Origin of the sequence: Butyrivibrio fibrisolvens (genome assembly GCF_023206215.1) — a bacterium.
In the GTDB taxonomy this organism is placed as follows: Bacteria; Bacillota; Clostridia; order Lachnospirales; family Lachnospiraceae; genus Butyrivibrio; species Butyrivibrio fibrisolvens_C.
This window is the reverse complement of sequence record NZ_CP065800.1, coordinates 3,055,530-3,170,872: the sequence shown is the minus strand read 5'-3', so window position 1 is coordinate 3,170,872 and position 115,343 is coordinate 3,055,530. Positions and strand designations below refer to the sequence as shown.

At 39.7% G+C, this 115,343-nt stretch carries 103 protein-coding genes and 1 pseudogene (2 of these 104 cut by a window edge); 94 read left to right on the top strand and 10 right to left on the bottom strand.

Annotated features, from left to right (window positions below):
- The 21 genes from I7804_RS13245 to I7804_RS13145 all read left to right on the top strand — a co-directional run.
- On the top strand, nucleotides 1-1,065 hold the 3' portion of the coding sequence (locus tag I7804_RS13245; RefSeq protein ID WP_022753957.1) for an ABC-F family ATP-binding cassette domain-containing protein. It extends 576 nt beyond the left edge of the window; only the last 1,065 of its 1,641 coding nucleotides appear in the window; the start codon falls outside the window, past its left edge; the stop codon is at nucleotides 1,063-1,065.
- A gap of 58 nt (nucleotides 1,066-1,123) precedes the next feature.
- Entirely contained in the window at nucleotides 1,124-1,393 is a 270-nt protein-coding gene (locus I7804_RS13240; RefSeq protein ID WP_027204822.1) for a hypothetical protein, read from the top strand.
- 258 nt (nucleotides 1,394-1,651) lie between these two features.
- Complete coding sequence (locus I7804_RS13235; protein WP_248403837.1) at nucleotides 1,652-2,956, top strand: MFS transporter; 1,305 nt, start codon at nucleotides 1,652-1,654, stop codon at nucleotides 2,954-2,956.
- Nucleotides 2,957-3,237: 281 nt separating this feature from the next.
- Nucleotides 3,238-4,209, top strand: coding sequence for a glycerophosphodiester phosphodiesterase family protein (locus I7804_RS13230; RefSeq protein ID WP_080655375.1), 972 nt, complete (start codon nucleotides 3,238-3,240; stop codon nucleotides 4,207-4,209).
- Between the two features lie 185 nt (nucleotides 4,210-4,394).
- Nucleotides 4,395-7,034 (top strand): pyruvate, phosphate dikinase, encoded by a 2,640-nt coding sequence (gene ppdK, locus I7804_RS13225; RefSeq protein WP_248403836.1) that lies wholly within the window; start codon nucleotides 4,395-4,397, stop codon nucleotides 7,032-7,034.
- A 242-nt stretch (nucleotides 7,035-7,276) separates the two neighbouring features.
- On the top strand, nucleotides 7,277-7,597 hold the full coding sequence (locus tag I7804_RS13220; protein ID WP_027204819.1) for a DMT family transporter: 321 nt from the start codon (nucleotides 7,277-7,279) through the stop codon (nucleotides 7,595-7,597).
- Between the two features lie 17 nt (nucleotides 7,598-7,614).
- Nucleotides 7,615-8,187: an NUDIX hydrolase gene (locus tag I7804_RS13215; RefSeq protein WP_248403835.1), complete on the top strand. Its 573-nt coding sequence runs from the start codon at nucleotides 7,615-7,617 to the stop codon at nucleotides 8,185-8,187.
- Nucleotides 8,188-8,336: 149 nt separating this feature from the next.
- Nucleotides 8,337-8,936: a DUF3427 domain-containing protein gene (locus I7804_RS13210; protein ID WP_248403834.1), complete on the top strand. Its 600-nt coding sequence runs from the start codon at nucleotides 8,337-8,339 to the stop codon at nucleotides 8,934-8,936.
- A 97-nt stretch (nucleotides 8,937-9,033) separates the two neighbouring features.
- Nucleotides 9,034-9,555: a DUF4256 domain-containing protein gene (locus I7804_RS13205; protein WP_248403833.1), complete on the top strand. Its 522-nt coding sequence runs from the start codon at nucleotides 9,034-9,036 to the stop codon at nucleotides 9,553-9,555.
- Between the two features lie 116 nt (nucleotides 9,556-9,671).
- A complete protein-coding gene (locus tag I7804_RS13200) occupies nucleotides 9,672-10,115 on the top strand; it encodes a MarR family winged helix-turn-helix transcriptional regulator (protein WP_248403832.1) in 444 nt (147 codons plus the stop codon).
- Nucleotides 10,108-10,584 carry a GNAT family N-acetyltransferase gene (locus I7804_RS13195; RefSeq protein WP_330361705.1) on the top strand — a complete coding sequence of 159 codons (477 nt, stop codon included), beginning with the start codon at nucleotides 10,108-10,110 and terminating at the stop codon, nucleotides 10,582-10,584. Before I7804_RS13200 ends, I7804_RS13195 begins: the two co-directional genes overlap by 8 nt.
- Nucleotides 10,585-10,628: 44 nt before the next feature.
- A complete protein-coding gene (locus I7804_RS13190) occupies nucleotides 10,629-11,609 on the top strand; it encodes a permease (protein WP_248403831.1) in 981 nt (326 codons plus the stop codon).
- Nucleotides 11,610-11,621: 12 nt separating this feature from the next.
- Nucleotides 11,622-11,981 carry a thioredoxin family protein gene (locus I7804_RS13185; protein ID WP_248403830.1) on the top strand — a complete coding sequence of 120 codons (360 nt, stop codon included), beginning with the start codon at nucleotides 11,622-11,624 and terminating at the stop codon, nucleotides 11,979-11,981.
- Nucleotides 11,982-12,085: 104 nt separating this feature from the next.
- Nucleotides 12,086-13,060 carry a RhuM family protein gene (gene rhuM, locus I7804_RS13180; protein ID WP_331477810.1) on the top strand — a complete coding sequence of 325 codons (975 nt, stop codon included), beginning with the start codon at nucleotides 12,086-12,088 and terminating at the stop codon, nucleotides 13,058-13,060.
- Between the two features lie 32 nt (nucleotides 13,061-13,092).
- Nucleotides 13,093-13,599: a GNAT family N-acetyltransferase gene (locus tag I7804_RS13175; RefSeq protein WP_092043782.1), complete on the top strand. Its 507-nt coding sequence runs from the start codon at nucleotides 13,093-13,095 to the stop codon at nucleotides 13,597-13,599.
- Between the two features lie 38 nt (nucleotides 13,600-13,637).
- Nucleotides 13,638-14,021: a VOC family protein gene (locus I7804_RS13170; RefSeq protein WP_248403829.1), complete on the top strand. Its 384-nt coding sequence runs from the start codon at nucleotides 13,638-13,640 to the stop codon at nucleotides 14,019-14,021.
- Nucleotides 14,022-14,071: 50 nt separating this feature from the next.
- A complete protein-coding gene (locus tag I7804_RS13165; RefSeq protein WP_248403828.1) occupies nucleotides 14,072-15,727 on the top strand; it encodes a type II CAAX prenyl endopeptidase Rce1 family protein in 1,656 nt (551 codons plus the stop codon).
- Between the two features lie 96 nt (nucleotides 15,728-15,823).
- The gene (locus I7804_RS13160) at nucleotides 15,824-16,234 is read left to right on the top strand and encodes a peptide deformylase (protein ID WP_110073272.1); all 411 of its coding nucleotides are present in this window, start codon (nucleotides 15,824-15,826) and stop codon (nucleotides 16,232-16,234) included.
- Nucleotides 16,235-16,392: 158 nt separating this feature from the next.
- Nucleotides 16,393-16,611: a hypothetical protein gene (locus I7804_RS13155; protein WP_110073273.1), complete on the top strand. Its 219-nt coding sequence runs from the start codon at nucleotides 16,393-16,395 to the stop codon at nucleotides 16,609-16,611.
- A gap of 1 nt (nucleotide 16,612) precedes the next feature.
- Nucleotides 16,613-16,756: a hypothetical protein gene (locus I7804_RS13150; RefSeq protein ID WP_192575367.1), complete on the top strand. Its 144-nt coding sequence runs from the start codon at nucleotides 16,613-16,615 to the stop codon at nucleotides 16,754-16,756.
- A complete protein-coding gene (locus I7804_RS13145; RefSeq protein ID WP_248403827.1) occupies nucleotides 16,753-17,730 on the top strand; it encodes a PstS family phosphate ABC transporter substrate-binding protein in 978 nt (325 codons plus the stop codon). The genes I7804_RS13150 and I7804_RS13145 overlap by 4 nt, the downstream gene beginning before the upstream one ends.
- 25 nt (nucleotides 17,731-17,755) lie before the next feature.
- Here the strand turns inward: I7804_RS13145 and I7804_RS13140 are convergent, their stop codons facing one another.
- Entirely contained in the window at nucleotides 17,756-18,661 is a 906-nt protein-coding gene (locus I7804_RS13140) for a LysR family transcriptional regulator (RefSeq protein WP_248403826.1), read from the bottom strand.
- 836 nt (nucleotides 18,662-19,497) lie between these two features.
- On the opposite strand from I7804_RS13140, the gene I7804_RS13135 reads away from it, so the two are divergent.
- The 3 genes from I7804_RS13135 to I7804_RS13125 all read left to right on the top strand — a co-directional run bounded on the left by I7804_RS13135 (nucleotide 19,498) and on the right by I7804_RS13125 (nucleotide 24,812).
- On the top strand, nucleotides 19,498-20,163 hold the full coding sequence (locus I7804_RS13135) for a GDSL-type esterase/lipase family protein (protein ID WP_248403825.1): 666 nt from the start codon (nucleotides 19,498-19,500) through the stop codon (nucleotides 20,161-20,163).
- 149 nt (nucleotides 20,164-20,312) lie between these two features.
- On the top strand, nucleotides 20,313-21,671 hold the full coding sequence (locus I7804_RS13130; protein ID WP_248403824.1) for an MATE family efflux transporter: 1,359 nt from the start codon (nucleotides 20,313-20,315) through the stop codon (nucleotides 21,669-21,671).
- 345 nt (nucleotides 21,672-22,016) lie between these two features.
- The gene (locus I7804_RS13125) at nucleotides 22,017-24,812 is read left to right on the top strand and encodes an alpha-L-rhamnosidase (protein WP_248403823.1); all 2,796 of its coding nucleotides are present in this window, start codon (nucleotides 22,017-22,019) and stop codon (nucleotides 24,810-24,812) included.
- 70 nt (nucleotides 24,813-24,882) lie between these two features.
- On the opposite strand, the gene I7804_RS13120 is transcribed toward I7804_RS13125, so the two are convergent.
- Together I7804_RS13120 and I7804_RS13115 are read right to left on the bottom strand one after the other, a co-directional pair.
- Entirely contained in the window at nucleotides 24,883-26,736 is a 1,854-nt protein-coding gene (locus tag I7804_RS13120) for a diguanylate cyclase (protein ID WP_248403822.1), read from the bottom strand.
- A 175-nt stretch (nucleotides 26,737-26,911) separates the two neighbouring features.
- A complete protein-coding gene (locus I7804_RS13115; RefSeq protein ID WP_248403821.1) occupies nucleotides 26,912-27,463 on the bottom strand; it encodes a hypothetical protein in 552 nt (183 codons plus the stop codon).
- Nucleotides 27,464-27,701: 238 nt separating this feature from the next.
- On the opposite strand from I7804_RS13115, the gene I7804_RS13110 reads away from it, so the two are divergent.
- The 5 genes from I7804_RS13110 to I7804_RS13090 all read left to right on the top strand — a co-directional run bounded on the left by I7804_RS13110 (nucleotide 27,702) and on the right by I7804_RS13090 (nucleotide 31,332).
- On the top strand, nucleotides 27,702-28,508 hold the full coding sequence (locus tag I7804_RS13110; protein WP_248403820.1) for a Cof-type HAD-IIB family hydrolase: 807 nt from the start codon (nucleotides 27,702-27,704) through the stop codon (nucleotides 28,506-28,508).
- Nucleotides 28,509-28,537: 29 nt separating this feature from the next.
- Nucleotides 28,538-28,879 (top strand): arsenate reductase family protein, encoded by a 342-nt coding sequence (locus I7804_RS13105; RefSeq protein WP_022756014.1) that lies wholly within the window; start codon nucleotides 28,538-28,540, stop codon nucleotides 28,877-28,879.
- A gap of 77 nt (nucleotides 28,880-28,956) precedes the next feature.
- Nucleotides 28,957-29,523: a GNAT family N-acetyltransferase gene (locus tag I7804_RS13100; RefSeq protein WP_248403819.1), complete on the top strand. Its 567-nt coding sequence runs from the start codon at nucleotides 28,957-28,959 to the stop codon at nucleotides 29,521-29,523.
- A 55-nt stretch (nucleotides 29,524-29,578) separates the two neighbouring features.
- Complete coding sequence (locus I7804_RS13095; protein WP_248403818.1) at nucleotides 29,579-30,250, top strand: DNA alkylation repair protein; 672 nt, start codon at nucleotides 29,579-29,581, stop codon at nucleotides 30,248-30,250.
- A 158-nt stretch (nucleotides 30,251-30,408) separates the two neighbouring features.
- Nucleotides 30,409-31,332 (top strand): aldo/keto reductase, encoded by a 924-nt coding sequence (locus I7804_RS13090; RefSeq protein WP_027204807.1) that lies wholly within the window; start codon nucleotides 30,409-30,411, stop codon nucleotides 31,330-31,332.
- Nucleotides 31,333-31,485: 153 nt separating this feature from the next.
- On the opposite strand, the gene I7804_RS13085 is transcribed toward I7804_RS13090, so the two are convergent.
- Nucleotides 31,486-32,205, bottom strand: a complete 720-nt coding sequence (locus I7804_RS13085) for a transglutaminase domain-containing protein (RefSeq protein WP_248403817.1) — start codon at nucleotides 32,203-32,205, stop codon at nucleotides 31,486-31,488.
- 691 nt (nucleotides 32,206-32,896) lie between these two features.
- Between I7804_RS13085 and I7804_RS13080 the strand changes: the two genes are divergently transcribed.
- Nucleotides 32,897-33,988: an NAD(P)H-dependent flavin oxidoreductase gene (locus tag I7804_RS13080; protein ID WP_248403816.1), complete on the top strand. Its 1,092-nt coding sequence runs from the start codon at nucleotides 32,897-32,899 to the stop codon at nucleotides 33,986-33,988.
- Between the two features lie 167 nt (nucleotides 33,989-34,155).
- Nucleotides 34,156-36,600 (top strand): TIM-barrel domain-containing protein, encoded by a 2,445-nt coding sequence (locus tag I7804_RS13075; RefSeq protein WP_248403815.1) that lies wholly within the window; start codon nucleotides 34,156-34,158, stop codon nucleotides 36,598-36,600.
- A gap of 83 nt (nucleotides 36,601-36,683) precedes the next feature.
- Here I7804_RS13075 and I7804_RS13070 read toward each other — a convergent pair whose 3' ends face one another.
- On the bottom strand, nucleotides 36,684-38,702 hold the full coding sequence (locus I7804_RS13070; RefSeq protein ID WP_248403814.1) for a DUF2339 domain-containing protein: 2,019 nt from the start codon (nucleotides 38,700-38,702) through the stop codon (nucleotides 36,684-36,686).
- Nucleotides 38,703-39,122: 420 nt separating this feature from the next.
- On the opposite strand from I7804_RS13070, the gene I7804_RS13065 reads away from it, so the two are divergent.
- From I7804_RS13065 to I7804_RS13055, 3 genes are all read left to right on the top strand, one after another.
- Nucleotides 39,123-39,581 (top strand): NUDIX hydrolase, encoded by a 459-nt coding sequence (locus tag I7804_RS13065; protein ID WP_248403813.1) that lies wholly within the window; start codon nucleotides 39,123-39,125, stop codon nucleotides 39,579-39,581.
- A 66-nt stretch (nucleotides 39,582-39,647) separates the two neighbouring features.
- Nucleotides 39,648-40,445, top strand: a complete 798-nt coding sequence (locus I7804_RS13060; protein WP_248403812.1) for an MBL fold metallo-hydrolase — start codon at nucleotides 39,648-39,650, stop codon at nucleotides 40,443-40,445.
- Between the two features lie 276 nt (nucleotides 40,446-40,721).
- Nucleotides 40,722-41,297, top strand: coding sequence for a DJ-1 family glyoxalase III (locus I7804_RS13055; protein WP_022756052.1), 576 nt, complete (start codon nucleotides 40,722-40,724; stop codon nucleotides 41,295-41,297).
- Nucleotides 41,298-41,351: 54 nt separating this feature from the next.
- On the opposite strand, the gene I7804_RS13050 is transcribed toward I7804_RS13055, so the two are convergent.
- Nucleotides 41,352-43,313: a flagellin gene (locus I7804_RS13050; protein WP_248403811.1), complete on the bottom strand. Its 1,962-nt coding sequence runs from the start codon at nucleotides 43,311-43,313 to the stop codon at nucleotides 41,352-41,354.
- 439 nt (nucleotides 43,314-43,752) lie between these two features.
- Between I7804_RS13050 and I7804_RS13045 the strand changes: the two genes are divergently transcribed.
- The 34 genes and pseudogenes from I7804_RS13045 (at nucleotide 43,753) to I7804_RS12885 (ending at nucleotide 76,921) form a co-directional block, all read left to right on the top strand.
- Nucleotides 43,753-44,979, top strand: a complete 1,227-nt coding sequence (locus tag I7804_RS13045; protein ID WP_248403810.1) for an EAL and HDOD domain-containing protein — start codon at nucleotides 43,753-43,755, stop codon at nucleotides 44,977-44,979.
- Nucleotides 44,980-45,071: 92 nt separating this feature from the next.
- Entirely contained in the window at nucleotides 45,072-45,863 is a 792-nt protein-coding gene (locus I7804_RS13040) for a CPBP family intramembrane glutamic endopeptidase (protein WP_248403809.1), read from the top strand.
- Between the two features lie 154 nt (nucleotides 45,864-46,017).
- On the top strand, nucleotides 46,018-47,541 hold the full coding sequence (locus tag I7804_RS13035) for a hypothetical protein (protein ID WP_248403808.1): 1,524 nt from the start codon (nucleotides 46,018-46,020) through the stop codon (nucleotides 47,539-47,541).
- A gap of 386 nt (nucleotides 47,542-47,927) precedes the next feature.
- Nucleotides 47,928-48,176 (top strand): hypothetical protein, encoded by a 249-nt coding sequence (locus tag I7804_RS13030; RefSeq protein ID WP_248403807.1) that lies wholly within the window; start codon nucleotides 47,928-47,930, stop codon nucleotides 48,174-48,176.
- Nucleotides 48,177-48,215: 39 nt separating this feature from the next.
- Nucleotides 48,216-49,466 carry an MFS transporter gene (locus tag I7804_RS13025; protein ID WP_248403806.1) on the top strand — a complete coding sequence of 417 codons (1,251 nt, stop codon included), beginning with the start codon at nucleotides 48,216-48,218 and terminating at the stop codon, nucleotides 49,464-49,466.
- 378 nt (nucleotides 49,467-49,844) lie between these two features.
- Nucleotides 49,845-51,005 (top strand): MFS transporter, encoded by a 1,161-nt coding sequence (locus tag I7804_RS13020; protein WP_248403805.1) that lies wholly within the window; start codon nucleotides 49,845-49,847, stop codon nucleotides 51,003-51,005.
- 377 nt (nucleotides 51,006-51,382) lie between these two features.
- Complete coding sequence (locus tag I7804_RS13015) at nucleotides 51,383-52,414, top strand: helix-turn-helix domain-containing protein (protein WP_248403804.1); 1,032 nt, start codon at nucleotides 51,383-51,385, stop codon at nucleotides 52,412-52,414.
- A gap of 126 nt (nucleotides 52,415-52,540) precedes the next feature.
- Nucleotides 52,541-53,005 (top strand): GNAT family N-acetyltransferase, encoded by a 465-nt coding sequence (locus I7804_RS13010; RefSeq protein WP_248403803.1) that lies wholly within the window; start codon nucleotides 52,541-52,543, stop codon nucleotides 53,003-53,005.
- Between the two features lie 119 nt (nucleotides 53,006-53,124).
- On the top strand, nucleotides 53,125-53,544 hold the full coding sequence (locus I7804_RS13005; RefSeq protein ID WP_248403802.1) for a GNAT family N-acetyltransferase: 420 nt from the start codon (nucleotides 53,125-53,127) through the stop codon (nucleotides 53,542-53,544).
- 515 nt (nucleotides 53,545-54,059) lie between these two features.
- Nucleotides 54,060-54,449, top strand: a complete 390-nt coding sequence (locus I7804_RS13000; RefSeq protein WP_248403801.1) for a contact-dependent growth inhibition system immunity protein — start codon at nucleotides 54,060-54,062, stop codon at nucleotides 54,447-54,449.
- A gap of 133 nt (nucleotides 54,450-54,582) precedes the next feature.
- The gene (locus I7804_RS12995) at nucleotides 54,583-55,032 is read left to right on the top strand and encodes a GNAT family N-acetyltransferase (RefSeq protein WP_248403800.1); all 450 of its coding nucleotides are present in this window, start codon (nucleotides 54,583-54,585) and stop codon (nucleotides 55,030-55,032) included.
- Nucleotides 55,033-55,174: 142 nt separating this feature from the next.
- Entirely contained in the window at nucleotides 55,175-55,297 is a 123-nt protein-coding gene (locus tag I7804_RS18975; protein ID WP_278304521.1) for a hypothetical protein, read from the top strand.
- Nucleotides 55,298-55,337: 40 nt separating this feature from the next.
- On the top strand, nucleotides 55,338-55,805 hold the full coding sequence (locus I7804_RS12990; RefSeq protein ID WP_022758094.1) for an HIT family protein: 468 nt from the start codon (nucleotides 55,338-55,340) through the stop codon (nucleotides 55,803-55,805).
- A 308-nt stretch (nucleotides 55,806-56,113) separates the two neighbouring features.
- Nucleotides 56,114-57,109 (top strand): hypothetical protein, encoded by a 996-nt coding sequence (locus I7804_RS12985; RefSeq protein WP_248403799.1) that lies wholly within the window; start codon nucleotides 56,114-56,116, stop codon nucleotides 57,107-57,109.
- 113 nt (nucleotides 57,110-57,222) lie between these two features.
- Nucleotides 57,223-57,675 carry a tRNA (N6-threonylcarbamoyladenosine(37)-N6)-methyltransferase TrmO gene (gene tsaA, locus I7804_RS12980; protein ID WP_248403798.1) on the top strand — a complete coding sequence of 151 codons (453 nt, stop codon included), beginning with the start codon at nucleotides 57,223-57,225 and terminating at the stop codon, nucleotides 57,673-57,675.
- Nucleotides 57,642-57,878, top strand: a complete 237-nt coding sequence (locus I7804_RS12975; protein ID WP_248403797.1) for a hypothetical protein — start codon at nucleotides 57,642-57,644, stop codon at nucleotides 57,876-57,878. The genes tsaA and I7804_RS12975 overlap by 34 nt, the downstream gene beginning before the upstream one ends.
- Nucleotides 57,856-58,305 (top strand): GNAT family N-acetyltransferase, encoded by a 450-nt coding sequence (locus tag I7804_RS12970; RefSeq protein ID WP_248403796.1) that lies wholly within the window; start codon nucleotides 57,856-57,858, stop codon nucleotides 58,303-58,305. The genes I7804_RS12975 and I7804_RS12970 overlap by 23 nt, the downstream gene beginning before the upstream one ends.
- Nucleotides 58,306-58,332: 27 nt before the next feature.
- Nucleotides 58,333-58,596 carry a GNAT family N-acetyltransferase gene (locus I7804_RS12965; protein ID WP_248403795.1) on the top strand — a complete coding sequence of 88 codons (264 nt, stop codon included), beginning with the start codon at nucleotides 58,333-58,335 and terminating at the stop codon, nucleotides 58,594-58,596.
- A gap of 21 nt (nucleotides 58,597-58,617) precedes the next feature.
- Nucleotides 58,618-59,148, top strand: coding sequence for a GNAT family N-acetyltransferase (locus tag I7804_RS12960; protein WP_248403794.1), 531 nt, complete (start codon nucleotides 58,618-58,620; stop codon nucleotides 59,146-59,148).
- Nucleotides 59,138-59,722, top strand: coding sequence for an HD domain-containing protein (locus I7804_RS12955; protein ID WP_248403793.1), 585 nt, complete (start codon nucleotides 59,138-59,140; stop codon nucleotides 59,720-59,722). Before I7804_RS12960 ends, I7804_RS12955 begins: the two co-directional genes overlap by 11 nt.
- 15 nt (nucleotides 59,723-59,737) lie before the next feature.
- Nucleotides 59,738-60,307: a hypothetical protein gene (locus tag I7804_RS12950; protein ID WP_248403792.1), complete on the top strand. Its 570-nt coding sequence runs from the start codon at nucleotides 59,738-59,740 to the stop codon at nucleotides 60,305-60,307.
- Between the two features lie 53 nt (nucleotides 60,308-60,360).
- Entirely contained in the window at nucleotides 60,361-60,897 is a 537-nt protein-coding gene (locus I7804_RS12945; RefSeq protein ID WP_110073315.1) for a GNAT family N-acetyltransferase, read from the top strand.
- A gap of 1 nt (nucleotide 60,898) precedes the next feature.
- Nucleotides 60,899-61,348, top strand: a complete 450-nt coding sequence (locus I7804_RS12940; protein ID WP_248403791.1) for a hypothetical protein — start codon at nucleotides 60,899-60,901, stop codon at nucleotides 61,346-61,348.
- Nucleotides 61,349-61,749: 401 nt separating this feature from the next.
- Entirely contained in the window at nucleotides 61,750-62,157 is a 408-nt protein-coding gene (locus I7804_RS12935) for an acyl-CoA thioesterase (RefSeq protein WP_248403790.1), read from the top strand.
- Nucleotides 62,158-62,182: 25 nt separating this feature from the next.
- Nucleotides 62,183-62,527, top strand: coding sequence for a hypothetical protein (locus I7804_RS12930; protein WP_248403789.1), 345 nt, complete (start codon nucleotides 62,183-62,185; stop codon nucleotides 62,525-62,527).
- A 95-nt stretch (nucleotides 62,528-62,622) separates the two neighbouring features.
- Nucleotides 62,623-63,177 carry a hypothetical protein gene (locus tag I7804_RS12925; RefSeq protein ID WP_248403788.1) on the top strand — a complete coding sequence of 185 codons (555 nt, stop codon included), beginning with the start codon at nucleotides 62,623-62,625 and terminating at the stop codon, nucleotides 63,175-63,177.
- A 35-nt stretch (nucleotides 63,178-63,212) separates the two neighbouring features.
- Nucleotides 63,213-63,338: pseudogene (locus tag I7804_RS19420) on the top strand (N-6 DNA methylase); the annotation flags it as partial.
- Nucleotides 63,339-63,723: 385 nt separating this feature from the next.
- Entirely contained in the window at nucleotides 63,724-65,832 is a 2,109-nt protein-coding gene (locus tag I7804_RS12915; protein WP_248403787.1) for a glycoside hydrolase family 3 C-terminal domain-containing protein, read from the top strand.
- 130 nt (nucleotides 65,833-65,962) lie between these two features.
- Entirely contained in the window at nucleotides 65,963-67,669 is a 1,707-nt protein-coding gene (locus I7804_RS12910; RefSeq protein ID WP_248403786.1) for an SGNH/GDSL hydrolase family protein, read from the top strand.
- 77 nt (nucleotides 67,670-67,746) lie between these two features.
- A complete protein-coding gene (locus I7804_RS12905) occupies nucleotides 67,747-70,176 on the top strand; it encodes an endo-1,4-beta-xylanase (RefSeq protein WP_248403785.1) in 2,430 nt (809 codons plus the stop codon).
- Between the two features lie 35 nt (nucleotides 70,177-70,211).
- Nucleotides 70,212-71,768 (top strand): glycoside hydrolase 43 family protein, encoded by a 1,557-nt coding sequence (locus I7804_RS12900; protein ID WP_248403784.1) that lies wholly within the window; start codon nucleotides 70,212-70,214, stop codon nucleotides 71,766-71,768.
- Between the two features lie 124 nt (nucleotides 71,769-71,892).
- The gene (locus tag I7804_RS12895; RefSeq protein WP_248403783.1) at nucleotides 71,893-73,602 is read left to right on the top strand and encodes a sensor histidine kinase; all 1,710 of its coding nucleotides are present in this window, start codon (nucleotides 71,893-71,895) and stop codon (nucleotides 73,600-73,602) included.
- 11 nt (nucleotides 73,603-73,613) lie between these two features.
- Entirely contained in the window at nucleotides 73,614-75,209 is a 1,596-nt protein-coding gene (locus I7804_RS12890; protein ID WP_248403782.1) for a response regulator transcription factor, read from the top strand.
- 65 nt (nucleotides 75,210-75,274) lie between these two features.
- Entirely contained in the window at nucleotides 75,275-76,921 is a 1,647-nt protein-coding gene (locus I7804_RS12885; RefSeq protein ID WP_248403781.1) for an extracellular solute-binding protein, read from the top strand.
- A gap of 95 nt (nucleotides 76,922-77,016) precedes the next feature.
- Here I7804_RS12885 and I7804_RS12880 read toward each other — a convergent pair whose 3' ends face one another.
- Nucleotides 77,017-77,946, bottom strand: a complete 930-nt coding sequence (locus I7804_RS12880) for an AraC family transcriptional regulator (RefSeq protein WP_248403780.1) — start codon at nucleotides 77,944-77,946, stop codon at nucleotides 77,017-77,019.
- Nucleotides 77,947-78,331: 385 nt separating this feature from the next.
- On the opposite strand from I7804_RS12880, the gene I7804_RS12875 reads away from it, so the two are divergent.
- The 20 genes from I7804_RS12875 to I7804_RS12780 all read left to right on the top strand — a co-directional run bounded on the left by I7804_RS12875 (nucleotide 78,332) and on the right by I7804_RS12780 (nucleotide 108,073).
- Entirely contained in the window at nucleotides 78,332-79,864 is a 1,533-nt protein-coding gene (locus I7804_RS12875; RefSeq protein ID WP_248403779.1) for a glycoside hydrolase family 43 protein, read from the top strand.
- Nucleotides 79,865-79,948: 84 nt separating this feature from the next.
- On the top strand, nucleotides 79,949-83,053 hold the full coding sequence (locus I7804_RS12870; protein WP_248403778.1) for a glycosyl hydrolase 115 family protein: 3,105 nt from the start codon (nucleotides 79,949-79,951) through the stop codon (nucleotides 83,051-83,053).
- A gap of 160 nt (nucleotides 83,054-83,213) precedes the next feature.
- Nucleotides 83,214-86,165: an extracellular solute-binding protein gene (locus I7804_RS12865; RefSeq protein ID WP_248403777.1), complete on the top strand. Its 2,952-nt coding sequence runs from the start codon at nucleotides 83,214-83,216 to the stop codon at nucleotides 86,163-86,165.
- A gap of 11 nt (nucleotides 86,166-86,176) precedes the next feature.
- The gene (locus I7804_RS12860) at nucleotides 86,177-87,115 is read left to right on the top strand and encodes a carbohydrate ABC transporter permease (RefSeq protein ID WP_027205452.1); all 939 of its coding nucleotides are present in this window, start codon (nucleotides 86,177-86,179) and stop codon (nucleotides 87,113-87,115) included.
- Nucleotide 87,116: 1 nt separating this feature from the next.
- A complete protein-coding gene (locus I7804_RS12855) occupies nucleotides 87,117-88,016 on the top strand; it encodes a carbohydrate ABC transporter permease (protein WP_022754996.1) in 900 nt (299 codons plus the stop codon).
- A 9-nt stretch (nucleotides 88,017-88,025) separates the two neighbouring features.
- Nucleotides 88,026-89,543: a hypothetical protein gene (locus tag I7804_RS12850; RefSeq protein ID WP_022754997.1), complete on the top strand. Its 1,518-nt coding sequence runs from the start codon at nucleotides 88,026-88,028 to the stop codon at nucleotides 89,541-89,543.
- 1 nt (nucleotide 89,544) lies between these two features.
- Nucleotides 89,545-90,201 carry a YIP1 family protein gene (locus I7804_RS12845; protein ID WP_022754998.1) on the top strand — a complete coding sequence of 219 codons (657 nt, stop codon included), beginning with the start codon at nucleotides 89,545-89,547 and terminating at the stop codon, nucleotides 90,199-90,201.
- An 11-nt stretch (nucleotides 90,202-90,212) separates the two neighbouring features.
- Nucleotides 90,213-92,807, top strand: a complete 2,595-nt coding sequence (locus tag I7804_RS12840; protein WP_155242088.1) for a DUF5696 domain-containing protein — start codon at nucleotides 90,213-90,215, stop codon at nucleotides 92,805-92,807.
- Between the two features lie 14 nt (nucleotides 92,808-92,821).
- Nucleotides 92,822-93,733, top strand: coding sequence for a carbohydrate ABC transporter permease (locus I7804_RS12835; RefSeq protein WP_242829488.1), 912 nt, complete (start codon nucleotides 92,822-92,824; stop codon nucleotides 93,731-93,733).
- Nucleotides 93,726-94,727 (top strand): carbohydrate ABC transporter permease, encoded by a 1,002-nt coding sequence (locus I7804_RS12830; RefSeq protein WP_092042927.1) that lies wholly within the window; start codon nucleotides 93,726-93,728, stop codon nucleotides 94,725-94,727. Before I7804_RS12835 ends, I7804_RS12830 begins: the two co-directional genes overlap by 8 nt.
- Before the next feature lie 291 nt (nucleotides 94,728-95,018).
- Nucleotides 95,019-96,500: an extracellular solute-binding protein gene (locus I7804_RS12825; protein ID WP_248403776.1), complete on the top strand. Its 1,482-nt coding sequence runs from the start codon at nucleotides 95,019-95,021 to the stop codon at nucleotides 96,498-96,500.
- 528 nt (nucleotides 96,501-97,028) lie between these two features.
- On the top strand, nucleotides 97,029-98,408 hold the full coding sequence (locus tag I7804_RS12820) for a glycoside hydrolase family 5 protein (RefSeq protein WP_248403775.1): 1,380 nt from the start codon (nucleotides 97,029-97,031) through the stop codon (nucleotides 98,406-98,408).
- A gap of 366 nt (nucleotides 98,409-98,774) precedes the next feature.
- Complete coding sequence (locus I7804_RS12815; protein WP_248403774.1) at nucleotides 98,775-99,521, top strand: nucleoside/nucleotide kinase family protein; 747 nt, start codon at nucleotides 98,775-98,777, stop codon at nucleotides 99,519-99,521.
- A 218-nt stretch (nucleotides 99,522-99,739) separates the two neighbouring features.
- The gene (locus I7804_RS12810; RefSeq protein ID WP_248403773.1) at nucleotides 99,740-100,069 is read left to right on the top strand and encodes a putative quinol monooxygenase; all 330 of its coding nucleotides are present in this window, start codon (nucleotides 99,740-99,742) and stop codon (nucleotides 100,067-100,069) included.
- Between the two features lie 15 nt (nucleotides 100,070-100,084).
- Complete coding sequence (locus tag I7804_RS12805; protein ID WP_248403772.1) at nucleotides 100,085-100,717, top strand: flavodoxin family protein; 633 nt, start codon at nucleotides 100,085-100,087, stop codon at nucleotides 100,715-100,717.
- A gap of 104 nt (nucleotides 100,718-100,821) precedes the next feature.
- Nucleotides 100,822-101,214, top strand: coding sequence for a flavodoxin family protein (locus tag I7804_RS12800; protein WP_248403771.1), 393 nt, complete (start codon nucleotides 100,822-100,824; stop codon nucleotides 101,212-101,214).
- A 230-nt stretch (nucleotides 101,215-101,444) separates the two neighbouring features.
- A complete protein-coding gene (locus I7804_RS12795; RefSeq protein WP_248403770.1) occupies nucleotides 101,445-102,467 on the top strand; it encodes a DMT family transporter in 1,023 nt (340 codons plus the stop codon).
- 293 nt (nucleotides 102,468-102,760) lie between these two features.
- Nucleotides 102,761-104,356 (top strand): DUF5722 domain-containing protein, encoded by a 1,596-nt coding sequence (locus I7804_RS12790; protein WP_248403769.1) that lies wholly within the window; start codon nucleotides 102,761-102,763, stop codon nucleotides 104,354-104,356.
- A gap of 276 nt (nucleotides 104,357-104,632) precedes the next feature.
- On the top strand, nucleotides 104,633-105,925 hold the full coding sequence (locus tag I7804_RS12785; protein WP_248403768.1) for a dicarboxylate/amino acid:cation symporter: 1,293 nt from the start codon (nucleotides 104,633-104,635) through the stop codon (nucleotides 105,923-105,925).
- A gap of 210 nt (nucleotides 105,926-106,135) precedes the next feature.
- Nucleotides 106,136-108,073, top strand: coding sequence for a fructose-1,6-bisphosphatase (locus tag I7804_RS12780; protein ID WP_248403767.1), 1,938 nt, complete (start codon nucleotides 106,136-106,138; stop codon nucleotides 108,071-108,073).
- 298 nt (nucleotides 108,074-108,371) lie between these two features.
- Here the strand turns inward: I7804_RS12780 and I7804_RS12775 are convergent, their stop codons facing one another.
- The gene (locus I7804_RS12775) at nucleotides 108,372-108,755 is read right to left on the bottom strand and encodes a hypothetical protein (protein ID WP_248403766.1); all 384 of its coding nucleotides are present in this window, start codon (nucleotides 108,753-108,755) and stop codon (nucleotides 108,372-108,374) included.
- A gap of 74 nt (nucleotides 108,756-108,829) precedes the next feature.
- On the opposite strand from I7804_RS12775, the gene I7804_RS12770 reads away from it, so the two are divergent.
- Nucleotides 108,830-109,393 (top strand): rhomboid family intramembrane serine protease, encoded by a 564-nt coding sequence (locus I7804_RS12770; protein ID WP_022754534.1) that lies wholly within the window; start codon nucleotides 108,830-108,832, stop codon nucleotides 109,391-109,393.
- 102 nt (nucleotides 109,394-109,495) lie between these two features.
- Here I7804_RS12770 and I7804_RS12765 read toward each other — a convergent pair whose 3' ends face one another.
- Nucleotides 109,496-109,849, bottom strand: coding sequence for a coiled-coil domain-containing protein (locus tag I7804_RS12765; RefSeq protein WP_248403765.1), 354 nt, complete (start codon nucleotides 109,847-109,849; stop codon nucleotides 109,496-109,498).
- 343 nt (nucleotides 109,850-110,192) lie between these two features.
- Between I7804_RS12765 and I7804_RS12760 the strand changes: the two genes are divergently transcribed.
- Complete coding sequence (locus I7804_RS12760; protein ID WP_248403764.1) at nucleotides 110,193-111,014, top strand: Rpn family recombination-promoting nuclease/putative transposase; 822 nt, start codon at nucleotides 110,193-110,195, stop codon at nucleotides 111,012-111,014.
- 276 nt (nucleotides 111,015-111,290) lie between these two features.
- On the opposite strand, the gene I7804_RS12755 is transcribed toward I7804_RS12760, so the two are convergent.
- On the bottom strand, nucleotides 111,291-111,800 hold the full coding sequence (locus I7804_RS12755) for a QueT transporter family protein (protein ID WP_248403763.1): 510 nt from the start codon (nucleotides 111,798-111,800) through the stop codon (nucleotides 111,291-111,293).
- Nucleotides 111,801-112,108: 308 nt separating this feature from the next.
- Here I7804_RS12755 and I7804_RS12750 point away from each other — a divergent pair, with 308 nt between their 5' ends.
- The 4 genes from I7804_RS12750 to groL all read left to right on the top strand — a co-directional run.
- A complete protein-coding gene (locus tag I7804_RS12750; protein ID WP_248403762.1) occupies nucleotides 112,109-112,636 on the top strand; it encodes a hypothetical protein in 528 nt (175 codons plus the stop codon).
- A 108-nt stretch (nucleotides 112,637-112,744) separates the two neighbouring features.
- On the top strand, nucleotides 112,745-113,629 hold the full coding sequence (locus tag I7804_RS12745; protein ID WP_051199717.1) for a metallophosphoesterase family protein: 885 nt from the start codon (nucleotides 112,745-112,747) through the stop codon (nucleotides 113,627-113,629).
- A 476-nt stretch (nucleotides 113,630-114,105) separates the two neighbouring features.
- Nucleotides 114,106-114,390, top strand: a complete 285-nt coding sequence (locus I7804_RS12740; protein ID WP_022754528.1) for a co-chaperone GroES — start codon at nucleotides 114,106-114,108, stop codon at nucleotides 114,388-114,390.
- Nucleotides 114,391-114,527: 137 nt separating this feature from the next.
- Nucleotides 114,528-115,343, top strand: the 5' portion of a protein-coding gene (gene groL / locus I7804_RS12735) for a chaperonin GroEL (protein ID WP_022754527.1). Its footprint extends 801 nt past the window's final position; the window shows 816 of its 1,617 coding nt (coding positions 1-816); its start codon is at nucleotides 114,528-114,530; the stop codon falls past the right edge of the window.

The following is a 115,343-nucleotide window of genomic DNA, read 5'->3' as shown; positions in this document are numbered from 1 at the left end:
TGGCTTGAAGAGTTCCTTATAAACTTTGAGAACACAGTCATTGTTGTATCCCATGACCGTTACTTCCTTAATAAGGTCTGCACATATATCGCAGATATCGACTATGGCAAGATCCAGCTCTATGCAGGTAACTATGACTTCTGGTATGAGTCTTCACAGCTCATGATCCGCCAGATGAAGGAAGCTAACAAGAAGAAGGAAGAGCAGATCAAAGAGCTCAAGGAATTCATAGCAAGATTCTCTGCTAATGCGTCTAAGTCCAAGCAGGCTACATCAAGAAAGAGAGCCCTTGAGAAGATCGAGCTTGACGATATCAGACCTTCAAGCCGTAAGTATCCTTATATTGACTTTAGACCTAATCGTGAGATCGGTAACGAAGTTCTTACAGTTGAGCACCTTTCCAAGACTATCAACGGAGTTAAGGTTATCGACGATGTATCATTCGTAATACATCATGATGACAAGGTTGCATTTGTAGGCGGAACAGAGCTTGCCAAGACAACTCTCTTCCAGATCCTTATGGGCGAGATCGAACCTGATGAAGGTACATATAAGTGGGGCGTAACAACATCCCAGGCTTATTTCCCTAAGGACAATACCAAGGAATTCGACAACGATTATACAATCGCTGACTGGCTTACACAGTATTCTGAGATCAAGGATGCTACATACGTAAGAGGATATCTTGGACGTATGCTCTTTGCAGGTGAAGACGGTGTCAAGAAGGTTAAGGTTCTCTCCGGTGGTGAGAAGGTTAGATGCCTTCTTTCCAAGATGATGATCTCCGGTGCTAATGTCCTTCTTTTTGATGAGCCTACTAACCACCTTGATATGGAGTCCATCACAGCACTTAACGAAGGTATGATCAAGTTCAAGGGCGTTGAGCTCTTCGCTTGCCGTGACCACCAGGTTGTACAGACTACAGCCAACAGAATCATGGAATTCCTTCCTGATGGATCACTTATCGATAAGGTTACAACTTACGATGAATATCTTGAAAGCGATGAGATGGCTCGTAAGAGAACTGTATATCAGACAACTGAAGAAGACGAGCAGGACGACTGATATCTACAAGACCGGTGCTTCTTGGCACTGGTCTTTTTGTAAAAAAGGAGAGTTTAAAATGTACTATGTACCGGATGGAACTAAAGTTGCAGGCTTTTATGAATGTAGTGAGTGTGCCAGCAGATTTTTATCAGTTAAGGTAGGACCTAGTCTTGTATGCCCATATTGTGGTAAGGAACCTGATATGGAGATAGGCCCTGATGAGAAGATGCCGGAAGCAGTTGAGACAGCAAAGCTCTTAGAGGTTATTTCTGGAGAAGAGGAAGTTGAGCGCATGGATACACTTTTGTCTCTGGCTGTTACAGGCGGAGATTATAGCTGGATCTGATACACATATTATTAGAATTGATATAAGCTGACATTTTATGTATTTATAACATTGGTATAGATATACGCCGTCCCTATTGTATTTGGTTATAGGGGCGGCGTATTTTACGTGAATATTGACGCGTCAGATTAGTAATATTAGTCATGCCCAACAGTTTAGTTTTATGTGATATTATATAAATAAGGTTTATAGCTTCATTTCATATTTTCATTTTCTAAATTATAGAAATATCTAATAATCTAACAGGGGGAGTCTTTTATGAAACTCAAGCTAAACTATGGGAGAACTATACTTATTGGATTTGCCTTCATGTCTATCTGCATCTTCTGGCAGTTCTATGACAACGAAATTCCCAGGATCTTAAAATATACATTTGGCCTTGGAGAGGGTATTACGGGCTTTATCATGGCTCTTGATAATGTATTTGCACTTTTCCTTCTTCCACTTTTTGGAACACTTTCAGACCGTACTAATACCAAGATTGGTAAAAGGATGCCTTTTATCCTTATAGGAACAGTTGCATCAACCATTCTTTTCCAGATCCTTATTAACTTTGCAAATGTTCCGGGAAGAATTGCTATATTTATAATAATACTTTTGCTTCTATTAGTATCAATGGGAATCTACAGATCACCGGCTGTAGCTATGATGCCTGATCTTACACCGCCTCCGCTTCGCTCACGCGCCAATGCCATAATCAATCTCATGGGTACAGTGGGAGCTGTATATACACTTGCCATGATATCACTTCTGCTTAAAGATGCTGATGATCAGTCAAGGACTAACTATACACCCCTTGCACTTGCAATAAGTATAGCCATGGTAGTGTGCGTTGTTATACTATTTATAACAATCCATGAAAATAGTATACGAGATAAGGTTACCAAAGAAGTCACAGCTGCCGGCCTTTCTATGGATGATGCTGATGATGAAGCATCCAAAAAGGCTGCAAGTGCCGATGAAGAGTCTGCAGGTAGCGCTGCTATGCCTGCTGCAGTAAAGAGAAGTCTTATTTTTCTTCTGATATCAGTTCTTTTGTGGTTTACTGCTTATAATGCTGTGACAACAGCTTTTTCCAGATATGTAGAAGAAGTCTGGGGGCTTAAGAATGGGGCATATGCCAATTGTCTCATGATAGCTACTATTGCAGCTGTTATATCATATCTTCCTATAGGATGGATATCATCCAAGATAGGGCGCAAGAAGACTATACTTATGGGCGTTGCACTTATGAGTATATGCTATCTTGCTGGAGCTTTTGCTACGGGATATTCAAATGCTATAGTTTTTATGTTCGTAATAATAGGATTTGGATGGGCTTCTATCAATGTAAACTCATATCCTATGGTAGTTCAGATGTCCAGCGCATCAGATATAGGCAAGTACACCGGATATTACTATACATTCAGCATGGCTGCGCAGGTATTTACACCTATTGCTTCCGGTATTCTCCTTGAACAGGTCTCATACAGAACACTTTTTCCGTATGCGTTCATATTTTCGACACTGGCTTTTGTTACAATGCTTATGGTAAGACATGGCGATTCTGAAAGACAGGCCTAAGTTACCAAGGCATTATAAGTTATGATCATGAAGGCTTATCTGGCGATGCCTATATGATAGAAATAGACAAGAAATAGGGCTTTTTTGATCTAAAGGTTTGGGTTTGTACAAGACTTTTTTCAAACCCAAACCTTTTTATGATGAAAATTCACAAAAACTTAGCAAAAATTGAGTATTGTTTTTGAAACAAACTCTTGCTATAAAAACAGCTATGTATTAAAATATCATGGTGGTGTTTGTGAGTTTTTTCACAAATTCTGAAGAGGTTGGTAAATTGTAATATGGGTTCTAAGAAAATACTGCTGACATTAGCATCTATACCGGCTGCCTTGGGGGGACTTTATCTGGCTGCTGTTATGCCGAGAATAATCAAAAAACCTTCAAAAAAGCCTTTCGTTGGCAAGTTATATGCTCATCGAGGACTTCATGATAACAATTCCAATGCGCCGGAGAACTCAATGGCCGCTTTTAAAAAGGCTGTAGAAGCCGGATATGGCATTGAGTGTGATGTTCAGCTCACAAGAGATGGTATACCGGTGATCTTCCATGATTTTACTCTGGCCAGGGTAGCAAGATATGATAAGGGATTTGAATCACATTATCCAATACATAATCTTGATGGCAGTCTTGGCGTAAGAGGTAAGGTCGGTGACTATTCTTACGAAGAATTACAGCATTTTCACCTGCTTGATTCTGATGAGAAGATTCCTAAATTTGAGGATTTTCTTAAGATGGTCGATGGGAAGGTTCCGCTTATCATTGAGCTCAAGATAGAAGCCTTTGATACAGGCGTATGTCCTGTAGCGGACGGTCTTCTTAGAAGTTATAAGGGAGATTACTGTATAGAATCCTTCAACCCGCTTGGTCTTATCTGGTACAGGAAGCATCATCCGGAGGTTATGAGAGGACAGCTTGCAGAAGAGTTCCTTAAGGATGAGAAGGATGAGTTTCACTCTAAGATATGGAAGGTGCCTTCGAATCTTCTTCTTAACTTCATAACAAGACCTGATTTTGTGGCTTATAATTACAAACACGAAAGAAACATGTCAAGGCGTATTGTTCACAGGCTCTATCGCAATACGGCAGCTGCCTGGACTATCAAGGATCAGGAAGCTTTGGACAAGGCCAGAGGCAAGTTTGATATATTTATATTTGACAGCTTTATCCCCGACATGAAAGAGAAGGCGGAGAATATGAAAGAAAAAGCTGATCAGTTTATTGAAGAGGGCACGCGTGAATACACGCAGCTTTAATTATTCTTGATAATGTCTGTATGATTAAGGTTCTGTTCAGGAACTAAATGAGATAAAAGAGAATTTAAGTTCGTATTTTGTTTCGTCCATTCGTTTCTGGACAGGGTCTTAAATTATGCAGATGATTATAAAAAATGTATAGGGAAATTGCAGTTTTACAAAAAGCTGCAAAGAAAGGGAAGAAAATGGCTAATAAGTGGGTTTATACCTTCAAAGAAGGTAACATGTCCATGCGCAATCTCCTTGGTGGAAAGGGCGCTAACCTTGCTGAAATGACTGAGATCGGACTTCCGGTTCCACAGGGTTTCACAATCACAACTGAGGCTTGTACTCAGTACTACGAGGATGGTCGTAAGATCAACGACGAAATCATGGCACAGGCAATGGAAGGTGTTGCTTGGATGGAAAAAGAGAACGGAAAGAAGTTCGGAGACCTTGAGAATCCTCTTCTTGTTTCTGTTCGTTCAGGTGCTCGTGCATCTATGCCTGGTATGATGGATACAATCCTCAACCTTGGTCTTAATGACGAAGTTGTTGCAGCAATGATCAAGGGCAATCCTGATCCTGCATTCGAGCGTTTCGTATATGACTCTTACAGACGTTTCATCCAGATGTTCTCTGACGTAGTTATGGAAGTTGGTAAGAAGTATTTTGAGCAGCTCATCGACAAGATGAAAGAAGAGAAGGGCGTTAAGTATGACGTAGACCTTACAGCTGCTGATCTTAAAGAACTTGCTGAGCAGTTCAAGGCAGAGTACAAGAACCAGCTCGGTACAGATTTCCCTTCAGATCCTGTTGAGCAGTTAAAGCTTGCTATCGAGGCTGTATTCCGTTCATGGGATAACCCTCGTGCTAACGTATATCGTCGTGACAACGACATCCCTTATTCATGGGGAACAGCTGTTAACGTAATGCCTATGGTATTCGGTAACCTTAACAACCAGTCCGGTACAGGTGTTGCATTCACACGTGATCCTGCTACAGGTGAGAACAAGCTTATGGGTGAGTTCCTCATCAATGCACAGGGTGAAGACGTTGTTGCAGGTGTTCGTACTCCTATGCCAATCGCACAGATGGAGAAAGAGTTCCCTGAAGCATACGCTGACTTCCTTAAGGTTTGTGAGACTCTTGAGAATCACTACCACGACATGCAGGACATGGAGTTCACAGTAGAGAACAAGAAGCTCTACATGCTTCAGTGCCGTAATGGTAAGAGAACAGCTCAGGCTGCTCTTAAGATCGCTTGCGACCTCGTTGATGAGGGACACAAGACAGAGGCAGAGGCTGTTGCTATGATCGAGCCTCGTAACCTTGATACACTCCTTCACCCTCAGTTTGATGCTGCTGCTCTTAAGGCTGCAACACCACTTGGAAAGGGTCTTGGCGCTTCACCTGGAGCTGCTGCTGGTAAGGTTGTATTCACAGCTGACGATGCAGAAGCTTGGGCTGCAAGAGGCGAGAAGGTAGTTCTTGTACGTCTTGAGACATCTCCTGAAGATATCACAGGTATGAAGGCTGCTCAGGGTATCCTCACAGTTCGTGGTGGTATGACATCTCACGCAGCAGTTGTTGCTCGTGGTATGGGTGAGTGCTGCGTATCCGGTTGCGGCGACATCAACATGGACGAAGAGAACAAGAAGTTCACACTTGGTGGCGTAGAGTTCCACGAAGGTGATACAATCTCTATCGATGGTACAACAGGTAACATCTACCAGGGTATTATCCCTACAGTTGATGCTACTATCGCTGGTGAGTTCGGCCGTATCATGGCTTGGGCTGACAAGTATAGAAAGCTTAAGGTTAGAACAAACGCTGATACACCTGCTGACGCTAAGAAGGCTAGAGAGCTTGGTGCAGAAGGTATCGGTCTTTGCCGTACAGAGCACATGTTCTTCGAAGCTGACAGAATCGCAGCTTTCCGTGAGATGATCTGCTCAGATACAGTAGAAGAGAGAGAAGCTGCTCTTGAGAAGATCCTTCCTTACCAGCAGAACGACTTCGAAGGACTCTTCGAGGCACTTGAAGGTAACCCGGTTACTATCAGATTCCTTGATCCTCCGCTTCACGAGTTCGTTCCTACAGAAGAAGCTGATATCAAGAAGCTTGCTGATGCTAAGAACAAGAGCGTAGAAGAGATCAAAGCTATGATCAATTCTCTTCACGAGTTCAACCCTATGATGGGTCACAGAGGATGCCGTCTTGCAGTTACATATCCTGAAATTGCTAAGATGCAGACAAAGGCTGTTATCCGTGCAGCTCTCAACGTACAGAAGAAGCATGCTGACTGGAAAGTTGTTCCTGAAATCATGATTCCTCTTGTATGTGATGTTAAAGAGCTTAAGTTCGTTAAGCAGGTAGTTGTTGAGACAGCTGATGCTGAGATCAAGGCTGCTGGTGCTGACCTTAAGTACGAAGTTGGTACTATGATCGAGATCCCAAGAGCTGCTCTTACAGCTGATGAGATCGCTAAGGAAGCTGATTTCTTCTGCTTCGGTACTAACGACCTTACACAGATGACATATGGTTTCTCTCGTGATGATGCTGGTAAGTTCCTTAACGCTTACTATGATACAAAGATCTTCGAGAACGATCCATTTGCTAAGCTTGACCAGACAGGTGTTGGTAAGCTCATGGAGACAGCTATCAAGCTTGGTAAGCCTGTTAATCCTAACCTTCACGTTGGTATCTGTGGTGAGCACGGTGGAGATCCTTCATCAGTTGAGTTCTGCCACAAGATCGGTCTTAACTATGTATCTTGCTCACCTTTCCGTGTGCCGATCGCAAGACTTGCAGCAGCACAGGCAGCTATCGCTGAGCAGAACTAATCTAAAAAGTTGTTGTTTTATCTGCGCTTATGGTGGAGATAAAACAGTTGGTAGGGAGCCCGAAAGGGCTCCCTATTGTATTAGTTGAGAGAGTTAGTGGTGACTTCTATGTTTTCGCACCAAAAGACAATAAAACAAACAGACGCCCATTGCTACCGAGTAGTGGGATTCACGTCATTCCTTTATCGTTAGGTCTTAGCAGGTAGAGGAATGGCGTATTTTAATATTTGGAGGTTCTTTATATGAAGTGGATTTATCTATTGATTGCCGGAGCGTTGGAAATCACATGGGCTGTGGCAATGAAAATGTCTAACGGATTTACGGTACTAGTTCCATCGATTGTTACCGGAGTGGGCTACATAGCAAGTGCAGTGTTTTTAGCAATTGCACTTAGACAGTTGCCTTTAGGTACTGCCTATGCTATGTGGACTGGAATGGGAATACTTGGAACGACGCTGCTTGGTGTATTTCTTTTTCATGAAAAGCTATCGGTTCCACAGGTAATATGTGTTATTCTTATTGTAGTTGGAATTGCAGGACTTAAGATTCTTGCAAAAGAATGAGGATAAAAGGGAGCAACATGGCAGAAGAGATTTTTGACATCGTAGATGAAAATGGGCAGCCTACGGGCGAGACAGTGACCAGATCAAAGGCGCACGCTGAAGGCATCAGGCATAGAACAGCTCACATATGGGTGGTTCGTAAAAATGGTGATAAGACAGAGGTTCTTTTACAGAAGCGAGCTATGAATAAGGATTCTTTTCCAGGCAGATATGATACTTCATCAGCTGGGCATATTCAGGCTGGTGATGAACCATTAGAATCTGCTATTAGAGAATTGTCGGAGGAGCTTGGTATTCAGGCAAGTCCAGATGATTTGCATTTCGCAGGAACATTTCCAATTCAGTATGAAAAGGAATTCCATGGCAAGCCTTTTAAGGATAATGAAATCGCATTCGTCTATGTCTATGACGAGGAGGTAGGAATTGATAACCTTACCATCCAAAAGGAAGAGCTGGACAGTGTAGAGTGGTTCGACCTAGAGGAAGTATATCAGGCATGCCAGCCACCAAGGGATGAGAAGTTCTGTGTTCCTATGGGCGGACTGGAGATAGTTTGTAAATACGTTAAAGCAGATGAAAGAGAAATGTAGACTACAGTTTGAAATGTTGCCACATTTCAGGTGATAGCAACTGGAATGTGGCGCTTTTGGCGTGGTGAGAATAATACTACGAATTGTTAACTATAGTGCTAGCAGTGCCCGGATGCACGGAGGATCAGATAGCTCATACCCTTCGCTTTATGCTTAAAAAGGGAGGTCTTGCATTAAAGGATGACGTATACTCATTGAATGCAAGCATGGATGATCAGCTCCGTGAATATATAAGCGATCTGGTATCCTATGGACTAACGCAATATGAGATCACTTATAAGAATTCGGAGAAGTTCTTGCTATGGCATAGCTATCGTATGGATCAGGTTCAGCTCAAGATGCTCAAGGATCCTGACCACAATCAGAAGGGTACATATTTCTACGGAGATGAGGCTATTGTGTTTGCTTCTCTTAAGAAAGAAGCTTCAATAGAAGAGCGACTTGCATACAAGGATAAGTTCCTGGCACCGGATATGTTTCAATGGGAATGCGAGAACAACATATCTAGTAGGGATCTGCAGGCACTTAGGCTATGTAAGTATGTGCACCTGTTTATACGTAAGACCAAGGATGAGCATGGGATTACGCAGCCCTTTATATACGCTGGTGAGGGTCAGTTCTCCAATGAGAGGAAGCAGGAGAAGCTTGACTCTAAGACCGGGAAAAATAATGTGACGTATCTGTATGATATACCGATGAAGACTGAGCTGCCGGATTATTTGAGGTATGATTTTGGGATCGCGCAGTAGTCTAACAGGAGCTATAGGAACCTCACAAAACAGCATTGTATGAATTGAATTGTCGCTTGCTTGAAGCATGTTAAATCGAGGGATTGGAGGGGAAAACATGTTAGAAATATTAAAAGCGAGGTTTCAGGATAATAAGAATCTTCATATGGGACTGAGTTGGCTTGACGTGGAGAAACGTTTGCTTGAGCATCCGGGCTCCATGGACGTTTTGAGAAGGATGGAGGAGAGCGGCGGAGAACCGGATACCATCGGCTATGACGAAAAGACGGGAAAGCTAATTTTCTGCGACTGCGCAAAGGAGTCTCCTTCTGGGCGCAGAAGCCTGTGCTATGACGAAAAGGCATTACAGGGGCGTACTAAAAACCCGCCGTCAGGCAGCGCCGAATGGAAAGCAAAAGAAATCGGCGTTTTGATCATGACGGAGGAACTCTATCGCCGACTGCAAAGTCTCGGGGAATTTGATTTGAAAACGTCAAGTTGGATCACTACGCCGGATGATATTCGCGACAAGGGCGGTGCATTGTTCTGCGAACGACGTTACGGAAGGGTTTTCACATTCCATAACGGGGCGGATTCGTACTATTCCGTGCGCGGGTTCAGAGGTTATACGCTTATATAATTAGACATAGGCCAGTACACTGGGGTCACCCAGATTGTACTGGTCTATTTTTAAATATAATAGTTGACAATAGCAACAATTGTAATTATCATTTATAATCAAAAGGAGGTTTGACTATGGATAAAGTAAAAGTGTTTCGAGAATATACCAGAGAACTGGAGCGTAATCTTGATAATATGAATACTACGGATTGTTGTAAGTGCCTTGTTACCACTTCTCAGTGCTTTCTTGTAGTTGAGATTGGACGTAGTCCCGGCATCTGTGTAAAAGAATTGGCAAAAGTACTTAAACTTGATAAAAGTGCAGTAAGTAGATCTGTAGAAGAACTTGTGCAAAAAGGTTTTGTCACTAGAGAACCTTCTAAAACAGATCGTAGATGTGTTGTTCTTACTCTGACCAAAGAGGGAGAAGCTCGTTTCAATAAGATTGAGAATGATATGTATGATAAGTTTAAAGAAGTGTTCTCAAGAATTCCAAAAGATAAGCAAGACCAGGTTCTTGAAGCATTAAGAATATATAACGAAGCATGCGATAAAGTGGAGGACAAATGTTGTGATTAGACCAATGATTGATAATGACTGGGAAAGAGTATCAGAGATTTACAAGCAGGGGATGGAAGGCGGTACAGCAACTTTTAATACAGAGTGTCCTAGTTTCGAGGAATGGGATAAGGGACATATTAAGGATTGCAGATTTGTATATGAAGAAGATGGTAAGGTAATCGGCTGGGTTGCAATCAGTCCCACATCAAGCAGATGCGTTTATAAGGGCTGCGTTGAAATGAGCATCTACGTTGATCAAGAATACCGAGGACATGGCGTTGGAACTGCACTTGTAAATGAGTTAATTAAAAGGTCAGAAAAGGCAGGATTTTGGAGTATATATTCAGCAATAATCTCTATTAACAAGGCAAGTATCGCATTACATAAGAAGTGTGGTTTTAGAGAAATCGGATATAGAGAAAGAATTGCGAAGGACAGATTTGGAGAATGGCAGAATACAACCTTGATGGAGTATAGAGCTTCATAAGGTGAAGAAAGTGGTAGGTGTTGAAAGTGATAGGCGATTTTTTCATGAAACAGATACTTGGAATGAAGTGGCTAAATGAACTGATAGGTGATTTCCTTTCGTTAATAGGAGCTGATTTAGAATCAAGACTGGGAGGCGGAATACAGTTCTTTTTATATGATGTAATAAAGATAACAATTCTCTTGTGTGTTCTTATCTACTTGATTTCTTATATTCAAAGCTATTTCCCACCGGAAAGAAGTAAGAAGATCTTAGGGCATTTTCATGGTATTTGGGCAAACTGTATTGCAGCACTTTTGGGAACCGTGACACCTTTTTGCTCGTGCTCCTCAATTCCGCTGTTCATTGGATTTACCAGTGCTGGACTCCCTCTTGGTGTGACTTTTTCGTTTCTGATATCTTCGCCTATGGTAGATGTTGGAAGTCTGATTCTTCTTATGAGCATCTTTGGTACAAAGGTGGCGATTATCTATGTTATGCTGGGACTTGTGGTCGCAGTAATTGGAGGGACTTTAATAGAGAAGCTTCACATGGAAGATCAGGTAGAAGAGTTTATTCGAAAGGCATCTGCTGTAGACATTGATTCACCATCCCTTACACAGAAGGAACGCCTTATCTATGCAAAGGATCAGGTGCTTGAGACTTTAAAAAAAGTTTTTCCATATATTGTCATAGGTGTAGGAATTGGAGCTGTAATACATAACTGGATACCACAAAGCTTTGTCGAAGGAATACTTGGAAGAAAGAATTCATTTGGTGTGATGCTGGCTACCATAGTTGGTATTCCGCTGTATGCTGATACTTTCGGAACTATATCTATTGCTGAGGCATTACTATATAAGGGGGCTCAGCTTGGAACTGTGCTTGCATTTATGTTAGGTGTGACTACGCTTTCTCTTCCGTCACTAATCATGCTAAAGAAAGCGATCAAAACAAAGCTTCTGGTTGTTTTCATTACCATATGTGTAGTTGGAATTGTAATAGTAGGATATCTGTTTAATCTAATGCAAGGAATGATTTTGTAGGAGGAAAAGAAAATGGTTTTATTTAGTTTTGGTAAGAAAAAAGAAGAGGAGAAAAAGACTTCATGTTGCTGCGCATGCAATTGTACTACGGAAAACATGCAGGCTGCGGAAGAAGAAAAAAGTCTAAAAGGAGTAAAGATCCTTGGCGGAGGCTGTGCAAAGTGTAATGAGCTAGAAGCAGCAGTTATTGAGGCACTAACGGAACTTGGTATGGATACGATCATCGAACATGTAAAAGAGTATGAAAAAATAGCCGCCTATGGAGTTATGACAACACCTGCATTGGTTGTAGATGGTAAGGTTGTATCTTATGGTAAAGTACTTAAGAAACACGAAGTCGTAAAGATTTTGAAAGACGTTAGAGGATTGTGAAATAAGGCTTTTAATCTTATTATTATTTGGCTTGTATTTATTGTTTTATTGATAGTATTTATGATTGAACCTATAGTTGCAATTAGAAGGTTTCATAGAGACAAATGCAAGATAAAAAGATAAATTCAAGAATTTATAGAGGTGAAGATTTGAAAAATGAAATAGTATTATTTACAGATGGTGAAAAGAATATTGAAGTTCAAGTAAGTCCAGATAAGGAAACAGTGTGGCTTACACAGAAGCAAATGGAAGAATTGTTTGATGTAAAGCATGCAACAATAAGTGAACATATTAACAATATTCTTTCTTCTGGAGAGCTTGATGAGACTTCTGTCGGTTTTTCCGACAAAAGTTCTGGAGGTAGAAAACCGAAGATTTATAATTTGGACATGATTCTATCTGTTGGATACAGAGTTAATTCAAAGAGAGGTATTGCATTTAGGCGTTGGGCAAATAATGTTCTTAAGCAATATATCATGAAAGGCTATGCAATCAATGAAAAGAGACTTGCAGCCTTGAATAAGACGGTTGAGATTCAATCAAAGATTATTGCGAATACGCTAGAGATTGAAGAAGCAGAGGTTCTTCGAGCGGTAAAACTTTATACAGACGCGCTGGTTCTCTTGGATCAGTATGATCATCAGTCACTGAGTAAACCAGAAGGCAATAAGCCTGTTTATCGAATCACATATGAAGATTGTAGAAATATGATTAATCATATGGAGGACAGTTTTAGCTCAGATGTATTTGGTGTTGAAAAAGAAACTGGAAAAGTAGAGGGAATTCTTGCAGCAGTATATCAAGATGTATTTGGCGGTGAGGTATATCCATCATTAGAAGAAAAGGCTGCAAATCTTTTGTACTTTATGATAAAGGATCATCCATTTGCTGATGGTTGTAAAAGAATAGCTGCATCTCTTTTTCTAGAGTTTTTAGACAAAAACGATGCATTAATTCGGGATGGGCAAAAAGTCATTAGCGATGGAGCTCTCGTTGCTATTACACTTATGATTGCAGAATCAAATCCAGAAGAAAAAGATATCATGACAACATTGGTCATGAATTTATTGAAGATGTAGGCAAATTCGCAGTTTGTAAGGGAGAAGCCAAGATGGGTGACATAATTATTAAAGAAGCACAGCCAGGAGATGCGGAGAAGATTTTGAATTATATGAAAAGAATTGGTGGGGAGACTGATAATTTGACATATGGCGCTGAAGGAGTAAGTATTCCGATTGAGAAAGAGGCTGAATTTCTTGGGATAGTAGCAAATGATCCACACAGTGTTTTTTACTGTGCATGGAAAGATACTGAGTTAGTTGGAACTGCTAATTTAAGTGGGCTGCCTAGAAGAATGTCACATAGAGCAGAGATGGGAATTTCTGTTCTTAAGGATGAATGGAATAATGGAGTAGGCGCAATGTTAATGAGCCACCTTGTTGAATATGCGAATGATAATGGAATAGAGATTATCAATTTGGAAGTTCGTAGTGATAATGCAGCTGCTATTCATTTATATGAGAAATATGGATTCAATAAGACTGGTACGATACCAGCGTTCTTTAAAATTGATAGCGAGTATGTCGATTTTGATGTTATGAGTTTGGATTTGAGATAAACAACTTCAAGTTTATAGAATAGTGAATAGGAGAGAATATGAAGATAGAGCACATTGCAATGTATGTAAAAGATATAGAGGCTGCCAAAGAGTTCTTTGTAAAATATCTTGGCGGTACGTCTAATGATGGATATCATAATAATACTACTGATTTTCAATCGTATTTTATAAGCTTTGATGATGGAGCAAGACTTGAACTTATGACCAGGCCGGAATTGGCGGACTTGGAGAAGCCGCTAAATCGTACGGGTTATATCCATATAGCTTTTTCTGTTGGAAGTAAAGAGGCTGTTGATACTCTTACTGATAGATTAAAAGAGGACGGCTTTGAAGTGGTAAGTGGCCCAAGGACAACAGGTGATGGCTATTATGAAAGCTGCATTGCCATAATCGAAGGCAATCAGATTGAGATTACTGAATAATTCAACCTTCCCACTTGGACGGCTGAATCAATAAAAAGGACAATGTAATAATGAACTATGATAATAAAAAAATATATACAGCATTCCTGATACCGTCACTTGTACAGGCTCTGATAGTTGCGATCATTGCTGTAATTCTTAATGCTGTTGACGTTTTGATCGGCTATACATCTCCAATAGGACTACTTCTCATAGCAGTAGGAGGCATTTCAACAGCCTTTTTTGGCGCCCGATTCCAATACAAATACAATAATAAAACTATTAAAGATATAGTAACGGATTTTTTTAAAATCAAACAGCCGGTAAAGTTTTATATACTTATAGTATTATTTCTTATAATTGATTTTGCCGCAGTGATAACAGGAGAGGGCTTTGTGATCGAAAGTCCTGCCATGCCTTTACTTATATTCCTTAAGGCAATACTTTTTGGCGGGATAGAAGAAATCGGATGGAGATATACTTTCCAGCCTGAGATGGAAAAAAGGTTTCCATATGTAGCTTCTACCATCATAACCTTTATTGCCTGGAGCCTATGGCATATCTTATATTTTTGCATTGATGGAAGCATATATTTTTATTCTGCTTCAGATATAGTATTTTTCCTGATAGGGCTTCTTACTAACTGTTTTATATTATCAGTTATATATATAAAGTCCGGCAGCCTGTGGCTATGCGTGATGACTCATGCTCTTATTAATACCGGAGCACAGATGTCGCCTTATGTTCTGCCTATCTGTAGTATTCTAAGCAGCATGTATTGTATCATTCTTGCCTGTGTGATCATTACAGAATCTGATTTTAAGGTTGATACCAAGAAATTTAATGCAAATGAAACAGCGAACTTTTTTATAAAATATTGGAACAGGTTAAAGATAAAGTATTTTCTTACATTAGCTTTTGCTATAATTGAATTTATAGTGCTGATACTACTTAGTTTTGTAGGATTGTTTCTTTATATTCCGGGAATCATACTACTTGGAAATGATCAGAATTTTCACTTTATGCTTATATGCGTTTATTATATTATTTTTCAAGCTGTGGTTTTATATATTTACAGGGCAACAAAGTTCTTTCTGAATATATCAAGGGTTCTCTCAGAAGATTGTGATCCTTACAGATATTGCGAAATGTATGAACAGCTGGAAGATAATCGAAGATTCCTTCGAGGAAAGACCGGAAAGCATTTCTTTCTGTCAAATTATTATGTAGCTTCCTGCATATATATTACAGAGTATAGCAAAGCACTTGATAAGCTTGAAGTATTGCGAGATAAGAATAAGAGAAAAAAAATCAGGTTAGCAGCATTTGAGTATTATGAAGGCGCGATAGCAATTGGCGAAAATGATATAGACAAGGCAAAGAAGTGTCTTGAGAAGATAAATGATCTGGTTAAAGATATAAATAAGGGCAAAGGAAATAAGAATTCACGTGATATAGTTATAGGGCTTACCGGTCTTATTGCATTAAAAGAAGAAGATTATGAAAAGGCCGAAGCACTTTTTAGTCAAAGGCTTATAGGTCGCAAAGACAGAATCTCTAAGATGAGCCTATACTATGATCTGGGCTTAGCCAAAAAAGGCCTTGGTAAAGAAGACGAGGCAAGAAAGTGTTTTGAAGGAGCTGCAATGTATGCAGGTGATGCCAGGTTCGAACTGGCTGATAAGGTACGAGAAGCGTACAAGGCATATGATTTTATGACGATGTAGATAAATTCATAGCCAAGTAATTTGATTTAATATGAACGAGTCAGTACGCTAGCTCTGCCAATGTAAATATAAGATATTCGTCACGTGAGGTGAGAAATGGTTAAACAAGTAGTAAAAGATCCATTATTTCTACAACAAAAATCTGAGCCTGCAACTAAGGCAGATGCTCAGGTTGTTACGGATCTTATAGATACATTAAAAGCTAATATGGATAGATGCGTTGGCATGGCTGCTAACATGATAGGTGTAAAGAAACAGATCATCGTAGTAGCTGCAGGCCCTTTTATCTTTCCGATGATCAATCCTGTGATCACGTCAAGAAGTGGCAAATATGAGACATCTGAAAGTTGCCTGTCTTTGGATGGAGTTCGTCCCTGTGTTAGATATAAGGAAATCGAAGTTGATTATCTGGATCAGGATTTTAAGCCGCAGCACGGCGTATACAAGGACTTCACAGCGCAGATCATTCAGCACGAGATCCAGCACTTTAGCGGAAATCTTATCTGACGAACATTTCCATAATATGATCAGGGAGAAGCGAAAAAGTTAAAAGAGAATAGACTTTTTAATAAGAAGAAAGCAAATAGACAGAACATATATAACAAAGGAATTTTATTATGGGAGAAAAGGTTGTTATAGACTGTCTTTAAAGATTGGGGGAAACTATGTTTGCAATTGAATTAATAGGATTTGCTATAATCGTTAATTTTGTAGTATCACTATTGTGTTTTATAAGAGAAGAGCGAAGTGCCAAAGAAGAAAAAAGAGATAGAAAAGCAAGGTTTTTGATCTGGCTTATTATTAGCAGCACTTTACTTCTTACAGCGATATCGATGGTCGTCTTACTTATGCTTCTTACCATAGCTATAATGAGGAACATGTGATATGAGTAATAAGACATTTATAAAGATCTTGTTATTAATATCTGTAGCAGGACTTCTTCTTACGATAGCTCACGCTGTGTATATCTATTATGCATATACTAATTCATCGATCATTTATTTTATATCAAAGGAGATATGGTTTTGAAGAAGGTTATCATTATACTCACAGCCATGTTTTTCCTTCTGATCAATCTGTTTATGTATATGACGATCACAAGGCGACTTGGTAATAACTATAGTGATGCTACCAAGAACAAAATGGTAGATGTGGGCAGTTTTCTTCCCTTTGAAGAGGAGTCGAACCTTGCAAGAACAGGATCTTCATTTTATTTAAAAGAAGATGATGATCTTCCCGTTCTGGACGGGGCAGCAGCGCTTGTTCCTGTATATGCTTCAGTTATTGATAATATCTATCCTGAGGGATGCGTGACTTATGAAGGCGGCGAGTTTTCTGATGACAACAAGTATGGAGAGAACTTCGCAAGTGGCAGTGCTATGCAGTTCCAGAACACTATCAGGGGATATAATGCCATGTTAGAAGGCTCTGTTGATCTCTTCTTTACAGCTTATCCATCAAGAGAGCAGCTTGAGAATGCCAGTGATATGGGCGCAGAGCTTGAGATAGTGCCAATAGGTCTTGAAGCATTTGTGTTTTTTGTAAGTAAAGATAACCCAACTGAGAATCTTACAATAGACCAGATAAGAGAAATATACAGAGGCACCATTAGGAACTGGGATGAAGTCGGCGGACCTGACCGCCTTATCAATCCGCTTCTTAGGATCGAAGGATCAGGAAGCCAGACCATGATGGAGTCATTCATGGAAGGTGACATGATACATAGCCGAGATCCTCTTTCGATATTTGGAGGGGCAATCGGCTATTCATTCAGGTATTATCTGTCAGGCATGGTAGCCAATGATAACGTTAAGATGCTGTCTATAAATGGTATATATCCAAGTGCTGAGAGCATCAGAAATGGATCTTACCCTATATCTGCAAATTTCTATGTGATATATAGAAAAGATAATACCAATGAAAATGTCATAAAGCTAGTAAACTGGCTGCTCTCTGATGAGGGTCAGACAATGATAGAAGCATGCGGTTATGTGGGGCTATAGTTTAAAGATCGGATATATCTAATATTTATACCATTCGAGGCAGATCCTTGAAATCATTGTACAGCTCAAGACCCAATCCGGATAAGGCCTTATCCTTAAGACTTACCAGATAGACCGTCCTTTTGGGAATAGGCTTTGTATTTACGATTCTAATAGTTCCTTTTTTGATATCATCTTTGGCATAGGCGTAAGGCAAAACACCTATGCCAAATTTTCTTTTGGTGAAATTAAGAACCTGAGTCATATTTTCAAGGATATAAGTTGGCTGAAACAGTAGCCCGTTCTCTTGGAAAAAAGTATCAATGTTTTCCCTGAAATTACTGATCTGTGATACAGATATTGTCGGGTAGCTTAGCAGATCTTTGAGGTCATATTCTCTATCAAAATCAATATCCATCTTACTGGAAGCTATAAATATATCCTGTATCCGGAAGCATCGTCGCATCTTGAGATCCTGAAATCTAGCTGCCAGAGAATCAGAGATTATCATAAGTGCAAAGTCGATCTTGCCATCTCTTAAAAATGAGACCATTTCAGGAGTTGTGTTACCTGATATGGACAGATGTACGTCAGGATGGCGGTTCTTGAACTTCTCAAGGCAGTCAAAAAAGCCGTAGCGAAGGCTTGTCTCTGTAATGCCTACGGAGATATTATTTTGCACTATAGATTCAAAGTTTTGGATCTCAATCTCGGCTTTTTGAAATTCGTTAAAAGCAGTCTTGACCCTGGCAAAAAGAAGCTCGCCTGAAGGCGTTAGAACAATCCGTGACCCGCTTCTTACAAACAAAGTAGTGCCAAGCTCTTCTTCCAGCTTCTTGATAGTCTGACTAACTGCAGATTGTGATATATACAAAGCCTTCGCCGCATCAGAAAAAGACGAATAAGTCGCAACATAAAAAAACGCCTTATAATAATCCAAGTTTGAAATCATAGTCCACTCCTCATAGGGTGTAGTGTTGGGCGACTTCCCACTTGGACGGCGGCGTATCAGCGAAGACATTTTTTGATGCAGAGGTACGTGGAGCTCAGACGGGCAGTATATAATTCATTGCCGCGCTGTTAATCGTTTTATAAATTCATGGCATGATATCTGTAGCATTTTATTCTGGGGTCCAAACTCGCTTAGCTCAGACATGTGGACCCCGGGCAGAATAAAATACTCCATCTATCACGCTCATGAATTTTATAAAACGATTAAAAAGCGTGGCAATGAATTATATACTGCCCGTCTGAGCTCCACGTATCTCTGCATCTAAAAATGCCTTCGGCTGATACGCCGCCGTCCAAGTGGGAAGTCTGAGTTATTGTATGGTTGGTATTGACTATATTAGTGTAACTTATATATTTATAATTATAAGTAATTTCACTAATAAGGCAACGGTATGTAAAATAGATTATATGCAGACGGTTTGTATGCGCTTTGAAGCAGAGCTGAATGCTAGAATACATATCATATATAAACTTTCCACTTTTCTATATCTTTCACTCAGCCGGATTTGATGGCACTGGCAGTTTACAAGTGTTATTAGCAGCTTTGAGAGTTTTAGTTAATTCAAGAGCTTGATAGATGAATCTTTATATTCCGCATAGGGTCCACCTGTCTGAGCGAAGCGAGTTTGGACCCTGGAATATAAAGATTCAGATATCATGCCTTGAATTACTAAAACTATCAAGATGCGAATAACACTTATAAACTGCCAGTGCCATCAAATCCGGCGGGGCGTCAGCTTAACAAGTGGAAAGTTTGGAAAACCGGGAGGGTGTACAATGAAAGCAGAAGAAGTTATAAGTGATTTTTTTCAAAATGAGAAGAGGAATAAGGTTGTTAGGTATCGGCATCTTAACAGGTTCGTTAAGAAGGGGCAGATCCTGTTTACAGGATCATCTCTTATGGAGCAGTTTCCTATAAATGAGATCCTGCAAAATCATGGCATGAACACAGTTATCTATAACCGCGGAATAGGCGGATATACAATTCCTGAGATGCTAGAATCTATGGAAGAGCAGATATTTGAATTAGAACCATCCAAGATCTTCATCAACATAGGGACCAATGATATCAGCAGGCCAGAAGAGACTAAAGAGCAGCTTATATCAGATTATCGCAAGGTGCTGACTCAGATAAAAGACAGACTGCCCCAAGCTAAGGTCTATATGATGGCCTACTATCCTGTAAATGTACAGGTCGCTGCAAGGCAGCCCTGGCCTGATGCTGACAAGGCTGCAAAGCTGCGACTTGAAAGACTTGATGAGAGTAACAAAGCAGTAAGTGAGCTTGCACAGGAATTTGGATACAGCTATATAGATGTTAATAAGGGTCTTACAGGAGATGATGGTCAGACCAAAGAAGAATATTCTATAGACGGAATCCATATGTGGTCAGATGCATATGAAGTAGTATTTGAGAATATGAAAGAGTACATTACTGAATAACATACTCAAACTTTGTACTTGCCAAACACGCGCTACGGCAGAGCTGATACGAAAATGTATTATAAACGGGTCGTATCGGCTCTGTCTCAGAGGGTAGCGTATGTTTAGCAAGTGAGAAATTTGAAAAAATTCTTTAACAGGAAGTAGTTATGAAACAGATTGATTTTGAAAAAGGAAGAACTTTAAATAACATACTTGCGACAGCGCTGCCTATGATGGTTGCGCAGATCTTGAACCTGCTCTACAACATAGTAGACAGGATATATATTGCAAGAATACCGATTATAGGAACGAAAGCTCTTGGAGCAGTAGGACTTTGTTTTCCTATAGTCATCCTGATCACCGGTTTTACCAACATGTATGGAAGCGGCGGCGCACCACTTTTTTCTATAGCAAGGGGCAAAAAAGATGATAAGGAAGCAGCTGCTCTTCAGAATACGTCATTCTTTCTTTTGGTGGTGACAGGAGCTGTGCTTATCGCAGTCGGAGAGCTGTTCGGGCAGCCGATATTAAGCGTCTTCGGAACGTCAGAGTCGAACATGGCATATGCACTTCCATACCTTCGTATATATCTTCTTGGAACCATCTTCTCAATGGTGGCAACAGGGATGAACCCCTTCATCACAGCCCAGGGCTTCTCTGTGATAGGCATGACGACAGTCGTTGTCGGAGCTGTTACCAATATCATCCTTGATCCGGTGTTCATATTCTTTTTGGGCATGGGAATAAGAGGCGCTGCGCTTGCGACTATCATCTCACAGGCATTGTCCGCAGCTTATGTTATGAAGTTCCTGTTAAGAAAAGACAGTAAGTACAGACTTCACTTCCTGACCATAGATGAGATCAAAAAGTGCGGCAAAAGAGCCAGAAACATCATAGGACTTGGTACAGCAGCTTTTATAATGCAGTTTACCAACGCTGTAGTCCAGATATCCTGTAACAACGTGCTGTCAGCTGTAGGCGGAGACATCTACGTATCTATTATGACAATAGTCAATAGTGCAAGGCAGATGATGGAGACACCTATCCTTGCTATTACAGAAGGTGCATCACCTATCATAAGTTATAACTACGGTGCCAAAAGGCCAGGCAGGATAAAGCATGCGATCGTGATAATGTTCATCCTTGATATGATCTATTCTGTATCCATATGGCTGATCATCAGATTCTTCCCGGCCTATATAATCGGTATATTCAGTGATGATAAGACTATCCTTTCTGATGCAATCCCTGCCTTTAATCTGTATTTCTCGACATTTATTTTTATGACATTCCAGCATACAGGTCAGGTAACCTTTAAGTCACTGGGACTTAAAGGCAAGGCTATATTCTTCTCACTTTTTAGAAAAGTTGTCATAGTAGTGCCACTTACCTACATGCTTCCTTATCTGTTTAAAATGGGAACAAACGGAGTTTTTGCAGCAGAGCCTATCAGCAATGTGGTGGGAGGACTTGCTTGCTTTATCACCATGTGCTTCACAGTAAGAGCTATGTTCAGAGAGGCTTGAGTAAGCCTTTATATAGTTAATTAATTCAAACTTCTCGCTTGGACGGTGCAGTATCATCAAGGGATTTGCAGTGACGGGGGCACATCTTAAAATATGTCGTATTATGCCATAAATAAAGTCGCATACAGGTACGTGATTATTTTGTATATACGTGGTATATTGGCAACATAAGCTTTTAATACTACGGCTACGGAGTACTACTGGCAAGAGTAAAAAAAGCAGTAATATGCAGTCAGACTTGTAATCACGATAGATATTACGTTGGATAATCATTCTAGATAATTATGCTGGATATTCATGATTATAAGTCAGGTGCAAAACATAAAGTATTGCGAGGACATACATATGAAGATTACAAGAACTAAACTAAATGGAATAGTTAATCCCATCGGCTATGAATTTAATAAGCTTATCGCATCCTGGAACGTAGAAGATACGGATAGTAAGATCCTTAAAGCCGGCAAGCTTGAAGTTGCAAAAGATAAGGCATTTACCGATATCATATTTAATAAAGAATCAGAATACCTAGATCAGACAGGAGAGAAGATTGATATAACCCTAAGTCCAAGAACCCGTTATTACTGGAGAGTTACTGTGACTGGTGATAAGGGCGACAGCGCTGTATCAGACATTCAGTATTTTGAAACAGGTAAGATGGACGAAGACTGGAGTGGTAAGTGGATTGCGGCTGACGGCGACTATCATCCTATTTTTTCTAAAAAGATAGATCTTGAAAAGAAGGTTACGGCTGCAAGACTGTATGTCAGCTGCCTTGGCGTATTTGAAGCCTATATTGATGATAAGAAGATAGGAAATGAGATACTGACTCCATACATCAATGATTATGAGACAGGCATGCAGATCATCACCTTTGATGTGACAGATGATCTAAGGAGCGGCTGCACACTTAGCATACAGGTTGCCAAGGGATGGTATATGTCAAACTTCGGTCTTGATAATGGAGTCAACTTTGGCGACAGGATGGAAGCTATAGCAGAGCTTCATGTGACATATGAAGATGGAACGAGCGAAGTTATCGGCACAGATGCAAGCTGGGACGTTGCAGAGTCTGATGTCAAAGAGTCAGGAATCTACTACGGCGAAGACCTCGACAGATCTGCAGGTATCGTAGAAAAGGGTAAGGCTATAGAAGTTCCTGCAACAAGGAAGCTTCTTGACAGGTACAGTATCCCTGTTATCGTCAAGGAAGTTCTGCCTGCCAAAGAGATCATCCATACTCCCGCAGGTGAGACAGTTATTGACTTTGGTCAGAACCACGCTGGTGTTATGGAGTTTGATGCAGACTTCCCTAAAGGGACAGTTATCACTATCGACTGTGGTGAAGTCCTTCAGAAGGGCAATTTCTACAGAGATAACTATCGAAGCGCAAGATCAAGATTTGTATATACCTCAGATGGAAGAAAAGAGACTGTTCATCCAAGATTCACTTTCTTTGGATACAGATATATAAGGATCCAGGGATGGCCTGAAGATAATGAACTTACGTTAGATAAGGTCCGCTCCAATGTCCTGTACTCAGATATGGAGCGAACAGGCTATATTGAGACCAGCAATCCCAAGATTAACAGACTCTATGAGAACTGCATCTGGGGGCAGAAGTCCAATTTCCTTGACATGCCTACAGACTGCCCTCAGCGCAATGAGCGTCTTGGCTGGACAGGTGATGCCCAGGTATTCTCTCAGACAGCAAGCTACAACATGGATACAAGAGCTTTCTATAATAAATACCTGAAGGACCTTTATTATGATGCAAAGCGTCACGACGGGGCTGTAGCAAGCTTCCTTCCTTCTAATGCAGGTCTTAGTCATGCGGCAATTTCCAGCGTATGGGGCGATGTAGGAACATTTGTTCCAAACGTTCTCTACAATACATTTGGAAGCCTTGATGATGTGAGAGAGCATTATGACCTTATGAAGGGCTGGGTTGAGTACATGCACCGCTATGATAAGGAGCATGGCGATAAGGGCCTTTTCATACTTCCATTCCAGTTTGGAGACTGGCTTGGACTTGATGGTATTACAGAGCAGAGCGTCAAGGGGGGAACTGATGATGGCTATCTTGGATCTGTATATTATTACAGATCTACAGTGATCACAGCAAGGATGGCAGAGCGCCTTGGCTTTGAAACTGACATGAAGGAATACGATGATCTTGCTGACAAGATAAGGAGTGCTATACTAAATGAATATTTCTCACAGACAGGAAGACTTGCCTGTGATACTCAGGCAGCATATATAGTTGCTCTTGCCTTTGATATCTATGTAGACAGAGATAAGCTCATAGATCAGTTCATAGCAAGACTTAGCAAGGACTGCTATCAGATCAAATGCGGCTTTGTAGGAGCACCTCTTTTGTGTACTACACTTGCTAAGTGCGGACGCATTGATCTTGCATATCACTTCCTTCTTAGCGAGAACTTCCCAAGCTGGCTCTACTGCGTCAACCTTGGCGCTACAACCATCTGGGAGAGATGGAATTCGCTCCTTGAGGACGGCTCTATCTCAGGTACTGGCATGAACTCACTAAACCACTATTCATACGGAACCATCGTACAGTTTATGTATGAATATATAGGCGGCATCACACCACATGAAGCCGGATTCAGGGTAGCTGACATATGCCCTCAGCCATCAATGAGATTCAGGCATTTTAATACATGTATGACCACCGCATCAGGCAGATATGTATCAAACTGGAAGATAGCAGAAGATGGAACACTTACTCTTAACATAGAAGTTCCATTCAATGCCAAAGCCAATGTAACACTTCCAAGATTCTCTAAAGAAAAGCTGTCAGTATCAGGATTTGATGCTTCTATCATAAATGATGATGGAAAGGTAACACTTGATGCAGGCACCTATGAGATTTCATATATGCCTTGTCATGACTATAGATGCATATATTCAGAAAATACCAGATTATCAGAACTTGCAGGAGATAAGGAAGTACTGGATCTTTTGAAAAAAGACCTTCCGCAGGCATATGAAGCTATTGAAAAGAAAGACAAGGAAATGGGTAATCTTACTCTGGGAACCCTTCCCACACTTTTCTACATGGGCTTTAAACCTGAAGTTGTAAATAAAGTTAACGATAAAATCTTTGCATTAAAGCGCTGGTAATCTGATGACCTACATGTAACACAAACGTCCCAAATCCTTGCAGTATCCTTGAGGATTTGGGACGCTTTAGTTACTGAGCTGTTTTCATGCTTCTTTTTTTAGCATACATACGCTCATCGGCAAGGCCTATTGCTTTACTGATTATATCCTTGCCGCCTTCATACTTAACTGTTGATGTACCTATACTTGCAGATACTTTAAAATCAAGCTTATTGCTGAACTCTACGAGTTTTCTTTCTATATCTGATACAATCTTATCCAAATTGTATTCGCCTATGATAATGGCGATCATCTCATCGCCGCCGGCTCTGGTACACACAGAACCTTCAGGAACAGCTTCCTTAAGCGAAGTTGCAACAGCTTTTATTGCCTTATCCCCTGCCATATGTCCCAGATTATCATTTATCTTTTTGAGGTCGTTAAGATCCAGCATCAGGACATTGACGGTTTTACCTGCTATATTGACTTCAGTGAAACGTTCGTTTAACTTTGACAGAAATGCCAGCCTGTTATAAAGGCCTGTCAGGGCATCTTTTTGATACATCTGCCTTAGCCTATCTCTAAGATAATTCTGGTGCTTGGTAAGGACATATCCGCCTATACTCATTTCGAAACAGTTGGTAAGGTTAGGAGTCTGACTATAATCTATCAGCATAGTTCTTGGATAGGAAAAGCATATAAATCCGCAGCATTTATCCATATATACAAGGCTGTTGAATATAATAGGCTCCCCCGGTTCCATTATCTTATCAAGATGAGGTACTACTTCGCCTGGTTCATAAGGATACGGAGCATAATCGTCGTTATAAGGATCGAAGACTACTACCTGAGAACCTTTTGAGACATCGTCATAGAAGAAGTTTTTCTCAAGATCGAAACAGGATTTTTCTATAATAACAATAGCATGCTCAGCATATTTGCCCTTAAGGAATTTAATATTACCAAGTACATCCTTGTCCATCATTATCTGGGAGATAATATTCTGGTAGACATGTATCTCGTCCTCATGATGGTAAAAAAGGTTGTTGAGCTCGCTGACAGTTGTCTTGATATGAAGATCTGTCCGTGGACATCCGCAGGATTCACTTGCTACAAATTCAGGTACAACCAATCTGGTAGAAAGGGGCTTGCCTGAGAGAATATCTACAACAGCGTCATATACACTGTGAGCGAGTTTATTATTATCACATACAGCAGTAGTAATACCCGGAGTAGAAAGAAAGGCTTCATCAATCCCGTCAAATCCGGATACAAGGACATCCTCCGGAACACGTATACCATTTTCATTTAAAACATCGCATACATTTATAGCCATAATATCATTGGCACAGATTATAGCATCAGGGAGAGTATCTCTTTGCAGTAGCTTATAAGTCTCTTCTCTGCAGGGCATGGCCCAGAACTCACCATAGCTGACCATACTTTCGTCAAAAGAAATTCCATTTTCACTGATCACTTTCTTAAAAACATTAAGCCTGTCTTCTGAGAATGGATTATTGACATGACCGGCCATAAAATGAGGCCTTTTTACTTTGTGATCTTCGATGATGTGCCTTACGACTTTTTCAAAGCCCTTGACATAATCATAGTTGACCATACTGACATTGTCGTACTGACCGTCAGCTACGATCACAGGTACATTATAGGAAGAAGCTTTGTCGATGATACTTTGGGCTAATTCACGAACTTTGATCTTCTCGTTCATGATTATGACGGCATCAATCTTATCATATGGAATAAGACCAAAGACTTCTGTTTCAGGAGAAGTACGGTTGGTAATACCGATCTCTGAATTCATAGCATAGATGAAAAGCTGACAGTTAGCACTTTTTAGCTTTTTGTTAAGTTCAGAAAGAAAAGCAAATTCCTGAGGCTCGTATATTCTGTATGTACATAAAGCAATGATCTTTTTGCCGTTAATCATTCTGAATCTCCCTCTTGGTGAAATACATCACAATATCTATTTTAGTTCGTTTTTGTGAATAATCCAAGAAGTCAAAAAAGATTAATAACTGACTTCGCACTTGGACGGACCGGCGTACCCACGAAAACTTTTGGGATGAGCATCCTCTAAGTATTCGAAAAGGTGCAGAATTATATCATGGCAATAATGAAAAGATCAGTGAGTAGACCAAAAGACCGAACAAGGTAACAAATATGCCGAATATAAACCAAAAAGGTCTATGGATAAATGCTTTATTGCCTTTTTTGGCGATGTGGATTGTATAGCTTTCTCCAACTTTGAATTTTTTGGCAGATGATACATAATCAATTTCATATAAATCTTTTTTGCCGGGGATCCTGAAGGTAAGTTCATAGTGGTATCCGCGTCTTGAACGGTGCTTTTCTATGTCAGTTAGAACTGCGTCCGTGGGGATATTGTGGGTGATGACGCCTATGACCTCTGACAATCCCATCCATACCAGCATAGTTCCAAGGAGTAAGGCTATCATGATCTCTACCAATACTCCGTTTTGGAATAACATTGCTAATGCTAAGCCGGTAAAAAAAGCTCCTACGCCCCAGTATAAGAGGGTAGTGCCATTGATCTTGAAGGGTTTTATATATTCTGAAAAGGGATATACGAAAAATAAAATTCCAACGCCTCCAAAAATTATCATCACCAAATAATACTCAAAATCAACTTCCATGAATCAAATCTCTCCTTGTAAATAGTGGTGGACAGCTACAATCTATTGTAATTTGTTTTGAACTAAAAATATATAGTGGATGCTTGCCTTTTTACTTAGAACTCTTATCTGGCCCGATTAAGATGGAGGTTGAGTTGGAATAACATAGAATAACAGACTAAGATATATTATAATGGTGACTGTCCAAGTGAGTAGTTATAGATAGTATTTTTAGAAAAGATCGGAGATATAGATTGAAGTGAGGGATGTAAAGATTGTCTTTTCAGATATAGACGGAACTCTTTTAAACAGCAGGCACAGGATGCTTGATAGTACGCATAAGGCTATAATGGATCTGCAAAAGGCCGGTATACCTTTTGTAATAGTAACAGCAAGAGGCCCTTCAGGCGTTAGGCCTATCTTCAAAAGATACGGTTTCGTCTGCCCTATGATATGTTATAGTGGTGCGCTTATTATTGATGAGAATGACAGGATTGTGCATTCTGAAGGCTTTGACGCAGAAGATGCAAGGAGTATAATCTCATATATTGAAGAGAGCGGTTTTGACTGTACTTGGAACATCTATTCGGAAGAGCTGTGGATTGTTAACGACAGAAGCGATAAGCGCATCCGCATAGAAGAGGAGATAGTAGAGGTGGATGCACAGGAGGGAAGTATAGATCTACTTCCGGAAGGCGCTATAGTCGGAAAACTCTTATGTATGTGCGAACCGGAAGCTATATGCCATATCGAGGAGGAGCTTAAAAAAAGGTTCCCCAAGCTGTCTATAGTTAAGTCTTCGGATATACTTCTCGAAGTTATGGGAAGAGGGATCACTAAGGCAAGCGGTATAGAGCGTGTGTGCACAGATCTTAGTATCCCTCTTGAAAGCGCGGCAGCTTTTGGGGATCATTATAATGATGCGCAGATGCTAAGAGCCGTTGGGATGCCCTTTCTAATGGGCAATGCACCTAAAGATATGCAAAAAGAGTTTGAATGCGTGATAGGAAGTAACGACGAACCATCCATATATAATGCACTAAAAAAACTGGGGATTATCGATTGATATATTTATTATAGAAAAAGGAGCAGAACGTGAATATACAGATATTTGGAACCAAGAAATGTAATGATACCAAGAAAGCGCAGCGTTTTTTCAAAGAGCGTGGCATTAAGTTTCAGTTTGTTGATATGAATGAGAAGGGTATGAGTAAGGGCGAGCTGTCATCTGTAGCAGCTGTTAACGGAGGCTTATCAGAGATGGTCAATCCAAATGCCAAAGATCAGGACGCCGTTAACCTTTTTAAATATATAGCTGATGAAGACAAGCTTGAGAAGCTTCTTGAAAATCAGCATATAATCAAAACTCCAATCGTTAGAAACGGTAAGCTTTCTACAATAGGCTATCAGCCTGATGTATGGAAGAAGTGGGAGTAATCTGACCAAGTACGTATTTGATGCTGGGTACGGCCAAGTTCCAAGTGAATTCTAGTGATATGAGGTTAAGTTTTAAAATGAAGTTAAAGCAGCTTGATATAGTATTAGTTACAAAAATATATAAAGAGCATATGGTTATAGACTTTCCAAAGGAAGAGTTAAAGCCACTTGATATGATCCTGAAGCTTATTGAAGAAAACAGATACGAGGCAATGGGGCTGTACGATGGTGATCTGTTAACAGGATATGTTTTTATAGTCAGGATAGATAATAGTTATCTGGTTGACTATATAGCTATTTTTCCAGAGTATCGTAATGATGGTAAGGGATCTAATCTTTTATCGCTTCTTGCAGAGCACCTTGATGATGCAGATAGTATCATAGTAGAAGTAGAAGATCCTAAGTATACTGATGATGGCGCTTTGGCAGATCTCCAGACAAGGAGGATAGGATTTTATAAAAGGAATGGATGCCGCGACACAGGACTACGAGTTTCCTGCTTCGGAGCCAAGTTCATAATCCTTGAAATGGGCGCAAACTCTATAGAAAGCGTAGATAAGACTTGGGAGCTATATGAGGCATTTTATAGGAGTTTTCTTCCTGAAGATAAGTTTATAGGGAACGTTTATAGGATTTTAAAATAAAGCGAATGGCTAATGGACCAAATTGACGGAGCTTAATGATCAGAAGGGGGACCAGATGAGCGTATACGAAATGCTATTAGAAGCAAAAGACGATAAGTACAGAGATTTTCAAGTAAAGCTTGTTCCAAATGTATCGCCTGATACCATCATAGGCGTTAGGACTCCTGATATGAGGAAGATTGCCAAGGAAGTTTTTAACAGTCCTGAAAAGGATGAGTTTTTAAAAGAGCTTCCTCATAAGTATTATGAAGAAAATCTCGTACATTTTTTCATAATAGCTATGATCAAGGACTTTGACGAGTGTATTGAAAAGGTTGAGGAGTTCCTTCCATACGTTGACTGCTGGCCTGTGTCCGATCAGGCAACTCCCAAAACTTTTAAGAAAAATCATGCAAAGCTTCTTCCATATATAAAGAACTGGATAGCGTCAGACCATGTCTATACTGCGCGTTTTGGAATACGCATGCTCATGAATGAATTCCTTGATGATGATTTTAAGGACGAGTATCTTGAACTTGTTGCATCCAAGAAAGGTGATGACTACTACCTTAAGATGATGGTTGCCTGGTATTTTGCCACAGCTCTTGCCAAAAAATATGATGAGAGCGTTAAATACATTGAAGGCAGGAAGCTAGATGACTGGATTCACAAGAAAGCTATCCAGAAAGCCGTGGAAAGCTTCCGCGTGACAGATGAGCATAAAGAGCATCTAAAAAAATACAGATAAACATATAAAGCCTGGCCAAGTCAAATCTTCCAGGTGTTACCAAAAGTGTTTTTTGAATATTAAAAATAGAAACTTCGCATTTGTCAAACATTTACAAGGAGTGATATATGTTTGGAAAATGCGAAGTTTCATGATAGAAAAAAGAGTAGGAGGCCCATATGATCAAAATCGCAGGTAAGGATACAGAAGTATCAAGAATTTTCTACGGAACAGCCGCTGAACCTTTTCAGTCAGGTGGCGATGGGACAGACCTTATCGAGCAGATGGTGAATATTGGTGTTAATGCTATAGATACAGCCAGAGTATATGGCGGCGCTGAGGAATCTGTAGGCAGATGGATAAGGATTGGTAATAACAGAGAGCGTGTTACTCTTTTGACCAAAGGTGGACATCCTGACATGCTCTGGAGGAGCCGCCTTAGGGAGAAGGAGATTAGGAAAGATCTGAAAACATCCCTTGATAAGCTATGTACAGATTATGTTGATATATACTTATTACATAGAGACGATCCGGAAGTTCCTGTAGGCGAAATCGTTGAACTTCTAAATGATCTTTATAATGAAGGCAAGATAAAAAGTTTTGGCGGATCCAACTGGACTCATGAGAGAATAGAAGAAGCCAACAGGTATGCAAGTGACCACGGCCTTATACCTTTTGCTGTATCAAGCCCATGCTTTAGTATGGCTGTTCCAACAAGAGAGCCTTGGCCGGGATGCATCACTATTGCAGGTGATGACAATGAAGATGCAAGGAAGTGGTATATAGACAATCAGATGCCTGTCATAGCATATTCCGCCATGGCAGCAGGCTTTTTTAGCGGCAGATTTAAAAGTGAAGATTATAAAGGGGCCAAAAAAGTCATGTCATCTGACAATTACAAGACCTATGTAAGCGAAGAGAACATGGCTTGTCTTAAAGTCTGTGAAGATATTGCCAAAGAAACCGGTCTGTCTGTATCACAAGTTGCCTTTTCCTGGATATATGGGCAGGATATGAATGTGTATGCTGTTGTCAGCACAAGGAGCGTAGAACGCATGAAACAAAATGTTGATGCGATGATAAGGGCACTGAAACAAGTCTAAGTGCGAAGTTTCAATCATTAAAACACATAGTTAAAAATCCCGCCTGCAGTACATACAAAAGATGATGCATGTATTGCAGGCGGGATTATTGCATTAGGTCGATCGCGAGAGAATGACCTTTACTTTTATACAAAGTATAAAACAGATCGGGAATTATATTGCAGTTCTTCCTTCGTTTTTACCTATATTGATATAGTGATAATAGAGCATTTCAGCATTAGGTCCGATAGCTTGTTGAAGATCTGGATATCTGGTGTAATAAATGTATGCATTAAACTCATTGTTATTCAAAGGAGATGTTAAAAGTGAATTTACATCTGCATTAGAAGAGGCAGAATCTAAGCTTTCAATTGTTGTAGATGGCACAAATGATGCAAATCTTGCAGCTGCCTGAGCAGCAGTGATATGTGTGATAAAACCTGTAGCATCCACTCTTGACCACAGATCTGATTCACAGGAAGATAGGCATGGCACGTATCTGCCATTCATAGAAGAATATGTAACAGCAAAACGTTGCAATGTGGAAGAGCTACTTCTTCGTTGAATTGTATCCTCTATATTGGGATCAAAAAGATATTCAGTTCCGCTTACTTTAATAATTGCCCATGCGTGATTTGTGAAGTCACCGCTTGTAGTGCGGACATCTCCGTGGACAAAGTATGACGGAAAACCCAATCCTCTGCTAAGGTAGACAAATGCACGTGTATATCCATAGCAATCCATATATCCAAATACATCTGAATAATTTCCATACTCAAAATTTGTAATGATCCAATTGTAGACAGCCAGGAGTTTCTGATAGTTCGTCATATCAGCAGTGACTATACCTGCGAGATATGCTTGCACAGTTGTATTCAAGTCATTCTGAGACATAGTTGTCATCAGGTCGCCACAAAGTATACAACCATCCACTCTGTATAAAATACTATCAGCAGTAGGAGATAGGGTTTTGGGAACTAAAACTGCGTTATTAACGGTATCTTGAAAGGTGTTTTTGCTTTTGGCATAAACATGTAAAGGCGCACAACTACATGCAATGCATAACATCATGATAATTAGTGTTGAAGAAATGATTTTTTTCAATCTTGTCACCTCCATTTTGTATTCATATACAAGAATAGTTTCAATCTATAATATTTAGGCTTAAAAGAGTATCGTAAATAAAATGTGGGCATATCATTTTCGGAATTGAAAATAGAACATTTTTGAACTTCTTTATCTAATATAGCAGATAGCAAAAATAAGATAAAGGGATAAAACGATAGTAAATAATTGTTTTTATAAATTCTAAATCAAAATTCCCACTTACAAAACAGACTTCATCTCTTGGAGCTGCGCTAACATGGATGGTTTATTAAATATTGTCATGTCTTTAAATTATTATAGAGTCAAGGTATGATATCTGAAGTTCTTTATTCCTAAAGACAAACTCAATTTGCCAGATGTGATATATAAAAATATTTAATTAAAAACATTGCATTATATTTTGCGCGGATTTATAATACCTTTATACGTAGTAATAAAAACTACATGAAATAGTTTCGAAATACAATGGAGGTAGGATATGATCAAAGGACTTAAAATTGGAGATAAAAGTAGCAAGTATCCCATCATTCAGGGAGGCATGGGAGTAGGCGTATCCCTTCACAGACTTGCAGGAACAGTTAGTAGAGAAGGCGGAATCGGAGTATTATCAGCAGCTGATATAGGCTACCTTGAGCCTGACTTTGAGACAAATCCCAAAGAAGCTAACATGCGCGCAATTAAGACAGAGATAGAGAAGGCAAGGAAAATCGCAGGACCTGATAAGATAATCGCAGCTAACATCATGGTCGCTATGACAGACTATGCAGGGCTTGTTAAGGAATTTGTAAAGCAAGGCATAGACCTTATCATATCAGGCGCGGGACTCCCCCTTAATCTGCCGGAGTTCATAGAAGGCAGTAAGACCAAGATCGCACCCATAGTATCCTCGCTTCGCTGCTGTCAGCTTATAGTCAAGACCTGGCGCAGGAAGTACAACTACGTCCCTGACATGATTGTGATAGAAGGACCCAAGGCAGGCGGCCACCTTGGCTTTAAGAGAGATGAACTTTTTGCCCAGGATGATAAGAAGCCTTCGCTTGAGACTATCACGTCAGAGATAGTATCTTTTGTCAGAGATCTGGAAAAAGAAACCGGCAAAGAAATCCCGGTAATCGCAGCAGGCGGAGTTTTTGACGGAAGAGATATACAAAAGTTCTTATCACTTGGCGCAGACGGAGTTCAGATGGCTACAAGGTTTGTTGCAACTGATGAATGCGATGCATCAGATGCATTTAAGAATGCTTATGTTAAAGCATCTGAAGAAGATATACAGATAATAGACAGTCCTGTCGGTATGCCCGGAAGAGCCATCCGCAACGAGTTTATAAAAAGTAAAGAAGACCATAAACTCTCTATAACCAAGTGTTATCAGTGCATTAAGACCTGCAATGTCAAGGATGCGCCTTATTGCATCACCAAGGCACTAATAAATGCTGTCAAAGGGAACCTTGATGAAGGCCTTATCTTCTGCGGAAGTAATGTGGGCAGGGTTAAAGAGATAGTACCTGTGCACGACCTGATACAGGAGCTTATGTCACAGTGTGAGGCTGCATCGGTGCGGACTGCATAATATCATAATAATTGTTCTTTTTACCGCAACGAATGAGTATTATTTATAAATCCCGGAGTGTAATATCAACTTATAGAAATACTACATTTGTAATAAGCTCAAAGCTTCCAACTTAGACTGTGAAGTTCGAGTAAATGATGAGAAAAACCTATAAGGAGACTACACCAATGCTTTACTGCGAAACATATCCTATATTAAAAATAGCTGATGTAAAAAGAGAAAAAGATTTTCTGACACTTAAGCTTGCGCAGGGTATCCAGCGCATCATCCCTGTCAGCGACAGGAGCATAAGAGTTATCTATACCAAAGATGACAGTATTAATGAAGAAAATATCAATAATAAGCCCGGTATCATAGATCTTGAGCCATATTCTGACTGGACCTTTGAAGAAAGTGACAAGGAAGTTGTCATAAAGCTGCCAAAACTTAAGGTAGTCATTAAGAAAAATGGAGCTTCTTATACCTACTATGATGAAGAAGGCAACCTCCTTCTTAAAGAGCGCAAAGCCAGAAGCAAGGAACTTGATACAGTACCTGTATATGCTATAAGTGAAAAAGATATTCAAAAAGAATATATAGATACAGCTGATGGTCGTAAAGAAGTTGTAAGAAAAGCTGATAAGATCAAGATAAGGGATGCGTATAGAACACGTCTTTCTTTTGAATTCGATGATAATGAAGCTATCTACGGCCTTGGTCAGCACGAAGAGGGTTATCACAGTCTTAGAGGAAAGAGAATCTTCTTAAATCAGGGCAACCGTAAGATCGCAATTCCTATGTTCATATCAACCAAGGGCTACGGAATCCTTGTTAATACCTACAGTCCTTCTATCTTTAATGATGCAGAAGACGGAACATATTTTTATACAGAAGCCGACAGTGAGATGGATTTCTTTTTCCTGAATGGATCTGATGAGAAGATGGACGGTGTCATAAGACAGTACAGGAAGATCACAGGTAAGGCTGCAATGCTTCCCAAATGGGCATATGGCTATATCCAGTCTCAGGAAAGATATGAAACTTCCGATGAGATCCTTAGTATATCAAAAGAATACAGAGACCGTAATATAGGCCTTGACTGCATAGTACTCGATTGGTGCTCCTGGAAGGATGGACAGTGGGGACAGAAGAGCTTCGATCCTGAAAGATTCCCTGATCCTGACGCCATGACCAGTGAACTTCATAAGGACAATGTTCATTTTATGATATCCATCTGGCCCAATGTTAATGAAGGCACAGACAACTATAATGAATTCAAGGATGCCGGCGAGCTTCTTCCGGGCATCAATATTTATAATGCTCTTAGCAAGAAGGCAAGAGATATCTATTGGAAGCAGGCTTATGAGGGACTTTTCTCCCATGGAATTGATGCATGGTGGTGTGATAACTCTGAGCCGATAGCTCCTGAGTGGAACTATGCAGTTAAGCCTGAAAGCTCCAAGATATATGATGAATACTGCAATCAGCTTCCTATGCATATACCTGCTGAGATGACCAATTCCTTCGGACTATATCATGCTATGGGAATCTATGAGGGTCAGCGCGGGCAGTATGCTAAGAAGGATCAGGATATAGAAGAAAAGCGTGTTGTTAATCTTACAAGAAGCGGTTATATCGGGCAGCAGCGCTTTGGTACTATCCTGTGGTCTGGTGATATATCCGCAAGCTGGGATACATTTAAAAGGCAGATAGCAGCAGGACTTCACTTTAGCGTAAGCGGACTTCCATACTGGACTACCGACATCGGAGCCTTTTTTGTCAAGAACGGATTGTCCTGGTTCTGGAACGGAGAGTATGATCTTGGGCCAAAAGACCCTGCTTACTGCGAACTGTTCACTAGATGGTATCAGTGGGGAGCATTCCTTCCAATATTCAGAGGCCATGGAACAGACTTTAGAAGAGAACTCTGGCAGTTCATACTTGATAAAGATCCGTCACAGGATGCAGACGGACTTAAAGCAGCATCCTTCTATGATGCTCTTGTAAGAGCAAATCATATGCGCTATGAACTTATGCCATATATCTACAGCCTTGCAGGTGCTGTATGGCATGACGATGATGTGATCATAAGGCCGCTGTCATTCGAGTTTACTGAAGATAAGAAGACCTGGGATATCATGGATCAGTATATGTTTGGTAAGAACATGATGGTATGCCCCGTTACAAAGCCTATGTACTTTGATCATGATGAGGATGGCAATTGTATCAGTATTAATACAAATGATATAGATGCGAGCAGATCATTTATGCGAAGAGTATACCTTCCGGAAGGTTGTAACTGGTATAACTATAATACAGGAGATAAATACGAAGGAGGCCAGTACATTAAGGTAGAAGCTTTACTTGATACAATTCCTGTATTTGTCAAAGAAGGTACTATTATCCCGGTGACAGCTTTTGAAAGATCAACACAGGAGCAGACAGGAGATATAACACTTCATATATTCGGCGGAGCTGATGCCTTCTTTTCCTTGTACGAAGATGAAGGTGATGGCTACGGCTACGAAAAAGGAGACTATACTATTACAAAGATCGAGTACATAGACTCTCAGAATAAAGTACTGGCTGATGGCGCACTTTCAGGCAGATTTAAGGTTGAGATCATCAAGTAAATAGACCGCAGGGCAGAATAACTCCAACGCAAAAAGCCCCCAAGGCCTCTTGGGAGCTTTTTGCCGTTTTTCTATCTTATGAATTATGATTTTTGATCTGGATTGTTCGAATGGATTTTTTTATCAACAGCGTTGTAGATCATATTTATTACAAAGCACAACATACCGCTTATAAAGAAGCTGATGACTTTACCTACAGTAGAGCTTGCAGATATATCTACAAATATAAGCTTGAAAACGCATATCATAGCTAGGAGCAGGCCGAAGATTCTAAGACCTTTATAATCATTCATGAAGCCTGTCATGATGCATATGATAGCCATGATAAGAAGGATGATGGATACTATAACAGCATCAGCATCGAATGTGTGCAGGCATGCAATAATAAGCAGCAGATATTTAAACCCTATATAGAAATCCCAGCAGATCGTGTGTCTATCCAGAAGCTCTTTGGAATTAATAGTAAAGATAGCTGAGATCAGCACGACATATATTATTTTGAATATAGTCAGCATTACTTCATTTTGACCTATGATAGACAGATCTTCCATCTGACCTGTAGTAAGGTACCAATATGCGTGGAGCATTATCAGTACATTGATGATGTAGGAAGTTATCCGGGCTTCTTTGATATTTTCATGCCTTAGTTTGAATAAATAGTTGACTCCGCCGCATATGAGCATCATCAGAAGATATGCATATCCTTCCAATGCAAGTGCATCATGATATGCTGAATCCGGCGAGATATAGCACATTCTAAACAGGAATGATCCAACCAGATATACAAGTACGACATGGCTTCCAATGACAGCTTTTAGCTTTTTTATATTTAGAACATAGTAACATACATAATATAGGGCAAGAGGAATAGCCATATACAGGTATTCCCATATCATTATGTCTTTCGTGGTAGCAGTAATATACAGATACATCAAATATGAGATGATCTGCGGGATGAACAGATTGATCTTCCTTCTGTCTTCTACGATCAGAGTTGTTATCATGAATGCTCCGATAGCGACATAGGTTATGATCTGGAATAAGATCCTGACGAATACTTCATTTCCCAGTATTCCGTCCAGATACCAGGAAGATCTGATAATAGATGACACTATATTTATATGAAGCAGGTATACATATAGGATGATGGGCAATATGCCTTGAACAGCAACTGCTTGCATATTGCCAAGTGTTCCGCATTGCAGAGTGCAGGATATATGATAGATGCAATATATCGTAATGATGCACATGGCTACCAGAACCAGGACTTCATCTATCTGATAAAAAATAGGAATGAATGTCAGTAGACAAGCAATACCGCCTATAAGTTCTGTAACATATATCTTTTTGTAAAAGATCTGTTCATATGCTAAAAGAAGGATCTGTGTAGTAATGATATAGCTGATAATAAGGAATGATAAGGTCTCATTGCTATCAAAAATCGACAATGTAACAGACATGAAGATGCCTATCTGTGCTATAGTCCTAAATATTGTATTATTAACCTTTGAAAGATATATACTGCCTACCCAGATGAATATCAGTGCATACAGTATATAAGGATTTATAAAACCAAAGACTATATAGGTGATAAATAATGAAACGAATATAAGCCCATATCCACACCCGGTCAGTGCTATATAGAACTTGTTTTGAGGAGATTTTTTCATTAATAAAAGTCCCGGTATAAGAAAAGAAAAGCTGGCAATGAACATAAGAATGGTCTTGGCAGTATCATTAAGATTTGGAAGTATAAGAGATGCAAGGAGTATCGCTGCTATGAATATAAGAACACAAGCGAATATACCCATGAGTCTTTTGCCAAGAATATTCTCAAAATCAGTTGTTCTTGTTTTGATTACATGTTGTGGCACTGTTTGTCTATGTTCATAAGGTGCATTTGTGGTAGTATTAGGAGAGGTATTGGCATAAGAACTGATAGGAGTCGTGAACATATTGATATTTGCATTATCACTAACTGTTTTGTTATTGGAAATGCTAAGCTTATTCTGGACATATTGCATCTGATCTTTTAAATTATTGATTTCAGATGTAAGATTTCTTACTTGTTCTTCGAGAATAGCGATTTTATTTTCGTTCATAATATACCTCATACTGTGGATGATTTTGAATTAGGGATCATGAATCTGTAACACGATTATCAGATTCAATATATAACATGAGTTGTATACTGTCATTTGTTTTGGATGGAATGACAAAAAAATATGACGAATTACATATGTTTAGACAAGTGCAATTATAGTTAGTTGCCAATATTATGACGTAAGGGTCAAAAGTCATTTCGATTCGAGCTTGCTCGAAATCGAATATGAATTTATGACCCGCAAAACATGAGCAAAGTAGCACGTAGTGCGGATTTGCGAATGTTTTAGGATTGTGAGAGTTTCGTAGAAACGGAACAATCCGTTAGTCATAAGGTGTCAAAAGGAACTTTTGACACCTACCTCATATTATTCTGAAGCAGGAATTATACTGTTAATATACAAGTAAAAGGGGACAATATGGTAGTTTCAACACTTTGTTATTTGGAAAAAGACAATAAGTATCTCATGCTCCTTCGTAACAAAAAAGAGAAAGACGTTAATGAAGGTAAATGGATAGGAGTTGGCGGTAAATGTGAAAAGGGCGAAAGCCCTGAAGAGTGCGTGATCCGCGAGACTTTTGAAGAGACGGGAATAAAACTTGAAAGTCTTAAAATGAGAGGCGTTATGACTTTTGCATCTGAAGGCTGGGAAGATGAGTATATATTCGTATATACATCTGATAAATTTTCAGGACATATCACAGAATGCAATGAAGGCGAGCTTGCATGGATAGATAAGGACAAGATCATGGACTTAAATCTATGGGACGGCGACAGGATCTTTCTGGATATCATGCTGACAAGCGATAAGCTCTTTTCAATTAAGCTATCTTATAAAGGCGATGATATTGTAGACAAGCAGCTATATGTATATTAAATAAAATAATATTCCCTGTTACGTCCTGTAATCTAAAATTATCATTGCAACATGGAGGATGCAGATATGGAGATTAAATTTCTGGGGCAGTGCGGTTTTTATTTAGAAGATGAGGATTTGAGTATTGTGATAGATCCGGTTCTTTCTGACCTTCATGAGAACGGTCAGTCGATCATGAACTATCCGCCGGTGATGAAGCCCGGTGACATAGCACCTGACTTTTGCTTCTGCACGCATGATCACATAGATCATCTTGATATAAATACTGTCTGCGGGCTTGCTACGACCAATGACAAGACTATCTTCGTGATACCTTCAGGTTGCAGGAAGATATTAAAAGAGCGTGGCATAGATAATGCACGTATTATTACATTTGATGATGGAGAGAGCAAGGTTATAGCTAGAGGCGGCGAGGTATTCGCTATCAAAGATACATCTAAAAGTCTTCATGAAAATAGTATAGAAGTAACAGCCTATTCTACAGCTCATCCCGATCATCATCTGGACAGCGACGGCCTTGACCGCAATCTTCTTTATTCAATTCTTTGGAATGGTCACAGATATGTGCATCTGGGCGATACCTATCGTACAGACAGACTGGTTAAGAGCCTAAAAAAACTTGGACATATAGATGCCCTCTTTGCACCTATCAATGGAAGAGATGATGAAAGAGAAGCTCGCGGCATAATAGGGAATCTCTCACCCAGAGAAGCTGCACTTCTTGCAAACGAACTTAAGGTATCACTTGTATATCCTATGCATTTTGACATGGTCAAAGGTAACACGGCGGATCCTCAGGAATTTGCCAGAGAGATGGAAGGCCTTGGCACTAAGACAGAGTATGTGATCCCGAAGAGAATCTGAGCCGATTATATCTATATATCTAAAGTCAGAGATAAACTACTTTTTTCTAAAGCTTGCTAAATTAGCATTTTTTTATTAGAAGGGTATTATTATAGTTATCAAAGTGTTAGAATTAGTAGTGTGATAAAGGCTTCCCTAGTTTTGAGAAGCGCTATTTATCTTATTTATCAGATCTTAAAAATTATGGGGTACTGGTGCGTTTTCTTGTTTATGAAAATCTAATATGAATGAGAAAGCCGCTAGTCCTGAACTACTAATGTGAAGGGAGACACTGTTATGTTCAATGCCAAGACCGACAAGAAAACTGCTTTAATTTTTGCTGATGGATGTGAAGAAGTAGAAGCTCTCACAACCTATGATATTCTGTACAGAGCAGGTATTCCCTGCACTAAGGTTTCTATAAATGCTGATGAGTTTGTAAAGTCATCTCATGAAGTTGTTATTAAATGTGATACCACAATTGATAAGGTCAACTTTGAAGAGTATGACATGATAATCCTTCCCGGAGGAATGCCCGGAACACCTAACCTTCGCTCCTGTGATATCCTTTGCAAGGAGATCATCACCTTCGCAGGCTTTGGCAAGGGTATAGCAGCTATATGCGCAGCTCCTTCTGTTCTTGCAGAGCTTGGTATCCTTATAGGTGTTAAGGCTTGCTGCAATCCTTCCAAGGAAGCTGAGATCGAATCAGAAGGCGCTGTTGTATCAAGGGAGCAGGTTGTAGTATCAGGCAATATCATCACAAGCCGTGCTATGGGTACTGCGATTCCGTTTGCTCTTGCGATTGTTAAGTATTATCTTGGCGACGGAGCAGCTTCTTATATCAAGTCCAACATACTGTATTCAGGCTGATACGTTTTTTTTGTAAAAAATATAAGTCTGTCGCGTGTATATGCGGCAGACTTTTTACTGCAGTAGTGACATTACGCCTTGATTGGTCTGGTTGGCCTGGGCCATCATGGACTGACCTGCCTGCTTTAAGATATTGGTAAGTGAGTACTTTACCATTTCAGAAGCCATGTTAGTGTCTCTTATCTTGGACTCTGCATCTTGTGTATTTATACGAGTATTATTATCGTTTAAGTATGCATGTGCCAATTTGTTCTGCTGGGCACCAAAGTTTGAACGCTGCTCGGATATGATATTAAGCGCATTCTTGATAGTATCAATTCCTAAACGTGCAGAAGCTGATGTAGTAATTTCCAGATCTCTTATTCCAATAACGCCGTTATTGAGCTTTTCATAACTGATCGGTATATTGTCGTCTGGGTCAGCGCCGCTTTGAATGATCATGCTGATTTGTCCGCCATATATAGGTACATCAACTGTACTGGTTTTTTCTGAAGGAGAATACCAGTACATATAGTCTGAACTATTTTGGCTTAAGTCAAGGACAGTATCTGATTTAAGCACAGAATTGACCTTTGCCAGAATGGTAGATTCTGTATCCGTGGTGCTTACAGGAATATTAATATACATATTTCCGATATTGGATCTATCTACACCGTTATAGCTAAAAGGTGTATCACTAACCAGATCAAAGTTAATAGTAATGTTTCCGTTTGTATTTGTGTCTCCTTGATTTTCCTCGGTTAATACACCAAGAGAACCCGTTAGCGATTTCATTACTCCGGCAAGATTTCCTGATTGTGAATGAGAAAAGGGAACTTTTTGATGCTGATAGTTATAACTCCACCAGATATTTTCTTTTTCAGGACGCTCATCATATGAATAAAAAGAAACACTGGCTGAAGTTGCGGTAACACCGCCAACACCGGACATGTTAAATTTAAATATCCAAGGGGTGGTGCTTGTTTTAGCTACATCTATATCAGAAGTATTGTTTCCTGATATTTGTGTCAGGTTTGAACTGCTTGTCAGCGCAGGTTCTATGAAATCATCATTTGTGCTTGAGGCAAAATCATATGCGTCATCAGTTCCGGCAGTTGATGATTTTTCTTTTGCATATATATTAATATTGGCACTAACAGTAATCCCGTTCGTATCGGTAGGAACATCAAAATTACCAGAAGCTTTATCTGAATAATTAATGCTTATGCCCGCATTATTAAGCGCAGTTACATAATCTGCAATTGTTGCAGGATCTGATATAACGTTCATATTAATAGTTCCACTAAAAAAGCTTTGTATTCCTGATCTGACAGCATCGGTATAACTTGCTGGCAGATGATCAGCTATACTAAAGTCATAGTTTGAAGCTTCAAGATCATCCCAGCTTATATAGTCAGTCGTATAAGTGTTTCCGTCAAAACCTGTCCAGCTAACTTTTATTCCGTTAGTATCATCTGCCGAAACCTTGCAGGTACTTGGAATTGGCATATAATCCTTGTTGGAACCGGTGATTGGATAGTTTCCATATCTCTGATTACTTACATTAAGAGCTTGCGTAGGAGCATATCCTATAAGTACGGGATTAGGGATATCTACATTCCATATATATCTATCGTTAAAGGATGTTGTAGCAAAGATTCTGTCAGACTCCTCCTTGATTGCCTGGACTTCCATGTTGATATAAGAACGGTCTGAATCAGTAAGAGTGTCATTTGCACCCTTTACGCACAGTTCATTCATTCTTTGAAGAAGATCATGGGTTTCATTAAGAGCGCCGTCTGCTACCTGAACGAAACTAATTCCGTCCTGTATATTGTCCTCGGCCTGACGAAGGCCCCTTATCTGACGACGCATTTTCTCAGAGATTGCAAGACCTGCAGCATCATCTGCTGCCCGGTTTACTTTATATCCTGATGCGAGCTTTTCAGCTGATTTGGAATTGCGCTCTGCAACCAGGCCGTACTGCCTTTGTGCATTCATTGCAGAGAAATTATGTTGTATGACAAAGCCGCCCATAGTGTATTCCTTGTAAAATAAAAAATAAAACGTCCTTGTCACCTTCAGAAATACATCCCTGTATTCCTGGATATGCAGCATTTACATCTTGTAACAACGAATGTAGAAACACATTCATGCGTTTTTTGCATCTTACTGTTACAACATATAACGTACTACATAGAAAGTATCCTCACTTTCATTTTATATATCGGTACAGATGCAGTATTTACTTATGTTTTTAGCATTATCTTTTTTGTCATATAACAATAATAGTTGGGAGCTAATTTTGGTTAATATATTGCTTATGATTTGGCCAAAATGACCGATATATAATTGCGGAGAAGATTTCTTTTTTATTTTCTTTTACAATATTTATATCTAGAATGTTTAGAAGCGCAGCAGGAAGAGATTTGTAAGTTTTGATACTGATCTAAAGCCCTTAAAAGGAGGCTCTTATATGCTAGCTACTTTGATGCCACTATTTGGCGACAATATGGAAGTTCGTGCCTACTCTATTTTTGCCCAGAAAGCAGATACATATATGAATCCGCTGGCCTTATCAACAAGCGTCTTCGATGGTGCCAGCAATATTGCAGGATTTGAGATAGTAGACAAAATAGGCCTAGAAACGATAGCAGATGATCATGTTGTATTTATAGAGATAAACAATATTGCTATTTTTTCAGATATAGCAGGGCAGTGCTTTGCTCCTCATGATAAGGTCGTGCTTCTTATAGATCCTTCTATTAAACCGGAAGAAAACTATATTAACAGAATGGACGAGATTGCAAAGGAAGGCTTTAAGTTTGCAATGAAGAAGCTTAAGCCCATTGACTTTGAGAATTATCGCCCTGTCTTGGAGAAGTGCAGTTATATACTTCTTGATCACAAGAATATCGATATAGACAAGGCTCATACCTATTTCTCGCATATGTACAAGGATATGAAGCTGTGCGCAGTCAATGTTAATACAAGAGAAGAGTACGATGAGCTCTCAGGTAATGCAAGCTATGACCTTTATGAAGGTGAGTTTTTCAGAACACCTATCACCAAGCAGCAAAAAGAGCTTGCGCCTTTTAAGGTTACCTATCTTCAGCTCTTAAATGTAGTAAACGAATCAGACTTTGAACTTACAGATGCAGCCAATGTTATAGGACAGGATGCTGCACTTGTTGTAAGACTTCTTGAGATGGTCAATCATATGACATCCAATAGAGGTGTATCCTCTGTAAGACATGCAGCAGCTCTTCTTGGGCAAAAAGAGCTTAAGAAGTGGATCACAACCGCTGTTACCAAGGAACTGTGTTCGGATAGACCCAGTGAGATCACCAGAATGTCCATGATAAGGGCAAGATTTGCAGAGAATCTGTCCAAGTATTTTGAACTGGAGCCTTTTAGCGCGGAGATTTTCCTTATGGGCCTTTTCTCAGTACTTGATCAGATCCTTGAAAAGCCTATGAAAGAGTGTCTTGAGATGGTCAAGATCTCAACTGATATAAGACAGGCACTGCTGGATCATAAGGGACGTATATACCCTGTACTGGAATTTATACTTGCCTATGAGGATGCAGACTGGAACGAGACGCTGAGACTTATGCTTCTTAACAAGATTGGTAGGAATGTAGTCTATGATGCATATCTCGAGGCCCTCGACTGGTACAAGAAGATAGTTAACATTAAATAACTCACTTGGACGGCATTATATATCTGCAAAGGTTTTGCGAACGAAGTACCTTTATAGTGGACGCCTGCACATAAAAAGGTTAAGGAGAAGCTATGGGAGATAGTAAAGCTTTAAGTGGTAGGAAGTATTCGGGAATCGTGATATGCATTGCATTTGCCATCATGTTCATACTTGCAGATTCTATCATGGGCATTTATTTTGGCGGAGTTATCTACCATGTCATAAAAAGCGCCCTGATGATCCTTTTCTTCGTGGTAGAACTATTTGTATATCTAAGATTCTACGGCAAGGAATCCGCCGGCGAGATTATCTATACCAAAGACTTTCTTAAAGGCATAAAAGCTGGATTTGCCATATTTTTGTATATCCCTTTTGTGATAGTCACTTATTTTGTAGTTGGTAAGCCGGCCTTTGCAAATACGACTATACCAATTGTACTGTCGTATCTTGTCCTTGAGCAGTTAGCAGCTTCTATATTTGAAGAGTTCTCCTTTAGAGTTTTTGTATGCGAAGGATATTTTCTTGAAGATGATAAAACAAGTGTTAAGCGCATTGAGTATGCATTAGTGTCAGCTGTTACCTTTGGCCTTGCACATGCAGCTACAGCTACGACGCTTAATAGCGCAGCTATAAGATTTTGTATGGAGACGGTATGGGGATTTGCATTCGCTGCTGTCTACCTGTATTCTCATAACATTCTTGCAGCGATGCTCCTTCATTTCCTTACAGATGTAGTCATAAACTCTACCAATCTTATTAAAGAGTGGACGCCGAGTGATCTTATGACAATACTGGACAATTACGGATACTTTGTAGTCATGGGCATAATACTTGCAATGTCTGTTATTGTAATATTAAGACAGCCGGAGCGCCTTACTCAGTAGCCCGTTTATTTCTAAATTGTTTATAAACTTCCATTAATTCCAAACTCTTTTAACTTAAATTTAGTTTTGTGTCTCATACTCCATATTAACAACAAACAAATAATTCCGAGAAGAACAAAGGAAACACACTCGGAATCAGAAAAAGGAGCTAATCATGAAACTAAAAGAGTTAAAAAGAATATTATCAATAGCAATGATAACTATCATGTGTACAGCTGTTACTGCATGTAGCAGTCAGACAAGCTCGGCTTCAAGTTCAGAAGAAACATCAATCACACAGGAAGTAGAGGCACAGGAGAATGAAACATCAGGTCAGGATCAGGAGGCTGAAGCCAAGGACGTAGCTGATGGCGAGATGCCTGAAGGAGAAGCACCTGATGGGCAACCTGGAGAAATGCCTGATGGAGAAGCTCCCGGAAACCCTCCCGATGGTGAAGGCGGAGGTTTTGGAGGCGGCGGAAACAGTAGCGCCGACATAGACTACACAGGAGCTACAACTATAATAAGCGCTGATTCTCAAGATGGAGAGACATATGAAAGTGATACTGCTGATGAAAGCGCACTTCTTATCACAACAAGTGATGACGTGACGATCTCTAATGGCACAGTAACCAAGACAGGTGATTCAGATGGCGGAGACAACTGCAATTTCTACGGCCTTAATGCAGCAGTTCTGGTCAAAGACGGATCAACAACCACTATTACAGGGGCGACCATCACATCTGATGCAGACGGAGCTAACGGCGTATTCTCATATGGCGGCAATGGCGGTCAGAACGGAGCAGAAGGCGATGGAACAACAGTTATTATTTCAGACAGTACTATCACAACCACAGGTGACGGATCCGGCGGTATCATGACAACAGGCGGTGGTATTACAAAAGCCTCTAACCTTACTGTAGAAACAAGCGGAAGATCATCAGCTGCCATCAGAACAGACAGAGGCGGCGGAACAGTTACAGTAGATGGAGGAACATATACTACTAATGGACTTGGGTCACCTGCTATATATTCGACAGCTGATATCACTGTTTCAGATGCGACTCTCGTATCCAATCTCTCTGAAGGAGTCTGCATCGAAGGCATCAATTCGATCACATTAAATGACTGCGATCTCACAGCCAATAACACAGATACTAACGGCAATGCTACATTCTATGACTCTATAATGATCTACCAGTCAATGTCAGGAGACGCTGACAGCGGTACATCAACATTCACTATGAACGGCGGATCACTTACAAGTAAGAATGGTCATGTATTCCATGTGACTAACACAACAGCTGTGATCAACCTTGAAGATGTAGAGATAGTTAACGAAGATTCAGACAATATCCTTCTTTCTGTATGCGCAGATGGTTGGACCGGTGATAACAACACAGCTACAGTTAATGCAAGTAGCCAGACCTTAGAAGGAACAATCCTTGTTGGAGATGATTCTGAGCTGACACTTAATCTTACCAATGGATCAAGCTTCACAGGTACTATCAGCGGTGAGATATCCAATGCAAGCGGCGAGACAGTTTCTACAGAAGTCGGAACAGTATCTGTATCTATAGACAGTGACAGCACCTGGACACTTACAGCTGATACCTACATCAGCTCTTTTGACGGAGATATTTCAAGTGTAAATACTAATGGATACACACTTTATGTAGATGGCGTAGCTATGAATTAAGAATAATTGTAATAAAAAAGACTGATGCGTAAGCTATACTTTATGCATTAGTCTTTTTTTTATCTTGCATCACAAATGCAGATATGCTACTATCGTTTTGAGTTTGAAAAAAGAGGTAAATGAATTTTATGAGTATAAAGGTTTTCTAATCTAAGCAAACAAATATAAGAATCGCCTGATACCCAGGCTTTATTTTTGTACGCTCAAGATAGATAACCAAATGCTTATAACCTTCATTCTAAGACAGGTTTATTAATCATGGTTTATTCTGCCTTGCGTACAAATTGTGCGCAGGGCATTTTTATTGCTCTGACTTAAATATTAGCAAGTGTAATATTTGCATTTCGTTAGATGAATCAACCAAATAGTTTTGCAGGGGGAAAGATATGGATACATTATTTTTGATACTATGTGGAAGCGTTGAAGAAAGCACTTCTGAGCCTCACGACAACGTAGGCGTGGTCTCGGTTGTCTACGTCTCTAATGATAAAGAAAAAATTGACAGTAAGCTGGGAGATCTTCAGAAGGCACATCCTGATAATTTCTATATGGCTTACGAAGTGCCCATGGATACTGATCTGACAACACTTGAACATTATCCGGGAATTGAGATTTCCAAAGAAGACTTAAATTAAAAAGACTTAAAATAAAATCAGAATTAAAGGAATATTGACATGAAGTTTTTAAAACAATACAAAAATCTAAGTAAAGAAATATATGTCCTGTTCTTTGGGCGAATAGTTACAAGTATGGGGTCTCTTATCTGGCCTATCATGACATTGATACTGAAAAACAAGCTCGGATACAGCGCAACGACTATCGCAACGATTGATATGGTCCTTGCGATAATCCAGCTTCCACTCGTCATGGTTGGAGGAAAGCTTGCTGACAGCGTCAACAGGAAGAAGATAATTGTCTGCTGCGATATGGTTACAGTTATCTGCTATTTTATCAGCGGACTTATTCCTCTGTCTTTTATCAGCGTTGCGCTATTCTACATCGCAGGCCTCTTTGCGACAATTGAAGGGCCGTCCTACGATGCACTTGTAGCAGATCTTAGCGATTCAGATAACAGAGAGCAGGCGTATAGCCTTCAGTATCTTGGCATGAACCTTGGACTTGTACTTGCACCAACACTTGGCGGATTATTATTTGAAAACTATCTGTGGCTGGCGTTTATAGTAACATCAGTTGCAACATTCTCTTCAACCCTTCTGATCCTTATTTTCATAAAAAAGCTCAGTGTTGAAAAAAAGCATGTCAGCGAATATGAGGAAAAGAAAGAAGGCGTGGGAATATTTGAGATCCTTCGTGAGAGAAAAATACTGATCCTGTACATGGCTGTATCCGGCTTTTGTGCTCTGGTATATTCAGAGTTCAATTATCTTCTGCCGCTTCATATAGAGAATCTGTATGCAGCCAAGGGGGCGACAATATTTGGACTTCTGACAAGTACCAATGCCATAGTTGTCGTAGTTGGAACTCCGCTTATTACTACATTCCTTAGTAAGATCATAGATGTCAGAAAGTTTCTTATAGGAGAAGTGCTGATAGTAACAGGGCTTGTGAGCTATACCTTTTCGGGCAGGATAATTTCTCTTTACTTTGTGCTGATGACTGTTTTTACCTTGGGTGAGATATTCTGCACCATAGCCAGCGCACCATATATGACTAGGCGTGTTCCGTCAACTCATTGGGGCAGGGTTAACTCCGCTATCAACATCGTCTGCAGCGCAGTTACATCTATTGGCAATATCTATATCGGTAAAATGGTAGATGTATACGGCTACAAGCATGCATGGATCCTGGTGGCGGCTGTTGGATTTGTTGCCATAACATTACTTGTTGTATTAAATGTATTGGATAAGAAAAGCTTCCCGCTTCTCTATAAAAGTGACGAAGAATCGGAAACAGCTGAGTCTTGAGCGGAGCAGAAGATCAATGACCTCCATATCGAAGGTATGCCGAGAGTTGATAAGCTGAAGGCGCTAATCCGGGTGTAGAGCAGTATTGACGCCGCTTTATCAATGTGATAGTGTAATAAATAGCTTAAATATGCGAGGTTGAGAACGTGAGACGTTAATTATTTGACTAAAAGTGTATAGGAGACAATGAGATAACCTGTTTTACGGGTTTGTTTGTGTACGCTTCAAGTCAGATGATTACATTTTACAGGTGCCTTATCTAAATAGGGGTTATTTGTGATGAATCAAGACTGTAATGCGTACCATTTTAAATGTGCGCACTACAGTCTTTTTGCGCGTAAAAACTTTTAGTAAAAATAATTAACGGAGAATAAAATCATGAAAAACAAATTACATATAGACAACCTCGAAATTATGGCCTTTATGGATGGCCTGGTTTTCTTTTCACCGGTATCATTGCTTATAAGGACAAAGGCAGGACTATCGCTGGAACAGTTCTTTGTCCTGCAGGCCTTTTTATCAATAATGATATTCGTATTTGAGATTCCAACCGGTAAGATCACAGACAGAGTAGGATATAAGAAAACGCTGGTTTTGTCACAGGGAATGTGGCTTCTGGCAAGGATTCTTTTGATGCTTTCATTTTTCAGTGGAAACTTTGCGGTATTTATGATAGAGGCAGTTGTTGAAGGTATTGCCATCAGTTTTTCTTCAGGAACTTTAAGTGCCTATCTTTATCAGCAATATGAATCAGATGAGTATGTTGTAAAGAATGCCAGGATTGGCAACTGTGGAACGGCCGGATTTATCGTAAGTGCAATAATTTATGCCGGACTCTATCACTTTTTTGGACTGGAAGGCTTGCTTGTGGCAACAGTTATTTCCAGTGCATTGGGACTAGTTGCAAGCTTTGGGATTGAGAAGGAAAAGCATCTTAAGGAAAAAGAAGTTACGGAAAAGAAGGTAAAGAAGCTGGCATTCAACCTGGAGAACACGATGATCGTGGTGATCCTTGCCTGCGTCAGCATTACTTTTATTCTGATCAATTTCTTCTATGTTGATAAGCTTGAAAATCTCGGAATATCAGAAGAGTGGATGAGTGCCATAATCCTTGGCTATTCCCTCATTCAGATGATATCAGAAAAGCTTCTTAAGATGATCAGTGAAAAGAAATATCTGTTAACCTTTATGCTTGGCTTCCTCACAGTTGGTATGATGATGATAGTATTCGGCATGTCAGATCATGTGCTGATAGTGATTCCTATCATGTTGCTGTTACCACTTGCTGTGATAGTGCCGGAATACATTTTTGATGAAATAGAGAATAAAGTCATAGATGCAAACGGCCTTGAGAACTACAGAGCCGAGGTCCTGTCTATCTACAACATGGGCGTGAACCTGGTGGAGATCATATTTCTCTTCGCATCGGCTTATGTTTCAAGAGCAGGGATTTCGCTTAGCTTCATTCTGACAGGATGTACTATGGGTGTGATCGGCGTAGCCGGATTTGTGATGTTTAGTAAAAAGATTGATCAATAATTGAAGAGTATAGGTATGGGAAAAGCGGTAAAGGCGTTGAAAGACAAAAAAAGCTCTTAAGAAACGAATGGAGAAAGAGACAATGTCGAGTTTTACAGTTGAATCAAAGGATAAAGAAATCTATAAAATTGCAGGAAGTATCCTTGAAGAATTACCTGACAGGATAGAACAGCATATGATGAAGAACAGATAATAATTGTCCAGACAAATGTACGTTGTGCCAACTTGACGTCAAATACAGGCTCAACCAAAGATAGAATCAACTAAAAATACTCTCGATTGATTCGTATACAATCTGTACCTATAATCTGATTATAGAAAAGAGATGGCCATTTCTTTATAGAAAAAATCAACGTTTAGTTGAGAAAGGGCTTTATATGATAGGTAAACAGATTAAGTATTTTAGATTACAGAAACAGGCAAAGCAGGAAGAATTGGCTGAGTACCTGGGGGTATCATATCAGGCGGTTTCCAAGTGGGAGACAGGCGCCAGTGACCCGGATATATCACTTCTTCCAAGGCTTGCAATATTCTTTGGGGTAAGTATCGATGAGCTTTTTGAGCTTCCCTATGAGGAACAGATGCAGCGCATCGAGAACATGATCTTTAACGAGAGAAGAATTCATCCTGATACATTCAGACAGGCAATCAGCTTTTTGGAAGATAGGCTTAAACAGGATCCAAAGGATATACGTGCTCTTGGAAACCTTGCAAGTATATACAACCACAGAGCACATAGTGATCACGAACTGGCTTCAGACTATGCACAGAAAGTATTAGAGATGGATCCGGATGACAAGGGTGGATGGGCTGACTTCCTCGAAGCTAATGGAGGCGTCTGCGGCGATGAGTGGTATGATAACCATTTTCACGTGATTCGTTTCTTTACAGAATTGTTGGATAAATATCCGGGGAATTACCGCTGTCTATATGCTCTTTTGGAAAATATGATTGCAGATGGCAGGTATGATGATGCGATTCCGTATATTGAACAGATGAAGAAAGCCGGAAATAATCATCAATATCTTTTGTATACAGGTGATGTGGCATTTGGTAAAGGCCGCTTGGAAGAGGCAAAAGAGATCTGGGAAAAAATGATTAAAGAGTTTCCCAATGAGTGGCAGGCATTTTGCGATTTAGGGGATGGATACGCCAAACTCGGAATGTATGATAAGGCCTTGGAAGCTTACGAAAAGTCTTTTGATATGCAGGAAAAGCCCAGAATTGCAGAGGGTCTTTGCTCAATGGCACAGCTACATGAATCACACAAGGAATACGATAAGGCTATCAAGGATTATCAGAGACTGATTGAAAACCTCAAGGAAGATTATGACGTGACCGAAGGTGAGCAGGTTGACAGATATGTCAGAGAAATTGCCAGGTTAAAGGGAATAAAAAAGAGTAATTGACATTAAGACTGTAATGCGTACAAAATGGTAATACGCGTTACAGTCTTTCTGCACACAGTGCTAAACGGGCAGATGACCTATGGTTTGAATATCGAATTAGTAATGACAGAAGGAAAGAATAATAAAATGGGAGATTTTAAGGTAATACCATTTGAAGAAAAACATATAGATATGGTAATAGATTTCGAAAAAGAGCTTCGCAAGCAGGAACCGGACACCTACTTCTGGGAACCAGATGAAGAGTACAAAAAGGCCGTAGTCAGCTCTTTTTCAGATCCTAGATTTAATACAGCAATATCATTTATCGCTGTAAGAAAAGACAAGGTAATTGGCAGAATTGATTCGACTCTTATTGCCAGCAGGAATGATGGAGCATGTTGCAGCGCTTATCTTGACTGGATATGTGTTCTTAAGAACGAAAGACATAATAAGGTTGCGCAGGCTCTTATGAAAACTCTTCGCGAAGATCTGAAGTCTAAAAATGTATCGCAGTTAATAGCTCTAATGGCTAGCAATGGCGAGACACAGAGATTCTATAATTCCGTAGAAGATGCAGCTATCCATGATCAGGGAATTTGGATGAATATTTAAGACAAAGGCGATAAATGATGAAGAGTAAAAGAATAATTGCATCTTTTCTGATTTGTGCTATGGTCATCGGAACAGTTGGAATGCATTGAACAAAAGAAGTAGAAGGAGACTTTAATGTTATGGCAATTACTTATTCACAGCAGATCCCGGACTTGCAGACATATTATGATTTAAGGAAGTCGGTAGATTGGAACAACTTCTGCCCCGAGCAGTCAGAAAAAGCGATCAATAACAGCGTTTATTTTATATTAGCCAAAGATGGCGATCTTCCTGTAGCCATGGGAAGAGTTGTTGGAGACGGAATGTATTTTACCATAGTTGATGTAGTAGTAAGACCTGAGTATCAGGGACAGAAGATCGGATCTACTATCGTGAACAGGATTGTAGAGATTATACAGGCAGAAGCTCCCAAAGGCGCAAGGCTTAGCATTCAGCTCATAGCTGCGCAAGACAAAGAGCAGTTTTATGTAAAACAGGGATTCAAGATCCTTCCACACGAGAACTGTGGACCTGCCCTTAGAAAAGTAATATATACGTAATAAATGACAAAACCCGGAATAAGTAACTTATTGGAATCTGAATACTGGATATATGCTGAGTTTCAACTTCAATCAAAAGAAGAAACAAGGTGTTGAAAGAGTTCAGATAGGGGATAAAGTTCTATTTGAAGGAACTGTTTGATTTGATTTTTTACATTTGCCTTGCGTACAAAGTGTGCGCAGGGCATTTTTGTTGCACTGTCTATAACTACAAGGGTAGTATTTATACAACTAATATATAGATGAAAAATCCATACTAATTCTGCATTTCTGATATATTATTACCATGATATGTGGTAGAATAATGAAACTATGATTTTGATATATATTGCGTATTGTAGCCTATAGTAAACGACTTTAGAAATGCCTTATGCCAGTTATCTAATGCTGTCATATAGGACATTTGATGATTGGCAAAGTGCATTTCCTTAAGCCATTTACTATTATTAAGGAACTATGACAATACCAAAATCTCAGAACTCATAGAAGAAAAAGACAACAAGTAGGAGCAGTAAATGGTAGATTTAAGTAAATCAATTGAAGAACTGGAAAATGATTACTGGGGCGAGCCCACACATGATACGTACATTATTGTTACTTGTCATGAAGCCAGGCAAAAGCCCATTGAAAGCTTGTCGGATGAAGAGATCAGATGTTTGATCGGACAAAAGATCGGACTTAAATACCTTCTTCCAATAGCGATAGAGATGTTAGCGAATGAACCGCTTGTGTGCGTGACACATTTTGAAGGAGACCTTCTTCTGGCGTTACTTAGCCTTGATGACAGGGATTGGACAGATAATCAGGAAGAATTAGATTCCCTTAAGAAGATAGTCGAGGATAATCGTTCCGATATCGAAGCGAATGAAGAAATACCAAGTGAACTATTAGATAGGTTTAAATAAGAGTGCTCTTGATGATTCAAACCGACTTCCAGGAGCATGACTCTTCAGAATGAGCTGATAGAAAAGATTGTATGCAAAAAAATAAAAGTATACAAATAGCATAATAAGTATCTATATGATGTAAGGAAATGATATGGCAATAAGACAAGCAACAATTTCAGATGTATCTCGCATAGCAGAGCTGATAGTTACAAATTATCGTACTAATTTTTATCCGATCTTTAAGTACGATGCATTCTATTTTGGCGAGTTAAATGTTCTTGATACAGCGAAAGAATATTTGGATAATCCGGATATTCTGAATAATACCTATGTTTTTGATGATGGTGTAGTAAAAGGCATGATAAGGCTTGATGACAGGCAGATCATAAAATTGTTTGTAGAGCCGCAGTTCCAGAGCCAGAAGATTGGTGCAAAGCTCCTTAACTTTGCTACCAAAGAAAAGAAAGCGGACTGGCTTTGGGTTCTTGAGCAAAACGAAAGAGGAATAGCTTTTTATAAACGCAACGGATTTGATTTTACAGGAGAAAAAATGCTGGAAGATGATTATGTTTCTCTCCTGAAAATGAAGCTTCAGAAATAATTATTGAATCAGACTTTTTTGTAGGGTATGAATTTAAGCAAAGCCTTTTGAAAGTTCAGCAGGCTATACTTATATGGATGCGTACTAGTTGATGAAGAAGCTGTAAAAGCTTGCATTGGGATTTGCACAGGAGTAGACGAAAATGGAGTATAAGTTTGCTACAAGGGAAGAATTATCTGTAGAAGAAACAGTGCAGACAGTTATTTCTGAATTAGAAGAGAGCTGGATCTACAAGCTGATCGATCACGAGATAGAGAAGGTATAATAATGTGTGGCGCTAATATTACGGTTTATGGAGAATGAAAATGTGCGGAATATGCGAAAGAATAAAAGAGACAAAAGAAGGAAAAAATCCCTTTCTTGTTAAGGAACTTGAAACGGGATTTGTGGTTATTGGAGATTTTCAACATTTTAAAGGATATACTCTTTTTCTTTATAAGGATCATGTTGTGGAACTGTTTGATCTTGATAAGGAAACAAGAGCTAAGCATTTGCAGGAGATGACTCTTGTTGCAGAAGCTGTCAAAAACGCTTTTGGAGCCGAAAAGATGAATTATGAATGCCTTGGTAACGGCGAAGGTGGTGCACATATACACTGGCATCTTTTCCCTAGAAGAGCAGGAGATATAGAGAACTATGGCAACAACGGAAAGGGACCAGTTTGGTGGTATCCTATGGAAGAAATGTATGCTGATAGTAATAGACCCGGCACCGAAGAACTTGAGGAGATGAAAGCAAAGCTTCTTTGCGAGCTGGATAAACTGCTTAAATAAGCAAAATGAGTGGATTATTATGAATACTATTCTGATTGGCACATTTTCTATCACAGCATTGGTATTTATGTAAGAAATAGAAAGTTTGGAGAATAGAGAGTTGTAAAACAACAACTAAAGATATTCATCTAGGCAAGGGAGTATGGAATACAGTGAATAAATATATTAGAACCATAGAAATAATCATGGTATCCATAATAACAGATTTAATTTTCCTTATATCAATTTTATCGGCCGAATTCGGATTTATGTCTATTTTCCATATACTTCTTATCCTGCTTCCGTTTTTGTGCAGCATTTTGTTTTATATGATCATTCAGTCTCCATCGCGAAAAGAGAAAGTGGCTTTCACTTTATTCAGGATATTATTATTGCTTGCTTGGGTGAAATTTTTGGATTTTAGATTTCTTGGAGGCGACTCACAAGAAATGTTCTTAAGTTATGTTTTGTTAGTTATTTTCCTGGATGCAGTTTTATCTGTACCTGTTTTTTATCTAATAGGATGGTGTTTAAAAAGGAAACAATTAAGTGTTACCTTGGGCATTCGTTGCAAAAGTATTGTAATGGTATTGCTGACCTGTTTTATGATCATCACAATTTCCATTTTGCTAAAAAACTACTGGCATTATTTTGATGGTTCGTGGTCGGCAACTTATGTTGGTATATATAGTAATGATAGGGTTGTTCTTGATCAGCATTATTTTTGTTACAACGACGTAGTTGAAGCAGATTTTAAGGTTAGAGGCAGAACTATAATATTGGATATGGATTCTATACGAATAAAAGAGAATTCATCAGATCTTTATTCAGATTCTCAAAAGCAGTATATGTTAGACGAAATCATGATCTTAGCTGAAAAAAATGGCATTAACCTGTCAGGTTCGAATTCCCAAATGTGGTTTGCCCATGACTGGGACCATTTTGAGGCTACCTCTTTAGGACGAGTATATGACACGGTTCCACCCTATAGATATAATGATGTTCCGTGGTGGGGGTCTTATGTTGATAATGATACTAATGATAAGGTTGTTCTTGATCAGTATTATTTTTGCTACAACGACGTAGTTGAAGCGGATTTTAAGTATGGAGACGGTGCGATAGTATTGGATATGGATTCTATACGAATAAAAGAAAATTCATCAGATAATTATACAGATTCTGAAAAGCAGCAAATGTTAGACGAAATCATTTCTTTAGCTGAAAGTAATGGCTTTCACCTGGCAACTTCGGATGGGGAAGTGTGCTTATACCTATACCATCATAGCTTTACAAATTTTAACGTTTTCCATCCAGTAGTTGAGTGAGACTTGGCATAATTATTACTAATTTGGGCAGGGATGAAAAAATGTTTTTTGATGTTGATGATTTAAAGACAGAAGATTTGGATTAACATGAGCTTTACTTGAGGAGGACAGCTATGAAGATTGAAATGGAACCAATTGGCTATGTTAGAAATGAAGTTAAGGACAGAAAAGATGTTTCCTGGGGTGAGGATACTTCTTCTATAGTTCTGGATTCCCAATACATTTCAGGATTGAAGGGACTCGAAGATTTTTCTCATGTTATCATTCTTTATCATCTTGATAAAGCAAAGTATGAAAAAGATAAACATCTGCAAAGAAGACCGCAGAACAGAGAAGATATGCCACTTGTCGGTATTTTTTCCCAGAGAGGAAAAGATAGACCTAACCGCATCGGAATGACTTCCGTCAAAGTGTTTTCTGTTTCTGAGGATACACTGGTTGTTAAGGGACTTGATGCCATAGATGGCACTCCTGTTTTGGATATAAAACCGTATTACCCTGTATATGATAAGAAAGATGCGGCTGTCCCTGAATGGGTAGATCGTTTGATGGAACATTATTTCTAAATATACTTTTTGTAGAGGATTATTTTAATGAAAAGGCTGATTCACAGATAAGCTTTTTGGAGCTACTTGATAAGCTGGACGAGGAATTACTTAAAAAGATGCTTAGCAAAAAGGATGTCATAAGTTTTGTATTAACTAACGCAGCGGATCCTGAAATTGCTAAGTGGTTAGGCGAGGAACATGGAAATAAGAATAGCGACTAATGACGATATTGAATACATGATGAGTAGCAGGCTGGAGATGCTTAAGGAGGTCAACTCCCTTGATCCGGACTACCAGTACTCCCAAAGCTTTGTTGAAAACAGTAGAAGCTTTTTTCTTGATGGACAGCAGACGACAGTCCTTGCTTTAGATGGAGACAGGGTTGCGGGTTGTGCAACTATATGTTATATCACGCTCATGCCAACCTTTTCACACGCAACGGGTAAACGTGCCCATTTGATGAATGTTTATACTGCAAAGGATTATCGCAGGCAGGGAATCGGTATGAAGATGGTGTCCATGCTTATAGATGAAGCCTGGAATAAAGGCGTAACAGAAATAAGTTTGGATGCTACAGAAGATGGACGTGCTTTATACGCTAAGTGTGGATTTATCTATTCTAATGAATGTATGGTTTTAGTAAAATAAATCAGACGGATTTTTAGGGAGAGAATAATGAAGCATAAGAGACTTAACAGAGCTGGCTGGGGAAAAGGATATACAGTAGAAGGCATGAGCGCACTAATGGAACATGCTGTAAAAGTATATGGAGCACACACCTTTGAAGGTGAGTGCGCAAAAGAAAACATAGGCAGCAGAAAGGTTATGGAGAAGCTGGGTATGGTGTATGATCACAGTTCCTCATATACCAAGAATGATGGTAGTGCTACCTTTGAATCAGATATATATACACTAACAATTTCCAGTTTGGATAAATAATATGATGTAGAAGAGACTAAAATGGAACAAAGAATTATATTGGAAACAGACAGATTGCTTCTTAGAGAAATGAATATTGATGATTTTGATGCATTATACAAAGTCCTCGCTGATAGGGACATCATGCAGCATTATCCATATACTTTTGATGAGAAAAAAGTCAGAGATTGGATTGAAAGAAATATGAACCGATATCATGATAACGGTTTTGGACTGTGGGCTGTGTGTTTGAAAGATACTAGAGAGATGATTGGCGATTGTGGATTGACACTTCAGAATATTGAGGGAGAGATGCTCCCTGAGATTGGTTATCACATTCGCGCAGATCATCAGCGTAAAGGTTATGCTAAGGAAGCAGCTGCTGCTGTACGAGACTGGGCTTTTGCTAACACGGATTATCCTGCAATCTATTCATATTGCAATTATACAAATATCGGTTCTTATAAGACTGCAGAATCTATTGGAATGCATTTTGAGAAAGAATATCCGTATCCGGACAACAAGATTACTCATGTATCAGTAATCTTTCGTGGAGAAGTAAATGTTGAGTGACGATGCTAAAAAAACGATTATTAGCAATGCAATTAAATATATACAGAAAGTATTCGATAATAATTCGGACGGACATGATACAGACCATTCTCTAAGGGTTTATCACAATGCCCTTTCTATTAGTTCTAAGTATCAGGAAGCGGACTTGTTTGTGATCTCTTTGGCAGCTATTCTTCATGATGTCGATGATCACAAACTTTTTAATACCAAGAACAATCAGAATGCGAGAACTTTTTTGGAAGGTCAGGATATTCAGGTTGAAACCATAGAATGGATAGTGGATATTATAAATGGAGTATCCTTTAGTCATAATAAGGACAAGGTGCCTGAGACACTGGAAGGGAAAATAGTACAGGATGCGGACAGGCTCGATGCAATTGGAGCTATAGGAATAGCAAGAACATTTGCGTATGGCGGAAAGCATGACAGGTCTTTGGAAGATTCATTAAAACATTTTGATGATAAGCTTTTACTTCTGAAAGATTTGATGAATACTGAGGCAGCAGCTGATATAGCCAGTGAGCGCCATGCGTTCATGGAAGTATTTCTTGAAGAATATAGAAAAGAGTGTTGAACAGAGGGGAGCGTTATGGGGAAAATACCATCTGTAGAAGAAATAAAGAATTACTTAGAAGCGTTTGAGAACGCTAGTAGGGATAATCATGTAATAAGAGGCTCTAGCATTGAAGAAATTGCAATGAAGCGCAAATTAACATTACCGTTGATGTCAGCATGTGAGCAAATTAATGCTGATCCTGAAAAAATATGGAAATTATGTAAGAAATTCGCTCAGTTCTCACATGCCCCGATAAAGCTAAATGAATATGTGCGAATGACTTCATTTGCTCAGGAAGAATGTATTGTAGATACTGTATTAAAAACACTTGAAACATATCATCCTTCTGAACAACATACCAGTGCTGATTTTGGATTTGATATAATAGGCTATTATTACTGTATAGCTCTAATTTCTCAGTCGGATTATAGAATAGAAGACTGCAAAAACAGGCTTCATGAAATATGTCGTTTTTATATTCAGAATCCGAGCAATAGTATTGATGTATTAAAAAGAAATATGTCTGTACTAAAAAACAAGCGTCCATACTTAAGGGAATATGAGGAATACCTTGAATTAGAAAACAGTTCAGAAGAAGATTGATCTGTTTATGATTAAATAGAATCTGGTTGTAGTTACTGTATAGGAAAAATGAAATGAACAATCAAGAAATTGTAGAATCTAAAAGACTAATAATGAGGCGCCTTATGCCTGAAGACTATAAGGTAATGACTGCCTGGGATATGGATGAGAGAGTTTTTAAGTATTTGCTTGGCTCTGCATGTAAGTCTCCTGAAGAGCCACTTGCATGGCTGCCTAAGAAAGACCCCACTTCCAAGATCAATATACTCATGCTGGTGTCTGATAAAGAGGATGGACATGCAGTTGGAATCTACGCTCTTAACCATGATGTGGACAGAGATGTGTGGACTTTATCTTATGTCAACAGATACGATGACTGGGGCAAAGGCTATACCGTAGAAGGAATGAATGCACTAATGATGCATGCAGCAAAGGTCTATGGGGCACGCACATTTGAGGGTGAGTGCGCAAAGGAGAACATAGGAAGCAGAAGAGTCATGGAGAAACTTGGGATGGTGTACGACCACAGTTCGTCATATACCAAAAATGATGGAAGTGCAACTTTCGAATCAGATGTATTCCTGCTAACAATCCAGAAGGAGAAAGGTTAAAATGAAAGTCAGAGAATTATATGATCACATATGTGCACTATCGCAGGACTTGGATATAACAATCGAAGATATTAATGTTTGTACCATGATTATAAAAGAAGGCAAATTGTTCCTTGCAACTGGCTATGAGGATACGCCTGAAAATGAGGATCCTGAGCTATGTCCATTAAGAGCTCATTATCTGAAAAAATATCTGGATGAACATAAAGATGCCTTTGACTATGAGGTGTACTGCAGCACTTATCCTTACAGTGATGATACTGCAAGGAAACCGTCTGTAAAGACCAAAGTTACACCTGTAAATCTTGACTTATATACCAAGGATGCTGTTAACCTTCTGGCTCCGGAAGAGCTTGATGAAAATGGTATACCTCTTTGGGTTAAAGCTCAAAAAGAAAGAAAGCCTGGCTTTTTTGAGAGGTTGTTTGGAAAAAAGAATGAGAAAAAATAAATTGTTTACGATAACTATTATATGCCTAGGATTAGTAACTGCCTGTACAGATCAGGGCAATGACAATTTAAAAAGACAATAAAAGTGCCATTGAAGATACCGGCAATTCTGAGATTGAAGAAAAAGCAGATGCGGCAGATTCTAAAAAACGGACGCAGTTTTAGACAGTCCCCTTAAGAAATTGCACCCATTTAATGACGCCAAAGAAGATAAGAACACAAGCGAAGCTTTGGTAGATGAAGAAGATGGAAAAGATGAAAAAGATGAATAAATTGGTTGAATAACACGCAGTGAAATAAGCCGGATGACAAAAAATCTGTCATTCGGTTCATTTTTTGTTATAGTAGTACATAGTTTAATAATTTGAGATTAAAGATTTTTTGATAAAAGAGGTTTATAACATGGAATACACACACATCGTTCAGTATTACGAAACCGACAGGATGGGAATAACGCATCATTCAAATTATATCAGGTGGATGGAAGAAGCCAGGATAGATTTTCTGTCTCAGATTGGATGGGACTATGCAAAGCTTGAAGAAATGGGGATAATATCACCGGTTTTGAATGTGAACTGCGACTATAAGATCAGTACTACGTTCTCGGACCATGTTCAGATAAGTGTCAAGGTCAAAGAGTTCAAAGGCGTTAAGCTCCATCTTGCATATGAGATGAAGAACGAGGCGGGTAAGACTGTATGTAAAGCTACATCTTCTCATGCATTTTTAGACAGAGAAGGAAGGCCTATACGTATGAAAGACGAACAGCCTGAGCTTTACAAGGTACTTAACGACCTGGCTGTGGAGTAAGAGTTTTAGAGGGAGAATAAGTAACATGAGTAACAAAGAAGAGTGGAACAGAATTTTGCAGATAATCGGGGATGATGCATGCGACGAAGATAAGGAATTTAAAGGCAATTGTGTAAGAAAGTTCAATTTCTTAAGAACTATTTTTTATATTGTTGTATTTGGAAGTGCCTTTTATATCTTTCAAGGTGGAAGGCTTATTCCGCATGATAGTACCTGGCTTAGGCTCATTGTAGTAGCTATTTTACTTACAGAAATATTATATCTTAAGCAAAAAGAGTTCTTCACCGCGAACTTAACAGATATGCCTTCAGAGAATGCCGCCCGGATAAAGGCCTTTCAAGGTACCTTTCCTTTGTTCCGACAACCCTGAACAAGCAGATGTTGTGGAGTGTTACTCAGTATAATTTCGGAAACATTTTGTATAGACTTGGAAAAATAGATAAAGCGTCTAAATGTCTTGGCTTTATGCAGGAAGCATCCGCAACAGCCGACAATATGCTGATAGCTTTGCATTTAAAGCAGCTTATAGCGCTTTACTACAATGACTATAATACAGTTAAATCCTGTGCGGACGAGGGATGCAAGCTTTACCCTAAGGCTAGGCATTCTATATGGAATTTTAAGATATACAAAGACTTGCAGCTGTACAGAGACTATGCTTATTGCTGCATAAATAATGACTATGAAAAGATATATACCGTACTTGGCACTCCTCAGGAAAGACCTTTGGATGAAGTTGCAAGGCAGTACTATCTGTATCTTACAGCCAAAAAGCTTGGTGATATTGAAAATGCTGAGAAATACAAAAAGTATATATCTGAAAATGCCGGAACTACCTGGTATGGCAAAGCTGTTGAAGCTGACTTCATTCCTGAAGAAAAGCCCAATAACTATCCTGGGTATGTTGTAAGTGATGAAAAGCTACATAATCCAAGTAAGGTGGATAGGGAAAGACTAAAATATTTACTTATAGGAGTACTGATCGTTCTTTTGTTTTACTATTTACCAAGACTTTTTTGAGGATTTAGTGGTAGAGGCCAAAATATGATCCTGCTTGTGGTACTGGAGGAATGCTTTCTGTAGCGGAGGAATATCTTCATAGTCTTAATGCGTCTACAGAACTCGTGTCTTTTGGCCGGGAGATTAATGATCAGACTTTTGCTATTTGCAAAACCAATTGAATAGCTATATATCATTGTATATAACTAAAAAGCGAGCATCATCTGGCGTTTTACGATAGATGATGCTCGCTTTTGCGTTATTTATCGCGGAAATTTATTTTCGCTTTTATATCGCAATATATGAGAAGTAATTGTGTATATCTGAATAGAAGACTTTGCAATTAATAAATATAATTCTAAATATCATGTTACAGGTGTAGATGTTGTAACCTGTGCAATAAAAAGCAATTTAAGAATAAAGCTATAACAAACTGAAAATCATACATATAGGGAATGCTAAAACTTTGGGGATTCCCAGGAATCGGCTAAGACTAGGGCAACCCTATATACATGAATTTTCAGAAGCTATTTATAGCTGTTAATAAGATGAGAGGTACTTTAACCAATGAACAGAGAAGAAGCAAGAAAAAAAGCCGAAGAGCTTGTAAAAAAGATGACCTTTGAAGAAGTGGCATCACAGCTGCGTTACGATTCTCCGGCGATTGAAAGACTCGGAGTTCCGGAATACAACTGGTGGAATGAAGGACTTCACGGACTTGCCCGCAGTGGAACCGCGACTGTATTTCCTCAGTCTATAGGACTTGGAGCAACATTCGATAAAGAGCTCATGGAAGAGATCGGTAACTGCATCGGTACAGAAGCAAGAGCCAGATATAATGAATCTTCCAAGAGAGGCGACAGAGATATCTACAAGGGACTTACAATCTGGTCACCCAATGTTAACCTCTTCAGAGATCCTCGTTGGGGAAGAGGACAGGAGACATACGGCGAAGATCCGGTACACATCTCCAAGATGGCAATTCCTTTTATCAAGGGTATTCAGGGCAAAAAGAAGACTATGCTTGCTGCAGCCTGTGCTAAGCACTTTGCAGTACATTCAGGACCTGAAGCTTTGCGTCATTCATTTGATGCAAGAGTAAGCCTTAAGGAGATGTATGAGACATATCTTCCCGCTTTCGAAGCTTGTGTCAAAGAAGGCGAAGTTGAAGCTGTCATGGGCGCTTACAACAGAACTAACGGCGAGCCATGCTGCGGACACAACTATCTTATGAAAGAAGTCCTTCGTGGCAAGTGGGGATTCAAGGGCCACTTCGTATCTGACTGTTGGGCTATCAGAGACTTCCATGAGAATCACAAGGTTACAGCTACTCCTGAAAGAAGTGTCAAGCTTGCTCTTGAAGCAGGATGTGATGTTAACTGCGGCTGCACATATCAGAAGATCCTCTCTGCTAAGAGAAAAGGACTTATTGATGAGAAGACTGTAAGAGAGTCTGCTATCAGACTTTTCACAACACGTTTCATGCTTGGAATGTTTGAAGAGAATGAATGGGATAGCCTTGGATTTAAGGATATCGATACCAAGGAGCACAGACAGCTTGCTGACAAGGCTGCTCTTGAAAGCGTTGTACTTCTTAAGAATGACGGCATCCTTCCTCTTGATAAAAAGAAGATCGGAAGCATCGCTGTAATAGGACCTAATGCTGATTCCAGAGCTGCTCTTATAGGTAACTATCACGGAACACCGGGAAGACATGTGACTGTCCTTGAAGGAATCATGGACGAAGCAGGAGATGACATAAGCGTACATTACGCTAAGGGTGCTCACCTCTTCATGGACAAGGAAGAGAACCTTGCCAAGCCTTTTGACAGAGTTACAGAAGCTGTTATCGCAGCTGAGAATACAGATCTTACAGTTCTGTGCCTTGGACTTGATGAGACACTTGAAGGAGAAGAGGGAGATACAGGTAACTCCTATGCTTCAGGAGACAAGAACACTCTTGAGTTCCCTGAAAGCCAGGAAGTACTCTTCGATGCACTTGTTAAGACAGGTAAGCCTATCATCCTTCTTGTTATGACAGGAAGTGCTATGGATCTTAGATTTGCCAACGAGCACTGCGCTGCAGTCCTTCAGACATGGTATCCGGGCGGACAGGGTGGTAAGAGCATCGCTGATATCCTCTTTGGTAAGGTATCACCTTCAGGTAAGCTCCCTATTACTATCTATAACAGCCTCGAGGATCTTCCTGAGTTCACAGATTACAGCATGAAGGGCAGAACCTACAGATTCATCGAAGATTACAACAAGGTTCTCTTCCCGTTTGGATATGGTCTTACTTATTCCAAGACTAGCGCTAAAGATCTTAAGGTTGTTAAGGACTTCGCAGATGGAGATGCACAGGTAGAAGTTACTGTATCTAATACAGGCGATGCTGATGTAAGTGATGTACTTCAGCTCTATCTTAAGGTTGCTGACTCAGCACTTGAAGTTCCTAATGCTCACCTTGTAGACTTCGAAAGAGTTGAACTTAAAAAAGGCGAGACCAAGACAGTGGCATTCACAGTACCTAAGAAGTCACTTATGGTTGTAAACGAAGAAGGCGAGAGAGTCTTCGAAGGCTCCAAGGCTGATATATATGTAGGATTTGCAGGACCTGACAAGAGAAGTGCTGAGCTTACAGGAACAGCAGCTGCACATGTCAGCATTGAGTTTTGATCTGATTAACTAAATAATTCGATATAAAAATCGTATATCAGGATTTTGTTAGAAAAAAATATTTAAAAAGTAAAGTCAAAAGTGGCATATCGTATCCTGCGATATGCCATTTGGAAAAGAGGAATTTAAAATGCGTGGACCGGTTGCTCCAAGAGATCCGGAGAAAAAGAGACAGTTTTACTTTCTGATGAAGGATAAGAATGTATTTGCCTTTCCAACACCTGATGGAAAGGGAATCACTCCCATCTATCTCGATGGCGGAAGACTTATAGAAGCAAGTAAGTTCGTTGGTAATCTTTCTGATGAAAATCTTATAGATATGCTGAAAACAGCGCAGGGCTTTAAAAAGCTCGTTCATAGTATCGGAGTAATAGTTGATGGCTGTGACAAGGATACAGAGTGTAAGTTCGTATTCCAGTTCTATGGCAAGAATGACCTCCTTGGAGGCGGAACACTTCTTGAGATGCCTGTAGCTTGTAACGGAGCAGAGCACCTTCTTGATCTTTCTGCTATCGATCTTACTGATGAAGATAAGGAAGTTGGTCAGTGCCGCTTTGAATATGGCGCTAATGACTTTACTGCCAATGTGACAGTTAAGCTTTATCTTAATGACGGATTTGATGCACCTGTTCAGGAAGAGGATGCACCAGTAGATCTTGAAAGCGCAGAATTTGCAGCACATGTAAGGGACAGCGTCCTTCAGGTTGGTAACTCCTACAGATTCAACAAGGCTGTAGAAAAGGCAAGACGCGGAGAAGATACAACGATCGCATTTATCGGCGGTTCCATAACACAGGGCGCCGGTGCTGTTCCGATCAACACAGAATGTTATGCATATAAGACATACGAAGCTTTCAAAAAGCTCACAGGAATGGATGAAAACATCCATTACGTAAAGGCCGGTGTAGGCGGAACTCCTTCAGAGCTTGGAATGCTCCGCTATGATAGAGATGTAAGAAGAGACGGCGAGGTTGAACCGGATGTAGTTATCGTTGAATTCGCTGTTAATGATGAAGGCGATGAGACCAAGGGTGTCTGCTTTGAAAGTCTTGTCAGAAAGATCTGGAATGGCAAGAGTCAGCCTGCAGTTATAATCCTTTTCTCAGTTTTTGCTAACGATTACAATCTTGAGGATAGACTCAGCCCTGTAGGTAAAGCCTACGATCTTCCGATGGTAAGTCTTAAAGCCTGTGTTACAGACCAGTTCTATAAGACCAAGGATACAGGAAGACTTATTACTAAGGCACAGTATTTCTACGATGTATTTCATCCGACTAACACAGGCCACAGCGTAATGGCTATGTGCCTTGAGCAGGTAATGAAAGACATGCTCGATAATAAGAGCGAAGTAGATACAGATTTTGACAAGGTGGTATCACCTATCGGTACTGACTTTGAAACAGTTGTTCTTTTTGACAAAAAAGATAAGCCTGTAGAAGCTCTTATCGACGAAGGTGATTTTGACAGCACAGATACAGAGCTTCAGGCTGTTGAGATGAACATGGATATTAAGGGTACTAAGCAGTTTCCAAATAACTGGAGATTTGATGCCAAAAAGCACGGTTCATTTTCAAAGCCATTCACAATGGAAGTTGAAGCAAAGCGCCTTGTTATCATAAACAAGGATTCAGGAAGCCCTCTTGAAGGAGTAGCTGATGTATACGTTGATGGGGAATACGTTAGAAGCATCAATCCTTTGGATAACGGCTGGGTACACTGCAATCCTCTGATAATCCTTAATGATAGAGAGTGCAAAAAGAGAAGAGTAGAAGTTAAGATGGCTAAGGGAAGCGAAGAAAAGAGTTTTACGATTCTTGGATTTGGAATTGTAAGATAAGTCTTCTGCGATTGGTCTTTTGATTTATTTATAAAAACGGGTATAAAACTATAAAGTATTGACTAGAGGTTATGACAATGAAAAGAAGAATAGTTGGGTTATTACTTGCTTTAAATATGGTATGTTTGGCAGGCTGCACCGCCGCAAACAGTGGTGGTCAAGGATCCTTAGCTCAGGGAGAAAGCACGCAGCAGGCAGCGCTTGAAGCATCAGCGGATTCATCTGCAAACGCATCAGACTCAAGCGCTGCAGCTTCTACACAGTCAGCTGACAACACTTCAATATATGAAAAGGAGTGGTACAAGGAAGCTATAAAGTCCGGACTTCTCTCAACCGGTACAAACGGAAGATTAGAGAATTTTGTCAATAAGCTTCGAAATGGTGAAAAAGTCACCATCGCTATGATCGGCGGGTCAATTACAGAGGGCGGCGGAGTTAAGGATACTACAAAGTCTTATTGCGATCAGTTCATTACAATGCTAGGGGAGCAGTATCCTGATGCAGAGATTGAATATGTAAACGCCGGTGTTGGCGGTACACCTTCTGCGCTTGGTATCATGCGCTATGACAAAGACGTTACATCGCTTTGCAGCGAAACTCCTGATCTTGTAGTTGTAGAGTTTGCAGTTAACGATTATGAAGAGCCTACCGAAGGAAGAGCCTATGAAAGTCTTGTAAGGCAGATACTGGAAGAAGACGATGAGACAGCAGTAATGCTGATGTTTGCAGTCTTTAAGTCCAAGTGGAATCTTGAAGATCTTTACATTCCTGTAGGTAATTTGTACGGACTTCCAATGGTAAGTGTAAAAGACGGTACAGCTGCAGCATTTGAGTCAGGAGATCTTTCAGACAGCCTTTACTTTAGTGATGAGTATCATCCAACAGCTCTTGGTCACAAGATCATGGCTGATACAATGATGAATCTCATAAATGAGATAGACTCTAAGATCAAGACCAAAACAGCAACTGATAAGATTGCTCCTGTTCCTGAGACTTACTATTATTCACCGGATTTCCTTAACATGAAGCTGGTTACAAGTAAGGACTCAAATGGAGCCAAGGTTAGTACCGGAAGCTTTACTCTTACGGATACTGAGGTTCATCAGAGTGTCAGGAGCGACGAAGTAACATTCCCTGATAACTGGTCACGAGACGTCAGCGGTAACGAGCCTTTTGTTTTGGAAGCCAATTGCAAGAACATCCTTCTTGACTACAAAGCAGCTAATAACTCAGAATATGGAGAAGCAGAAGTATATGTAGATGGCGAGCTGATGCTTACTATCGATGCTAATAGAGCTGATGGCTGGAACAATAATAATGTAGAGATTGCATTTGATGATTCTAAAGTTTCCTCTCACAAGCTTGAGATCAAAATGGCAGAGGGAAGTGAAGACAAGAAGTTCACAATCCTTGCAATAGCTTATTCTGATGAAGAGATGAACCTTACTCAGGATAGAAGTGCTAAGGCAGCTGCTTCTGAACTTGCCGGAACTACAATGCTTGATGTGTACAAAGATTCATTTAAGCTAGGCGTTGCTCTTCCTAATAATGTATTTAATAGTATGACTGATTTTGATACTGCAGTTAAGGATAACTTCAACAGTATCACTTGTGAAAATGAGATGAAGCCTGAGTCGCTTCTTGACAAAGAAGCATCTGCAAGTGGTCTTCCGGATTCATATTATGAACCGGCTGTTCATTTTGATAACTGTCAGCCTAGTATCAATTACTGCGAAGAAAACGGCATCCAGATGAGACTTCATACTCTTGTATGGCACAATCAGACTCCAAGATGGTTCTTTACAGAAGATTACACAGATGACGGCGATCTTGTTGACAGAGAGACTATGCTAAGGCGAATGGAGAGCTATATAAAGTCAGTTCTTACATATTTTGACAAAGAGCATCCTGGTCTTATCTATGCAGTAGATGTTGTTAACGAAGCCTTTGACGTAGGCGACGGAGATGAGAACGGAATCAGACAGAAGAACAATCTCTGGTATGAGGTTGTGGGGCCTGACTATTACGTAAGAGCATTTGAATATGCAAGTAAATATACATCTGATGATTATTCTCTTTTCTACAATGACTATTCATGTATGTGGAAGGGTGATCTTATCCTTGAGAACCTCTCTGAAGTCAAAGAAAATGGCTGGATAGACGGAATCGGAATGCAGTCACATCTTTCAACCAGTGATGATATTGATAAGTTCCTTGAAACAGCCAAGTCCTTTCTTGATGCTGGATATGAAGTTCAGGGAACAGAGCTTGATATAGGCGTTAAGTCAAGTACTAATGCTGAATTTCAGAAGCAGGCAGATTTGTATAAGGCATATTTTGAAGGAATGCTTGAACTTAAGAATCAAGGCTATAACGTAACTAGCATCACAGTATGGGGCATCGACGATGCACATACCTGGAGAAGCGGTGAAGATCCGCTCCTTTTTGATAAGGATCTTAAGAAAAAAGATGCTTACTATGCAATAATAGAAGATTACGAATCTTGAGAAAAATATAGAAAATTATTACGAGGAATAGACCGATGCAGAGTTTGAATCCTATTATGAAAACTGATTATCCGGATCCGGATGTTATAAGAGTTGGTAATGCTTATTATATGGTGAGCACAACTATGTATTTTTTCCCGGGATGCGCTATTTTAAGATCTTATGATCTTGTTAACTGGGAGATAGTTAATTATGTTTTTGACAAACTGGAGGATAGCTCTGCTGAGAACCTCGAGAGAGAAGAAAGCATATACGGACATGGAATGTGGGCTCCGACCCTCAGATTCCATAACGGAATATACTATATAGCTTTTTCATCTGTTGATATCAAAAAGACTTACTTTTTTACCACAGATGATATTGAGAACGGCAAGTGGGAGAAACACTATATGGACGGTTTCTTCCATGACTTATCACTTCTTTTTGACGATGACGGAAGGGTATATGTAACTTATGGCAATGGAGATATCTGGATCACAGAGCTTGAGCCTGACCTTTCTGCTATCAAAGAAGGAGGCCTTTCCAAGATCATAATAAAGGATACAGATGATGTATATCTTAGATACGAAGGCTCTCATATCTATAAGATTGACGGCTATTATTACATCTTCCTTATACATTGGCCCAAGAGCGCCGGAATGAGAACACAGGTCGTATATAGAGCAAGCGATCTAAACGGCGAATTCGAAAGAAGAGACCTTGTGATCGATGATATCGGCAATCCCGGAAGAGGCGTAGCACAGGGCGGAATCGTTGATACTCCTGACGGAAAATGGGTTGCATATTTGTTCCAGGACTGCGGAGCTGTAGGAAGAGTACCTGTAATAGTTCCTCTTACTTTCAAGGACGGCTTCCCATATGTAAGTGATGATCTTAAGATTCCTTCTGAAAAAGAGATAAAGAAGTTTCTTGATACTCAAAATTTGGCTAAAGATCATAAATATGATAAACTATACACTTCGGACGATTTTAAATACGATGTGACCAAAACATCTCATCCTGATCTTAAAAAGCAGTGGCAGTGGAATCACCTTCCCTGTGATTCAGGCTGGAAGATCAAGCATGAAGGCGGTCTTGAGATCAAGAATACCAAGATAGCAACTAACCTTGTTCATGCCAAAAATATGCTCACCCAGCGCATGATGATGCCAAAGTGCTGCGCTCAGGTTACAGTTGATGTAAGCGGTCTTAAAGACGGAGATGTAGCAGGAATCTGCGCTATGCAGGGATGCTATGGCCTTGTGGGTGTCAGAAATCAGTCCTTCCAGAAAGAACTTGTCGTTATGGTCAGGAAGAAAGAGGAAGTTGACAGATTTGACAAAAGAATAGATTATCTGCCCGGTAATGTCGTATTTTCGCGTATAATAGATACAGACGTCGTTACGCTCAAGATTTGTGCTGACTTTACCGGAGGTAAGGATACTGCATATTTTTATTATGATGCGGGCGACGGAATGATTGATACAGGAATTAATCATAAGCTTCATTTTGGTCTTGATCATTTTACCGGATGCAGATTCGGACTATTTAATTTTGCTACCAAGCAGCCCGGTGGAAAAGCTATTTTCAACGACTTTGAATACGAAGCTTAGGATGATTACTGTCACCCGGGTTTTGTAAATGAAAAATAGCATTAATACAAATAATATTTATAAAAACAGTATTATAAAAAAGCTCTATTCAATGAGCATCACACAAAAAATAATAATATTCTACTTGATATTCGTTATAATACCCTTATTTGTTGTAGACGGTATTATAGCAGGTATTATTTGGAATGCAGAAAAAACGGAGAGGCAGACCTTAAATAAAGGCGTTGCCTCTTCTATTGAGTTTACTCTTGGTTCTGATTTTGGGATGATCGATGAGATGACTACATCGGTATATCTCAATAGTGGAATATATGATTTTCTAAATACAAAATATGCTTCGGAATATGACTACTACATTGCTTATGGCAATCTGCGCAAGACCTCGACCTTATGGGAGCTTGCAAGCCTTGAGCATTGTAGTTTTAATTTTTATGCGGACAACTCTACACTTGTCGGTGGTGGCGGAATTCAGACTATAGACAGTATCAAGGATACTCTATGGTATAAGGATTTTAAAGCCTGTGGCAGTAACAAGCTCTTATGGTTTGGTTATTACAAGGATGAGACCAGAAATATAGAAAATTCCAAGCATATATATCTGATTCAGGCTTTGGATTATTATCCGGAGCCTTCTAAAGAAAAAATACTCGTATTTGAACTTAGCTACGATTACCTTACTAAGGAACTTACAGAGCTTTCAGGTATTAACGAAGGCGTTTTGTTTGAAGTTACTCAGAAAGACCGTGTAGTTCTTTCTAATGATATCTCAGATACAACTTATGATGATTTCAGGATCAAAGCTGATGAAAAGAGTATTGACTATTCTATAAAAGCTAAGCTCTATGGCTGCGATATCGATATTAATGTATTAAAAAGAGAAAACTATGTTAAAAGGGCAGTAAATAAATATATTACTATTGTCCTTATTCTTGTTGCTATAAGTTTTATTATGCCGCTTTTTGGACTGACTTACTTCAGGACGCTTTTTCTGAACAGGCTGCTAAGACTAAGTAGTACGGTTAAGAGATATAATGACGAACACTTAGAGCTTGCAACTGATACAGAAGGCGATGATGAGATAGCACTTCTTGCCAGAAACTATAATACTATGGCAGAGCGCATCAATTATCTTATAGATACTGTCTATAAACAAAAACTTAGAGAAAGTAAATCCATCATGGCAAGGCAAAAAGCGGAGCTTTTAGCACTTCAAAGCCAGATCAATCCTCATTTTCTCTTTAATGCTCTTGAGAGTATCAGGATGCACAGTGTCATCAAAAGGGAACAGGAAACTGCCAGGATGATAGAGAATCTTGCCATAATCCAAAGACAATATGTCGAATGGGGAAGTGATATGGTCAAGATCAAAGATGAGATGAACTTTGTATCCGCTTATCTTGATCTTCAAAGCTATAGATTTGGCGACAGGCTTTCGTATTCTATTGATATAGACGACGAAGCCCTGGAATACGATATTCCAAAGCTGTCCATGGTAACTTTTGTGGAAAATGCCTGTATTCATGCTATAGAACCCAAAGCGTCAAAGGGTTGGATCTTCGTAAGAGCATATATCAAAGATGATAATATGTATATAGAGATAGAAGATACCGGAATTGGAATGGATGATGAAGATGTCTTGTCTCTTTCAGATAAGATGAATAATGCAAGTATAGATATGCTCAAAACCAGTGGCAGAGTGGGAATTATCAATGCATGCCTGCGACTTAAAATGTATGCGGGCGAGGGGACTTATTTTGACATATCTTCAGAAAAAGGGGTAGGAACTCTTATAACTATTAAGATTCCTGCTGATAAGAATACTAAATTAAGATAAGGATAGTAAAAATGCTCAGGGTACTGTTAGTAGATGATGAACCACATATATTACAGGGACTTAAAGCTCTTATAGACTGGAATAGCGAGGGCTACGAGATCGCTGCGACATTCTCAAACGGTCAGGATGCTCTTGACTATCTTAAGGATAACAGGGTTGATCTTATAATAGCAGATATCAAGATGCCGGTTATGACCGGTCTTGACCTGTTGAAAGAGATACGAAAAAGCGGTGTAAGCGATGCAGATTTTGTTATCAGCAGCGGCTTTGCCGATTTCTCCTATGCCCAGACTGCTATCAAGTATGATTGTAAGAGATATATATTAAAACCTGTTGATAAAGAGGTTTTATTAGAAATCCTTGGTGAAGTTAAGCAAAGAAATCACACTCAGGACAAGGCTCCTATATCCAAGGAGATGGAAGATGCATATTTTGAGCGTGATCTTATAGGCGTTATAAGAGGCAAATTCGATGATGTCATGCTGGGAAGAGTTCTTAATAAGATAAGTGATGATGATATCGTAAGATATATAGAGATACAGGCAGAAGAAGCCTTCCTTCCTGACGAAGACAGGGATGAATCTGACAAGATCGCCATGCAAAGGAAGATATACGAAGCTGCCAAGGCATTTCTTTCGGATAATGAATTTAATGCTGTATTTGATCCATCAGGCCATGATAACATTTATGATGTGGGATTTATATATACAAGATCCCTTTCTGTAAATATGGGATGTAGTGAAGAGGACTATTTTATTAAGCTTCACGATTATATACGCGACTATACCAATTTTGATATAAATCTTTTTGTTGGTAAAAGCGTCAAAGGGCTCAGGAATACAACAAAGTCCTACGGAACAGCCCTCCGGCTTAGATTCTTAAAAGGCTTTAGAGAAAAGCAGAGCATATACAACTACGATGATAATGATATAAAAAACAGTAATGAAAAAGTACTGATCTTAAAAGATTCTATTGACGATTTCATCCGAGCTGTCGAAGATTATGACAAAGACAGAATATTAGAAACCGTAGAAAAGCTCTACACAGATGTAAGAGAGTCAGGCGCCAGCAGCTTTATTGATATTAATATCAATTATATAGTTTTCCAGCTTATCAATCTTGCAGCCAAGCTTGATGATGATATAAACCAGGAAGAGATACTCAGGATAATCAGTGAGAAGACCTTTGAAAAAGGCGTTTTAAGAGGCAGTAAAGAGCATTTTAAACAGTTTGCTCTGGAATATGCCGATTACCTCTCTCAGCTTCGTAAGAACGTCTCCACAGGCGCTCTTGCCGATATAGAAAGGGAAGTAAGAGATAATTATATGAGCAATCTTACGTTGAAGGGTCTTGGTGACAAATATTATGTTAACAGCGCTTATCTTGGTCAGCTTTTTCATAAAAGATACGGCTGCTCTTTTAGGGATTATCTGCATAATTACAGGATTGAAAAGGCTATATCACTTCTACTTACAACAGATATGAAGATCTATGAGATAGCTGCTGCAGTTGGTTACAGGGATGTAGACTACTTTGTCAACAAGTTCATCGCAGTAAAGGGATGTACCCCTGCCAAGTTCAGAAAACAGGAGAAGAAAGACAATTAAAGTAAAATGGTAGTAAAGACAATTAGAGTAAAATGGCACTTAATGCCATATATACGAGGTTTTATATGAACAGAAAAAAGATAATAGCTGTAGTTCTTGTGGCTGTATCAGTTTTTATATTGATCCTGGGTAATAGGCTATTATTTGGGAATAACAAAAAGATCATAGAATTCACAGCCTTTTATGCGGCTCCCGGAATAGAGCTGAATAAGGACAATGAAATAAAAAATATCATAGCAAGTAAGACCGGCGTTATGGTCACAGAAACCTGGCTTCATGGTCAGACCGCTCAGGATGCTGTTGCCATGCTCATAGCATCAGGAGAATATCCTGATTTTATAGATGGCGGAGATGCTTCTAAGCAGCTCTATGAAGCCGGAGCGCTTATAGCCCTTGATGATTATATAGACAAGTATCCCAATATCAAGGCTTACTATTCTGATGAAGAATGGGACAGATTAAGACAATCCGACGGACATATATACTGGATTCCACAGTTTAGTAATTATAAGGGCAAAGATACTTCCTGTACTCACAATGATGAGGCATTCTGGATTCAGACAAGGGTTTTAAAGTGGGCAGGATATCCCGAGGTTAGAACACTGGATCAGTATTTTGATCTGATAGAATCTTACTATGAAGCCAATCCTACTATGGAAGATGGATCAGAGATCATCCCTTATACTATACTGTGCGAAGACTGGAGATATTTCTGCCTTGAGAATGCACCGCAGTTTTTGGATGGATATCCAAATGACGGATCTGTTATTGTAGATCCTGAGACTTTGAAAGTAATAGATTATAATACTACGCCTACTGCCAAGGCATATTTTATGAAGCTCAATGAGGAGTTTCATAAAGGTATAGTCGATCCTCAGTCATTTACTCAGACATATGAAGAGTATATAGCTAAGCTATCCACAGGAAGAGTTCTGGGAATGGTAGATCAGTGGTGGGACTTTGCAAGCTTTGCTCTTGATTCTATCAAGCAGGCTGGTCTTGATGAGCAGGGCTGTGAATATGTACCTGTGCCGGTTACTATCTCTGAAGACGTACATAATCAGTGGCATAGCTCAGGAGATCAGCTCAATGTATCGGGAGGAATCGCTGTTACAGTTGATTGCAGCGACGTTGATGCTGCTCTTGGATTTATTAATGACCTTCTAAGTGAAGATATACATAACTTAAGGTTCTGGGGACAGGAAGGAGTAGATTATCAGGTTGATGACAATGGAGTATTCTACAGAACTCCAGAGCAAAGGGAAAAACTCTTAAATACAAACTATAAGATGTCTCATATGTGCTACTATCCATATTTTCCCCGTTACAGAGGCACAAGCGACGACGGTATCAATTCACTTCTTCCAGAAGACCAGCCGGGAGAATATTATGACGGGCTTAGCGATAGCATCAAAGAGTGCTTCGATGCCTATGGAGTTAAGACCTATGTGGACATGCTTGGAAGTAATGAAGCTCCAGGCCCCTGGTATCCAATGTATTCATACTCCAACAGCATGACCAATGCAACCCCCGGAGGCCTTGCCTGGAACCTGATGGGCCAGGTCAAACACGAATACCTTCCCCAGTTGGTAATGGCAGATGATTTTGAAGCTATGTGGAAGAAATATATGAAAGCATACGAACGCTGCAATCCACAGGATTTTCTGGATGAGATGCAGGCTGAGCTTGATAGAAGAGTTTCATCTAAGTAACTTGCACCTGTAAAAAGACTCAAAGTGATGTTTTTTACAGGTGGGAAGTCTGTAAATAAGAAGCGCCCCTTCCATTTCGGAGTGGGCGTTTTCTTTTATAATCTATGAAGCGGATTGTGCTTTCTTCTGTATTCACTTGGTGTACACTTGTTGACCTGCCTGAATATCCTGTTAAAAGTTGAGATGCTGGCAAATCCTACAGCAAGAGATACCTCCGTGATAGACAGATCAGGCATTGCCAGAAGATCAGATGCTGCCTTGATCCTTCTGTGAGTAAGATATTCGTTAAAAGTAAAATTAGTATACTGTTTGAACAGTCTTGAGAAGTGGAACTTACTAAATCCTGCCTTATAAGCAATTGACTCAAGGCACAGATTCTCCATATAATGCTCATCAATATATTCAAGTACTTCATTGAATTTATCGATGTATTCTTTCTGCTTATAGATCCTGGTATTGGACAGCTTCATCTCGGAGATCCTGTATCTTCCAATAAGGGAGAAGAGCTCCAGAAGATGAGAGTATATCATGATATCTGCAAAATCACTGTCTGAGAAGTATTCTGTTCTCATCTGGATGAGAAGGTCATAGATATCATCATAGACAGGCAGGAAGGTCTCTTTTTTGATCACAATAGGCTTTCCAAGGATAGTGCTTATGGATGTGAATCCGCTAAGCTTTTCAAGGAAGTGAAGATCGAAAAGGAATATAAAACGAGCTCCTTTGCTTGGTGCATGCAATGAATGAAGAGAACTGGACGGGATGATAAGGATCTCTCCCGGAGTTATATGGAATTTCTCTTCAGAGATAGTAACTTCATACCACTCTTCAACGGGCATTATGATCTCAATTGCATTGTGCCAGTGAGTTTCGTAATCCTCATCCTGGTCATTGTACCAGATCCGGAGTGTCGAATCGTTAAGATATTGAACTATTTCCTGATTCTGTTTAAGTTTTCTGGTGCCTGCAAAATCTTTATTGATTATGTTAATTTCAGAATTTAACTTTTGAGCTGCCAAAGCCATTAAAATCCCCCTCTAACCCTAAAACAATAGCAAAAAATGCCTGCTTAAAATTTGCGATTTATCGGTCACAAAAATATTACCATGCAAAAAATAAAAAAATACAGGAAAAATTATTGTATTTTATAAGAAAAACTATGACACTTTTGACGCGAAATATCAATAAAATAATTGCTTTTTAAAGTAAGCAAATTCTGAATACGATAGCGCAATATCTGGCAAGTTAAGACTTATCATGGAATTTATAATTATTGATAAAGCTAGAAAAATAGCTGTTTTGGCTAAAAATAGCAATAATTGATAAATCATCTGCACAAAAATAAGCCTTTATATATTACATTTTTGGGCAAAAAGGTGATTTGCTTATTTCGAAAAGAGAGGAATTATTATGAAAGCAGTTGCTACAAACCCGATTCTTTCGGGCTTTTATCCTGATCCATCTATTGTCAGGGCGGGGGATGATTATTACATTCTGAATTCATCTTTTGCGTATTTTCCCGGTCTTCCGATAATGCACAGCAAAGATCTTGCCAATTGGCATCAGATCGGTAATGTGCTGTGTGATGATAAGTCTCTTCCGCTTGAGAATACCAGACTTTCACAGGGACTTTTCGCTCCTACCATAAGGTATCATGAGGGAAGATTCTATGTTGTATGCACCAATATCTCACATGGAGGCAATTTCATCGTAACAGCAGATGATATAAACGGCCCCTGGTCTGAGCCTGTATGCATCAAGGGTGCTGACGGAATAGACCCGAGTATCTTCTTTGATGAGGACGGAAAGTGCTACTATATCGGAACTCATCCCAATCCGGAAGGAGAGAGATACAGCGGCAATTACCACATCTATATCGGTGAGCTGGATACTGAGACTTTCCAGTTCTGCGGGGACAAAGTAGATGTATGGAACGGCTCTATGAAGAATATCATCTGGCCTGAAGGACCTCACCTTTACAAGAAGGACGATTATTACTACATCATGCACGCAGAAGGCGGCACAGGACCTAACCACTGCGAAGCAATCTGCAGAAGTAAATCTCTTTTCGGACCTTATGAAAATAATATGAATAACCCCATTATCACTCACAGGGATATGGGTAAAGAGTATCCTATCCAGTATGTAGGTCATGCTGATCTTGTAGAAACTCCTGATGGAGAGTGGTTCATGGTAATGCTGGGTGTAAGGCGTACTGAAGGCTACACAACTATAGGTAGAGAGACCTTCCTTGCCAAGGTGACATGGGAAGACGGCTGGCCGGTTGTAAATCCCGGAATAGCCAAGCTTACACAGACAGTAGATACCGGTCTTGAAGAAGTTAAGTGGGATGATGATGTCAAAAATAACAGAGACTACAGATTCTCTTCCATGGACAAGATAGGACCTGAATTTGTTACATTAAGAAACGAGCAGGAAGGAAGATACACTCTTTCTAAAGAAGGTCTTGTCATGAAGGCTTCAAAGCTTCCTATCACACAGGAGTCCAATCCTTCATATCTTGGCTTAAGAGTTCAGAATCATGCTTTTAAGGCATATGCAACAGTTAACACTACAGAGTCAGATAATCTTACAAAAGGCCTTGTGCTTATGCAGAATGAAGGCTTCTCTTTAAGAGTAGAAGTCAGCGAAAATAAGGCATCTGCTCTGCTTAGACAAGACGGCGCTGACAAGATCATAGGTCAGACAGAAGTTAAGGACGGATCTGTCACATTTGTAATAAAGGGCGATGGACTTAAGGGCCAGGCTGAAATAGTTGAAGGCGATAAGGAAGTTATGTTTGATGAAGTAGACATAAGAGCCCTTTCAACTGAGATAGCAGGCGGATTTGTAGGATGTACAGTAGGAATATATGCTTCTGATAATACAGGAAGCGATCTTACAAACAGCGCAGTATTTACAGACTTTAGATATGAGGCCTGATATACGGGGCACATATCTTATCTGTTATCAGACCATCTGTAATATGCCTTTGGTATGAGATTAATACAATAAATGAGGTTTAGAATGAATTACATTATTAAGAACGAAAACAGACTGGTTTTTTATTATCAGGCAGGAACTTGTAAAGGCGTACGCCGTGTTATCGGCAAGGTATCAGAGGATATCAACAAGGTTTTAGGTATAACTCCTGAGGAGCTTTTAGTTGAGTCCTTTGAAGATATATGTACTGATTCTGATAGTAAAGATATAAAAGGTATATATGTTGCAACACTTGATGGCGGCAATACCTCCCCTCTTACAGGGGACGAACTTGAAACTCTGCGTGGAAGAAGAGAGGCTTATGCATTTCTTCTTAAGACGATTCCCGGTGTTGAAGAGCCTATCCTTGTAATAGTAGGAAGTGACAAAAGAGGTGCTATTTACGGTCTGTTCCACCTGTCTGAGCTTCTGGGGGTGTCACCCTGGGTCAACTTTGCAGATGTAAGACCTGCTAAGAAGGACGAAGTTACTATAACAGATGAAGATACACTCATCTCAAGACAGCCTTCTGTTAAGTATAGAGGTCTTTTCATCAATGATGAGTGGCCATCTTTTGGTAACTGGACCATGAAGCATTACGGCGGATTTACAGCTAAGATGTACGACAATGTCTTCGAGCTTATCCTCCGTCTTAAGGGCAACTATCTCTGGCCTGCAATGTGGACATCAAACTTTTCACTTGATGGCCCTGGTCTTGCAAGTGCAGAACTTGCAGATGAATACGGAATCGTAATGAGTAACTCTCACCATGAGCCTTGCTCAAGACATTCTGAAGAGTGGGACCTTGTAAGAGGTGAAGATTCCAAATATGGCAATGCCTGGAATTTTGACAAGAACAAAGAAGGTCTTACCAACTACTGGAGAGATGGTCTTAAGAGAAATGCACCTTTTGAAAATATCATCACAGTAGGTATGAGAGGTGAGAGAGATAGTGAGGTCCTTGGAAGAGAAGCAACTCTTAAAGAGAACATCGACTACCTTAAGGAAGTTATACTGACTCAAAGAGATCTCATACAAGAAGTATATGGTGACAAAGCACAGGAAGTTCCTATGATGCTTGCTATATATAAGGAAGTAGAGAAGTACTACTTCGGAGATGAGAATACAGAGGGGCTTAGAAGCTGGGATGGTCTTGATGGCGTAACACTTATGCTGTGTGAAGACAATCAGGGCAATATGAGAAGACTTCCTGAATACGGCGAAGAACACAACGGCGGATTCGGAATGTACTATCATTTTGATTATCACGGAGACCCGGTTTCTTATGAATGGGTTAACAGCACATATATACCAAAAGTATGTGAGCAGATGAGTGAAGCATATGACAAGGGAGTAAGAGATATCTGGATCGTTAATGTTGGAGATCTTAAGCCTCAGGAATTCCCTCTTACATATTTCTTCGAACTTGCATATGACTATGAGAAGTGGAGCATCCATTCTGAGAAGCCATATCTTAGATTCCTTGATTATTTTGTAAATCAGCAGTTTAAGAACTTCCTTCCTGATTCAGAACTTGGAAGACTCAAAGAGCTTCTTGATGAATATACATATCTTAGCAGCATCAGAAAGCCTGAAAGTCTGTATCCGGGAACACTTCATAACTTTAACTATGGTGAAGCTGATCGCATATATGCTAAAGCCAAGGATATAAGACGAAGCTGCGACGAACTTGAGATGTTCATCTTAGGTAACAGGCTTAAAGAGATTGACTCTGCTTTGTTTGAACTTGTAGTTTTCCCTGCAAGAGTAATAGCTAATCATTATGAGATGATGATTGCGGCAGAAAAGAACAGAGTATGCGCGGCTCAGGGAAGAGTCACAGCCAACTTCTATGCAGAGGAAGTTGAGAAGTGCCATAGGATTGAGAAGAATCTCATCAGCACATATCATTCTATCGAAAGCGGCAAGTGGGATGGAATGATGCTCTCACAGCATACAGGCTTTAGATTCTGGAATGAAGAAGAGAATATGTATCCTGTAAGATCATATATATGGCCTGCGGATAAACACAGGATGATAGTTACCGTTCCTCTTACAGGTCAGTATTCTATGGGCGGAGATTGGACCAGAAAGAATCTCTTCTTATATGAATATATAAAACCTGAAGTAAGCTCCCAGACTTTCCTTATCGAAAATGGCGGCAACGTAGATGTTGATTATAAGATTGAATCAGGTGATGACTGGATCAGTCTTAGCGAAACAGAAGGCAAGATCCCTCCATTTGAACAGATTGATGAGATCATAAGCGAGAAAGAGATCACTGTAACAATAGATAGAGACAAGATCGCTGAGCTGATCGGAGATGTTTCTTCTATTATAGATGCTGATGACAAGAATACCGATAGTAGCGAAAAAACTACTATTAATAAAGAAGTTTTTGATAGAAACGGCAAGAAGGTTAACATCGTAAGGAGAAACAATACTTATTATATAAGCGGAAGCATTCTTGTAAGCTCCGGCAATAAGAAGGTAACACTTGTAGTCCTTGCTGCATGCTATGGCGAGGAGATCTCCAAAGAGCACATGGTTCCAGTTGTTCCGGATGAATGGGTGAGATTTATCAATGCTTTTGATTATCCGACAGCATTTGCAGAAGTAAGAGAGCCTGCTAATACCGGAGACTCGGTAGGACTCGTTATCGAAGCTGATGAATATGAGAGTATCAGTGATGATAAGGATAGAGATCTTAAGGTAATAAGTCCTATAGGCAAGTACAGGAGCGGTGTCAAAGCACTTGGAAGAAGAAAGGGTGATAATACAGATGTTACTTATTCTATAAATACTATAGAAGAAGGCGAGTATGAATTTACCTTTATCATTGCTCCATCTAATCCTATCACCAAGGACAATAGCCTGAGAATCGCAGTTACCTGGAACGGCGAAAGACATGAGCTTAATCTTATAGGTAAGGATTTTGTTGGAGGTGATAATTCCAACTACCTTTGGTCAAAAGATATATTTGCAGGAGAGCACAAAGAAAGCCTTGTTCTTAATTGCAAAGCCGGAAAAGGCAGTCTGAATGTAGATTTCATTGATGAAGGTATAGTTCTTCAGAGAATTCTTGTTAAGAATGTGAAGAGCAAATGGCACAAAGGTTTTCTTGGTCCTAAAGCAATAATTGAAAAATGATTGGTCAAAATGACCAATACAAAGCACCTAAAACTATGCACATTTGTGGATGATAGCAAAGAATAGCAACTGGTGAACAAGTAGTCGCAATATATAGGAAGTTTACGAAACTTGCGAAACGTATAATTAAATTATGAAATCTAATGCAGGAGATAGGTATATGAAAAGTTGGAAAAAAGGCCTGGCAATCGGGGCTGTAGCGGTTCTGGCAATAGTAGGCATCGCTGCATTGTTTCTGACAAAAAGGGTCGAAAACTTTAGGGACAAGTACGAAGGGGTAGACCTCACCAAAGAAGTTGAAGGTATGGAACGTACAGGCGGCTATACCGGATACCTTCTTGAACATGAGGGAGCCAAGAATTCCGACAAGGACATTGATATTGATCTTTCCACATATGATGCTGAAGGCGATGTCAAGTTCGAGACAAGCTATGAAGGCGAAAGCAATGTTCTGTATACAGAACTTGATTCAAAAGTAACCTTCAAAGTTAATGCTCCGGAAGAAGGCTTTTATAATCTATACCTTGAGTATTATCTCCCAGAGTCAAGAGGTGTTGCTGCTGAAAGAGCAGTATACATCAACGGAGAACTTCCGTTCGATGATGCCATCAATATTTCTTTTTCAAGAGTATGGGTTGATGGTGGAGAGAAGAGAGTTGATAACCAGGGCAATGAAATAAGACCAAGACAGGCTGAAGAGTACTGCTGGCAGAATGCTTATTTCAGAGATAAGCTTGGTTACATCTCAGAACCATACAAGTTCTTCCTTAACAAAGGCGAGAACGAAGTAACACTTGAAGCAGTCAATGAGCCGATGGCAATCAAGAGCCTGAAGTTCACAAGTGTATTCGAACTTGCAACATACGAAGAGTACACTGCTGCTAACTCTGATAACAGTGCCAACCAGAAAGATGGTTATACACAGGTTGTTCAGGGCGAAGAATCAGCAAGAAGATCAGAGTCATCACTTTATGCTAAGTATGACAGATCTTCACCATCCACTCAGCCAATGTCACTTATGCATACAGTTCTTAACTATGTTGGTGGAGAAGCATGGAGCACAAACGGACAGTGGATTGAATGGGATGTAACAGTTGAAGAGGATGGTTTTTATAACCTCACTGTAAAAGGAAGACAGAACTATTCAAGAGGTAATGTTTCTAATAGAACGCTCTATATTGATGGAGAGATTCCATTCAAAGAAGTAGAAGAGATCTCCTTCCCTTATGCAAACAACTGGGATCTTATAACACTCTCTGATGAGAATGGTAATCCTTATAATTTCTATCTTACAAAGGGTACACACACGATCAGACTTGAAGCTTCACTTGGAGGGCTTGGTACTATCCTTGAAGAGATTGAAGATTCAACATACAGACTGAATCAGATGTATCGTAAGATTCTCGTTTATACAGGAGCTTCACCTGACCAGTACAGAGACTATCATATCGAGACAACATATCCTGAAGTTATGGAAGCTATGGACCTTGAGTCCAAGAGACTTTATAAGATAGTTGATGACATGGTTGACTATTCAGGTCAGAAGGGCGACTCAATTGCAACAGCTCAGACTCTTGCACAGCAGCTTGAAAGATTCTGCAAGCAGCCCAATAAGATAACTACAGAATTTGGTACTTTCAAAGATAATATTACAGCTCTTGGTACATCAACTCTTAATCTTAGTATGACCAAGCTGGACATCGACTATATCGAAGTAACAGCAGCAGGAACTGCGCCCAAAAAGGATACGGAAAGCGCTCTTGACAAGATTGGACATGAGATCAAGTCATTCATAGCTTCTTTCCTTGTTGATTACAACGCTGTCGGTGATGTATATGGCGATGACGAAGATGTAGTTAAGGTTTGGGTTCTTACTGGTAGAGATCAGGGTACAATCCTTAAGTCCATGATCGATGAAGACTTTACTACAAATACAGGAATCAAAGTTAATGTAGAGATCGTTGATGCAGGCGCACTTCAAAGTGCCGTAATAGCAGGAAGAGGACCTAATGTAGTTCTTTCAATAGGTGCTGATCAGCCTGTAAACTATGCACTTCGTGGATCTGCAGAAGATATCACTCAGTTCCCTGATTATCAGGAAGTTCTAGCTAACTATTCTGAAAGCTCATATGAACAGATAAGTCTTGACGGACATATCTATGGTGTTCCTGAGACACAGACCTTCAACGTAATGTTCTATAGAAAAGACGTTATGGAAGAACTTGGTCTTAAAATTCCGGATACATGGGACGAGCTCATTGCAGAAATGCCTACTATTCAGGGTAAAAACCTTTCAGTTGGTATACCTAGTGCAGCAGGTTCATCTTCATCTGCTCAGGCTTCAACAAGTATTATGTCAGCATCAGCCGATCTGTCTATGTACTTTTCACTTCTTTTCCAGTATGGAGGAGATGTATATAACGAAGCCGGTAATAAGACAACAGTTGATACAGAAGCTGGAATCAGAGCTTTTGAAGATTATGTAAGGTATTTCAATGATTATGGCATACCTACAGTTTATGACTTTGTTTCACAGTTCCGTTCCGGTGAGATGCCAATTGGTATTGCACCATACTCAACTTACAACACTCTGATGGTTTCAGCTCCTGAGATAAGAGGTCTTTGGGACTTTACACTCATTCCTGGAACTGTTCGTACAAATGAAGATGGTACTACTTATATTGACCGCTCAGACTTTATATCAGGTGCGGCAACTATGATGATCAAGACTGAAGATGAACAGCTTCGCCAGAACTCATGGGAATTCATGAAGTGGTGGGCTAAGCCTGAAACTCAGGTTACATTCGGTCGTGAGATAGAAGCTCTTCTGGGTGCATCTGCAAGATATGCAACAGCTAACAGAGTAGCATTTTCCAATCTGTCATGGAGTTCAGATGATATCGAAGTACTCAATGCTCAGTGGGATCAGACAGTAGGTATCAGAGAAGTTCCTGGTGGATATTACACAGGAAGACATTTATCCAATGCAATACGTAAAGTATTTAACGAAAAGGTAGATTCACGAGAAACCATAATCGACTACTCCATCAAGATTGATGATGAGTTAACCAAGAAGAGAAAAGAATTTGGTCTGCCGGTTTATGGGGAATGAGAGAAGAAGGTATGAAAGATTTTTTCAGTAAGTATATTAAGCTGAGGAAGCGTGAAGCCCAGATAATGGTCAAAAAGGCCAAAGTATCCAAGATGTGCTACGCATTCCTTGCACCATATGCAATTCTTTTCGCAATGTTTTTTGTCTTCCCGGTTGTAGCTTCAATATATTTTAGTTTTACTTACTACAATATATTGCAGCCACCGAGGTTTTTGGGATTGCAGAACTATGTTTCATTGATACTTGAGGATGATGTCTTCCTTACCAGTGTCAAGAATACGCTTATGATAGCGGTTATCACAGGACCTCTTGGATATATCATGTCATTCCTTTTTGCATGGCTTATCAATGAGCTTCCAAGATGGGTCAGATCCATTGCGGTTATCGTATTCTATGCACCATCTATAGCAGGTAACTGTTATGTAATCTTCTCTGTATTCTTCAGAGGAGATGCATATGGATACGTTAATGCAGCACTTATTAACCTTGGAATAATTGATTCACCTATTCTTTGGTTCGTAAATCCACAGTATATGCTTCCTATATGTATGCTGGTTATCCTGTGGATGAGTTTGGGAACAGGCTTCCTTTCCTTCGTAGCAGGTCTTCAGGGTGTCGATAAGGCACAGTTTGAAGCAGGTTACATGGATGGCGTTAAGAACAGATGGCAGGAACTGTGGTACATCACACTTCCTAACATGAAACCAATGCTTATGTTCGGTGCCGTTATGAGTATCACTCAGGCATTCGGCGTAGCTGATGTAACTATGGCCCTTTGTGGTAATCCAAGTACTGACTATGCAGCCAGCACAATCGTTACTCACCTTATAGACTATGGTTCACAGAGATTTGAAATGGGCTATGCGTGTGCAATAGCAACAATTCTGTTCCTTATGATGATCCTTTGTAACAAGTTAATTCAAAATCTGTTGAGAAGAGTTGGTACGTAAAATGAAGAAAAAGGAAAAAGTCGTAAAAGAAAAAGAATATCGTAAGCCCTTAGTGAAAAGAAGGAAGCCTAACCGTTCCATTATCGGCGACATATTCTTATATCTGTTTTTATTATTTATAGCAATAGTAATGGCTTTCCCAATCATATATGCGGTCAGCAGTGCCTTAAAGCCTCTGGATGAACTCTTTAAGTTCCCGCCGCGTATATTCCCTCAGAATCCGACATTGGATAACTTCTCGGATCTGTTTGTAACAATGGGTAAGAGCTGGGTTACATTCTCAAGATATCTGTTCAATACTGTATGGATCACATTTGCAGGTACATTTGGACATCTGATCATAGCTTCTATGGCAGCTTTCGTACTTGCTAAGTATGATTTCCCGGGTGGACAGACATTCTTCAAGATTATAACAGTTGCGATGATGTTCACAGGTTATGTTACACAGATTCCTAACTACCTGATCTTGAACAAGCTTGGATGGATTGATACATATTGGGCAATCATAATTCCTGCGTTCGCATCACCTATGGGACTCTTCCTTATGAAGCAGTTCATGGAAGGTCTTCCTACATCACTTATTGAAGCTGCCAAGATCGACGGTGCCAATGAGTGGAGAGTATTCTGGACAATTGTAATGCCTAATGTTAAGCCTGCATGGATGACACTTATCATCTTCTCAGTGCAGGGGCTTTGGAACAACAGAGCATCTACATATATCTACTCAGAAGAGCGTAAGACACTTGTATATGCACTTCAGCAGATTCAGGCAGGTGGTATTGCAAGAACAGGTCAGGGTGCAGCGGTTCTCGTTGTTGTAATGATTGTACCTATCATTATATTCGTTCTTTCAGAAAGCCAGATTCTTGAAACAATGGCTAGTTCTGGTTTGAAGGATTAAGGAGGGGACATGAAAAAAGCGACAATTAAGAGAATCCTCGCCGGGGCATGTGCGGTAGCGGTAGCAGTTCTTGCTCCGCTATCAGCAGTAGCTGCCGAGAGAAGCTACTCATATATTTATGACTATTGGGGAGATGTACAGGATGCACCTAATGCATATACCTGTAGCAAGGTTTTTACATCATCAGAACTTGGACTTGATGTAAAGCTCAAATCTCCACAGGGACTTACAGTAGTAGGCAATAAGCTGTATGTATGTGATACAGGTAATAACAGGATCATAGAGCTTAACAGACCTACACCTCAGACACTTGAAGTTGAGAGGATAATCGATTCGTTTAAAGGCGCTGACAACAGCACTTTTGCAGCACCTACAGATGTTCAGGTGTCAGATGATGGCAATTTCTTTATCGCTGATAGCGGTAATGCCAGAATCTTAAAGCTTGATAAAGACCTTAACTACATAATGGAATTCAATAAGCCCAATGATAAAACACTTGATCCGGCACTTGTATTCCAGCCTACAAAGGTATCCGTTGACTCCGCAGAGCGTGTTTACTGTGTAGCATCAGGTATCAACAAGGGTCTTGTCAAGTATGAATCAGATGGAACATTTGCCGGTTTCGTAGGAGCTACACCTGTTACCTACAACTGGACAGATTATATCTGGAAGAAGTTCGCAACACAGGAGCAGAGAGCTCTCATGCAGAACTTCGTACCTACTCAGTATGATAACCTCTATATGGATCATGAAGGATTCATATATGCTGTTACAGGTTCCGGTGAAGCAGAAGAAATCAAGAGCGGAAGCGTAGATGTTATCAGAAAGCTTAACCTTATGGGTAATGACATCCTTGTAAGAAACGGTGAATGGCCTGTTATAGGTGACCTCTACATGGGTAACGGCGGTGGTTATGAAGGCGCATCCTATTTTACAGATGTTACCTGCTTTGATAATGATATCTATGTATGCCTTGATAAGAACAGAGGCAGACTCTTTGCTTATGATGATCAGGGCAACATGGTGATCGCATTTGGTGGTAACGGTAACATGGATGGTTACTTCAGAAGACCTTCTGCTATCGATCATATGGACTACGATCTGTTCGTACTTGATGAACTTGACTGTGCTATCACTCTTTTCACACCTACTGAGTTCGGTCAACAGATCTACGAAGCTATCGATCAGTTCGATAAGGGCTTTTATGAAGAGTCAGAGCAGTCATGGCGCCAGGTTATGGCACTTGATGGCAACTATGATCTTGCTTATATAGGAATTGGTAGAGCACTTCTTCGTCAGAAAGATTACAAGGGTGCGATGGATTATTTCGAACTTAAGTATGACGCAGATAACTACTCCAAAGCTTATAAACAGTACAGAAAACAATGGGTAGAAGATCATATCGTAATAATAGTTATTGTTATCTTGGCTATATTCCTCATTCCGCTTGGCATTGAGAGATACAAGAAGATCAAGTGGGAAATAGAAAAGGCTGAAATTGATGATATGAAACGTAACGGAGGATGATATGCTTCAAGTTTTAACACAAAAGGATAAAAGGACTAAATACCTGGATTCGTTAAAGTTTGCCTTGTACTGCATGTCACATCCTCTTGATGGTTTCTGGGATCTCACTCATGAAAAACGAGGAACAATGGCTGCAGCCAACACGATTCTATTTGCAACAGTTTTGATTCGTGTTTTGAAGCTTCGCTTCACAAGCTTTATATTCTTAACGGTTTACTGGGAAGACTTAAATATTTTCTTATACATTGCAAGTATTCTTTTCCCACTTGCATTGTGGGTTATTGGTAACTGGGGACTTACAACACTATTTGATGGTAAAGGAAGACTTGGCCAGGTATACATGGCAACATGTTACGGCCTTACTCCTTATCCGCTTGTACAGCTTCCTCTGATGATCTTCAGTAATTATGTAACAGTAGATGAGCAGGAGTTCTATACAGTACTTAGCGGACTCACACTTGTCTACGCAGGAATACTGATAGTAACAGCCATGGGACAGATACATGAGTTTTCATTTGGTAAGAACATTTTATTCACAGTATTTACACTTTTTGCGATGCTGGTAATGATCTTTATCTTAATGATATTCTTCAGTATGATCTCACAGGGTGTCGCTTACTTTATCTCTTTAGGTAGAGAATTTCTATTTAGGTTGTAATGGGAGCTTATATGAAAAAAGAATTGACAGAAAGACAGGTAGAGAGACGAAACGCTATAAAAGAAACTCTCAAGAGTATGATTGCTCCTGTGATATTCCTGGCTATAATCGGAGCAATTGTATTTGCGGTCGTTACTTATCAGAATGCGGAAGTCCCACCTGAGATTATCGAACCAAACGCGTATACGGAAATCGAAGGACCTGTGGTTATCGAAAATGATTCATTAAAGCTTACTATGGATCCTGAGACCACACAGTTCGAACTGCTTGTAAAGTCAAGCGGTAAAGTATGGAAATCATGCCCTGATGGAAGTGAAGATGATCCCATCGCACTTCCTGAGGAGAAGGCAAAACTTCAGTCAACTCTTGTTATGTCTTTTAACACAGAGGCAGGTCTTGAAACCACATATGATTCATTCAACTATTCTGTAAAGAATAAGATCTATGAAGTAATACCCGGTGAAGACCAGATTGAAGTTAAATATTCACTTGGACAGGTTCAGAAAGAATTCGTAATTCCTCCGGTATGTACAGCAGAGGATTATGAGAAGTGGACCGGAGCTATGACCAAGGAAGGTCTTAATATCATAGGCGAGTATTACAAAAAGTATGATATTAATGATCTTGGTAAAAAGGATAATAAAGAAGAACTTCTTGCTAACTATCCTATATTAGAGACAAACGTTATATATGTTCTTCGTCCCGGTACTAAGGATAATGTTAAAAAGACAATTCAGAAGTATTTTGAAGAAGCCGGATACACATATGAACAGTATCTTGCTGACAAAGAACTCGATCTTTCAGAGACAGTCAATGACAAACCTATCTTCAATGTAAATGTTATCTACAGACTTGAAGGCGATGAGCTTGTTGTAGAGGTTCCTCTTAAAGAGCTTGAGTACAAATCAGATTATCCGATCTACACACTTTCAGTTCTTCCATATTTTGGAGCAGGTGGCAAAGATGATCAGGGATTCATGATGGTTCCTGAAGGCGGCGGTGCTATCATCAACTTCAATAATGGTAAGACTTCACAGAACAGTTATTATGCAAACGTTTATGGATGGGATATGTGCCTTTCACGTAAGGCCCTGGTTCATAACACAAGAGCATCATTTGGTGTATACGGAATATCTCAGGGTGATGATTCATTCATCTGTATGCTTGAAGATGGTAAGTCATATGCTTCCGTTCAGGCTGATATATCCGGCAAGAACAACAATTATAACTATGTAAATGCTGTATACAGCATCTGTCAGAGAGAGCAGTATGAAGTTGCAGATATCGCTAATTCCGAGATCTACAAATATCTCGAAGAACTTCCTGATGAGAATCTGTCTCAGAGATACAAATTCGTAGATTCAGGCAGCTATGTAGATATGGCTAAGGGTTATGGCTCTTATCTCCAGAATAAATATGGAGATTACATGGCACTTAACACTGATGCAGAAGCTCCTGTAGAAGTTGAGATCGTAGGTGCAGTTGACAAGGTTAAGCAGATTGTCGGTGTTCCTGTATCAAGGCCTCTTCCTCTTACAACATATGCAGAAGCACAGGGCATACTTGAAGATCTTAATGCAAACGGCTTTAACAATATGTCAGTTAAGATGTCAGGCTGGTGCAATGGTGGTGTAAGCCAGAAGCTCCTTGAGAATGTTAACCTTGTAGGCGGTCTTGGCGGCAAGAAGGATCTTACAGCTCTTAGTGATTATGCTAAGCAGCAGAACATTAACCTGTATCTTAACGGTGTAACACAGTATGAGTACAACTCAAATATCTTCGATGGTTTCTTCTCATACACAGATGCAGCTAAGTTCATCAACAAGGAAAGAGCAGAGCTCTATCAGTACAGTGCTGTAACATATGCTCAGAGAGAAGGCGCTAAGACATTCTACCTTCTTCATTCAACACTTGCCGGACAGATGTCTGACAATCTTGTAAATGCAGCAGCTGGCTACGGCGCAGGCGTATCATTCGAAGATGACGGTAAAGATCTTTCTGCTGACTATTATGTTAAGGATACTCACTCCAGAGAATCAGTTCTTAATTCTCAGGTTGCAAGATTCCAGGCAGTTAATGATTCTGGCCAGAACATTATGGTCAATATGGGTAACGACTATGTAGTTCCATATGCAAGCATGGTTACTAATATGGATCTTAGAGGAAATGATTACACAATCCTTGATGAATGTGTTCCTTTCTATCAGCTGGCTATACACGGATATGTAAACTACACAGGTTATCCTCTTAACATCTGCGGAGATGATGTACAGCAGCTTCTCTATAGCGCAGAGTATGGTGCAGGTCTTTCATTCACAGTTATGAAAGAATCTTCATTCGCACTTCAGAAGACACTTTACACAGAGTACTATGGATCAGACTATGATGCATGGCGCGACAGAATGGTAGAGTACTACACAAGATACAATGAACAGCTTGGACATGTATTCAATCAGGAAATGGTAGATCATCAGAACCTGTCAGGTACACTTTCTGTAACTACTTATGCTGATGGAACCAAGGTATATGTCAACTATGATTTTGAAGATGTAACAGCAGACGGTCAGACAATTCCTGCCAGAGATTATCTGGTAGTGAGATCATAAGCGGAAAGGATTTAATGATGAAGAAGCAAAAGAATAAACTGGCGGGTCTTCAAAAGAGAAAAGCCATTGCCGGATATTTGTTTATATCGCCATTTATTATTGGATTCCTTGCCTTTATGGTTAAGCCACTCTTACAGTCACTGCACATGAGCTTTTCTGAAGTAAGTCTTGGATCCGGTAACTTCACACTTACATTTAACAAACTCGAGAACCTAAAATATGCATTCAGAGTTGATCCTGAGTATACAAGACTTCTTGTAGAAGAGCTTGGAAGAATGGTTGTCTACTCACTGGCTATCATAGTATTTTCATTCTTCGTAGCACTTATACTTAATCAGAAGTTCAAGGGAAGAGCACTTGTACGTGCAATATTCTTCCTTCCGGTTATCCTTTCATCCGGTGTTATCTTAGGACTTGAAACCAATAACCAGCTTATGGCTACACTTGCAGCTCAGATCGAAGATACAACAAGCGGTGTTAGCATCACAGCAGCTCTGGAAGAGATCTTAAGAACTTCCGGAGTTGGTGTAAGAGCTTTTGAGAAGGTCTTCGAAGTTATTGATAATATCTATGATGTTGCTATAGCATCAGGTATTCAGATCATCATCTTCCTGTCAGGTCTTCAGACAATCTCAAGCAGTATGTATGAAGCAGCTGATATCGAAGGATGTACTAAGTGGGAAAGTCTTTGGAAGATCACATTCCCTATGATAAGCTCAATGTTCCTTGTTAACTGGATTTATACAGTAGTTGACTTCTGCATGAGATCTGATAACGAGGTTATTAAGAAGATTCAGGCTGTAATGATCGATCAGATGCAGTACGGCAGAGCTTCAGCGATGTCCTGGGTATACTTCATAGTTGTCCTGGCATTTATAGGAATCTCATCATTCCTGATCTCTAAGGAGGTTTACTACTATGACTAAAGCAAAGAATATCGAAAAGCTCGGATTCTGGGAGAGAAACAGGCGTTCAGGCGGATATCTCCTTAGAAAGAAGATCATAGAGATAGCTGTAAGTATCTGCAGATTCATCCTTTTGTTCGGAATGTGCTTCCTTATACTTCAGCCTATTCTGAATAAGATCTCTGTCAGCTTCATGACAGAGCAGGATCTGTATAACCCGATTGTTACTAATATCCCGGAGCACTTTACAACAGCCAATTACAAGATGGCATCAGATGTAATGTCTTATCCTAAGGCTCTTGTAAATTCAATCGTTATATCATTTACGATAGCTCTTTTACAGATTACTGTATGTACACTTGTTGGATATGGTTTTGCAAGATTCAAGTTCCCGCTTAAGAATATGTGGTTTGCTTGTGTAATCCTTGTAATCCTCATCCCTCCGCAGACAATCGTAAGTTCACTGTATCTGCACTTCAGATTCTTTGATATTTTTGGAATCATTAAACTCATAACAGGTGAGACTATAAACCTTAGAGGTTCCAAGCTTCCATATTATCTTATGAGTGCTACAGCGATGGGACTTAAGAATGGTCTTTATATCTATATGATAAGACAGTTCTTCAGAAACATCCCCGGTGATATGGAAGAGGCTGCATATGTTGACGGATGCGGCATGCTAAGGACATTTGCAAGGATCATGCTTCCACAGAGTAAGCCAATCCTTTCATCCTGCTTCCTGTTCGCATTTGTATGGCAGTGGACTGATGGATTCTACTCCAAGATGTTCCTTGGAACAACACCTCTTGTAAGTACATCACTTGCAAGAATCGTTGATTCACTTGGTGCATATATTCAGAGAATATCTGGAATCAAGACAACTATCTCAGTTGCTTATTCCAACTGTATCTTATCAACAGGTACACTTATGATCATTCTGCCACTTATTGTTATCTATCTCTTCGCACAGAGAGCATTCGTAGAGAGTATAAGTGCTACAGGTATTAAGATGTAATTGGGAGATTAAAATTGCCTTTGGCAATTTTAATTCCTGGATTGTAAACAATCCGTGGGATGTTAGAATTGCCTTTGGCAATTTTAACTCCTGAACTGTAAACAGTCCACCTTGTGGGGTCTGGTGTTCAGGCTCCACAGGAAACCAAAATAATGATATAATTTAAAGTTTACTTATGGTATTTAATTACTAGTTTAGGTATACTTTATAGGGGATCAAATTTTGAGAAGGAAGATTTCCACTATCAGTGGTTATCGATAAAACAATTTTTTCTTATGAAGGAGGAAAAATATGAAAAAGCAGTTAGCAAACAAAGCAATTGCTGTAGCAACAATCACAGCTATGTCAGCAGGTCTTGTTGCTTGTGGCGGTTCAGGTGATGCAGGTAATGCTGGAAATCAGGGAGATTCAGCTACTGATTCAACAGCTAATGAAGGCACAACAGATCAGGCATCAAATGAAGCTACAGAAGCTGAGGAAGAGGGTCCAAAGATTATCACAGATGAGAATGGTAATCCTATCGATCTTGGCGGAATGGAAATCATAGTTCGTGACTGGTGGTCTCCTGAAGAGCCGGCTGAGCCTTCAAACGACTATGAGGAATCTCTTGACGAGTATCGTGAGTGGATCCAGGAGACATACAACTTCAAGATTAAGCAGGTTGCTATTTCCGATTGGGGAACAACACCTCAGGATTTCGTAGACTATGTTACAACAGGCGGCGACGATAATAACTATGTATTCATCTTAAGAGGTGATGCAGCTATCGTTTCAGCTATGAACAATGGTCTTATGTATGACCTTGCAACTCTTGACTGCCTTGACTTCACACAGGATAAGTTCACATCAAACCTTATCCACGAGCAGTATTCTAAGGGCGATTCCATCTATGCTATGTCAGCTGGTATCGCTGAGCCTCGTACAGGTGTTTACTTCAACAAGAGACTTCTTACAGAAGCAGGTATCGATCCTGAAAGCATCTATGATATGCAGGCAGATGGCACATGGACATGGGATAAGTTCGAAGAGCTTATGGCTAAGTGTCAGAGAGATACAGATAACGATGGTGTCAATGATGTATATGGTCTTACACTTAACGAAGGTGTTATGACAACTGAAGCTGTATTCTCTAACGGCGGATCTTATGTAGCTAAGGATGCTGACGGTAAGTATGTATACAACCTTGAAGCTCCTGAGACTCAGGAAGCTCTTGAGTGGTGCGTAGATATGTATAACAAGTTCGACAACCACGATCCAGAAGGTGCTGAATGGGATTACTACAAGGAAGAGTTCGTTCAGGGACACGCTGCATTCATGGTAGAAGATGAGTATGCTGGCGGACCTGGTGCATTCCTTGCTGATATGGAAGATGAAGTTGGTTTCGTAATGTTCCCTAAGGGACCTAAGATGGACACTTATGTAAACGTATGGAGCAACAACCCAGCAGCTATTCCTGGATGCTATGATGCAGACAGAGCTTGGAAGATCGCATTCGCTTACAACCTCTACACAGAAGCTCCTGAAGGATACGAAGATTACAACGGATTCCTTTCAACAGCTCGTCAGGGTGTATTCGATGAAAGAGCAGTAACAGAGACAATCACAATGATGTCTGAGCCTGAGCACGGTACAGTTGCTTACCACGACATGATTCCTAACCTTAAGCTTGGTGAGGAGCTTGTATGGAGCATCGGACCTAACGCAGACGTTGCAGCTCTTACAGAAGCAATTGCTGATACATGGAAGGCTTATATCGACGAAGCTAACAAATAATTTTGGATCATTGATTCAAAGTAGAGAGCGCTTTTATACTAATAATAAACTTCTATTAAAAATAGTATAAGAGCATAAAACTTAAGAGGCGGTGCATGATGCATCGCCTCTTTTTAGAAAATGGATATGATGTATTTTATAGGTTTTATGTCTAAACTTCCAACTTGGGCGGCGCTGTGTCTGAGAAGATCTTGCATGGGCAGACAGAATATGAATCTTTGCCACGTTGTTAATTGTTTTATAATTCATGGCATGATAGATGAATTCTTTTATTCTGGGGTCCAAACTCGCTTCGCTCAAACATGTGGACCCCGGGCAGAATAAAAAATTCATCTATCATGCTCATGAATTTTATAAAACAATTAAAAAACGTAGCAAAGATTCATATTCTGTCTGCCCATGCAAAACCTTCTCAGACACGGCGCCGCCCAAGTTGGAAGTTTGAGTATAAATAATGCAGATAGATATATTAGTAATATAGATTTATAAGTAAAATGATATAGATAGTATATTGCTCAAGGAGATTATATGAAAAAGAAGGTAGTTAGCGTATTGCTGGCACTATTACTTGTTGGGTGCGGCGTATCAGGGAATGATAATGGTAATGGATCAGTGGATGATAAAGCTGCTAGTGGAGCAGTTACTAATGACAGTGCAAGTGCAGATGCATCAGAAACTGGCGATAGTGCTGATAATAATACCGGCAGTACTGACGATACTAGCGAGAGCTTGACAGGTGATACTAATGCAGATGCAAGTACTTTAGATTCAGATAAGGAGGCCCAAGAGATGGCTACTGAGATTGAAATTCCGGAATTAGATATAGCTCAAAAAGATATTCCTGATAATGATGGTCTTAAGTTCGTTCAGAATATGAAGCTTGGATACAATATTGGAAATACTTTTGATGCTTTTGTTGACAATGGTGTCAAAGATGACCTTACTATAGAGACAGCCTGGGGCAATGACAAAGTTACTAAAGATTATATAAAAGCTATACATGATAATGGTTTTAATACTGTAAGGATTCCTATAAGCTGGCACAATCATGTTGATGAAAATCTTCAGATCAATGAGGCATGGCTTGACCGCGTTCAGGAAGTTGTAGACTATGCAATAGAAGAAGATATGTATGTTATTATCAATATACATCATGATAATCACCTTGAAGCAAATGGCTTCTATCCTGACGAGGATCATAAAGAGCAGTCTCTTAAGTATGTAGAGTCTATCTGGACACAGGTTGCTGACAGATTCAAGGATTATGATGATAAGCTTGTATTTGAAGCTCTTAATGAGCCCAGACTTGTAGGTCACACTAATGAATGGTGGATCGATCCAAATAACGAAGACTGTAAAGAGGCTATTGCCATAATCAATGAACTTAATCAGAAGTTTGTAGATGTTGTAAGAGCATCCGGCAGTAATAACGAAAACCGCTATCTTATGTGCCCCGGATACTGCGCAAGTCCTGACGGAGTTCTTAATGATGGATTTGTGATTCCTACTGACAGTGCGGATAATAAGATAATCTTATCTATCCATGCATATACACCATATAGCTTTGCTCTTGAAAGCCCCGGTATTGATAATTTTGATGCAAGCTCATACGATAGCAGAAAAGATATTGACTATTTTATGGATAAAATATACTCAAAGTATATAAGTCAGGGTATCCCTGTTCTTATCGGAGAGTGCGGAGCAGTTGATAAGAATGGTAATCTTCAGGACAGAGTTGACTGGGCAGCATATTATACAGCTAAGGCAAGATCTTGCGGCCTTACTGTTACAATCTGGGACAATGGTGCATTTGCAGGTAACGGAGAACTTTTTGGTTTCATAAACCGTGACGACGGTACACTTGCATATCCCGAGGTTATGGAAGCAATGCTTAAGTACTGCGAATAACGTTGTTTAAGTATTGTGAATAATGTTGTTTAAGTACTACGAATAAAGTGGTTAGTTACTGCGAATAAAGTTGATTTGGTGCTTCGAATATCGTTTTATAATCAGGCGTTCCACTTATATATCAAATACAAGTTGGACGCTTGATATATGTCAGTGTAAAAAAGTCCGGGTGGGCATTCCCTGCTTGGACTTTTTTGATGTTATAATTTGTGGCGAAGAGTTTATCATAAGTCACATGATGGCATATAATATGGCAGATACATTTATATACTTGCAAAGAGAATTATATGTGGCAGGTACACTTATAAACTTGTAAAGATAATTATGAATGCGATAGTTCATAAAGAGTATTTCGGAGGGTGAGACTTGAATATTACTTTTGATATAAATGGAATTGAAGTTAAGGCAACGTATTCTGAAGATAATATAGACAATATCTTTATTCCTTTGCTGCAGAAAATGAAAGATCTGCATGACCAAAAAGGAAAAAGAGTACTTGTGATGCTTGCGGCTCCTCCTGGATGTGGGAAGAGCACTCTTTTGTCTTTTCTAAAATATCTATCAGAAAACACAGACGGTCTTACTCCGGTGACGGTAATAGGTATGGACGGTTTTCATAGGTATCAGGATTATCTTAAGACGCATTCTATCATAAGGGATGGACATAAGATTCCTATGATAGATGTAAAGGGTGCACCGGAGACCTTCGATCTTGATATGCTTCTTGATAAAGTAAAGCATGTAGCAGATGGAGATAGATGCTCGTGGCCTGATTATAACAGGATGACTCACAATCCGCAGGAAGATGCCACTATTGTAGATAGTAATATTGTAATACTTGAAGGTAATTATCTACTGCTTAAAGATGAAGGCTGGAACAGGCTCAAGGATTATGCAGACATGACTATCAGTGTTACAGCTGATACAGATATGCTCCATGCACGCCTTATAGACAGGAAGATTATGAGTGGCAAGGGAAGAAGTGAAGCAGAGCACTTCGTTGACTATAGCGATATGTACAATGTAAGAACAGTTCTGGACAGATCATCAGATGCAGATGTTATGCTTAAAGTCCTTGAAGATGGCAGTTATAAGTGTGTCGGCAATTTATAATGTTGTCTTGAAAGAATCTTATCAAGTCAATACCGGCTACGGATTTCGTGAGATAATATCTTTACCTTGAAATTGACCTATTTGGTACATTCTTGAATTTTATGTTCAAGAATGCATATGTAAACAAGTTCATGATTGCGTAATCTTTTTGACATTTTTAGGGATTAAATATATGTTATAGTTAATCTGTACGATTTTTTGCAAAAGGAGGTGCTTTCATGAGTATTACTGTTAACCTTAGATATACAGGCAAGAATGAATCTGCAGCCAAATTTGCAGAAGAAATGATAGGAAGCGGGACAGTTGCTGCTATCAGAGCCGAAGAAGGAAATCTAAGATATGAATACTATATCTCTATGGACAATCCTGAGACTATCCTTCTCATAGACAGCTGGGAGAATCAGGCAGCTATTGATGCTCACCATGCATCGCCTATGATGAAGACTATTGCAGAACTTCGTGATAAATATGATCTTCATATGACAGTTGAGAGGTATGTATCGGATGATAACATGCCTGATAAGGATGCAGCATTTATAAGAAAGTAGGAGGCTAGGCAGACTATGAAAGTGGTACTTGTTAACGGCTCACCGCATGTTAAGGGCAATGTGGCTGTTGCTCTAAATGAGATGGTAAAAGAATTTGAAAATGAGGGGATAGAAACTCAGATTCTTAATATCGGTATGAAGGATATAAGAGGATGTATCGCATGTGGCAGATGCGCTGAACTTGGAAGATGCACATTTGATGATATTGTCAATGAATCCGTGCACCTGTTTGAAGAGGCTGACGGTGTTGTATTTGCATCACCTGTATACTATGCCTCAGCCAATGCTACGCTTATAGCATTTCTGGACAGACTTTTCTATAGCTCACATTTTGACTGGACCATGAAAGTCGGTGCCAGCGTAGTTGTGGCTAGAAGAGGCGGATTGTCAGCAACTTTTGATGAGATCAATAAGTACTTTACTATATCAGGTATGCCGGTAGCTTCAAGCTATTACTGGAACAGTGTCCACGGCGGCGCTGACGGCGAAGCAAGAGGCGATGCAGAGGGCCTTTTTGACATGAGAGCTCTTGCAAGAAATATGTCTTTTCTTATGAAGAGTATAGCCCTTGGCAAAGAGAAGTTTGGACTTCCCAAGAAAGAGCAGCATGCATGGACCAATTTTGTAAGAGAAGATCTGCTTGGATGATAATTGATTATTTATAGATTTTTTATTGTTGTATACTTGATAAAAATGTAAAGTGACGTCATAATAAATTGTACACAATCAAATATTTCGATTGGAGGTTTATTATGTCAGTAGCAGTTCGATATTTATCAAAATCAGGAAATACAAAGAAAGTGGCTGAGGCTTTTGCTAGAGTTGCAGGAGTTGATGCTATATCTGTTGATCAGGAAGGTGCTAAGATCACTGAAAGAGTTGATACATTATTTATAGGCGGCGCTTTATATGCGTATGGAATTGACAATGTATTAAAAGAATACATTGCAGGTATCGATGCATCTAAAATTGGAAGAGCAGTTGTATTCTCTACTTCATGGCTTTCCAAGCATGCACTTGATCTTATTGCAAAAGGGCTCAAGGAAAAGGGCATTGAGGTAGTATCTGAAACCTTCTACCTTAAGAGTAAGGCTGTTGATTCTAATATCGCAGCTGCAGAAGAGTTTGCGAAGAGGGTTCTATGACTTGGAAATACATCCATGCATTTCCGGAAAAGTCTGAATTACATCCTGTAATATGACTTGGAAATGCATCCGATAAAATAACACCAAGGCGAGACTTTTAACTCGTTTCATACATTTTTGATCTATAAAACAAAAATCTTTCATCTTAACCAAAACCAGGTTTAGGTGAAAGATTTTTGTGCTATAATTCATGGAATATGACTATAATAAATAAAAATAAGAGGACAACAATGAAATCCGGCAATGACACTTCTATAAAATCAACTTCATCTACTGTAAATGTCTCAGAAACAAGTAAAAATCCAAATGCAGATTCATATTCATACAAGAAGCCTATATGGACAAAGCTTCCTATCGTGATCCTTACAGCAATCTTTTGCTGCACTTTATGGGGAAGCGCTTCGCCTGCTATCAAGATAGGATATGAACTATTCGCTATAGCAGCAGGTGATACACCATCAAGGATCCTTTTTGCAGGAACCAGATTCATAATCGCAGGTATTATGGTCATCATCTTTGGAAGCATTCTTCAGAAAAAGGTACTGATCCCAAAGAGATCATCTATTGGATACATCCTGGTACTTGCCTGCTTCCAGACTATACTTCAGTACATTTTCTTCTATATGGCACTTGCTTTTACATCAGGTGTTAGAGGGTCCATCATTAATGCAGCAGGCAGCTTTTTTAGTATACTTCTTGCTGTATATGCTTTTAGATTTGAAAAGCTCTCTGTCCGTAAGGCTGCAGGTATGCTTATAGGTTTTGCCGGAGTATTTCTCTGCGTTACAGGTGGTAGCGCATCCTTCCTTGAAGGAGGGTTCTCTATTCAGGGCGAGGGAGCGATGCTTATTGCAGCATTTGCAAGTGCTGTTGCGGGATGTTTTATTAAGCTCTTTTCCCAAAAAGAGAATCCTGTGATATTGTCAGGCTATCAGTTCTTCATAGGTGGGATCGTCATGAGCATAGTCGGAAAGCTTATGGGCGGGAATCTAACCATCGTGTCTGCAGGAAGTATACCGCTTCTTGTCTATATGGCATTCATATCTGCTGGTGCATATACATTATGGGGAGTACTCCTTAAATATAATCCTGTTAGTACTGTTACAGTACTGGGTTTCGTCAATCCTGTGATGGGAGTTATATTATCTGCGATATTCCTTCATGAAGGCGCGGAGGCACTTAGTATCTATACTCTTATAGCGCTTGTGCTTGTAAGTCTTGGAATATATATCATCAATAAGAAAAGTAAATAGAATAATATAACTGGAACTTCGCATCTGCCTCAGAGGGTGGCGTATGTTTGGCAGATGCGAAGTTTGAGCAATATAAATGTATTTGCTGATAACTGCCAGTGAATACTCGAGAGGAAAGAGTAGCTGGCAAAAGAAAGCCAGAAGAAATATTCAGGAATTAGTGCGATCCTCCGATATACATATATCTGAATGTTTGTTTACAATATCAATTTAAAGAGGTGGTATTAAAGCCATTGCTTTAGTTTGGTACTAAGACTTTATATGGAGTTTTCAGGTATAAAGAGAGGTTATCTATGAATCAAAAGAAAAAGATTTCTGCTATATTTCTGGCACTTGTTGCCTTGTTTGTATTTCTGGCTCCGTCTAAGCTTCCTGCAAGAGCTGCTGGAACTGTAAGTATTACTTCGGCTCAGATTGAAGGAAGTAATGTAATAGTCAAGGCGTCTGCGTCATCTGTACTTTCAAGCGATGACGGATTGTACCATTTGTTTGCGCTTAAGATGTACGAAGCTTCGCCGTCGGGAACTCCTGTTGCAAGTGCAGCTGCAGGTACTAGTGCGACATTTTCTTTTGCCCTGAATAAGGGAACTGCAAGTTCTCATCTGTATGACAAGTTTGCAGTTGCTACCTTAAATAGTGGCAGCTACACAATAGTTAGTAACTTCCATTACATAACTAACCCGGAAGCTCTGGCAACCAATACGTCTTCAAGGAAAAACGAATCCAACAAAAAGGGAATCTGGGGCAATAACCTTGGAGGTCTTAATGCAGGTCAGACTGCCTATAACTTTAATATCCACCAGTTCAGCATAAGCGAATCTTCCAGCGGCAACTGGAATTATAATGGCAAGACCTGGTCTATCACAGGTAACTTCTCAGGCTATGACGAGCTGATGAAAAAGTATAACAATCAAGGCCTTGCAGTAACGATGGTGGTTCTAAATGGCTATAAGGATGCGGAGTTTGTCTATCCTACGGCAAGGGATGGCGGCGGATCCTGTCCTTATTATATGCTCAATACTGCTGATCAAAGAGGTCTTGAGAAGCTTGAAGCTCTGATGTCTTATATCAGTAACCGCTATAACGGAAGTACTGGACATGGCCAGATCGATAACTGGGTTATAGGCAATGAAGTTAATGCGTATCTGTCATGGAACTATCTGCCATATACTGATGTTGCAACCTACTCAAGAATATATGCTGATAGTCTTAGGATCTGCTACAACGCTATCATGAGTGAGAACAAAAACGCCAATGTCTGCATGTGTATCGACCAGATGTGGGACAGAAACAGAACTTCTGATCCGACTTTCTACGATGGAAGAGATGTTCTTGACAATGTCAATGCTTATATTAAGTCAGAAGGTAACATTAACTGGGGACTTGCACAGCATCCGTACAATACTCCCTTGTACTGGACACCATTCTGGACTCCGATGACGCCATATTATGGGTCACTTATAAGTCATGATGCAGGCACAGATATGCTTACAATGGAGAATATAGAAGTTCTCACGGATTATCTGTGTCAGTCAGCTTATCTTAATAATAAAGGTCAGGTAAGACCTGTATATCTGACAGAATGTGGCTATAGCTCAGCGGTATACGGTGATCAGAACTCGCAGGCTGCGGGAATCATATATGCCTACAACAGAGTTATCCGGAACCAGTATATAAAAGGTATATTTATCAAAAATCTTGAAGAAAGCGGCGAAGAGATAGCGCAGAACCTGTACTTCGGAATCCTCGATTCAAGCGGCAATCAAAAAGTTGCATATGCCTACTTCAGGGATATGAACACTGGCGGTTCTGATAATGCAGTAGCTTTTGCCCAGTCCATAATAGGAGCAGATAAGTGGGCTAATGACATGAGTGCGTATTCAAGGTAAAAGGGACTTAACCATAGAAGATAATAAGTTAGATGATGCAGCATGGACCAGGATATAAAATCTCTTGATCTGTAAGGGGATGGAACGAACAGAGGTACAGTTTGCATTTAGATGGTAAAACGTGCGAATGTATACGTATTGTAATTGACTACGCATATATAGCAATGAGATAATATTAAAGAGCAGCGCGATGAAGAGCTTATAGACTCTCAAGGCGCTGCCTTTTTATTTTTTAGAATCGTTGGACCTTGGCTCGTTGGAGCCGGAAGGAGGACTATGGGTAGGAAGAATTTTCTAAAAAGTTATGGTTTCATTATGGCTATGCTGATAGCTATCGTTGCAGGCTGCATTGTCGGATGGATATGGCCTGTTGTAACAGGGGAGGATGGCAGCACTATATCAAGCGGTGCCACTGTTCTTGAACCACTAGGTAAGCTGTTTATAAACCTTATGTTCTGCGTAGTTGTGCCTATGGTATTTTTCTCAATATCAAGTGCCATTGGTAATATGCAAAGTCCCAAAAGGGCAGGCAAGATACTTGGAACCACTATTGCGACATTCTTTGTAACAGGTCTTATTGCTGCAGTTTTATTTTATATAGTCATGATGGTGATCCCGCCTGTTACACATACATATGATCTTACTGAAGGCGAGATTGGTGATACTATTTCGATTCCGCAGATGATCATTAACTTCTTTACAGTTGAAGACTTCACAGCTCTTTTTTCAAGAAGAGCGATGCTGCCTCTTATCGTAGCATCTGTATTTACGGGCTTTGGAATTCAGGGATGCGGCGGATCACAGTCTATTGTAGGCAAGTTCTTCTCTAACATGACTGAAGTTATCATGCGCATCGTTAAGCTTATCACTTACTATGCACCTATCGGATTCTTTGGATTCTTTGCAAGTCTTGTAGCTACATACGGACCTGACCTTATCGGTGACTATTCAAGAGCGCTTATTACTTATTATGTATTTTGTTTCGTATACATGTTTGTTTCATTCCCTCTGTATGCATGGTTTGGCGGCGGCAAAAAGGGTATATCAGTTATGTTCTCGCACCTGTTCAGACCTGCAGTTACAGCATTTGGAACATGCTCATCTGTTGCAACCATCCCTACCAATATGGAAGTTGCGCAGGAATCCGGTGTGCCTAAGGATGTAACGGATATAGTCCTTCCTATGGGCGCTACAATGCATATGGATGGCTCATCAATGTCTGCAATCCTCAAGGTTGCTTTCCTCTTTGGAATATTCGGTATGGACTTTACCGGTGGCAGAGCTGTCCTTGCTATCATAATAGCTGTGTTCTCATCAGTAGCTATGTCAGGAATCCCGGGAGGCGGCGGAGTAGGAGAACTTGTCCTTGTAACCATGTTCTTCCCTGATCAGATGGCAATTGCATATCCTATAGCTCTTGCGCTTGGCAATCTCATCGATCCTCCTGCAACTATGGTCAATGCAGCAGGGGATTATGTAGTTAGCTTCATCGTTGCAAGATTTACTGATGGTAAGGATTGGATCAATAAAAAAGTGTCTAAGAGCAAAGCGAGCGAAAAAGCGAGCTGAAAAAAAAATAACTGAAACTTCCAAGCGGGAAGTTTGAGTAGATAATATTTTTAGAAATAAACTGAAATTATAAAACCACAAAAGCAGTAGATAGGGGGTGTACCGTGTCTACTGCTTTTTATGTGCAGGTAAAAGTGTGCTTGCGTGTAAACTTAAAGAAGTTGTATTATTGTTATGTAAACACTTACATTTATATGGGGAGACATTTTTATGCGAGATCTTGACTATCTTAAGCTTTTAAGCCAGAAATATCCAAATTCAAGAAAGGCTGGTGCAGAAATCATCAATCTTCGTGCGATCTGTGCACTTCCAAAGGGAACAGAATATTTTTTCTCAGATCTTCATGGAGAGGATAGGAGCTTCGTGCACCTTCTTAGGAGCTCATCAGGTATCATACGGGCCAAGATCACAGAGACCTTTGGAGATATGTTATCTAGTCAGGAGCAGCTTTATCTAGCTAACCTTATATATTATCCTGATAGAATTATTTCAAATGCCAGACAGACGGGCGTAGATAATGCTGAGTGGCAGAAGATTACCATATTTAGGCTCGTTCAGATAGTAAAATGTGTTGGTAGAAAGTATACAAGGTCCAAGGTTCGTAAGAAGATGCCTGAGGATTATGCCTATGCTATAGATGAACTTTTGCACAATGATGCCAAGGATGTTGACAAGAAGCAGTATTATCAGGAGATCATAAACGGTATCATAGACGTGGATGCAGGAGATGAGTTCATCACAGCCCTGTGCGGTCTTATTCAGAACCTGACTATAGATTCACTTCATATAATCGGTGATATATTCGACAGAGGACCTCATGCTGATGTTATCATGAACGAGCTTATGAATTTCCACGACGTTGATATCCAGTGGGGCAATCATGACGTTAGCTGGATGGGCGCTGCCTGCGGCAATACAGCCTGCATAGCCAATGTACTTAGGATTGCGACCAGCTATAACTCTTTTGACGTACTTGAGGATGGTTATGGTATCAACCTTCGTCCTCTTTCTATGTTTGCTGCAAGCACATATGCGGATGATCCATGTGATAATTTCAAGATACATCAGCTTGATGAGAACAAGTACGACTCTGTAGAGCCCGAGCTTGCTGCCAAGATGTGTAAGGCTATCTCTATCATACAGTTCAAGCTTGAAGGACAGCTTATAATGCAGCATCCGGAATACGAGATGGAAGACAGGCTCCTTCTTAATAACATCGACTATGACAAGCATACAGTTACAATAGATGGCGCAACTTATAAGCTTAAGGACTGGAACTTCCCTACAGTTGATCCGCTCCACCCTTATAATCTGACGATTGAAGAGGGTGAACTCATCCATACCCTTAAGATGAGCTTTATTCATTCGCCGCTTCTGCATAAGCATATACGATTTATATACTCCCACGGAGCTATGTACAAGATATGCAACAATAACCTCCTTTACCACGGCTGCATTCCTATGAATAATGACGGATCGTTTGTTGAGATCAGTAATGCAGACGGATCATTCTCCGGCAGAAGCCTTATGGATTATCTGAACCAGATGTGCATTGACGCATATTTTCTGGATGAGGTTACAGATCCTGTCAGGAAAAGAAAAGCAGTAGACCTTATGTGGTATCTGTGGTGCGGCAAGAATTCGCCTCTTTTTGGCAAAGACAAGATAACAACATTCGAGCACTATTTTGTCGATGATAAGGCAGCTTGTAAAGAGACTTTTAATGCATATTATTCATATACTGATAATAAAGAATATGTTGAAAAGATATTGAGTGAGTTTGGTCTGGGCTGCGCAGGATCTCATATAATCAACGGACATGTTCCTGTTGAAGTTAAGAATGGAGAGAGCCCTGTCAAAGCTGATGGAAAGCTCTATGTCATAGATGGAGGATTGTCCAAGGCATATCATGAAAAGACAGGAATAGCAGGGTATACACTTATCTGCAACTCTCATCACCTTGCCCTTGCTGTTCACAGGAGCTTCACACCCGGGCAGGAATATACGCCCAAGATAGTAAGCACTGAGGAGTTTGAGAAGAGAGTTATGGTAAGGGATACTGATGTCGGACGAGAACTTAAGAAGCAGATAGATGATCTCAAGGAACTAATGGAAGCATACAAGAACGGCCTTATCAAGGAGAAGTGATATAAGAAGTGCATCCACACCTCTGCTTATTGGCATTCTCAAAATCTTTGCAATGGCGGACTGTATATGAATCATTGCCATGCTGTTAATTGTTTTATAAATTCATGGCATGATATCTTGAGTCTTTTATTCTGGGGTTCAAACTCGCTGCGCTCAGACATGTGAACCCCGGGCAGAATAAAAACTCAATCTATCATACTCATGAATTTTATAAAACAATTAAAAAGCGTGGCAATGATTCATATACAGTCCGCCATTGCAAAGATTCTGAGAATGCTGCTACGTAGAGGTGTGGAATTCAAGTAAAAGGATAATGAGAATTAGAAGTCGGAATATACACTTTGATTGAATCGTAGTAAGTGTAGAGCTTTTGGACTCCGTTTTCTAAAATATAGTAGTGCCTGATGTATGGAATGAGGAGTATAATAAATAGGAATGTCAGGGCGAGTAATAGGATCATGGATGTCATTACATATGCAATTACTCCCATGAGAGTAAGGATTGCAAATGTGACCGTGACAATAAGATGGATGAGCCTTTCGTGCTGGAAGAAGGCTATCTGAGTCATGAGATCTTTGTATGCTCTTAGGTATTCTTCGCCGCTGTGGTCAGTGGTGATGAAATCTGCCATATAGGATAGATACTCTTTTAGACGTTTTTCCATACTGATTACCTTAGACATTTACTGATTACTTTCTGCATTCTGATAATAGCTTCTAAAATAATTGTATCACAGGAATGGGGGATTTAGCTTCAATGAAAAAGTTTAAGATCACATTTAATTCACCTGTAGTTCTTGGTTTTATCTTTATAAGTCTTGCAGTATTGCTGCTTGGCTTTGCAACGCTAGGTGTAAGCAACGAGGTTTTGTTTATGACTTATCACTCATCGCTTACCAATCCTCTAACTTACATAAGATTCTTTACTCATGTACTTGGTCACAGCGGATGGGATCATTATATAGGCAATGCTTCTTTTATCCTGCTGCTTGGACCAATGCTTGAAGAAAAGTATGGTTCGAAAAGGATAATGCAGGTCATCCTTATAACAGCCTTTGTAACGGGAGTTGTGAACTATTTCCTGTTCCCAAATGTTGCTTTGTGCGGCGCAAGCGGCGTAGTATTTGCATTTATACTTCTTACATCTTTTACCAGCTTTAGAAATGGTGAGATACCGCTTACATTCATACTGGTAGCGGTGGTATTCTTGGGGCAGCAGGTGTACGAGGGCGTAGTCCTTACGGATGATATCTCGAATATGTCACATGTTATAGGCGGTATCATCGGCGCAGTTGTCGGATTCAAACTCAATAGAAAATAAAACATCTTTTTAATATCACGTTCCAATTAATGCTAAATTCATAGCCATAAAAAAAGTCCTACTTAGCAAAAGAGATAGCTGCTAGGTAGGACTTGATTATTTTTATGCTTCTACGCCTTTATCAGCTAAAAGCTGCTTTAACCTTATGATTTCTTCTGCCTGAGAAGAAATAGTATCATCTTTCTTAAGATTCATCGAATTAGCGATATCAAGCTGTTCTTTAGTAGTATCCAGCTGTTCCTTAGTGGTATCAAGCTGTTCTTTAGTAGTATCAAGCAGTTCTTTAGTAGTATCGAGTTCTTCCTGAAGTTCATCAATCATATATGTAGCTGTATTGTGATCCATGATCTGCAGTTCTTTAGAGAACATATTCATCACTCCTTCGATATTCCTGCACATATCGTACAGGTGGGAATACATGGGTTCAAACTCCGGATATTTACTGATAAGCTCCATAATATACTCTGGCTCATCGCATCCCAGGAAGGTAAGCCATGCATCTAATTTTGTTTTTATTCCTTAATTATGAAGTTTGCATAGGAAAATATCAACTGATTTATAAAATGTATGACTGAACTTTTCCCGTATTTCAAATAAATTAACTTGCGCTCATCCATTTTCCATGATAGCATATTTCTTGTTTGGTTTTCAGCGGTACATCATAAATCGCAATCCAAAACAGATTGATTCCTGGCAAATCGCCTTGAATTCCAATTTTTATTTTGAGCAGTATTAGATGTTGTAGATGCTCTTTCTTTTATTGCTCAAAGGAAAAAAGCAAACAAGAAGGAGACTATTAATGCAAGAAACAACTGAATACAGCTATCTTCAAGCTACTGGAAAGCTTGAATACAACATGACCAACGATTACATGTTCCGAATGGTATTACAAAGGGATGAAGAGACACTTATTGGTCTGATCTGCTCTATCCTTAAACTCCAGAGAGAAAGCGTTCTTAGTGTCAGGATAGAAAATGCAATTGACATGGGAGCAGATGTTACCAGTAAAGAATACCAGTTAGACATTCATGTTTCTCTTAACAACGACAGCTATATCAATCTTGAGATGCAGATTGTAAACTATAAGAACTGGCCGGAACGTTCCCTTTCATACCTATGCAGACGTTTTGATAATGTGTCCAAAGGCAAAGATTATATAACTGTTAAGCCTGTATATCATGTGGGCTTTCTGGATTTTACTCTATTTGAAGATCATCCTGAATTCTTTGGAAAATATCAGATGAGGAACTCAAAAGATAAATATCTCTATACTGACAAGTTTAATTTATATGTGGTAGACTTAAATCATACAGAACTGGCAACTGATGAAGACAGAACCAGTGGTATCGATACGTGGGCAAAACTCTTCAAAGCAACTACCTGGGAGGAAATAAAGATGATAACTAAAGATAATCCATCTATGAATTCTACTGCAGAATCAATTTATCTCTCTAATTCTGACTTTGAGATCAGAGAGCGTTGTCGTATAAGAGAAGATGCCATAATACATGAAAAGCTAGTGGCTGAAAAGCTCGAAGCTCAGGCCGAGACAATTGCTACTCAAGCTGAAGAAATCAATAGATTAAAAAAACTATTAGCAGATAATGGAATACAGGAATAAGTATTGTTCTTCCCAATCAAGGCTTTAATGATGTCGATAGGATTGTTTCCAAGGTCAAATACCTCCCGGAGATAACCAAGAAATATAAGAAACTGTGGGATAGAGAACGAAGCTTCCCGAGAAACGTGGAATTAATAAGTAAAGCCTATAATGTAATGAATAAAAAAGAACTGTGAAAAAGTGATCATCTCATTTTTCACAGTTCTTTATATTTATCCTTCTTATTATGTACTTCAGTTCTTCTTGATTTTCTTCTTCAGCTTTTGATCGTGCTTATCAGATCTTTTTAGCAGTATGATCGTCAGCAAATAATATTCCTCTTACAGGGAAGAGAGCATTGAGAAGTATCTCACCGAATATCACACAGGTAATAACTTCGCCGGCTCCTACTGTAAGCATCATAAAAGGAATCAGGTCTGTCATGCCATAAGCATATTTTAGTACGAACGGAATGATAAGCGCATTGCTTATTACAGGCGGAAGTGAGCAAAGAATCCTGTGTTTTCTAAGAGCATATGTTCCAATACATCCAATAAGTGTTGCTAAGGTTCCAAATATTACATCCGGAAGTGCACTTTGCATCAGGATATTAGACAAAAGACATCCTATTGTAACTCCGGGAATAGCAGCCGGTGTGAAAAATGGGAGGATTGTCAGAGCTTCTGAGAATCTACACTGGATTGCTCCGCTTGCAAGGTCGAATCCCTGCGCGAACATTGTTAATACTACATACAAAGCGCCGATGGCGCCTGCCTGTACGATGTACAGAGTTTTTGATTTCTTCATTTTCTTTCTCCTTTAGTGTACGGCTATGTGCCGATTTTGCGAGTGGGAAGGATTTAACACTCGTATAGCAACAGGTATGATAACACTGAATAAAAGCTTTGTAAAGGCGATACTGATCAGACTAAAAATATATAATTACTAAAACTTCCCACTTGGACGGACCAACATCCTCAAAGCTTTTACAAGGGCAAGCAGTATATAGAAATTAACTTATCTAAGAATTATTTCCGGATGAAGTAAATTAATCATAATGATATAATGATAGTGCGAGATATTATGCATACTAATTGTATTACTTGGAGGTATTTATGGGAGATAAGTTATTGCCGCTTGTTACGAGGCATTTTTTGATACAGCCTCAGAGTGTTGATAAACTCTGGGAAGAAGAATGGTCAGTTACCCTTAGAGATGATGCTGATAAGAAGGTAGGGAGATTTCATTTTGAAGAGGCCGGAATTGATGGGGAAGTAACGCTTTTACTGGATATTGAACCTGCATACCAAAAGCCCTCTCTTGGTGCTGAAATATACTCTGCTATAGCAAGTTTTGTGTTTAAATTCCAGGAACTTAAGGTAGTCAGAACGTCTTGCAGGCATGAGGATGATGATCTTGTACATAGCCTTGAAAAGGCTGGTTATGTAAGGCGCAAGAACAGGGATGGACGTGACTTTTATTCGATCACAAAACAGAAGACATCCTGGACAGGCCTTTACATGATATTAGGTCTTGTTGCAGGTTTGATCATTGGAATCACTATATCTAATCTCTGGGTTGGAACTTTTTCTGGAATAATAATAGGGACAGTAATCGGATATCTGATTGATAAGAAAGCGTGAATATACCGGATTTGTCGAGACTTTATGACGATATATGTTTTTTCATAGACTGATTATTTTTCTTATATAAATGGACCGGTACTTGCAGGAACATGGTGGGGGACATAGATGGACATTGCGGTTTTTAGCGATATACATGCCAATCACAGCGCCTTTCAGGCTTGTTTTGACAAGGCCTGTGAGAAGGGAATTACCAATTTCGTACTTCTGGGAGATTATGTAACGGACTGTCCCAATCCTCAGAAAACTATGGAAATGATATACATGATGCAGAAGTTTTTTAACGTCTGGATTGTGAGAGGTAACCGCGAAGAGTATCTTCTTGATTATAGGAAAAAGGGCGAGTCAGGATGGAAGAAGGGTTCTGCCAGCGGTACGCTTTTGTATACTTATAATAATATGACAGACAGGGACTTTAACTTTTTTGACTCACTTCCTATATATTCGATGTGGAAGCAGAAGGGTATGCCTTCTTTTGAGCTATGCCACGGATCGCCCAATTCTTCAAGGGAATTCATGATGGGTAAGAGCCGTACTACAAGGCGTATTGTGGCTCAGCTAAGGTCTGATTTTATCCTGCATGGTCATCATCATGAGCAGGAGACTTACACCTATAGAGACAAGAAAGCTGTCAATCCGGGCTCTATAGGCATTCCCTGGAACTATGGCGGCAAGACACAGTTTGCCATAATTCATGATGAAGGAGACAGATGGGAAGAAGAATACTTTCAGCTTGATTATGACAGAAAAGAGATTCTGTCTGAGTTTATGTCATCAGGCCTTATGGAGATGGCGCCTGCCTGGGCAGCAGTTACAATGCATACTATAAGAACAGGTGTGGATCTTAATCAGACAATCCTTATGAGAGCAACTCAGCTGTGCGAGCAGGAAAGAGGAGAAGCCCGTTGGCCGGATATCCCTGAGAGGTACTGGGCTCTCGCCCTTAAAGAGAACTATATAGATATGCATGGAAAAGATATACCTCATAGGTAGATTTTTAAACTTCCCACAAAAGCCAGACGCAGATTCAAGGGTAGGAGTCTGTCTGGTAAGTGGGAAGTCTGCAAGTAAATCAGATAATAAAGAGCTCGAAGCTTTGTAATAACAAGGCCTGTCAAAAATAAAAAAAGAATAAACAAAGGATTATAAAAGAAGGACACAATCTTCAAAGCCGCTCTGGAAGCGCGTTTGAAGGGGTGTCCTTTTTTGATGACAAAAGGTCAAGAAGCAAATGAGAGAAAACGAGAGAATATAAGAGATATTACGAGAAAAGACTACAATATCCACCTGTAAATCAATTTGCAACATAAAAGCCGCAACATTATTATATATTTTGTGGTTAGCACTCAGGGAGTTTGAGTGCTAACAATTCTATAAGACTTAAGTTTTAGTCTAAAGTTAACAAGCACAGATATGATTGTTAATCTTTAAAAAAGCAAATTATATATCTATATAAAGGAGGCTTTATCATGAAATTAACACCACTTGGAGACAGAGTTGTATTAAAGCAGCTTGAAGCAGAGGAGACAACAGCATCAGGAATCGTTCTTCCTGGAAAGGAAAAAGAGAAACCTCAGCAGGCTGAAGTTATAGCTGTTGGACCTGGCGGAGTTGTTGATGGCAAAGAAGTCAAGATGGAAGTTAAAGTCGGACAGAAGGTCATTTATTCTAAATATGCAGGAACAGAAGTTAAGCTTGATGAAGAGACATTCATCATTGTAAAGCAGAACGACATTCTTGCAACAGTTGACTAAATCAAAAATTGCAAAGAAGATTTTGTCTATTTGTTTTCGGATAAAAAGAAGATCTGGAATACAGATGATAAACAGTCTTTATATGAAGCAGGATCATATCCTGCAAACTAGATAATATATTATGGAGGTCATGTATCATGGCAAAGACAATTAAATCAGGTGATGATGCTCGTATGGCAATGGTTGCAGGCGTTAACAAGCTTGCAGATACAGTAGGTGTAACAATCGGACCTAAGGGAAGAAACGTTGTAATAGACAAGTCTTACGGTGCTCCTACAATCACAAACGATGGTGTTACTATCGCTAAGGAGATCGAACTTGAAGATCCATATGAAAACATGGGTGCTCAGCTTGTTAAGGAAGTTGCTACAAAGACTAATGATGTAGCAGGTGACGGTACAACAACAGCTACAGTTCTTGCTCAGGCAATGATCAACGAAGGTATGAAGAACCTTGCTGCAGGTGCTAACCCGATCGTCCTTCGTAAAGGTATGAAGAAGGCTACAGACGCTACAGTAGAAGCTGTTAAGAAGATGGCTACAAAGGTAAGCGGCAAGGAGCAGATCGAAAGAGTAGCAGCAGTTTCATCAGGTGATGATGAAGTTGGTAAGATGATCGCTGACGCTATGGAAAAGGTTTCTAACGACGGCGTTATCACAATCGAAGAGTCCAAGACAATGCAGACAGAGCTTGACCTTGTTGAAGGTATGGAATTTGACAGAGGTTACATCTCAGCTTACATGGCAACAGACATGGACAAGATGGAAGCTAACCTTGAAGAGCCTGCAATCCTTATCACAGATAAGAAGATCTCTAACATCAACGACATCCTTCCTCTTCTTGAGCAGGTTGTTAAGACAGGCCAGAAGCTCCTCATCATCGCTGAAGACGTTGAAGGTGAAGCTCTTACAACACTTATTGTTAACAAACTCCGTGGAACATTCAATGTAGTT

Bases quoted from the DNA above. Each gene is read 5' to 3' on its own strand.
- I7804_RS12785 (WP_248403768.1), top strand. From the start codon at position 104,633: ATGGGTAGGAAGAATTTTCTAAAAAGTTATGGTTTCATTATGGCTATG.
- I7804_RS13200 (WP_248403832.1), top strand. From the start codon at position 9,672: ATGGATAAAGTAAAAGTGTTTCGAGAATATACCAGAGAACTGGAGCGT.
- I7804_RS13120 (WP_248403822.1), bottom strand. From the start codon at position 26,736: ATGATTAACGGCAAAAAGATCATTGCTTTATGTACATACAGAATATAC.
- I7804_RS13240 (WP_027204822.1), top strand. From the start codon at position 1,124: ATGTACTATGTACCGGATGGAACTAAAGTTGCAGGCTTTTATGAATGT.
- I7804_RS12995 (WP_248403800.1), top strand. From the start codon at position 54,583: ATGGCAATAAGACAAGCAACAATTTCAGATGTATCTCGCATAGCAGAG.
- I7804_RS13070 (WP_248403814.1), bottom strand. From the start codon at position 38,702: ATGAACGAAAATAAAATCGCTATTCTCGAAGAACAAGTAAGAAATCTT.
- I7804_RS12870 (WP_248403778.1), top strand. From the start codon at position 79,949: ATGAATTACATTATTAAGAACGAAAACAGACTGGTTTTTTATTATCAG.
- I7804_RS12915 (WP_248403787.1), top strand. From the start codon at position 63,724: ATGAACAGAGAAGAAGCAAGAAAAAAAGCCGAAGAGCTTGTAAAAAAG.
- I7804_RS12940 (WP_248403791.1), top strand. From the start codon at position 60,899: ATGAAAGTCAGAGAATTATATGATCACATATGTGCACTATCGCAGGAC.
- I7804_RS12890 (WP_248403782.1), top strand. From the start codon at position 73,614: ATGCTCAGGGTACTGTTAGTAGATGATGAACCACATATATTACAGGGA.
- I7804_RS12880 (WP_248403780.1), bottom strand. From the start codon at position 77,946: ATGGCTTTGGCAGCTCAAAAGTTAAATTCTGAAATTAACATAATCAAT.
- I7804_RS12765 (WP_248403765.1), bottom strand. From the start codon at position 109,849: ATGGAGCTTATCAGTAAATATCCGGAGTTTGAACCCATGTATTCCCAC.
- I7804_RS12840 (WP_155242088.1), top strand. From the start codon at position 90,213: ATGAAAAAAGAATTGACAGAAAGACAGGTAGAGAGACGAAACGCTATA.
- I7804_RS12905 (WP_248403785.1), top strand. From the start codon at position 67,747: ATGAAAAGAAGAATAGTTGGGTTATTACTTGCTTTAAATATGGTATGT.
- I7804_RS13100 (WP_248403819.1), top strand. From the start codon at position 28,957: ATGAAGTTAAAGCAGCTTGATATAGTATTAGTTACAAAAATATATAAA.
- I7804_RS13085 (WP_248403817.1), bottom strand. From the start codon at position 32,205: ATGTCTCAGAATGACTTGAATACAACTGTGCAAGCATATCTCGCAGGT.
- I7804_RS12850 (WP_022754997.1), top strand. From the start codon at position 88,026: ATGAAAAAAGCGACAATTAAGAGAATCCTCGCCGGGGCATGTGCGGTA.
- I7804_RS13150 (WP_192575367.1), top strand. From the start codon at position 16,613: ATGAGTAATAAGACATTTATAAAGATCTTGTTATTAATATCTGTAGCA.
- I7804_RS13020 (WP_248403805.1), top strand. From the start codon at position 49,845: ATGAAAAACAAATTACATATAGACAACCTCGAAATTATGGCCTTTATG.
- I7804_RS13075 (WP_248403815.1), top strand. From the start codon at position 34,156: ATGCTTTACTGCGAAACATATCCTATATTAAAAATAGCTGATGTAAAA.
- I7804_RS13000 (WP_248403801.1), top strand. From the start codon at position 54,060: ATGGTAGATTTAAGTAAATCAATTGAAGAACTGGAAAATGATTACTGG.
- I7804_RS13230 (WP_080655375.1), top strand. From the start codon at position 3,238: ATGGGTTCTAAGAAAATACTGCTGACATTAGCATCTATACCGGCTGCC.
- I7804_RS12845 (WP_022754998.1), top strand. From the start codon at position 89,545: ATGCTTCAAGTTTTAACACAAAAGGATAAAAGGACTAAATACCTGGAT.
- I7804_RS12910 (WP_248403786.1), top strand. From the start codon at position 65,963: ATGCGTGGACCGGTTGCTCCAAGAGATCCGGAGAAAAAGAGACAGTTT.
- I7804_RS12805 (WP_248403772.1), top strand. From the start codon at position 100,085: ATGAAAGTGGTACTTGTTAACGGCTCACCGCATGTTAAGGGCAATGTG.
- I7804_RS12780 (WP_248403767.1), top strand. From the start codon at position 106,136: ATGCGAGATCTTGACTATCTTAAGCTTTTAAGCCAGAAATATCCAAAT.
- I7804_RS12760 (WP_248403764.1), top strand. From the start codon at position 110,193: ATGCAAGAAACAACTGAATACAGCTATCTTCAAGCTACTGGAAAGCTT.
- I7804_RS13015 (WP_248403804.1), top strand. From the start codon at position 51,383: ATGATAGGTAAACAGATTAAGTATTTTAGATTACAGAAACAGGCAAAG.
- I7804_RS13165 (WP_248403828.1), top strand. From the start codon at position 14,072: ATGAACTATGATAATAAAAAAATATATACAGCATTCCTGATACCGTCA.
- I7804_RS12925 (WP_248403788.1), top strand. From the start codon at position 62,623: ATGCAGGAAGCATCCGCAACAGCCGACAATATGCTGATAGCTTTGCAT.
- I7804_RS13080 (WP_248403816.1), top strand. From the start codon at position 32,897: ATGATCAAAGGACTTAAAATTGGAGATAAAAGTAGCAAGTATCCCATC.
- I7804_RS13040 (WP_248403809.1), top strand. From the start codon at position 45,072: ATGGGAGATAGTAAAGCTTTAAGTGGTAGGAAGTATTCGGGAATCGTG.
- I7804_RS13185 (WP_248403830.1), top strand. From the start codon at position 11,622: ATGGTTTTATTTAGTTTTGGTAAGAAAAAAGAAGAGGAGAAAAAGACT.
- I7804_RS18975 (WP_278304521.1), top strand. From the start codon at position 55,175: ATGGAGTATAAGTTTGCTACAAGGGAAGAATTATCTGTAGAAGAAACA.
- I7804_RS13210 (WP_248403834.1), top strand. From the start codon at position 8,337: ATGCTTAAAAAGGGAGGTCTTGCATTAAAGGATGACGTATACTCATTG.
- I7804_RS12810 (WP_248403773.1), top strand. From the start codon at position 99,740: ATGAGTATTACTGTTAACCTTAGATATACAGGCAAGAATGAATCTGCA.
- I7804_RS13155 (WP_110073273.1), top strand. From the start codon at position 16,393: ATGTTTGCAATTGAATTAATAGGATTTGCTATAATCGTTAATTTTGTA.
- I7804_RS12775 (WP_248403766.1), bottom strand. From the start codon at position 108,755: ATGTCTAAGGTAATCAGTATGGAAAAACGTCTAAAAGAGTATCTATCC.
- I7804_RS13115 (WP_248403821.1), bottom strand. From the start codon at position 27,463: ATGGAAGTTGATTTTGAGTATTATTTGGTGATGATAATTTTTGGAGGC.
- I7804_RS13215 (WP_248403835.1), top strand. From the start codon at position 7,615: ATGGCAGAAGAGATTTTTGACATCGTAGATGAAAATGGGCAGCCTACG.
- I7804_RS12990 (WP_022758094.1), top strand. From the start codon at position 55,338: ATGTGCGGAATATGCGAAAGAATAAAAGAGACAAAAGAAGGAAAAAAT.
- I7804_RS13050 (WP_248403811.1), bottom strand. From the start codon at position 43,313: ATGGGCGGCTTTGTCATACAACATAATTTCTCTGCAATGAATGCACAA.
- I7804_RS12945 (WP_110073315.1), top strand. From the start codon at position 60,361: ATGAACAATCAAGAAATTGTAGAATCTAAAAGACTAATAATGAGGCGC.
- I7804_RS12930 (WP_248403789.1), top strand. From the start codon at position 62,183: ATGAGTAACAAAGAAGAGTGGAACAGAATTTTGCAGATAATCGGGGAT.
- I7804_RS12960 (WP_248403794.1), top strand. From the start codon at position 58,618: ATGGAACAAAGAATTATATTGGAAACAGACAGATTGCTTCTTAGAGAA.
- I7804_RS13175 (WP_092043782.1), top strand. From the start codon at position 13,093: ATGGGTGACATAATTATTAAAGAAGCACAGCCAGGAGATGCGGAGAAG.
- I7804_RS12955 (WP_248403793.1), top strand. From the start codon at position 59,138: ATGTTGAGTGACGATGCTAAAAAAACGATTATTAGCAATGCAATTAAA.
- I7804_RS12970 (WP_248403796.1), top strand. From the start codon at position 57,856: ATGGAAATAAGAATAGCGACTAATGACGATATTGAATACATGATGAGT.
- I7804_RS12885 (WP_248403781.1), top strand. From the start codon at position 75,275: ATGAACAGAAAAAAGATAATAGCTGTAGTTCTTGTGGCTGTATCAGTT.
- I7804_RS12770 (WP_022754534.1), top strand. From the start codon at position 108,830: ATGAAAAAGTTTAAGATCACATTTAATTCACCTGTAGTTCTTGGTTTT.
- I7804_RS13170 (WP_248403829.1), top strand. From the start codon at position 13,638: ATGAAGATAGAGCACATTGCAATGTATGTAAAAGATATAGAGGCTGCC.
- I7804_RS12950 (WP_248403792.1), top strand. From the start codon at position 59,738: ATGGGGAAAATACCATCTGTAGAAGAAATAAAGAATTACTTAGAAGCG.
- I7804_RS12860 (WP_027205452.1), top strand. From the start codon at position 86,177: ATGAAAGATTTTTTCAGTAAGTATATTAAGCTGAGGAAGCGTGAAGCC.
- I7804_RS12800 (WP_248403771.1), top strand. From the start codon at position 100,822: ATGTCAGTAGCAGTTCGATATTTATCAAAATCAGGAAATACAAAGAAA.
- I7804_RS13060 (WP_248403812.1), top strand. From the start codon at position 39,648: ATGGAGATTAAATTTCTGGGGCAGTGCGGTTTTTATTTAGAAGATGAG.
- I7804_RS12740 (WP_022754528.1), top strand. From the start codon at position 114,106: ATGAAATTAACACCACTTGGAGACAGAGTTGTATTAAAGCAGCTTGAA.
- I7804_RS12975 (WP_248403797.1), top strand. From the start codon at position 57,642: ATGGGTAGATCGTTTGATGGAACATTATTTCTAAATATACTTTTTGTA.
- rhuM (WP_331477810.1), top strand. From the start codon at position 12,086: ATGCAAGATAAAAAGATAAATTCAAGAATTTATAGAGGTGAAGATTTG.
- I7804_RS12965 (WP_248403795.1), top strand. From the start codon at position 58,333: ATGAAGCATAAGAGACTTAACAGAGCTGGCTGGGGAAAAGGATATACA.
- I7804_RS12835 (WP_242829488.1), top strand. From the start codon at position 92,822: ATGATGAAGAAGCAAAAGAATAAACTGGCGGGTCTTCAAAAGAGAAAA.
- ppdK (WP_248403836.1), top strand. From the start codon at position 4,395: ATGGCTAATAAGTGGGTTTATACCTTCAAAGAAGGTAACATGTCCATG.
- I7804_RS12875 (WP_248403779.1), top strand. From the start codon at position 78,332: ATGAAAGCAGTTGCTACAAACCCGATTCTTTCGGGCTTTTATCCTGAT.
- I7804_RS13190 (WP_248403831.1), top strand. From the start codon at position 10,629: ATGAAACAGATACTTGGAATGAAGTGGCTAAATGAACTGATAGGTGAT.
- I7804_RS12790 (WP_248403769.1), top strand. From the start codon at position 102,761: ATGAATCAAAAGAAAAAGATTTCTGCTATATTTCTGGCACTTGTTGCC.
- I7804_RS13010 (WP_248403803.1), top strand. From the start codon at position 52,541: ATGGGAGATTTTAAGGTAATACCATTTGAAGAAAAACATATAGATATG.
- I7804_RS13055 (WP_022756052.1), top strand. From the start codon at position 40,722: ATGTTCAATGCCAAGACCGACAAGAAAACTGCTTTAATTTTTGCTGAT.
- tsaA (WP_248403798.1), top strand. From the start codon at position 57,223: ATGAAGATTGAAATGGAACCAATTGGCTATGTTAGAAATGAAGTTAAG.
- I7804_RS12745 (WP_051199717.1), top strand. From the start codon at position 112,745: ATGGACATTGCGGTTTTTAGCGATATACATGCCAATCACAGCGCCTTT.
- I7804_RS13030 (WP_248403807.1), top strand. From the start codon at position 47,928: ATGGATACATTATTTTTGATACTATGTGGAAGCGTTGAAGAAAGCACT.
- I7804_RS13220 (WP_027204819.1), top strand. From the start codon at position 7,277: ATGAAGTGGATTTATCTATTGATTGCCGGAGCGTTGGAAATCACATGG.
- I7804_RS12900 (WP_248403784.1), top strand. From the start codon at position 70,212: ATGCAGAGTTTGAATCCTATTATGAAAACTGATTATCCGGATCCGGAT.
- I7804_RS13045 (WP_248403810.1), top strand. From the start codon at position 43,753: ATGCTAGCTACTTTGATGCCACTATTTGGCGACAATATGGAAGTTCGT.
- I7804_RS12755 (WP_248403763.1), bottom strand. From the start codon at position 111,800: ATGAAGAAATCAAAAACTCTGTACATCGTACAGGCAGGCGCCATCGGC.
- I7804_RS13140 (WP_248403826.1), bottom strand. From the start codon at position 18,661: ATGATTTCAAACTTGGATTATTATAAGGCGTTTTTTTATGTTGCGACT.
- I7804_RS12865 (WP_248403777.1), top strand. From the start codon at position 83,214: ATGAAAAGTTGGAAAAAAGGCCTGGCAATCGGGGCTGTAGCGGTTCTG.
- I7804_RS13025 (WP_248403806.1), top strand. From the start codon at position 48,216: ATGAAGTTTTTAAAACAATACAAAAATCTAAGTAAAGAAATATATGTC.
- I7804_RS12830 (WP_092042927.1), top strand. From the start codon at position 93,726: ATGACTAAAGCAAAGAATATCGAAAAGCTCGGATTCTGGGAGAGAAAC.
- I7804_RS13005 (WP_248403802.1), top strand. From the start codon at position 53,125: ATGGCAATTACTTATTCACAGCAGATCCCGGACTTGCAGACATATTAT.
- I7804_RS13065 (WP_248403813.1), top strand. From the start codon at position 39,123: ATGGTAGTTTCAACACTTTGTTATTTGGAAAAAGACAATAAGTATCTC.
- I7804_RS13160 (WP_110073272.1), top strand. From the start codon at position 15,824: ATGGTTAAACAAGTAGTAAAAGATCCATTATTTCTACAACAAAAATCT.
- I7804_RS13135 (WP_248403825.1), top strand. From the start codon at position 19,498: ATGAAAGCAGAAGAAGTTATAAGTGATTTTTTTCAAAATGAGAAGAGG.
- I7804_RS12825 (WP_248403776.1), top strand. From the start codon at position 95,019: ATGAAAAAGCAGTTAGCAAACAAAGCAATTGCTGTAGCAACAATCACA.
- I7804_RS12935 (WP_248403790.1), top strand. From the start codon at position 61,750: ATGGAATACACACACATCGTTCAGTATTACGAAACCGACAGGATGGGA.
- I7804_RS13095 (WP_248403818.1), top strand. From the start codon at position 29,579: ATGAGCGTATACGAAATGCTATTAGAAGCAAAAGACGATAAGTACAGA.
- I7804_RS13235 (WP_248403837.1), top strand. From the start codon at position 1,652: ATGAAACTCAAGCTAAACTATGGGAGAACTATACTTATTGGATTTGCC.
- I7804_RS13090 (WP_027204807.1), top strand. From the start codon at position 30,409: ATGATCAAAATCGCAGGTAAGGATACAGAAGTATCAAGAATTTTCTAC.
- I7804_RS12985 (WP_248403799.1), top strand. From the start codon at position 56,114: ATGATCATTCAGTCTCCATCGCGAAAAGAGAAAGTGGCTTTCACTTTA.
- I7804_RS13130 (WP_248403824.1), top strand. From the start codon at position 20,313: ATGAAACAGATTGATTTTGAAAAAGGAAGAACTTTAAATAACATACTT.
- I7804_RS12855 (WP_022754996.1), top strand. From the start codon at position 87,117: ATGAAGAAAAAGGAAAAAGTCGTAAAAGAAAAAGAATATCGTAAGCCC.
- I7804_RS13035 (WP_248403808.1), top strand. From the start codon at position 46,018: ATGAAACTAAAAGAGTTAAAAAGAATATTATCAATAGCAATGATAACT.
- I7804_RS13125 (WP_248403823.1), top strand. From the start codon at position 22,017: ATGAAGATTACAAGAACTAAACTAAATGGAATAGTTAATCCCATCGGC.
- I7804_RS13205 (WP_248403833.1), top strand. From the start codon at position 9,034: ATGTTAGAAATATTAAAAGCGAGGTTTCAGGATAATAAGAATCTTCAT.
- I7804_RS12750 (WP_248403762.1), top strand. From the start codon at position 112,109: ATGGGAGATAAGTTATTGCCGCTTGTTACGAGGCATTTTTTGATACAG.
- I7804_RS12820 (WP_248403775.1), top strand. From the start codon at position 97,029: ATGAAAAAGAAGGTAGTTAGCGTATTGCTGGCACTATTACTTGTTGGG.
- I7804_RS12795 (WP_248403770.1), top strand. From the start codon at position 101,445: ATGAAATCCGGCAATGACACTTCTATAAAATCAACTTCATCTACTGTA.